This is a genomic window from Methylobacterium mesophilicum SR1.6/6, assembly GCF_000364445.2.
Taxonomy (GTDB): domain Bacteria; phylum Pseudomonadota; class Alphaproteobacteria; order Rhizobiales; family Beijerinckiaceae; genus Methylobacterium; species Methylobacterium mesophilicum_A.
Genome location: NZ_CP043538.1, coordinates 1,479,542 through 1,590,831, shown reverse-complemented (window position 1 = coordinate 1,590,831; position 111,290 = coordinate 1,479,542). Strand labels below are relative to the sequence as shown.

Annotated in this window: 107 protein-coding genes and 4 pseudogenes (2 of these 111 running past the window's edge); 52 read left to right on the top strand and 59 right to left on the bottom strand. The window is 70.1% G+C overall.

Annotated features, from left to right (window positions below):
* From MMSR116_RS07420 to MMSR116_RS07410, 3 genes are all read left to right on the top strand, one after another.
* On the top strand, window positions 1-1,046 hold the 3' portion of the coding sequence (locus tag MMSR116_RS07420; RefSeq protein ID WP_010683538.1) for an MFS transporter. The gene continues 241 nt to the left of window position 1, outside the view; the window shows 1,046 of its 1,287 coding nt (coding positions 242-1,287); its start codon lies beyond the left edge, outside the window; it ends in the stop codon at window positions 1,044-1,046.
* Between the two features lie 88 nt (window positions 1,047-1,134).
* Complete coding sequence (locus tag MMSR116_RS07415; protein WP_010683537.1) at window positions 1,135-2,430, top strand: MFS transporter; 1,296 nt, start codon at window positions 1,135-1,137, stop codon at window positions 2,428-2,430.
* A gap of 74 nt (window positions 2,431-2,504) precedes the next feature.
* Window positions 2,505-3,032 carry a DoxX family protein gene (locus tag MMSR116_RS07410; RefSeq protein WP_010683536.1) on the top strand — a complete coding sequence of 176 codons (528 nt, stop codon included), beginning with the start codon at window positions 2,505-2,507 and terminating at the stop codon, window positions 3,030-3,032.
* On the opposite strand, the gene MMSR116_RS07405 is transcribed toward MMSR116_RS07410, so the two are convergent.
* The gene (locus tag MMSR116_RS07405; RefSeq protein WP_010683535.1) at window positions 3,033-4,478 is read right to left on the bottom strand and encodes an MFS transporter; all 1,446 of its coding nucleotides are present in this window, start codon (window positions 4,476-4,478) and stop codon (window positions 3,033-3,035) included.
* A gap of 209 nt (window positions 4,479-4,687) precedes the next feature.
* On the opposite strand from MMSR116_RS07405, the gene MMSR116_RS07400 reads away from it, so the two are divergent.
* From MMSR116_RS07400 to panE, 3 genes are all read left to right on the top strand, one after another.
* A complete protein-coding gene (locus MMSR116_RS07400) occupies window positions 4,688-5,578 on the top strand; it encodes a DUF3313 domain-containing protein (protein WP_010683534.1) in 891 nt (296 codons plus the stop codon).
* Between the two features lie 299 nt (window positions 5,579-5,877).
* Window positions 5,878-7,371, top strand: coding sequence for an IMP dehydrogenase (gene guaB / locus MMSR116_RS07395; protein ID WP_010683533.1), 1,494 nt, complete (start codon window positions 5,878-5,880; stop codon window positions 7,369-7,371).
* Window positions 7,372-7,380: 9 nt separating this feature from the next.
* The gene (gene panE / locus MMSR116_RS07390; protein WP_010683532.1) at window positions 7,381-8,325 is read left to right on the top strand and encodes a 2-dehydropantoate 2-reductase; all 945 of its coding nucleotides are present in this window, start codon (window positions 7,381-7,383) and stop codon (window positions 8,323-8,325) included.
* 21 nt (window positions 8,326-8,346) lie between these two features.
* Here the strand turns inward: panE and MMSR116_RS31310 are convergent, their stop codons facing one another.
* A complete protein-coding gene (locus MMSR116_RS31310; protein ID WP_010683531.1) occupies window positions 8,347-8,520 on the bottom strand; it encodes a hypothetical protein in 174 nt (57 codons plus the stop codon).
* A gap of 203 nt (window positions 8,521-8,723) precedes the next feature.
* Between MMSR116_RS31310 and MMSR116_RS07385 the strand changes: the two are divergent.
* Both MMSR116_RS07385 and MMSR116_RS07380 read left to right on the top strand, forming a co-directional pair.
* Window positions 8,724-10,035, top strand: a pseudogene (locus tag MMSR116_RS07385) (RsmB/NOP family class I SAM-dependent RNA methyltransferase).
* Window positions 10,036-10,135: 100 nt separating this feature from the next.
* A complete protein-coding gene (locus MMSR116_RS07380) occupies window positions 10,136-11,155 on the top strand; it encodes an alpha/beta hydrolase (RefSeq protein ID WP_010683529.1) in 1,020 nt (339 codons plus the stop codon).
* Between the two features lie 4 nt (window positions 11,156-11,159).
* Here MMSR116_RS07380 and MMSR116_RS07375 read toward each other — a convergent pair.
* The 4 genes and pseudogenes from MMSR116_RS07375 to MMSR116_RS07360 all read right to left on the bottom strand — a co-directional run bounded on the left by MMSR116_RS07375 (window position 11,160) and on the right by MMSR116_RS07360 (window position 14,785).
* Window positions 11,160-12,399 (bottom strand): annotated as a pseudogene (locus MMSR116_RS07375) (peptide ABC transporter permease).
* A gap of 106 nt (window positions 12,400-12,505) precedes the next feature.
* Complete coding sequence (locus MMSR116_RS07370) at window positions 12,506-13,030, bottom strand: DUF2937 family protein (RefSeq protein ID WP_010683527.1); 525 nt, start codon at window positions 13,028-13,030, stop codon at window positions 12,506-12,508.
* A 70-nt stretch (window positions 13,031-13,100) separates the two neighbouring features.
* Window positions 13,101-14,114 (bottom strand): WD40 repeat domain-containing protein, encoded by a 1,014-nt coding sequence (locus MMSR116_RS07365; RefSeq protein WP_010683526.1) that lies wholly within the window; start codon window positions 14,112-14,114, stop codon window positions 13,101-13,103.
* Window positions 14,111-14,785: a YoaK family protein gene (locus MMSR116_RS07360; RefSeq protein WP_010683525.1), complete on the bottom strand. Its 675-nt coding sequence runs from the start codon at window positions 14,783-14,785 to the stop codon at window positions 14,111-14,113. Before MMSR116_RS07360 ends, MMSR116_RS07365 begins: the two co-directional genes overlap by 4 nt.
* A gap of 207 nt (window positions 14,786-14,992) precedes the next feature.
* Here MMSR116_RS07360 and MMSR116_RS07355 point away from each other — a divergent pair, with 207 nt between their 5' ends.
* Together MMSR116_RS07355 and MMSR116_RS07350 are read left to right on the top strand one after the other, a co-directional pair.
* Window positions 14,993-15,424 carry a response regulator gene (locus tag MMSR116_RS07355; protein WP_010683524.1) on the top strand — a complete coding sequence of 144 codons (432 nt, stop codon included), beginning with the start codon at window positions 14,993-14,995 and terminating at the stop codon, window positions 15,422-15,424.
* Between the two features lie 23 nt (window positions 15,425-15,447).
* Entirely contained in the window at window positions 15,448-15,813 is a 366-nt protein-coding gene (locus MMSR116_RS07350) for a hypothetical protein (protein WP_010683523.1), read from the top strand.
* Between the two features lie 13 nt (window positions 15,814-15,826).
* On the opposite strand, the gene MMSR116_RS07345 is transcribed toward MMSR116_RS07350, so the two are convergent.
* The 16 genes from MMSR116_RS07345 to MMSR116_RS07270 all read right to left on the bottom strand — a co-directional run bounded on the left by MMSR116_RS07345 (window position 15,827) and on the right by MMSR116_RS07270 (window position 29,501).
* A complete protein-coding gene (locus MMSR116_RS07345) occupies window positions 15,827-16,456 on the bottom strand; it encodes a DUF2939 domain-containing protein (protein ID WP_039892895.1) in 630 nt (209 codons plus the stop codon).
* A gap of 25 nt (window positions 16,457-16,481) precedes the next feature.
* Window positions 16,482-17,036: an RNA pyrophosphohydrolase gene (locus tag MMSR116_RS07340; RefSeq protein ID WP_010683521.1), complete on the bottom strand. Its 555-nt coding sequence runs from the start codon at window positions 17,034-17,036 to the stop codon at window positions 16,482-16,484.
* A gap of 95 nt (window positions 17,037-17,131) precedes the next feature.
* Window positions 17,132-18,376, bottom strand: a complete 1,245-nt coding sequence (locus tag MMSR116_RS07335) for a divergent polysaccharide deacetylase family protein (protein WP_039892893.1) — start codon at window positions 18,374-18,376, stop codon at window positions 17,132-17,134.
* 169 nt (window positions 18,377-18,545) lie between these two features.
* Window positions 18,546-19,883, bottom strand: a complete 1,338-nt coding sequence (locus MMSR116_RS07330; RefSeq protein ID WP_010683519.1) for a S41 family peptidase — start codon at window positions 19,881-19,883, stop codon at window positions 18,546-18,548.
* A complete protein-coding gene (locus MMSR116_RS07325) occupies window positions 19,883-21,247 on the bottom strand; it encodes a murein hydrolase activator EnvC family protein (protein WP_010683518.1) in 1,365 nt (454 codons plus the stop codon). The genes MMSR116_RS07330 and MMSR116_RS07325 overlap by 1 nt, the downstream gene beginning before the upstream one ends.
* Window positions 21,248-21,253: 6 nt before the next feature.
* A complete protein-coding gene (gene rlmH, locus MMSR116_RS07320) occupies window positions 21,254-21,748 on the bottom strand; it encodes a 23S rRNA (pseudouridine(1915)-N(3))-methyltransferase RlmH (protein ID WP_010683517.1) in 495 nt (164 codons plus the stop codon).
* Window positions 21,749-21,762: 14 nt separating this feature from the next.
* Window positions 21,763-22,212 (bottom strand): ribosome silencing factor, encoded by a 450-nt coding sequence (rsfS, locus tag MMSR116_RS07315; RefSeq protein ID WP_010683516.1) that lies wholly within the window; start codon window positions 22,210-22,212, stop codon window positions 21,763-21,765.
* Complete coding sequence (locus tag MMSR116_RS07310) at window positions 22,209-22,883, bottom strand: nicotinate-nucleotide adenylyltransferase (protein ID WP_039892891.1); 675 nt, start codon at window positions 22,881-22,883, stop codon at window positions 22,209-22,211. Before MMSR116_RS07310 ends, rsfS begins: the two co-directional genes overlap by 4 nt.
* A gap of 19 nt (window positions 22,884-22,902) precedes the next feature.
* Window positions 22,903-24,201, bottom strand: a complete 1,299-nt coding sequence (locus MMSR116_RS07305) for a glutamate-5-semialdehyde dehydrogenase (RefSeq protein WP_010683514.1) — start codon at window positions 24,199-24,201, stop codon at window positions 22,903-22,905.
* A 161-nt stretch (window positions 24,202-24,362) separates the two neighbouring features.
* Window positions 24,363-25,478 (bottom strand): glutamate 5-kinase, encoded by a 1,116-nt coding sequence (proB, locus tag MMSR116_RS07300; protein ID WP_010683513.1) that lies wholly within the window; start codon window positions 25,476-25,478, stop codon window positions 24,363-24,365.
* 193 nt (window positions 25,479-25,671) lie between these two features.
* Window positions 25,672-26,700 carry a GTPase ObgE gene (gene obgE / locus MMSR116_RS07295; protein WP_010683512.1) on the bottom strand — a complete coding sequence of 343 codons (1,029 nt, stop codon included), beginning with the start codon at window positions 26,698-26,700 and terminating at the stop codon, window positions 25,672-25,674.
* An 89-nt stretch (window positions 26,701-26,789) separates the two neighbouring features.
* Window positions 26,790-27,386: a GNAT family N-acetyltransferase gene (locus MMSR116_RS07290; RefSeq protein WP_010683511.1), complete on the bottom strand. Its 597-nt coding sequence runs from the start codon at window positions 27,384-27,386 to the stop codon at window positions 26,790-26,792.
* 185 nt (window positions 27,387-27,571) lie between these two features.
* Window positions 27,572-27,838, bottom strand: a complete 267-nt coding sequence (rpmA, locus tag MMSR116_RS07285) for a 50S ribosomal protein L27 (RefSeq protein WP_010683510.1) — start codon at window positions 27,836-27,838, stop codon at window positions 27,572-27,574.
* Between the two features lie 86 nt (window positions 27,839-27,924).
* Window positions 27,925-28,239 (bottom strand): 50S ribosomal protein L21, encoded by a 315-nt coding sequence (gene rplU, locus MMSR116_RS07280; protein ID WP_010683509.1) that lies wholly within the window; start codon window positions 28,237-28,239, stop codon window positions 27,925-27,927.
* Window positions 28,240-28,429: 190 nt separating this feature from the next.
* Window positions 28,430-28,813 carry a hypothetical protein gene (locus tag MMSR116_RS07275; RefSeq protein ID WP_010683508.1) on the bottom strand — a complete coding sequence of 128 codons (384 nt, stop codon included), beginning with the start codon at window positions 28,811-28,813 and terminating at the stop codon, window positions 28,430-28,432.
* Between the two features lie 55 nt (window positions 28,814-28,868).
* The gene (locus MMSR116_RS07270; RefSeq protein ID WP_010683507.1) at window positions 28,869-29,501 is read right to left on the bottom strand and encodes a YceI family protein; all 633 of its coding nucleotides are present in this window, start codon (window positions 29,499-29,501) and stop codon (window positions 28,869-28,871) included.
* A 135-nt stretch (window positions 29,502-29,636) separates the two neighbouring features.
* Here MMSR116_RS07270 and ruvA point away from each other — a divergent pair, with 135 nt between their 5' ends.
* From ruvA to MMSR116_RS07235, 7 genes are all read left to right on the top strand, one after another.
* Entirely contained in the window at window positions 29,637-30,254 is a 618-nt protein-coding gene (ruvA, locus tag MMSR116_RS07265; protein WP_010683506.1) for a Holliday junction branch migration protein RuvA, read from the top strand.
* A 195-nt stretch (window positions 30,255-30,449) separates the two neighbouring features.
* Window positions 30,450-30,734, top strand: coding sequence for a (2Fe-2S)-binding protein (locus MMSR116_RS31775; RefSeq protein WP_083920207.1), 285 nt, complete (start codon window positions 30,450-30,452; stop codon window positions 30,732-30,734).
* 43 nt (window positions 30,735-30,777) lie between these two features.
* Complete coding sequence (gene bfr, locus MMSR116_RS07255) at window positions 30,778-31,275, top strand: bacterioferritin (protein WP_010683505.1); 498 nt, start codon at window positions 30,778-30,780, stop codon at window positions 31,273-31,275.
* A 114-nt stretch (window positions 31,276-31,389) separates the two neighbouring features.
* Window positions 31,390-32,187 (top strand): 4-hydroxy-tetrahydrodipicolinate reductase, encoded by a 798-nt coding sequence (dapB, locus tag MMSR116_RS07250; RefSeq protein ID WP_010683504.1) that lies wholly within the window; start codon window positions 31,390-31,392, stop codon window positions 32,185-32,187.
* Between the two features lie 17 nt (window positions 32,188-32,204).
* Entirely contained in the window at window positions 32,205-32,840 is a 636-nt protein-coding gene (locus MMSR116_RS07245; protein ID WP_010683503.1) for a 2,3-bisphosphoglycerate-dependent phosphoglycerate mutase, read from the top strand.
* Window positions 32,841-33,488 (top strand): alpha-ketoglutarate-dependent dioxygenase AlkB, encoded by a 648-nt coding sequence (locus MMSR116_RS07240; RefSeq protein WP_010683502.1) that lies wholly within the window; start codon window positions 32,841-32,843, stop codon window positions 33,486-33,488.
* Between the two features lie 158 nt (window positions 33,489-33,646).
* Window positions 33,647-34,615: a hypothetical protein gene (locus tag MMSR116_RS07235; protein ID WP_010683501.1), complete on the top strand. Its 969-nt coding sequence runs from the start codon at window positions 33,647-33,649 to the stop codon at window positions 34,613-34,615.
* Between the two features lie 4 nt (window positions 34,616-34,619).
* On the opposite strand, the gene MMSR116_RS07230 is transcribed toward MMSR116_RS07235, so the two are convergent.
* From MMSR116_RS07230 to MMSR116_RS07220, 3 genes are all read right to left on the bottom strand, one after another.
* On the bottom strand, window positions 34,620-36,239 hold the full coding sequence (locus MMSR116_RS07230; protein ID WP_010683500.1) for a gamma-glutamyltransferase family protein: 1,620 nt from the start codon (window positions 36,237-36,239) through the stop codon (window positions 34,620-34,622).
* Window positions 36,240-36,401: 162 nt separating this feature from the next.
* A complete protein-coding gene (locus MMSR116_RS07225; RefSeq protein ID WP_010683499.1) occupies window positions 36,402-36,824 on the bottom strand; it encodes a hypothetical protein in 423 nt (140 codons plus the stop codon).
* A gap of 137 nt (window positions 36,825-36,961) precedes the next feature.
* Complete coding sequence (locus MMSR116_RS07220; protein ID WP_244625616.1) at window positions 36,962-37,780, bottom strand: hypothetical protein; 819 nt, start codon at window positions 37,778-37,780, stop codon at window positions 36,962-36,964.
* Window positions 37,781-38,101: 321 nt separating this feature from the next.
* Between MMSR116_RS07220 and MMSR116_RS07215 the strand changes: the two genes are divergently transcribed.
* Both MMSR116_RS07215 and MMSR116_RS32360 read left to right on the top strand, forming a co-directional pair.
* On the top strand, window positions 38,102-39,139 hold the full coding sequence (locus MMSR116_RS07215) for an aspartate-semialdehyde dehydrogenase (protein ID WP_010683497.1): 1,038 nt from the start codon (window positions 38,102-38,104) through the stop codon (window positions 39,137-39,139).
* Window positions 39,140-39,338: 199 nt separating this feature from the next.
* Window positions 39,339-40,235, top strand: a pseudogene (locus tag MMSR116_RS32360) (alkaline phosphatase family protein); the annotation flags it as partial.
* A gap of 1,014 nt (window positions 40,236-41,249) precedes the next feature.
* Here MMSR116_RS32360 and MMSR116_RS07205 read toward each other — a convergent pair.
* The 3 genes from MMSR116_RS07205 to MMSR116_RS07195 all read right to left on the bottom strand — a co-directional run bounded on the left by MMSR116_RS07205 (window position 41,250) and on the right by MMSR116_RS07195 (window position 42,790).
* Window positions 41,250-41,528: a DUF2312 domain-containing protein gene (locus MMSR116_RS07205; protein WP_191991933.1), complete on the bottom strand. Its 279-nt coding sequence runs from the start codon at window positions 41,526-41,528 to the stop codon at window positions 41,250-41,252.
* A gap of 127 nt (window positions 41,529-41,655) precedes the next feature.
* Window positions 41,656-41,964 carry a DUF1244 domain-containing protein gene (locus MMSR116_RS07200; protein ID WP_039892886.1) on the bottom strand — a complete coding sequence of 103 codons (309 nt, stop codon included), beginning with the start codon at window positions 41,962-41,964 and terminating at the stop codon, window positions 41,656-41,658.
* A 61-nt stretch (window positions 41,965-42,025) separates the two neighbouring features.
* Window positions 42,026-42,790, bottom strand: a complete 765-nt coding sequence (locus MMSR116_RS07195; protein WP_010683495.1) for an N-formylglutamate amidohydrolase — start codon at window positions 42,788-42,790, stop codon at window positions 42,026-42,028.
* Window positions 42,791-42,968: 178 nt separating this feature from the next.
* On the opposite strand from MMSR116_RS07195, the gene MMSR116_RS07190 reads away from it, so the two are divergent.
* The 3 genes from MMSR116_RS07190 (at window position 42,969) to pyk (ending at window position 46,285) form a co-directional block, all read left to right on the top strand.
* A complete protein-coding gene (locus MMSR116_RS07190; protein ID WP_039892883.1) occupies window positions 42,969-44,288 on the top strand; it encodes a glycerate kinase type-2 family protein in 1,320 nt (439 codons plus the stop codon).
* A 37-nt stretch (window positions 44,289-44,325) separates the two neighbouring features.
* Entirely contained in the window at window positions 44,326-44,736 is a 411-nt protein-coding gene (locus MMSR116_RS07185) for a DUF1036 domain-containing protein (protein WP_010683493.1), read from the top strand.
* A 112-nt stretch (window positions 44,737-44,848) separates the two neighbouring features.
* The gene (pyk, locus tag MMSR116_RS07180) at window positions 44,849-46,285 is read left to right on the top strand and encodes a pyruvate kinase (RefSeq protein WP_010683492.1); all 1,437 of its coding nucleotides are present in this window, start codon (window positions 44,849-44,851) and stop codon (window positions 46,283-46,285) included.
* Between the two features lie 169 nt (window positions 46,286-46,454).
* Here the strand turns inward: pyk and MMSR116_RS07175 are convergent, their stop codons facing one another.
* The 6 genes from MMSR116_RS07175 to ubiG all read right to left on the bottom strand — a co-directional run bounded on the left by MMSR116_RS07175 (window position 46,455) and on the right by ubiG (window position 50,639).
* Window positions 46,455-47,474, bottom strand: a complete 1,020-nt coding sequence (locus MMSR116_RS07175) for an alpha/beta fold hydrolase (RefSeq protein WP_039892879.1) — start codon at window positions 47,472-47,474, stop codon at window positions 46,455-46,457.
* Complete coding sequence (locus tag MMSR116_RS07170) at window positions 47,471-48,082, bottom strand: tetratricopeptide repeat protein (protein WP_010683490.1); 612 nt, start codon at window positions 48,080-48,082, stop codon at window positions 47,471-47,473. The genes MMSR116_RS07175 and MMSR116_RS07170 overlap by 4 nt, the downstream gene beginning before the upstream one ends.
* Window positions 48,083-48,215: 133 nt before the next feature.
* Window positions 48,216-48,341 (bottom strand): type B 50S ribosomal protein L36, encoded by a 126-nt coding sequence (ykgO, locus tag MMSR116_RS07165; protein ID WP_003601867.1) that lies wholly within the window; start codon window positions 48,339-48,341, stop codon window positions 48,216-48,218.
* A gap of 162 nt (window positions 48,342-48,503) precedes the next feature.
* Entirely contained in the window at window positions 48,504-49,163 is a 660-nt protein-coding gene (locus MMSR116_RS07160; RefSeq protein ID WP_244625615.1) for a PAS domain-containing protein, read from the bottom strand.
* Between the two features lie 95 nt (window positions 49,164-49,258).
* Window positions 49,259-49,831 (bottom strand): YbhB/YbcL family Raf kinase inhibitor-like protein, encoded by a 573-nt coding sequence (locus MMSR116_RS07155; protein WP_010683488.1) that lies wholly within the window; start codon window positions 49,829-49,831, stop codon window positions 49,259-49,261.
* Between the two features lie 46 nt (window positions 49,832-49,877).
* Window positions 49,878-50,639 (bottom strand): bifunctional 2-polyprenyl-6-hydroxyphenol methylase/3-demethylubiquinol 3-O-methyltransferase UbiG, encoded by a 762-nt coding sequence (ubiG, locus tag MMSR116_RS07150; protein ID WP_010683487.1) that lies wholly within the window; start codon window positions 50,637-50,639, stop codon window positions 49,878-49,880.
* 244 nt (window positions 50,640-50,883) lie between these two features.
* On the opposite strand from ubiG, the gene MMSR116_RS07145 reads away from it, so the two are divergent.
* From MMSR116_RS07145 to MMSR116_RS07125, 5 genes are all read left to right on the top strand, one after another.
* Window positions 50,884-52,119, top strand: coding sequence for an aspartate kinase (locus MMSR116_RS07145; protein WP_010683486.1), 1,236 nt, complete (start codon window positions 50,884-50,886; stop codon window positions 52,117-52,119).
* A gap of 189 nt (window positions 52,120-52,308) precedes the next feature.
* Window positions 52,309-54,570: a phosphoenolpyruvate--protein phosphotransferase gene (gene ptsP / locus MMSR116_RS07140; protein ID WP_010683484.1), complete on the top strand. Its 2,262-nt coding sequence runs from the start codon at window positions 52,309-52,311 to the stop codon at window positions 54,568-54,570.
* Between the two features lie 220 nt (window positions 54,571-54,790).
* Window positions 54,791-55,876 (top strand): peptide chain release factor 1, encoded by a 1,086-nt coding sequence (prfA, locus tag MMSR116_RS07135; RefSeq protein WP_010683483.1) that lies wholly within the window; start codon window positions 54,791-54,793, stop codon window positions 55,874-55,876.
* Between the two features lie 11 nt (window positions 55,877-55,887).
* Window positions 55,888-56,790 carry a peptide chain release factor N(5)-glutamine methyltransferase gene (gene prmC / locus MMSR116_RS07130; RefSeq protein ID WP_010683482.1) on the top strand — a complete coding sequence of 301 codons (903 nt, stop codon included), beginning with the start codon at window positions 55,888-55,890 and terminating at the stop codon, window positions 56,788-56,790.
* Between the two features lie 420 nt (window positions 56,791-57,210).
* Window positions 57,211-58,293 (top strand): DUF4167 domain-containing protein, encoded by a 1,083-nt coding sequence (locus MMSR116_RS07125; protein ID WP_010683481.1) that lies wholly within the window; start codon window positions 57,211-57,213, stop codon window positions 58,291-58,293.
* A 622-nt stretch (window positions 58,294-58,915) separates the two neighbouring features.
* Here MMSR116_RS07125 and MMSR116_RS07120 read toward each other — a convergent pair.
* The 3 genes from MMSR116_RS07120 to MMSR116_RS07110 form a co-directional block, all read right to left on the bottom strand.
* Window positions 58,916-59,641: an RlmE family RNA methyltransferase gene (locus MMSR116_RS07120; RefSeq protein ID WP_010683480.1), complete on the bottom strand. Its 726-nt coding sequence runs from the start codon at window positions 59,639-59,641 to the stop codon at window positions 58,916-58,918.
* A 10-nt stretch (window positions 59,642-59,651) separates the two neighbouring features.
* Window positions 59,652-60,734, bottom strand: a complete 1,083-nt coding sequence (locus MMSR116_RS07115; RefSeq protein WP_010683479.1) for a Ppx/GppA phosphatase family protein — start codon at window positions 60,732-60,734, stop codon at window positions 59,652-59,654.
* A gap of 112 nt (window positions 60,735-60,846) precedes the next feature.
* Window positions 60,847-61,320 carry a response regulator gene (locus MMSR116_RS07110; RefSeq protein ID WP_007568119.1) on the bottom strand — a complete coding sequence of 158 codons (474 nt, stop codon included), beginning with the start codon at window positions 61,318-61,320 and terminating at the stop codon, window positions 60,847-60,849.
* Window positions 61,321-61,632: 312 nt separating this feature from the next.
* On the opposite strand from MMSR116_RS07110, the gene MMSR116_RS32210 reads away from it, so the two are divergent.
* From MMSR116_RS32210 to adh, 6 genes are all read left to right on the top strand, one after another.
* On the top strand, window positions 61,633-62,433 hold the full coding sequence (locus tag MMSR116_RS32210) for a cold-shock protein (protein ID WP_010683478.1): 801 nt from the start codon (window positions 61,633-61,635) through the stop codon (window positions 62,431-62,433).
* 97 nt (window positions 62,434-62,530) lie between these two features.
* On the top strand, window positions 62,531-62,785 hold the full coding sequence (locus tag MMSR116_RS07100; protein WP_039892869.1) for a hypothetical protein: 255 nt from the start codon (window positions 62,531-62,533) through the stop codon (window positions 62,783-62,785).
* A gap of 252 nt (window positions 62,786-63,037) precedes the next feature.
* Complete coding sequence (locus tag MMSR116_RS07095) at window positions 63,038-63,349, top strand: hypothetical protein (protein WP_010683476.1); 312 nt, start codon at window positions 63,038-63,040, stop codon at window positions 63,347-63,349.
* Window positions 63,346-64,869 carry a PepSY-associated TM helix domain-containing protein gene (locus MMSR116_RS07090; RefSeq protein WP_244625614.1) on the top strand — a complete coding sequence of 508 codons (1,524 nt, stop codon included), beginning with the start codon at window positions 63,346-63,348 and terminating at the stop codon, window positions 64,867-64,869. The genes MMSR116_RS07095 and MMSR116_RS07090 overlap by 4 nt, the downstream gene beginning before the upstream one ends.
* Window positions 64,866-65,213 carry a DUF3325 domain-containing protein gene (locus MMSR116_RS07085; RefSeq protein WP_010683474.1) on the top strand — a complete coding sequence of 116 codons (348 nt, stop codon included), beginning with the start codon at window positions 64,866-64,868 and terminating at the stop codon, window positions 65,211-65,213. Before MMSR116_RS07090 ends, MMSR116_RS07085 begins: the two co-directional genes overlap by 4 nt.
* 344 nt (window positions 65,214-65,557) lie before the next feature.
* On the top strand, window positions 65,558-67,081 hold the full coding sequence (adh, locus tag MMSR116_RS07080) for an aldehyde dehydrogenase (RefSeq protein ID WP_010683473.1): 1,524 nt from the start codon (window positions 65,558-65,560) through the stop codon (window positions 67,079-67,081).
* Between the two features lie 80 nt (window positions 67,082-67,161).
* Here adh and MMSR116_RS07075 read toward each other — a convergent pair whose 3' ends face one another.
* Window positions 67,162-67,455, bottom strand: a complete 294-nt coding sequence (locus MMSR116_RS07075; RefSeq protein ID WP_010683472.1) for a hypothetical protein — start codon at window positions 67,453-67,455, stop codon at window positions 67,162-67,164.
* A 133-nt stretch (window positions 67,456-67,588) separates the two neighbouring features.
* On the opposite strand from MMSR116_RS07075, the gene MMSR116_RS07070 reads away from it, so the two are divergent.
* From MMSR116_RS07070 to MMSR116_RS07060, 3 genes are read left to right on the top strand one after another with little or no spacing between them, the layout of a single operon-like run.
* The gene (locus MMSR116_RS07070; protein ID WP_010683471.1) at window positions 67,589-68,014 is read left to right on the top strand and encodes a DUF779 domain-containing protein; all 426 of its coding nucleotides are present in this window, start codon (window positions 67,589-67,591) and stop codon (window positions 68,012-68,014) included.
* A gap of 16 nt (window positions 68,015-68,030) precedes the next feature.
* Entirely contained in the window at window positions 68,031-68,444 is a 414-nt protein-coding gene (locus tag MMSR116_RS07065; RefSeq protein WP_010683470.1) for a carboxymuconolactone decarboxylase family protein, read from the top strand.
* Window positions 68,441-68,881 (top strand): cupin domain-containing protein, encoded by a 441-nt coding sequence (locus tag MMSR116_RS07060; RefSeq protein ID WP_010683469.1) that lies wholly within the window; start codon window positions 68,441-68,443, stop codon window positions 68,879-68,881. The genes MMSR116_RS07065 and MMSR116_RS07060 overlap by 4 nt, the downstream gene beginning before the upstream one ends.
* Before the next feature lie 39 nt (window positions 68,882-68,920).
* Here MMSR116_RS07060 and MMSR116_RS07055 read toward each other — a convergent pair whose 3' ends face one another.
* The 6 genes from MMSR116_RS07055 to gap form a co-directional block, all read right to left on the bottom strand.
* Window positions 68,921-69,973 (bottom strand): tetratricopeptide repeat protein, encoded by a 1,053-nt coding sequence (locus tag MMSR116_RS07055; RefSeq protein ID WP_051072154.1) that lies wholly within the window; start codon window positions 69,971-69,973, stop codon window positions 68,921-68,923.
* Window positions 69,970-70,614 (bottom strand): thiamine phosphate synthase, encoded by a 645-nt coding sequence (locus MMSR116_RS07050; RefSeq protein WP_010683467.1) that lies wholly within the window; start codon window positions 70,612-70,614, stop codon window positions 69,970-69,972. The genes MMSR116_RS07055 and MMSR116_RS07050 overlap by 4 nt, the downstream gene beginning before the upstream one ends.
* Window positions 70,615-70,633: 19 nt before the next feature.
* Window positions 70,634-71,704, bottom strand: a complete 1,071-nt coding sequence (gene fba, locus MMSR116_RS07045) for a class II fructose-bisphosphate aldolase (RefSeq protein WP_010683466.1) — start codon at window positions 71,702-71,704, stop codon at window positions 70,634-70,636.
* A 397-nt stretch (window positions 71,705-72,101) separates the two neighbouring features.
* A complete protein-coding gene (locus MMSR116_RS07040) occupies window positions 72,102-73,304 on the bottom strand; it encodes a phosphoglycerate kinase (RefSeq protein WP_010683465.1) in 1,203 nt (400 codons plus the stop codon).
* 34 nt (window positions 73,305-73,338) lie between these two features.
* Window positions 73,339-73,806, bottom strand: a complete 468-nt coding sequence (locus tag MMSR116_RS07035) for a hypothetical protein (protein ID WP_010683464.1) — start codon at window positions 73,804-73,806, stop codon at window positions 73,339-73,341.
* 83 nt (window positions 73,807-73,889) lie between these two features.
* Window positions 73,890-74,894 carry a type I glyceraldehyde-3-phosphate dehydrogenase gene (gene gap, locus MMSR116_RS07030; protein ID WP_010683463.1) on the bottom strand — a complete coding sequence of 335 codons (1,005 nt, stop codon included), beginning with the start codon at window positions 74,892-74,894 and terminating at the stop codon, window positions 73,890-73,892.
* 450 nt (window positions 74,895-75,344) lie between these two features.
* Between gap and MMSR116_RS07025 the strand changes: the two genes are divergently transcribed.
* The 3 genes from MMSR116_RS07025 (at window position 75,345) to MMSR116_RS07015 (ending at window position 76,693) form a co-directional block, all read left to right on the top strand.
* On the top strand, window positions 75,345-75,629 hold the full coding sequence (locus MMSR116_RS07025) for a DUF4164 family protein (protein ID WP_010683462.1): 285 nt from the start codon (window positions 75,345-75,347) through the stop codon (window positions 75,627-75,629).
* 42 nt (window positions 75,630-75,671) lie between these two features.
* The gene (locus MMSR116_RS07020) at window positions 75,672-76,043 is read left to right on the top strand and encodes a cell division protein ZapA (RefSeq protein WP_010683461.1); all 372 of its coding nucleotides are present in this window, start codon (window positions 75,672-75,674) and stop codon (window positions 76,041-76,043) included.
* 170 nt (window positions 76,044-76,213) lie between these two features.
* The gene (locus MMSR116_RS07015; protein ID WP_010683460.1) at window positions 76,214-76,693 is read left to right on the top strand and encodes a DUF1203 domain-containing protein; all 480 of its coding nucleotides are present in this window, start codon (window positions 76,214-76,216) and stop codon (window positions 76,691-76,693) included.
* 70 nt (window positions 76,694-76,763) lie between these two features.
* Here MMSR116_RS07015 and MMSR116_RS07010 read toward each other — a convergent pair whose 3' ends face one another.
* From MMSR116_RS07010 to madL, 3 genes are all read right to left on the bottom strand, one after another.
* Entirely contained in the window at window positions 76,764-77,432 is a 669-nt protein-coding gene (locus MMSR116_RS07010; RefSeq protein ID WP_010683459.1) for a GntR family transcriptional regulator, read from the bottom strand.
* Between the two features lie 90 nt (window positions 77,433-77,522).
* Entirely contained in the window at window positions 77,523-78,326 is an 804-nt protein-coding gene (gene madM / locus MMSR116_RS07005; protein WP_010683458.1) for a malonate transporter subunit MadM, read from the bottom strand.
* 4 nt (window positions 78,327-78,330) lie between these two features.
* On the bottom strand, window positions 78,331-78,789 hold the full coding sequence (gene madL / locus MMSR116_RS07000; RefSeq protein ID WP_010683457.1) for a malonate transporter subunit MadL: 459 nt from the start codon (window positions 78,787-78,789) through the stop codon (window positions 78,331-78,333).
* 225 nt (window positions 78,790-79,014) lie between these two features.
* Here madL and mdcA point away from each other — a divergent pair, with 225 nt between their 5' ends.
* The 8 genes from mdcA (at window position 79,015) to MMSR116_RS06960 (ending at window position 87,122) form a co-directional block, all read left to right on the top strand.
* The gene (gene mdcA, locus MMSR116_RS06995) at window positions 79,015-80,661 is read left to right on the top strand and encodes a malonate decarboxylase subunit alpha (RefSeq protein WP_010683456.1); all 1,647 of its coding nucleotides are present in this window, start codon (window positions 79,015-79,017) and stop codon (window positions 80,659-80,661) included.
* A gap of 234 nt (window positions 80,662-80,895) precedes the next feature.
* On the top strand, window positions 80,896-81,204 hold the full coding sequence (gene mdcC / locus MMSR116_RS06990; protein ID WP_010683455.1) for a malonate decarboxylase acyl carrier protein: 309 nt from the start codon (window positions 80,896-80,898) through the stop codon (window positions 81,202-81,204).
* 2 nt (window positions 81,205-81,206) lie between these two features.
* Window positions 81,207-82,136 carry a biotin-independent malonate decarboxylase subunit beta gene (locus MMSR116_RS06985; RefSeq protein WP_010683454.1) on the top strand — a complete coding sequence of 310 codons (930 nt, stop codon included), beginning with the start codon at window positions 81,207-81,209 and terminating at the stop codon, window positions 82,134-82,136.
* Window positions 82,123-82,839 (top strand): biotin-independent malonate decarboxylase subunit gamma, encoded by a 717-nt coding sequence (gene mdcE, locus MMSR116_RS06980; protein ID WP_010683453.1) that lies wholly within the window; start codon window positions 82,123-82,125, stop codon window positions 82,837-82,839. The genes MMSR116_RS06985 and mdcE overlap by 14 nt, the downstream gene beginning before the upstream one ends.
* The gene (gene mdcG / locus MMSR116_RS06975) at window positions 82,832-83,491 is read left to right on the top strand and encodes a malonate decarboxylase holo-[acyl-carrier-protein] synthase (RefSeq protein ID WP_010683452.1); all 660 of its coding nucleotides are present in this window, start codon (window positions 82,832-82,834) and stop codon (window positions 83,489-83,491) included. The genes mdcE and mdcG overlap by 8 nt, the downstream gene beginning before the upstream one ends.
* Window positions 83,488-84,414, top strand: coding sequence for an acyltransferase domain-containing protein (locus MMSR116_RS06970; RefSeq protein ID WP_039892864.1), 927 nt, complete (start codon window positions 83,488-83,490; stop codon window positions 84,412-84,414). Before mdcG ends, MMSR116_RS06970 begins: the two co-directional genes overlap by 4 nt.
* Before the next feature lie 173 nt (window positions 84,415-84,587).
* On the top strand, window positions 84,588-85,571 hold the full coding sequence (gene gmd / locus MMSR116_RS06965) for a GDP-mannose 4,6-dehydratase (RefSeq protein WP_010683450.1): 984 nt from the start codon (window positions 84,588-84,590) through the stop codon (window positions 85,569-85,571).
* A 69-nt stretch (window positions 85,572-85,640) separates the two neighbouring features.
* Window positions 85,641-87,122, top strand: a complete 1,482-nt coding sequence (locus tag MMSR116_RS06960) for an aldehyde dehydrogenase (RefSeq protein WP_010683449.1) — start codon at window positions 85,641-85,643, stop codon at window positions 87,120-87,122.
* Between the two features lie 89 nt (window positions 87,123-87,211).
* On the opposite strand, the gene MMSR116_RS06955 is transcribed toward MMSR116_RS06960, so the two are convergent.
* The 3 genes from MMSR116_RS06955 to MMSR116_RS06945 form a co-directional block, all read right to left on the bottom strand.
* Complete coding sequence (locus MMSR116_RS06955) at window positions 87,212-88,159, bottom strand: substrate-binding domain-containing protein (protein ID WP_010683448.1); 948 nt, start codon at window positions 88,157-88,159, stop codon at window positions 87,212-87,214.
* Window positions 88,160-88,197: 38 nt separating this feature from the next.
* Window positions 88,198-89,907 carry a HAMP domain-containing methyl-accepting chemotaxis protein gene (locus tag MMSR116_RS06950; RefSeq protein ID WP_010683447.1) on the bottom strand — a complete coding sequence of 570 codons (1,710 nt, stop codon included), beginning with the start codon at window positions 89,905-89,907 and terminating at the stop codon, window positions 88,198-88,200.
* 1,153 nt (window positions 89,908-91,060) lie between these two features.
* Entirely contained in the window at window positions 91,061-92,221 is a 1,161-nt protein-coding gene (locus MMSR116_RS06945; RefSeq protein WP_010683445.1) for a glycosyltransferase, read from the bottom strand.
* Window positions 92,222-92,810: 589 nt separating this feature from the next.
* Here MMSR116_RS06945 and MMSR116_RS06940 point away from each other — a divergent pair.
* Complete coding sequence (locus MMSR116_RS06940) at window positions 92,811-93,530, top strand: HWE histidine kinase domain-containing protein (RefSeq protein ID WP_010683444.1); 720 nt, start codon at window positions 92,811-92,813, stop codon at window positions 93,528-93,530.
* 9 nt (window positions 93,531-93,539) lie between these two features.
* Here MMSR116_RS06940 and MMSR116_RS06935 read toward each other — a convergent pair whose 3' ends face one another.
* Both MMSR116_RS06935 and pucL read right to left on the bottom strand, forming a co-directional pair.
* Window positions 93,540-95,024, bottom strand: coding sequence for a methyl-accepting chemotaxis protein (locus MMSR116_RS06935; protein ID WP_010683443.1), 1,485 nt, complete (start codon window positions 95,022-95,024; stop codon window positions 93,540-93,542).
* Window positions 95,025-95,349: 325 nt separating this feature from the next.
* Window positions 95,350-96,216, bottom strand: a complete 867-nt coding sequence (pucL, locus tag MMSR116_RS06930; protein ID WP_010683442.1) for a factor-independent urate hydroxylase — start codon at window positions 96,214-96,216, stop codon at window positions 95,350-95,352.
* A gap of 193 nt (window positions 96,217-96,409) precedes the next feature.
* Here pucL and MMSR116_RS06925 point away from each other — a divergent pair, with 193 nt between their 5' ends.
* Genes MMSR116_RS06925 through MMSR116_RS06915 form a run of 3 tightly spaced genes read left to right on the top strand, consistent with a single transcriptional unit; the run spans window position 96,410 to window position 101,327 of the window.
* Complete coding sequence (locus MMSR116_RS06925; RefSeq protein WP_010683441.1) at window positions 96,410-97,249, top strand: FAD binding domain-containing protein; 840 nt, start codon at window positions 96,410-96,412, stop codon at window positions 97,247-97,249.
* Window positions 97,246-99,981 carry a molybdopterin-dependent oxidoreductase gene (locus MMSR116_RS06920; RefSeq protein WP_010683440.1) on the top strand — a complete coding sequence of 912 codons (2,736 nt, stop codon included), beginning with the start codon at window positions 97,246-97,248 and terminating at the stop codon, window positions 99,979-99,981. Before MMSR116_RS06925 ends, MMSR116_RS06920 begins: the two co-directional genes overlap by 4 nt.
* Window positions 99,978-101,327, top strand: a complete 1,350-nt coding sequence (locus tag MMSR116_RS06915) for an NCS2 family permease (RefSeq protein ID WP_010683439.1) — start codon at window positions 99,978-99,980, stop codon at window positions 101,325-101,327. Before MMSR116_RS06920 ends, MMSR116_RS06915 begins: the two co-directional genes overlap by 4 nt.
* A 34-nt stretch (window positions 101,328-101,361) precedes the next feature.
* Here the strand turns inward: MMSR116_RS06915 and MMSR116_RS06910 are convergent.
* The 6 genes and pseudogenes from MMSR116_RS06910 to MMSR116_RS06885 form a co-directional block, all read right to left on the bottom strand.
* Window positions 101,362-104,080 (bottom strand): annotated as a pseudogene (locus tag MMSR116_RS06910) (ATP-binding protein).
* 211 nt (window positions 104,081-104,291) lie between these two features.
* Window positions 104,292-104,897 carry a K(+)-transporting ATPase subunit C gene (locus MMSR116_RS06905; RefSeq protein WP_010683437.1) on the bottom strand — a complete coding sequence of 202 codons (606 nt, stop codon included), beginning with the start codon at window positions 104,895-104,897 and terminating at the stop codon, window positions 104,292-104,294.
* Between the two features lie 22 nt (window positions 104,898-104,919).
* Window positions 104,920-107,010 carry a potassium-transporting ATPase subunit KdpB gene (gene kdpB / locus MMSR116_RS06900; protein WP_010683436.1) on the bottom strand — a complete coding sequence of 697 codons (2,091 nt, stop codon included), beginning with the start codon at window positions 107,008-107,010 and terminating at the stop codon, window positions 104,920-104,922.
* 139 nt (window positions 107,011-107,149) lie between these two features.
* A complete protein-coding gene (locus MMSR116_RS06895) occupies window positions 107,150-107,338 on the bottom strand; it encodes a hypothetical protein (protein WP_010683435.1) in 189 nt (62 codons plus the stop codon).
* A gap of 1 nt (window position 107,339) precedes the next feature.
* Window positions 107,340-109,055, bottom strand: a complete 1,716-nt coding sequence (kdpA, locus tag MMSR116_RS06890) for a potassium-transporting ATPase subunit KdpA (protein WP_010683434.1) — start codon at window positions 109,053-109,055, stop codon at window positions 107,340-107,342.
* Between the two features lie 21 nt (window positions 109,056-109,076).
* A complete protein-coding gene (locus MMSR116_RS06885; protein ID WP_020091582.1) occupies window positions 109,077-109,166 on the bottom strand; it encodes a K(+)-transporting ATPase subunit F in 90 nt (29 codons plus the stop codon).
* Between the two features lie 412 nt (window positions 109,167-109,578).
* On the opposite strand from MMSR116_RS06885, the gene MMSR116_RS31760 reads away from it, so the two are divergent.
* A complete protein-coding gene (locus MMSR116_RS31760) occupies window positions 109,579-110,346 on the top strand; it encodes a septal ring lytic transglycosylase RlpA family protein (RefSeq protein WP_010683433.1) in 768 nt (255 codons plus the stop codon).
* Window positions 110,347-110,767: 421 nt separating this feature from the next.
* On the opposite strand, the gene MMSR116_RS06875 is transcribed toward MMSR116_RS31760, so the two are convergent.
* Window positions 110,768-111,290 carry the final stretch of an ABC transporter substrate-binding protein gene (locus tag MMSR116_RS06875; protein ID WP_010683432.1) on the bottom strand. It continues 527 nt past the right edge of the window, so the window shows 523 of its 1,050 coding nt (coding positions 528-1,050); its start codon lies off the right edge, out of view — the gene reads right to left on this strand; the stop codon is at window positions 110,768-110,770.

Sequence of the window (111,290 nt, the reverse complement as noted above, 5' to 3'; positions counted from 1 at the left end):
GCCTGCGGCGCTCGGTCTGCGCGGCGCTCCTGATCCTGGCGATCGGCACCGCCGCCACGAGCCTCATGACCGCGCCGTGGCAGATGGTGCTGCTCTGGGGCATCGTGGTCGGATCCGGCTCCGGCATGGTCGCCAACGTCCTCGGCGCCACGGTCGCGGGACGCTGGTTCGCCAAGCGCCGCGGCCTCGTGCTCGGCATGCTGACGGCGAGCAGCGCCACCGGCCAACTCGTCTTCCTGCCGATGCTGGCCTCGCTGGCGGTCGGTCAGGGCTGGCGATCGGTCTCCCTGGTGGTCGCGGCCGCGACCCTGGCGCTGATCCCGCTCGTCGCCCTGCTGCTTCGCGAACGGCCGGCCGATCTGGGCCTGCCCCGCTACGGCGAGGACGTCGTCACGCCCACCCCGGTCCTCACGGAGAACCCGGCCGTGCGGGCGCTGCGCGGCCTGCGCACGGGCCTGCGCTCCCGGGATTTCTGGCTGCTCGCCGGCACGTTCTTCATCTGCGGCGCGTCCACCAACGGCCTGATCGGGACGCACCTGATCCCGGCCTGCATCGACCACGGCATCGCCGAAGTGACGGCCGCCGGCCTGCTGGCGCTGATGGGGATCTGCGACCTGATCGGCACGACGGCCTCGGGCTGGCTGACCGACCGGTTCGACTCGCGCAAGCTGCTCGCCTGGTACTACGGCCTGCGTGGCCTCTCGCTGATCTTCCTGCCCTATTCCTTCGACTACAGCTTCTACGGCCTGTCGCTGTTCGCGGTGTTCTACGGGCTGGACTGGATCGCCACCGTGCCGCCGACTGTCCAGCTCGCCGGCAAATCCTTCGGCGAGGAGAACGCCGCGCTGATGTTCGGCTGGATCGCGGCCGCCCACCAGATCGGTGCGGCATCCGCGGCGTGGCTCGCCGGCATGGTCCGCACCGACACCGGCACCTACCTCGGGGCCTTCGTGTCGGCCGGCCTGCTGTGCCTCGTCGCGGCCCTCATGGCGGCCTTCGTCGGGCGCAAGCCCGCGGAGCCGGCTCTGCGCCCGCTGCCGGCCTGAACTGCGCGGACCGGGCGCGGTTGGCCACACGAGTGCCGCGAAGGACGAGCCCTGATCGGCCCGTCCCCGCGCAGCCCGAGAGGCCGTCTTGACCATCGCGATCCGGCCCGTGCCGCCGGTCCAGCAGAACCGTCACGAGAGCCGCCACGAGAGCCGGCCGCCGCGCCCCTGGTCGGGACCGGGCTTCGCCGAGTTCGTCGCCATCATCGCCCTGATGATGGCGGTGACGGCGATCTCCATCGACAACCTGCTGCCGGCGTTCCCGGCGATCGAGGCCCGCTTCTCCGTGCCGGATCCGAACCGGCTGCAGCTCCTCGTCTACGTCTACATGATCGGCTTCGGCTTCGCGCAGATCGTGTACGGGCCCATCTCCGACGCGCTGGGCCGGCGGCCGGTCCTGCTCGCGAGTCTCGCGATCTACGTGGTCGGCTGCGGGCTCGCCATGGTGGCGCCGAGCTTCGGCTGGCTGCTGGCGGCGCGGATCATCCAGGGCGTGGGCGCGGCCGGTGGGCGGGTCCTCTCGGTGGCGATCGTGCGCGACCGCTTCGCCGGACGCGAGATGGCGAGCGTGATGTCGCTCACCATGATGGTGTTCCTGATCGTCCCGATGATCGCCCCGGCGATCGGCGGGATGATGCTGGCGCTCGGCTCCTGGGTCCACGTCTTCGTCTCGATGCTGGTCCTGGCCTTCTGGCTGACCCTCTGGTTCTCCCTGCGCATGCCGGAGACGCTGCACCCGGAATACCGCCGGCCGCTCTCGCCCGCCGCGACATGGGAGGCGATCCGCCAGACGCTGAAGACACGCGTCGCCGTCGGCTACGCCACGGCGCTGGGCCTGATGACCGGCTGCATCATGGGCTACGTGGGCTCGGCCCAGCAGGTCTTCGACACCGGCCTGTATCACCTCGGTCCGCTCTTCCCCCTGGCCTTCGGGCTGGTGGCGGGTGCCATGGGGGCGGCGACGCTGATCAATGCCCGCATCGTCCGGCGGTTCGGGATGCGGACCCTGTCGCAGAGCGGCGTCGCCGCGTTCACCGTGGTCGGGCTCGTGCAGGTCGGCGTCGGGCTCGCCTATCACGGGCATCCGCCGCTGGCGCTGTTCCTGTCGATCCTGGCGGCGAACCAGTTCCTGATCAGCTTCGCGATGCCGAACTTCAACGCCCTGGCGCTGGAGCCCCTCGGTGCCATCGCGGGGACCGCCTCGTCGTTCCTCGGCTTCTACACGACGATCGTCGGCGCGTGTTGCGGCTTCCTGATCGGCCAGTCCTTCGACGGCACCGTGCTGCCCGTCGGCATCGGCTACGCGACCCTCGGCGGGCTGGCGCTGCTCGTCGTCGCCTGGACCGAGCGCGGGCGGCTGTTCCGCGGCGGCGTCGGGGGCTGAACGGGCCGGCTTAACGCGGTCTTCAGCGAGAACCGCCAAGCTCCGGACGTCATTCCTGCCGACCGGACCTGCCCATGATCGCCCGCGCCCAGGACGGAACTCTCCTCGCCGCGCGCCTGCTGCTCGCCGCCGCGCTCCTGCCGACAGGGATCGCCCGCGCGCTCAACGTCTCGGGCTTCGCCCTCACCCTTGCGGGCAACGGCATGCCGTTCCCCAACGGCGTCGCCACCGCGGCGGTCGTCGTGCAGGTCTTCGGACCGCTGGCCCTGATCCTGGGCGTGCTGCCGCGGCTGACCGGTCTGGCGCTCGCGGTCTTCGCCACGATCACGGCCTTCGTGATCCATCCGTTCTGGCACTATGTCGGCCCGGCGGCGGTCGCCGAGCGCACGCTGATGCTGGCCGATCTTGGATTGGCGGGCGGCTTCCTGATCTATGGCCTCTCGGGTCCCGGCGCGTGGAGCTGGCAGGGCTGGCGCGCCGGAGCCCTGGCGCCCGCGCCGAGCGCCAAGCCCGCCGCCGCGAAGCCGTCCGGCAAAAATGCCGCGGCGAAGGGCGGCACCAAGCGGCCCGCCGGGCGGGCACCCGCCCGCGCGGCTGCCTGATCAGCCGTGCCGCGGCCGCATCTCGACGGCCGGCGGCGGCGCAGCGGCCGTCTTGCGGCCGGAGACCTCCGAACCGGCATCCGGCGACAGCTTGCGGAAACCCAGCACGGAAGCGGCCGAGATCAGCGCCACCGCGAAGAAGGCCGGCCCGAAATCGGCGGCCTCGATCTGCGTCCGCCCGTGCCACGCGGCCGTCCCCTCCAGCGCCAGCGCGCCCAGCGTGACACCGAGGCTCAGCGACAGCTGCTGGCAGACGCTGGCGAAGCTCGTGGCCGCGCTCATCTCGCGGGATTCGAGGTCGGCATACGCGATGGCGTTGACGCAGGTGAACTGGATCGAGCGCGAGCAGCCGCCGATGAACAGCAGGGTCACCATGATCCAGTGCGGCGTCTGCGCGGTGTAGGCACCGTTGACCGCCAGGAAGGCCGAGGCGAGCACCGCGTTCCACACCATCAGCGTCCGGAAGCCGGTACGGCGCAGGATCTTCGGTGCCAGGGTCTTCACGAACATCGCGCCGGCCGCCGCCGCGAAGGTGATCAGGCCGGAATGCAGGGCGTCGAGGCCGAAGCCGACCTGCAGCATCAGCGGCAGGAGGAACGGGATCGCCCCGGTGCCGATCCGGAACAGGCTTCCGCCGATGACCGCCACCCGGAAGGTCGGCCGCTGCATCAGGTCGAGCCGCACGATCGGGTGAGCCACCCGGCGGGCATACGCCCAGTACAGCGGAAGCAGGATCACGCCGGCCGCGAGGCAGCCCCACGACACGGCCGCCGGCAGCAGGTGGCGGCCCGCGGAGGCCAGCCCGAGCATCAGAGCGGCGAGCCCGGTGCCGAGCAGCACGAATCCGAACAGGTCGAGCGGCGGCCGCTCGGTCTCGCGGATGTCCTCGAAGTACAGGCTCGCCAGCACGATGCCGGCGCAGCCGATCGGCAGGTTGATGAAGAAGATCCACCGCCAGTCGAACCATGTGGTGATCAAGCCCCCCACCGGCGGCCCGAGGACCGGGCCGACCAGGGCCGGGAACGTCAGGTAGGCCAGTGCCGTGACGAGCTGCGACTTCGGCACGCTGCGCAGCACCACGAGGCGCCCCACCGGCACCATCATGGCGCCGCCCATGCCCTGCAGGAACCGTGCGGCCACGAACCACGCGAGCCCGTTCGCGGCCGCGCAGGCCAGCGACCCGGCCATGAACACCACAAGGGCGGCGCGGAAGACGGTCCGGGAACCGTATCGGTCCGCCATCCAGCCGCTCACCGGGATGAAGATCGCGAGGCTGACCAGATAGGAGGTCAGGGCGAGCTTCAGGGCGATCGGATCCTCGCCCAGGCTCGCCGCGATGCTGGGCAGCGCCGTGGCGATCACCGTCGAGTCGGTGTTCTCCATGAACAGCGCGGTGGCGACCGTCAGCGGGACGATCCAGAGCGGTTTCGGCGTGGTCGCGGGCATCAGTGTGCAGACGCATGTCGCGCCGCGGCGGTTGCACGGCGACGGGGCCACGTCGCACCCTCATGTTTCGCCATTGTATCCGACCTGCAACACCCGCCCAGTGCTTGAACAGGCCCACCTTCCTTGCGGATGCTCCAATAGCTACGTTTCAATCACGCGGCTGTGAGGCCGCCGGAGCCGGCCCTCGCGGCCGGGCGATGAGGAACCCGATGCCGTCCAGCTTCAGCCAGATCCGCTCCCTTCCGCGGATCGCCGTCGGCGTCGCCCTCGTCTCGATGGTGGCGGCCTGCGGCACCGTCCTGCTCAACGACCGCGGCTCCCTGACGCGCTACGACCGGCTGAAGGCCAGCGATCAAGTCGCCTCGGCCTCGCGGATCTACGTGGACCAGCCGGCGCTCGCCAGGGCGCGGACGGTCCGCATCATCCCGACCGCGTTCCACGCGAACGTGGAGGGCGCCGCACCGCTGACCCCGGCCGAGCGGCGGCTCATCGCCAACGCCGCCGACCGGGCGCTCTGCTACGACCTGTCGCTGAAGTACGACATCGTGACGAGCCGCGACGCCGACCTCACCGTGCGGGCGCAGGTGACCCGGGTCGAGCCCACCAACCTTATCGGCGCCGGTGCAACGATCGCGGGCTCGGCCGGTGTGACGGTTGCCTCGCAGCTGGGCGTCGGCTTCGCGGAGGGCATCGGGCGCATCCCGATCCCCCGGATCCCGATCGGACTCGGCAGCCTCACGGTGGAGGCTGAGGCGCTGGACCGCCGCCGCGAGCAGCGCGCCGCGATGGTCTGGGGCGGGGCGGCGAACTCCTTCACCAGCCAGCCGCGCTTCTCCCATGCCAGCGACGCCTACGATCTCGCGGGCGAGTTCGGCCAGGATTTCGGCTACATGCTGGCGACCGGCGAGGACCCCTTCACGGCGCCGAACACGCTTCCGACCTGGGACCGCATCCGGATCACCACGCTGGGCGAGGCCCCTCTGGATCCCGACTGCGAGGCCTTCGGGCGCGCCCCCGGGATCGACGGCATCCTGGGCGACTATATCGGCCTGCCGCCTGAATACACCGACAAGGGACCTGCGGCGCCGGCGATGCGGTAGAGGGTGCCGGGCGATCGTGTCGGCATGACCGTCGCGGCCAGTAAAACGTAGAACAAGCCAGGGCGTCGCGACGCTGACGAGCCCCGCGCAGCCCACGGTCACCGGGCTCCGCACGTGATGGCGGGGAGCGGACACCCCGCTTCTCCACCGGTCGTGGAAAAGCCGCGAGCCATGCGCGTTTTCGCGCTGCGCCGCATCAACCGCGCATTGGCGCCGTCGCGGAGCCCGTGATACTGGCACTTGCCAACCCGATCCCCCGGCGTGACCCCCGCGCGCCGCCGTCCGAGGAAAGTTGGCACATGGCCCGAGTAGAATCCGCATCGATCATCGAGGGACTGACCTTCGACGACGTGCTCCTGCGGCCTGCCGCCTCCTCGGTCATGCCGACCGAGGTGAGCGTTGCCTCCCGGCTTACCCGCTCGATCCCGCTGAACCTGCCGATCCTCGCCTCCGCGATGGACACCGTGACGGAGGCCCCGATGGCCATCGCCATGGCGGCCAATGGCGGCATGGGCGTGATCCACCGCAACCTGGAGCCGCCGGAGCAGGCCGAGCAGGTCCGCCTCGTCAAGAAGTATGAGTCCGGCATGGTGATGAACCCGATCACCATCCACCCGGACGAGACGCTGGCCGACGCCTTCGAGGTGATGAAGCTGAACCGCATCTCCGGGATCCCGGTGGTCGAGCGGGGCCCGAACGGCTCGCGCGGCAAGCTCGTCGGCATCCTGACCAACCGCGACGTCCGCTTCGCCACCAACGCGGCCCAGCCGGTCGCCGAACTGATGACCCGGGACCGCCTGATCACGGTCCGCGAGGGCGTGACGCAGGACGAGGCCAAGCGCCTGCTCCACCAGTTCCGCATCGAGAAGCTGCTGGTCGTCGACGACCATTACCGCTGCATCGGCCTCATCACCGTCAAGGACATCGAGAAGCGCGTCGCCTACCCGAATGCCGTGAAGGACGAGCAGGGCCGCCTCCGGGTCGCGGCCGCCACCACCACGGGCGACAGCGGGTTCGAGCGGGCCGAGCGCCTCATCGATGCAGGTTGCGACGTCATCGTGGTCGACACCGCCCACGGCCACTCGATCAAGGTGCTGGACGCCGTGGCCCGGGTAAAGCAGCTCTCGAACGCCGTGCAGGTCATCGCCGGCAACGTCGCGACGCGGGACGGCGCCCAGGCGCTGATCGATGCCGGTGCCGACGCCATCAAGGTCGGCATCGGGCCGGGCTCGATCTGCACGACGCGCATCGTCGCCGGCGTCGGCGTACCCCAGCTCACGGCGCTGATGGAGGCCGTCGAGGCGGCCGGCGAGGCCGACATCCCGGTCATCGCCGACGGCGGCATCAAGTATTCCGGCGACCTCGCCAAGGCGATCGCGGCCGGCGCCTCGGTGGCGATGCTCGGCTCCCTGCTCGCCGGAACCGACGAGGCCCCGGGCGAGGTGTTCCTCTACCAGGGCCGCTCGTACAAGTCGTACCGCGGGATGGGCTCGGTGGGCGCGATGGCCCGCGGCTCGGCCGACCGCTACTTCCAGGCCGAGGTCGCCGACACCCACAAGCTCGTGCCCGAGGGCATCGAGGGGCAGGTGCCCTACAAGGGCCCGGTGGGCAACGTCCTGCACCAGCTCGCCGGTGGCCTGCGGGCCGCGATGGGTTATGTCGGCGGCGCCACCATCCCGGAATTCCAGCAGCGGGCGCAGTTCATCCGCATCACCAACGCCGGCCTGCGCGAGAGCCACGTCCACGACGTGACGATCACCCGCGAGAGCCCGAACTATCCGTCCCGGACCTGAGGATCGTCGATGCGCACGCTGATTGTCGGGGCCGGCGCGACCGGCGGCTATTACGGCGCGCGCCTCGCGGAGTCGGGCGCCGACGTGACCTTCCTGGTCCGGCCGGCCCGGGCCGCGAAGCTCGCCGCGGACGGCCTCAACGTCCGCAGCCCGCTCGGTGACCTGCACCTGCCGAACCCGCCGACCGTGACGGCCGACCGGCTGACCCATGCCGGGGCCTTCGACCTGATCCTCCTGTCCTGCAAGGCTTACGACCTCGACAGCGCGCTCGAGGATCTCGCCCCCGCGGTGGGGGAGGGCACCGCGATCCTTCCGGTGCTCAACGGCATGTCCCACCTCGACGCGCTCGATGCGCGCTTCGGGCCGGAGCAGGTCCTCGGCGGCGCCTGCGCCATCGCGGCGACACTCGCGCCGGACGGCACGATCCGCCACATGAGCGAACTCTGCAGCATCACCTACGGCGAGCGGAACGGCGCCCGCTCGGCGCGGATCGAGGCCGTCGATGCCCTGATGCGGGGCCTCAAGTTCCAGCCGCGGCTGAGCGAGGTGATCCTGCAGGAGATGTGGGAGAAGTGGGTCTTCCTCGCGACCCTCGCGGGGGCGACCACGCTGATGCGCGCCGCCGTCGGCGACATCGTGGCGGCGCCCGGCGGGTCGGCCTTGATCGCGGCGCTCCACGCGGAGTGCACGGCAGTGGCCGCCGCGAGCGGCTTCGAGCCGCGGGCGGTCGTGGCCGAGCGGGCGCGGGCGCAGCTGACGGCGGCCGGCTCGACCTTCACGGCGTCGATGCTGCGCGACATTGAGGGCAAGGGACGGATCGAGGCGGACCACGTGATCGGCGACCTGATCGCCCGCGGTCAGCGGCTCGCGCCCGAGGCGGCCTTCCCGATCCTGACGACGGTCTATGCCGGCCTCAAGGCCTACGAGGCCCGGCGGGCGCGGGAGGCGGCCTGAGCCGCGCCCCGCGCGGCGTTCTCAGTATCGGCCGGGCGGCGGCGGGGGCGGGTTGCCGTATTCGAGCTGCGTCTTGGCATCCACGGGCCGGCGCGGCGGCGGCGAGAAATCCGGCTGGGCAGCGGGGGCGCTGGCGCAGGCGGCGAGCGAGGCGGCGATGAGCGCCGCGAGGGCGACGCGAACGGCGGACGTCATGGGCTGAAGCACTCCGAGGGCTCGCCGGGACGAGGGACCGCTCTGGCCCGCGACCGGCCGATGCCATACGACACGCGACGGCCCGCACGACGGGCCGCCTGCAGGACGGTCTGGGCCGCGAAGGTGCTGGAAGCTCGGCCGTATCGTGGCGACTTCGTGGGCCAAGCGTGGCCGTTTCGCGTCGTCGCAGAACCGTTCGAAGGATGAGACCGCTGACACCCGCCGCCCGCTGCTCCGCCGCCATCGAGGTCCTGACCGACATCACCGAGCGCCGCCGTCCGGCCGCCGACGCCCTCAAGGATTGGGGTCTGGCGCACCGCTTCGCCGGCTCGGGTGATCGGGCCGGGATCGCGAGCCTCGTCTACGACGCCCTGCGCCGCCGGGCCTCCGCCGCCTGGATCATGGGTGCGGATTCCCCGCGCGCCATCCTCATCGGTGCCCTGCGGCTCCAGCAGGGCCTGGCCGCCGCCTCGGTGGCCAACCTCTTCACGGGCGAGCGCTTCGCCCCGGCGCCCCTCAGCGACGACGAGCGCGCCCGCCTGGAGACCGCGACTTTGCAGGACGCCCCGCCGGAGGTGGCGGGCGACGCCCCGGCCTTCGTCCTCGCCGAGCTCGCGGCCACGCTCGGCGACGAGCTCGTCCCGGAGCTGAAGGCGCTGGCGCGGCGCGCGCCGCTGGACATCCGGGTGAACGCCCTGCGCGGCCCTCGGGACGCCGTGATGCCGGCCCTCGCCGCCCACGCGGCGGCTCCGACGCCGCACGCGCCCTCGGGCCTGCGGGTACCGATCGGCGCGGACGGGCGCGGCCCGGCGCTGCATGTCGAGGCGGAGTTCCTGGAGGGCTGGTACGAGATCCAGGACGAGGGCTCGCAGCTCGCAGCGCTCCTGGCGGCGCCCCGGGGCCGGCGAGACCATCGTCGACCTCTGCGCTGGCGGCGGCGGCAAGACCCTGGCGCTTGCGGCCGAGACCGGTAACGGCGCCCGCCTGATCGCCACCGATGGCGATCCGCGCCGCCTCGCACCGATCCACGAGCGGCTCCGGCGGTCCGGCGCCGCCGCGGAGGTGCGCACGCCGCGCACCGGCAAGGCGCGGGCCGACGTGCTCGAGGATCTCGACGGCCACGTTGATCGGGTCGTGGTCGATGCCCCGTGCACAGGCTCCGGGACGTGGCGCCGCAATCCCGACGCCAAGTGGCGGCTCCGGCCCGGCAGCCTCGCTCTCCGTACCAGCGAGCAGGCCCAGGTGCTCGACCGCGCGGCGCGGCTGGTGAAGCCCGGCGGCAGGATCGTCTACATCACCTGCTCGCTCCTCGCGGCAGAGAACGACGCGGCCGTGGCCGGGCTGCTGTCGCGCTGGCGCGGTCGCTTCGATGTGGTCCCGCCCACGGAGGTCCTGGCGGCGGGGCCGGCCTCGCTCCACGAGGCGGTGCGCCGGACCGCGCACGGCGTGCAGATGAGCCCGCTCCGAACCGGCACCGACGGGTTCTACGTGTCCGTGATCGCCCGGCGGGGCTGAGTCGCGAAACCACGGCCGACCCGCGACGTTGGATCCGGGCTTTGGCATGACCCGGGTCCGCACCGACGGCCCCGGCGACTGCACAACCGGGGAGATGCCCTTGCGCCTCGACCGCCGATTCCTCCTCGCCGGCCTCGGGAGCGCCTTCGGCCTGCGCGCCGCCCGAGGAGAGGGCGAAGGACCGGCGGCCCCGGCGAACCAAGGGGTCGCGGATGCGGCCGTTCATGCCCTCCCGCGCTCGCTTCCGGGCGCCGACCTGCAGGTGATCGACCTCTGGCCGGGCGAGGCACCGGGCGGCGGAAACGGACCGGACGCGAACGGGTACCGGTACGTGGAGGGGACCTTCGGCGACATCACGCGGGTGGCGCGGCCGTGCCTGCTGGTCATGCGGCCGGCCAACGCCAACGGCGCGGCCATGATCGTCGCCGCCGGAGGCGGTTACGAGTTCATCGCCCTGGGTAACGAGGGCGTCCCGGTGGGGCGCGTGCTCAACGCGGCGGGCATCACGGTCTTCCTGCTGATCTACCGCCTGCCCGCGGAGAGCTGGGGCGCGGGACCCGACGCGCCGCGACAGGACGCGCAGCGCGCCCTCCGGCTCGTTCGCGCCCGCGGCACGGAGTTCGGCGTCGATCCGGACCGGGTCGGCGTCCTCGGCTTCTCCGCCGGCGGACATCTCATGGGCGAGACGGCGGTCGGGAGCGCCCTCGACCTCTACCCGGGCGTCGATGCCACCGACGCCCAGCCGGTGCGGCCGGCCCTGGCCGGGCTGATCTACCCGGTCATCACCATGCGCAAGCCCTTCGACCGGACCCATACCCGCCGCATCCTGGTCGGCGACGAGGTCACGCCCCTGGAGATGAAGACCTACTCGGTCGATCTCCAGGTCGGCCCGGAGACGCCGCCGACCTTCCTCGTCCAGGCGATCGACGATCCCGTCGCGGTGGCCGACCACCCGCTGCTGATGTTCACGGCGCTGCGCAAGGCGCGGGTTCCGGCCGAGCTCCATCTGTTCGAGCGCGGCGGCCACGGTTTCGGGCTCGGCGCGCCCGGCACGCCGGTGGCGGCCTGGCCGGGCCTGTTCCTGGCCTGGATCCGCCTGCACGGCTTCCTGCGGCGCTGAATCCTCAGCCTCCGCTGCCCTGCAGGCGGTGCAGCTTGGCGACCTTCGGACGGCTGGTGCGGAACTGGCCTCGCTCCACCGCGACGAACACCACGATCGCGATGGCCACCGTCGTCAGCCACCAGATCGCCGTGAGGCCGACGCTGAGGCATGCCACCGTGAAGGCAGCGGCGAAGCACCCCATCGCGCCCGGCACCAGGGCCGGGACGTCGCGCCCGGCGCGCCGGACCGAGGCGTAGAGCGCGAAGGCGGCGGCCAGGGCGCCGACGATACCCAATTCGTACCAGAACTCGAACAGGGCCGTGGTCGGCGCGTTCAGCGGCAAGAGGCCGACGAGACGTCCGCGCAGGGCGGTCTCGAAGCCGTGGCCCGTGATCAGCCGCACCGGATCGGTGGTCACCACCTTCTGCCAGCTCTTGAGCGACAGAACCGAGGGCGCGAGGGGGCCCAGGATCGCCGCGCCGGCGGGCCGTGCCAGGAAGGGCAGCAACGGTGCCACGGCGAGCAGGAGCGCCGACAGGATCGCCGTGAGCGCGACGCCGAGCCTCGGCCGGTAGCTCGTGACCGCGAAGGCCACGGCCCCGACGGCCAGCGCGGCGATCTGGGTCGCGTCCGGCTGAACGGTGAGCGCCAGGGCGACCAGCAGCGCGAGCCCCAGCGCCTCGCGGTCGCGGCGCCGGGACCGGAGCCACGCGAGCGCCGGCCAGACCAGCAGAATCAGCAGGACGAGGCCGCGGTCCAGCGCCCCGTCATCCTCGGTGCCGGGGCGGGGCCATGTGGGCGCCGAACACGCCGAGCATGATCGCCACGATGGCGCCCGCCACGATGCCGAGTGGCAGGAGGTAGAGGTTGGCCGACCGCATCCGGTCGGGCAGGGCGAGGTAGCCCAGCAGCGCGAGTCCGATCGTGGCCGTGAGGTTGGCCAGGCGCTCCAGCGCCGGCCCGGGGAACGGCGTCCAGATCAGCGACAGCGCCGACCACAGCACCACCAGCATGCCGGCCAGGAAGGCAGGCGCGGTCAGGAGCCGAAAGGCGGCCGGCCGCACCGGACGCTGCCGACGATCGATCACGCTGGCGATGATGAGCAGGATGACGGCGATCGGCGCGAGGATCACGGAGGCGCGGCGGGCCACCTGCGCGAGAACCGGCAGCACCACGAACAGGCCGAAGAAGCCGATGCGCCGCAGCAAGGCGGCGGCGTCGAGCGCCGGATCGATGGTGGACGAGTTCGACGCGCGGGGCATCTTGCGCCTTCTCCCGGTCCGGAACGGCCGGATCCCTGCTCGATACGCAAGGCTCGCGCAAGCCGCTGTAGACGCGGCGCCACACTCCCGAAGGCGCAGCGTGTCGTCAGGCGGCCCTGACGGTCCTTCGCGGCCGCCGGCGCATGGCCCGACCGCCGAGATCCGACACCACCCGCCAGCCGCCCCAGGCGGCGAAGAAGCCGATCAAGGCCGCGGCCAAGCCGTCCGCGGTGGTCGGCACCGCCGGGCTGAAATCCCGATAGGCGGCCTCGGCGACGGGCAGGTCCGGATCGCGCAGCATCGCCACGACGCGGCCCAGCGGGCTCGTCGTCGCGGCAAGGGCCTGCTGCTGAGCACTGAGCCGAGCGAGGCGCGCGATGTCGGCGCGGGCCGCATCGCCGCGCTTGGCGACGAGTTGGTCCGGGTTGTTGCGCAGCCGGTCGACGGCATCGTCGCGCGTGGTCCCGGAGGCCTGCGCGTCCGATTCGAGGACCGCCACCTGCCGGCGCAGCTCGTCGGCGGCGCCGCCCAGTCGTTGCGCGTATTGCTGCGCGAATTCGGGAGCCTGGGCCGCCACGACGCCGCCGAGCAGGCCCAGGGCGAGGCCGAAGGTACGGAACACGCGCAGCACGTCTCAGTCCTCCGGCGCGGTGAATCGACCACCGACAAGAGCATGCCGGCGGCCGCGGTTCCAGACGGTCTCAGCCCGGCAGCGTCAGGAGACCCGCCTTCCCGTCCGCGCAGCCGAAGAGCAGCCTTTCACCACGGCCGTCCCAGGCCAGGGCCGTCACTGCGCTTCCCGGTACGGCCGGCCGCACGAGCAATTCGGCGGCGTCGGTGAAGCGGACCAGCAGGATGCAGCCGTCCTCGTAGCCGATCGCCAGGACCGGCGCCTTCGGGTGGAACGCGACCCTGGAGACCCGGGCGGGCCGGACGCCGCATTCCCGCGGCGCCTTCCCGGTCGGCCCCTCCTTCGAATCGAACGGCCACACGATCGCGGCCTCGGCCCCGCCCGTGGCGAGCCAGTTCCCGTCTGAGGACCACGCCATCGAGCGGACCTTGCCCGGATAGCCCGACATCCGCATGTGGCCTCGATCCGGCTGAAGGCGCCAGCCGTGCAGGGCGTTCTCCTGCATGGTCGATACGACGAAGCGGCCGTCCGGCGACCACGTCACGTCGATATGCGAGCCCTTCCAGCTGATGACCTCGGCCGGGGTCTCGAGATTCGGGTACCAGAGGCTCACGCCGTTGTAGTGGGCGACCCCGAGACGGTAGCCCTTGGGGGCGAAGACGAGGCCGCGGGCGCTCGACGGCGCCTGGAAGTGCCGCTCACGCCCCTTCGCATCCCGGGCGACGACGTCGCGGCCGGCCGACCAGGCCACGGCCCCATCGGGATGGAGCGCCAGGGCGTCGATCCAGGCGCCGCCCTTGGCGAGGCCGAGCTGTTCCAGGGAGCCGTCGGAGCGGATCTCGACCACGCGGCCGTCATCGCCGCCGGTGAGCAGCCTGCCGCCTGAGCCGGCGGCCACCAGAATCCCGCTGTCGGGATGCGCGGACAGGCGCGTCAGGCCGCCCTCCCGCGCCAGCACCACCGTGCCGTCGCTGAGCGCCAGGGCGGGGGTGTCCTTCAGGACATGCGCGGCGATGACGTGGGCGCCGGGCTCCAGCGCGGCCACGTGACTGGTGAGGGACGGGTTGCTGAGGGGGCTCGTCATTGCGGGGGGACCTTCGCGGCCGACGTGCCGGCGCGCAAGACCAGGATTGCGGTAATCAGCGCGAGCCCGCCGGAGATCGCCGCCGGCGCGATCAGCGCGTACAGGGCGAACAAGCCGTAGGCGTGCGCGCCGAGATAGGCGCCGAACAGCAGCGACAGCCAGACTAGCCCGTCGCCGACCCAGCCCATCGGGTCGCCTGTCCGTGTGAGGGCCTGGGCGATCTTCTGTCCCAGGCTGAACAAAGCCCCGGTGACGAAGGTCGTACCGGCGCGGAAGCCCTTCACCTGCGCCAGAACCGCGTTCTGCGAGCCCATCGCCAAGGCGACGAAGAAGGCCGCGAGGCCGAGTTCCGGCGATTGGAGGCCGAGACCGAGGCCGCCGAGGATCAGCAGCGATTCGTAGGCCAGGACCACCGGCGTCGTCCAACGGGGCGGCACTAAAATGGCGAGGCCGCTGCCGAGCACCGAGCCGGTCAGGAAGGCCAGCAGCAGGGTCGCGGGCAGGATCATCCGGTGCAGCTCGGCACCGGCGCCGAAGACCGCGAGCTGCGTGGTGTTGCCGCTCATGAACGATGTGTAGAGGCCGCCCAGGCGCACGAAGCCCAGGGCATCCACGTAGCCGGCGAGCCCGGTGAGGAGCAGGCCGATGCCGAGCTGCCAGTTCCGGCTCACGCACCGGCTCCGCGGCCGGGCCCCGGTAACGATCTGTTAACCATTTGGATCACTTCGTTCAGCAGGGCAGGGCCGCGGTTAACGAGCCGCTCACCAAACCCGAGCAATTCGATGCAAACAGGGTGAACGCCGTGTCGGAAGGGGCCGTTGCCCCTGCGATCCGGTTCGGGGCCACGCTGTCCCGGCCGGGTGAGTGGGAGTTGCGTCATGGTTCCGTTCGCCGCCGCTTTCGTCTGCCCGTCCATGCCCGTCTTGGACCCGGCCGGCGCCACGATCCTCGTGGTCGAGGACGAGCCGACCGTGTGCGAGCTGGCCGCCGAGGTGCTGCTCGACGAGGGTTATCGGGTGCTCACCGCCGCGGATGCGTGGCAGGCCGAAGCCATCCTGGCCGGCGAGAGCGTGGACATGCTCTTCACCGATATCGATCTCGCCCGCAACACGAACGGCTTGGCGCTCGCGCGGTGGGCGCGGCGGCACTGGCCGGACCTCGCGGTGGTCTACACCTCCGGCGGGCGCGCCTGCCTGCCGGCCGACGAGGCCGTTTCGGGTTCGGTCTTCGTGCCGAAACCGTATCGGCCCGGCCAGCTCGTGGCCCTCACCCGCGACGTCCTGCACGCCGCGCTCCTCCAACACGCCTGATCCCGCCCTCAAGGACCCACGTCATGCGGTGCATTCTTTCCGCAGCCGGCATCGCCCTGGCGCTCGCGGTGACCGCCTCGCCTGCCGGCGCGGCGTGCGACGTGAAGGGCGCGCAGATCGAGGAGACCATCGCCGCCAAGCCCGAGCTGCGCGCCGACGAGAACGCCCAGCTCGTGCGCGACCTGCGCACGCTGCGCGACGCAGCCATCGTGCTCGAGACTTACAAATTCCCGGGTGAGTGCGAGAATCTGCTGGGCATCGCGAAGTCGCTCCTCGCCAATCCCGCCAAGACGATCGAGCAGGGCGGCGATACCGACGAGGACAAGGCCGAAAGCCTGAGCGAGGCACGGGAGCCCAAGGAGGCCGCCGGCTCCACGAAGGCGAAGTGATCCAAGCCGGCGCCTAGCGCTCCTCGCCCGCGCTGGCGCCGATCTTGGCGCGCGCCAGCGCGCGGCTCAGTTTGGTGGCGATCTGCTGGCGCAGAGTGTCGGCCATCTCGATGTCGACCAGCCGCCAGCTCAGGCCGCGCAAGCGCAGCCGAATCCGCGTGCGCTCCGCGCGCGGCGCGTCCGGTGGGATCGGGATGACGACCGCGCGGAAGCCCCGCATCTCAAGGGCTGCGTAGAAGGGCAGGAGACGGTCGACGTTGCGGATGGCCAAGCCTTGCGGCCGCGCTCCGGCAGGCCGCTCGACGTCGAGCTTGTCGGGCCAGCCGTTGGCGAGCAGGTCGATGACCGTGTCGGGCGTCACCATCGTCTCGGACAGGGCGAGGGCGAGGCCGTAGGCGGCATCGTTCAGGCGCTGGCGGTCACGCGGCTCCAGGTCGGTATCCGTCTCGGCAGCGGTGCGCATCGCCGCGGTGATCTGCCGGACAAGGGACAACCGCAGCGTCCGGAAATTCACGTGCGTCTCGACATAGGCGGTGTCGTGCCGCCGCACCGCCTGCGCGAGATCGTAGAGCGACCACAGCGGGCTCAGAGTGTATGCCAGCCAAGCCAGGGCGAGGCAGAGCGGGATCGCGAGCCAACGCACCACCGTCAGAACCCGCGTCGGGGCGTCATGGCTCGCCCGACCAATGCGCCAGATCTGAGAACGCCGCCACCACGCTCTCGTAGACCGGGCGCTTGAAGGGTACGATCAGGTCGGGCAGTTCCGAGAACCGCGCCCAACGCCACGCGTCGAACTCGGGCTTGTGGGCGCCGCCGCCCGGCTGGAGGACGTCGATCAGCGCCTCGCCGCCAAGGAAGCCGTAAGCGAACCATTTCTGGGCTTGGCCGCGGTAGCGGCCCTTCCAAGCCTGCTTCATGACGTCGGGCGGCAGATCGTAGGCGAGCCAATCCGGGATTTCGGCCAGCAGCTTGAGCGCGTCCGGCGGGACGTTGGTCTCTTCGTAGAGTTCGCGGCGGGCCGCCGACTCCGGGTCCTCGCCAGGGTCGATGCCCCCCTGCGGCATCTGCCACATGTGCGGACCGGCGACGTGCTCGGGACCAGCATCCTTGCTCCGACGCCCGACGAAGACGCCACCCGATCGGGAGATCAGCGCGACGCCCACGCAGGGGCGGTAGGGCAGGGCGCTGCCCGGGTCCGAATCCGTCGTCATCTCGGCGACCATAGGTCAGGCGCGCGCGAGGCGGCAACGTCGGCTAGGTTCAGGGGCCGAGTTTCGGTCGCTCGGTCTACCTGCGCGGATGGAGGTCGGGCGGTCACTCAATCCGCCGTGGAGACACGCTTGTCGCGTGCGCCGCGCAGGGCGACGCTGGCCGGCACGAGTCGGAGCCCGCGAGCGTCGAGATCCTTAGCCCAGCGGGCGATTCGATCGACGCTGAGCGCCGCGCCTCCGGCGGAGACGAGAACGAAGCCGTTGGCCTTGGCGCGCGCCTCGGCCTGGGCGAGGGCGGCGTCGATGGCGTCGGCGCGCGGCGTGGCGTCGAGGACGATCTCGGCGCGGGCGATCGGCGTGCGGGCCTTGTTGGCGGGGGCGGTCGCGGGCTTCGCGCCCGTCCCATCGTCGAGGAAGCCGAGGCCGCGACCTCCGATCTCCCGCAGGATCGGCTCGAACGCCGGATCCGCCATCAACTTGGAGCCCATGAAGTTCGCGACGCCGACATAGCCCGGGAAACGGGCGAGCGCCCAGGCGAGCCGGTCAGCGTTCTCCGGCCCCTTCAGCGCCGTGAGCAGGGCTTGCGGCCCCGGATCGCTGTCAGGATAGTCGAACGGCTCCATGGGCAGTTGAAGAAAGACCTCGTGTCCGGCGTCGCGCGCCCGGGCGGCCGCGCGTGCGGCCTCGCCGCCGTAGGGCACAAAGGCGAGACTGACGGCCGCCGGCAGGCGCGCGGTGGCGCCGGCCGTGGCGGCCTGGCCGACACCGAGTCCGGTCACCACGATGGCGATACGTGGTCCCGTTCCCGCCTCCTCAGCCCGGGCATATACGTCCAGGGCGCGCGCCCGACCCTCGCCGAGCTTCGGCATCACACCGTGGCGTCCCGTCTCGGTGATCCGCGGATCCGGCGCCGGAGCGAGGCGCGGCGCACTCGGCGGCGGCACGCGAATCACCACAGCGTCCGACGGGCCGGACCCGGCGGGCCGCACGACGGTCACGCCGGAGGCCGTCTCGATCTCCTCCGCGCTGCGCTGGAGCGACGTCGGGGTCGGGGCCGTCGTGGCGACCTGCGGCTCGGTGACGGGCGGCGAGGCGGCGGCCGGTGCGGGCCGGCCGGCCGGCTCACGGATCGTGATGCTGGCTTCGGCGCGGGGGTCACCGCCCCGGGGATCGCCGAGCGCCAGCACCAGCCCGACTGTGGCCGCGAGGGCGATCGCGATCGCGCCGCCCGTGACCCTCGGCCGACGTGCGAACGCGACGGCGCGTCCGAGCCTGCCGCTGGGCTGCTCCGGCGCTGCCGCCTCCGGTACCCCGAGGGGTCGCGTGAGCATATCGTCGGTGGACTCGGTCAAGCGGCTCTCGATGCGGGATCGCGCTCCCTGCACCGTCGGATGCGGCGCGGATCCCCGCCACCATTGCGGCTCCGCATGGTTAACGTTTCGCTAAAGCCGGACCCGGTACGAAAAACCGCCCGGCTTGGGGCCGGGCGGCTTCAAATCTCGCGCTCCGTAACTTGGCGGCTCAGTTCGGCAGGCTGGGCTTCTGCTGTGCCGCGGGGGTCCCGTTGGCCGCGCCCTTCTGGATGCCGTGCAGGAAGTCCACGGCCGAGATGAGCTGCTTGTCCTTCGCCGGATCCGGCGGCACGTAGGCGGAGGAGCCGCCGCGCTCGTCGGTGTCCTTCTGCTTCAGGTGGCCCTTCAGTCCGGCCTCACCCTTGGTCTCGTCCTTGCCCTTCAACTCGTCGGGCACGTCCTGCGTGACCTCGACATCCGGCTCGATACCCTTCGCCTGGATCGAGCGTCCCGACGGCGTGTAGTACCGCGCCGTGGTCAGCCGCAGCGCGCCGGAGCCGCCGAGCGGGATGATCGACTGAACCGACCCCTTGCCGAAGGAGCGGGTCCCCATGATCGTCGCGCGCTTGTGATCCTGCAAGGCGCCGGCGACGATCTCGGAGGCCGAGGCGGAGCCGCCGTTGACCAGCACAACCACCGGCTTGCCCTTGGTAAGGTCCCCCGACTTCGCCGAGAAACGCTGCGTCTCGTCCGGGTTGCGGCCGCGGGTCGAGACGATCTCACCGCGGTCCAGGAACGCGTCCGACACCATCACGGCCTGGTCGAGCAGGCCGCCCGGGTTGTTGCGCAGGTCGATGACGTAGCCCTTGATCTTGTCGGCACCGATCTCGCCGGTCAGCTTGTCGATCGCCGCCCGCATGCCGTCGAAGGTCTGCTCGTTGAACTGGGTCAGGCGGATGTAGGCGACGTCGCCGCCCTCGACCTTCGAGCGGACCGGCTTGATCTTGATCACGTCCCGCGTGAGCGTGACGTCGATCGGATCCTTCGACTCCTTGCGGCTGATCTTGAGCTTCACGTTCGAGTTCACAGGGCCGCGCATCTTGTCGACCGCCTGGTTCAGGGTGAGGCCCTGAACCTGATCGTCGTCGATCTGCGTGATGATGTCGTTGGCGAGCAGCCCCGCCTTGGCGGCCGGGGTGTCGTCGATCGGCGTGACGACCTTGATCAGGCCGTCCTCCATGGTGACCTCGATGCCGAGCCCGCCGAACTCGCCGCGGGTGGTGGTCTGCATGTCGCGGAACGCCTTGGCGTCCATGTAGCTCGAATGCGGATCGAGCGAGGTCAGCATGCCGTTGACGGCCGCCTCGATCATCTTCGACTCGTCCGGCTTCTCGACGTAGTCGGTGCGGACCTTCTCGAAGACGTCGCCGAACAGGCTGAGCTGGCGATAGGTCTCGGCCGAGGCGGCCACGGCGCGCGGACCCGACAGGAAATCGGTCTGCGTGGCTACCATGGAGGTGCCGGCACCCAGGAAGGCGCCCAGCATGATCAGGGATGTCTTGCGCATCAGCCGCGAACCTTCTCGCCAAGTACCGTATTGTTCGGGCTCTTCGCCCACCACGGCTCCGGATCGATGGAGCCGCCGTCCTTCTTGAACTCGACGTACAAGGTCGGATCGCCGTCGGACCCGGGTGGCCCAGCACCCTTGTCGCCCATGCTGCCGACCGGTTCGCCCGCGAGCACGAACTGCCCGACCTCGACGCTGATCTGATCCATCCCCGCGAGCAGGAGATAGTAGCCGTCGCCCGCGTTGATGATCAAGAGTTGCCCGTACGACCGAAAGGGCCCCGCGAACTGCACCCACCCGTCCGCCGGGGCAGAGACCGTCGCCTTCGGGCGCGTCGTGAAGGACACGCCCCGCGTGGTCCCGCCGTTGCCGTCGGGCTGGTTGAAGCCGCGTGTGAGCCGTCCACTGACGGGCCGCGGCACTTCGCCCCGCACGTCGGCGAAATGCACCTTCGGGGCCAGGCGTGCCGGATCACGGAACCCGGCCGCGGCAAATCGTTCCTGCGTGACCTTGACCTCTCGTTCGGCCGCAGCCTTCGCCTCCTCGGCGGTCTTCCTGGCGGCGGCCGCTTCGGCCTCGGTCCGGTCCATCAAATCCTTGAGGGTCTTGGCCTGAGCCCCGAGCTCCGCGGCCCGCCGACGCTCGGTGGACAAGCCGCTCTCGATCTCGGCCTGCCGGGCGCGGCGGGCCGCGACCAGCGCCTGCAGGCGCTGCTGCTCGCGCGCCCAGCCGGCGAGATCGGAGGCCAGACCTTCCTTGTCCTGCGCGATCAGGCCGCGCAGGCGGATCATCTCCGCGAGATCGGCCGCGAGGGTGTCGACCTCGCCTCGCAACTCCGGCACGACGGCGCCGAGCAGCATCGAGGTGCGTATGGCCGCGAGGACGTCCTCGGGGCTCACGAGAACCGCGGGCGGCGGCCGGCGCCCCATCCGCTGAAGCGCCGCCAGGATCTCCGCGACGATGCCGCGGCGGGCCTGGAGCGAGCGCCGGATCGCGGCCTCACTCTCGCCCATCGCCTTCAAGCGCTCTTCCAGGCGGCTCAGACGCTCCTCGGTCGCCTGCGCTTGGCGACCCGCATCGAGGAGCGCGGCATCCAGCTTGGCCCTGTCGGTCCCGATCGTGGCAATCTCGGCCTCGGCCTGGGCCCGCTGGCCGGCGCTGGCGGCGAGCGCCTCCTGCACGCGCTTGAGATTTTCGGCGCGGCGATCGCGCTCCTCGGCGGCGCGCTGAGCCGAATCCGCGTCGGCGGGCATCTCGGAACGCACCGGCGTCGCAGCAACGGCGAGGGCCAGCAGGACGACGGCGCGCAGCCGGTGCTGAGGACCACGGAAGGCAACCGCCCGCAGTCTTTCCACGGTCGACATGGCCGATCAGCCCGCCTCGCCGCGATGATAGGGGTGACCCGCCAAGAGGGTCAGGCTCCGATAAATCTGTTCGAGGGCGAGCACGCGCACAAGTCCGTGGGGCAGGGTGGCAGCCCCGAAAGACAGGATCAGCTCCGCCTTCGTCCGAATTGAGGCGTCCAGACCATCCGGGCCCCCGATAGCCACGACGAGGGCAGGGCGCGCGACGTCGCGCCACGCGGCGACGCGGTCCGCTAGGGCCTCGCTGGTGACATCGGCCCGCCCGCGTTCGTCGTAGGCGAGTAGGACCCCCCCAGGGGGCAGATGGGTCAAGAGCGCGGCCGCCTCTTCGGCACAGCGGTCGGTGGCGCGCCGGGCCCGCGATTCCGGGATCTCGAGGCTGTCACAGGCGGGAAAGCCCAGTCCACGCCCCAACTGGGCCGCGCGGTCGCGATATCGTGACGCGAGTTCCCGCTCCGGACCGGCCTTGAGCCGGCCGACCGCCGCGAAGATCAGACGCAATCCGGACGTCCGCCCTAGCCGGCGGCGAGCCCGACCGGACGATCAGCGCCCCACATCTTCTCCAGATTGTAGAAGCCGCGAACCTCGGGGCGGAAGATGTGAACGAGCACGTCGCCCGCGTCGATCAGCACCCAGTCGCAGGCAGGCAAGCCTTCGACCCGAGCATTGCCGAAGCCGCGATTCTTCATTTCCTGGATCACCTTGTCGGCGATCGAGCCGACATGGCGCTGCGACCGGCCGGACGTGATGATCATCGTGTCGGCGAGCGAGGTCTTACCGGCGAGGTCGATGGCGATCGTCTCCTCGGCCTTCATCTCGTCGAGGCATCCGAGGGCCAGGGCCTTCAGGTCGTCCGAGCGCGCCTGGCCGGAGGTATCCGGGGCCTGGACGGGGGTGCGGATCGTCTCCGTTTGAATGGTCTCGGGCAGAGTCCTGGTTCCTCGTGGTGCCGCAGGCGACGTCACGCCCCGCGGGATCGTCTGAAATTGGCGGTATCGGCCGTCGATTGCAACCGTGGCGACCCCGAATGCGCAGTGCGTCCCCGAACGGCCTCGCGGATCGCCGTCGATGACAGCGTGGAGCGGGGACCGTGCAGGAAGACCCAGGCCGGGGGAGCGCGCGTCGCGAGCGTCGCCGCAGCTTCTTCAGGCAGGCGCGCGCCAGCCAGCCGGCGCGCCGCCCGGGCGCTCAGCGGGGTCATGGTCGAGCCCGGACGATCGATGACCGCCATGGGCATCAGCCGGGCGATCTCGGCGAAGCCCTTCCAGCGGTGGAACGTCGCCAGCGAGTCGGCGCCCATGATCCAGACGAAGTGGACGCCGGGCCGATGGCGCTTCAGGAACCGCAGGGTCTGGACCGTGAAGCGCACGTTGAGCGCCGCCTCGATGCCGGTCACCGCGATGCGCGGATGTCGCGCGACCGACCGGGCCTGCGCGCAGCGCACGGTGACGGGAGGGAGCGCCTTTCGGCTCTTGAGAGGGTTGCCCGGGCTGACGAGCCACCAGACCCGGTCCAGCCCGAGTCGCCGCATCGCCATGAGGGTGACATGGCGATGGCCCAGATGAGCGGGATTGAAGGATCCGCCGTAGAGGCCGATCCGCATGCCGGGGGCGCTCGGCGGCAGGGTCAGCCGCACGCCGGCTCCTGGATGGGCGTCACGGACGCGTCTGGCCGCTGCCGTGGACGCGGTACTTGAAGGTGGTCAGCTGCTCGACCCCCACCGGCCCGCGCGCATGCATGCGCCCGGTGGCGATGCCGATCTCGGCACCGAAGCCGAACTCGCCGCCATCCGCGAACTGCGTGGAGGCGTTGTGGGTCACGATCGCGGAATCGACCTCCGCCAAAAACCGCGTGGCCTCCGCGTCGTCCTCGGTGATGATCGCGTCCGTGTGGTGCGAGCCGTAGGTCTCGATGTGCTCGATCGCCGCGGCGATCCCGTCCACCACCCGCACCGCGATGATCGCGTCGAGATATTCCGTGTGCCAGTCCTCCTCGGAGGCAGCGGTGACCCGGGAGTCGACGGCCCGCGTCTCGGCGTCGCCGCGAACGGCGCACCCGGCATCCAGCAGGGCGCCGACCAGGGATGCGAGATGCGTCCCCGCGCAGGCCCGGTCCACCAGCAGCGTCTCGGCCGCGCCACAGACGCTGGTCCGGCGCATCTTGCTGTTCAGGAGGACGGTGCGCGCCATGTCGAGGTCGGCCGCTGCGGCCACGTAGACGTGGTTGATGCCGTCGAGATGGGCGAAGACCGGCACGCGGGCCTCGGCCTGGACGCGCGCCACGAGGCCGCGCCCGCCGCGGGGCACAATCACGTCGACGCAGCCGTCAAGTCCGGCGAGCATCAGACCCACGGCGGCCCGGTCGCGCGTCGGCACGAGCTGGATCGCGTTCTCCGGCAAGCCGGCATCGGCGAGGCCCTGACTCATCGCCCGGGCGATGGCCATGGCGGTGCGGTGGCTGTCGGAGCCCGCCCGCAGGATGGCAGCGTTTCCGGCCTTCAGGCACAGCGCGCCGGCATCCGCGGTCACGTTCGGCCGACTCTCGAAGATGACGCCGACGACACCGAGGGGCACGGCGACCCGCTCGATCAGGAGGCCGTTGGGCCGCTCGATGGCGGCGAGCTGGCGTCCCACGGGATCCGCCAGCGACCCGACCTTCTCCACGGCCTCCGCGATGGCCGACAGGCGGCCAGGATCCAGGGTCAGGCGGTCGATCAGCGCGGCGCTCTGACCGGCGTTGCGGGCGGCCGCCACGTCGCGGGCGTTCTCGACGAGGATCTCGTCGCGGTTCGCGCGCAGGCGCTCGGCGATCCGCTTGAGCGCCACGTCCTTGGTCCGCGCGGAGGCCAGCGCCATCAGCCGGGCGGCGGCTCGGGCGCGCCGGCCGATCGCCGCCATCTGCTCCGGCAGGGCGTCGGCCTCGGCGAAATCCGATCTCAGGTTTAGGACGGGCACGCTGGCGTCCTCGGTTGGCGGCGCCCTATGCTTCGGCGCGACAGAGAGAAGACGCCGTATTTGCACATCGCGCGCCGCACGCACAAGGGTGTCCGAGTGCTGGTCGACGCAATAATCAATTCGGAGATGATTGTGATTAATCCAGTGCGGAAAGTCGAGAACTAGAACAATGCCAAGTCATCCCGATGAACCATCCAGGCGCGACCGGGATAGTTGAGCAATTCCGGGATACGCGCGCTGGGATGCCCGATGATCAAGGCGGCTTCCGCGCTGTCGTAGGCGACGAGCCCGCGGCCGTGGACACGGCCGTCGCCATCGCGGATCACCACCGCATCGCCGCGGGAGAAGCTGCCTTCTATGGCGCGGACGCCCACCGGCAGGAGGCTCGCGCCGCCACGCAGCGCCTTCACGGCGCCCGCGTCGATGGTGAGGCTGCCACGCGGTTCGAGGGAGCCGGCGATCCAGGTCTTCCGGGCAGCGGTCGGCGTGGACCCGGAGAGGAACCACGTGCAGCGAGCCCCATCCCGAACGGCGCGCAGCGGGTTCTTCTGCCGACCGTCCGCGATCACGAGGTGCGTGCCGCCGGAGGCTGCGATCTTGGCCGCCTCGATCTTGGTGCGCATGCCGCCGCGGGACAGCTCGGAGGCCGGGCCGCCCGCCATCGCCTCGATCTCAGGGGTGATGCGCTCGACCACCGGCAGATGCTGCGCGTTCGGGTCGCTTTTCGGCGGCGCCGTGTACAGGCCGTCGATATCCGAGAACAGGACCAGCACGTCGGCATCGATCATGGTGGCGACCCGGGCGGCGAGGCGATCGTTGTCGCCGTAACGGATCTCCGACGTCGCCACCGTGTCGTTCTCGTTGACGACCGGCACCGCGCGCATCTCGAGCAGTTTGAGCACGGTGGCGCGGGCATTGAGGTAGCGGCGCCGCTCCTCCGTATCCTGGGGCGTCACGAGGATCTGGCCGGCGACGATGCCGTGATGACCGAGCGCTTCGGCCCAATGCCGCGCCAGAGTGATTTGCCCCACCGAGGCCGCACCCTGGCTCTCTTCCAGCCGCAAGGCTCCGGAGGGCAGCCCGAGCACGGTGCGCCCGAGCGCGATGCTGCCCGAGGAGACGACCAGGACATCGACGCCGCGCGCGTGCAACTCGGCGATGTCCTCAGCCAGCGCCGCGAGCCAGGCGTGCCGCAGACGCCCGGCCCCCCGGTCGACGAGGAGGGCCGACCCGACCTTGAGGACGACGCGGCGGAAATCTTCGAGGACGGGGATCATGATGCTTGCGGGTCCGGGTCGATCGAGGCGATTTGAACGAAGATCGCGCTGTTGAACAGCCACTCCGCCTCGCGGCGATCACCCGTCACGATGGCGTTGGATCAGCGGCCTGTCGGGTGTCCGCAGGCTTCCGGCAGGGCGGCGAGGCGCAGGCCGGACCAGGCTGCCGCGGGGGGCGAGGAGCTCCCGCGAATCACGGCTGCCAAGCCACGGCCGGCTGCCGCTCGGCCTCCGCGCTGGCGTCGATTTCCGCCTGGAGCGCCCGAAGCGCCTCCGGCACGCCTTTCCGGCTGGCGGAGGACAGGACCAGCGGTGCACGACCGGCCGCCCGCTTCAGCTTGGCAACCTGGCTCTTCAGGGTCTCGGCGTCGAGGGCATCCGCCTTCGAGAGGGCGACGACCTCGGGCTTCTCCGCCAGACCGTTGCCGTAGGCTTCGATCTCGCCACGAACCAGCTTGTAGGTCTTGCCGGCATGCTCCGTGGTGCCGTCCACGAGGTGCAGCAGCACGCGGCAGCGCTCGACGTGGGCGAGGAACCGGTCGCCCAGCCCGACGCCCTCGTGCGCGCCCTCGATCAGGCCCGGGATGTCGGCGAGGACGAATTCGCGCCCGTCCGAGCGCACGACGCCGAGCCCGGGATGCAGCGTCGTGAACGGGTAATCGGCGATCTTCGGCTTCGCCGCCGTGACGCTGGCCAGGAAGGTCGACTTGCCGGCATTCGGCAGGCCGACGAGCCCGGCATCGGCGATCAGCTTGAGCCGCAGCCAGATCCACATCTCCTGGCCTTCCTGGCCGGGATTGGCGTGCTTCGGAGCGCGGTTCGTCGAGGTGGTGAAGTAGGCGTTGCCGAAGCCGCCGTTGCCGCCCTTCGCGAGGCGGATCTTCTGGCCGACCTCGGTCAGGTCGGCGAGCAGCGTCTCGCCGTCCTCGGCGAAGATCTGCGTGCCGGCCGGGACCTTCAGGACCGCGTCGGCGCCGTTGGCGCCGTGGCAGTTCGAGCCCATGCCGTGCTCGCCCTTCCGGGCCTTGAAGTGCTGCTGGTAGCGGTAGTCGATCAGGGTGTTGAGACCCTCGACGCACTCCACCCAGACATCGCCGCCGCGGCCGCCGTCGCCGCCGTTCGGTCCCCCGAACTCGATGAACTTCTCCCGCCGGAACGAGACGCAGCCGGGACCGCCATCACCGGAGCGGACATAGACCTTGGCTTCGTCGAGGAACTTCACGACCTGAATCCTTTGTCGGGTGCGGGTTCGCGACCCGCACCATCACCGTGTCGACGGCCGCCGGCCAGCCCCGGCGCCGTGGCGCCGCCTCAGGCGGCTGCCGTCATCGCCGGCTCGGACGACGGCCTCTGCCAGCGCCGCCGGTCGAGGCGGAAGAGATCGACCGGCAGATCCTCACCGCGCGCCGGGAAGGGCCGGATCGCGCTGCCGGCCGGCACGAAGCCGCAGCTCTCCAGAACGCGCCGGGACGCCGGGTTGACCGTGCGGGCCGACGCCGAGAGTTCCGCGCCGCCGGTATAGGCGAAGAAGGCGTGGCACAGGGCCGTCACGGCCTCGGCCATCAGGCCGCTTCCCCAGTAGGCCCGCCCGAGCCAGTAGCCGAGCTCCGGCGGCGCGTCGGCCGGCGCCTCGATGCTGATGACACCGATGAGGCTGCCGGGCGCCGCCCGCGGCGCGAGGGCGAGCGTGAGGGCCGAACCGGCGGTGTTCTGCGCGCGTGCCTGAAGCAGGAACGCATCCACGACCGGGGCCGGGAGCGGGTGCGGCACCCGCGCCAGCATCGCGGCGACCGACGGGTCGCCGGCCAGCTTCAGGATCGCGTCCCTGTCCTTCGCGGTCGGCCAGCGCAGCCACAGCCGCCGCGTCTCGATCCGGAAAACGTCATCACGGGTCAGATCGGGGAACATCGTGCCCTCGCAGGGCGGCGCTCCCGGCTCCGGGTCACCGCCTCAAGACGACGAAGGGGAGGATGGCGTCCCATCCTCCCCGGGGTTCCGTCCGATCCGGCCCGTCAGGGGCTCGGCAACGACGTCTCCGGTCCGGTGTGGGACACCGGGCGGGACGCCAGCTTCGCCTCAAAGGCGCCCGCCTCTTATTCCGCGGCCTCGGCCAGCGGGGTAACGGCTACGAAGGCGCGCCCGCGGCGCGTCTCGAAGCGGACATGGCCCGGTACCAGCGCGAACAGCGTGTGGTCCTTGCCCATGCCGACATTGGCGCCGGGATGCCATTTGGTGCCGCGCTGACGCACGATGATGTTGCCCGGAATGACCGATTCCGCGCCGAACTTCTTGACGCCGAGGCGCCGGCCTTCCGAGTCGCGACCGTTGCGGGACGAACCGCCAGCCTTCTTGTGTGCCATGGGATGAGCTCCGAATTCTGATGGGCTTCGATGCGGTCGCGGATCGGTCCCTCAGGGGACCGGACGCGCCCAGCGTCTGGCGTGCGTCAGGCCGAAATGCCGGTGATGCGCACGACCGTGTGGTCCTGCCGATGGCCGCGCTTGCGGCGCGAGTTCTGCCGGCGGCGCTTCTTGAAGGCGATGACCTTCTTGTCGCGTCCGTGGCGCACGATCTCGCCGGTGACGCTGATGCCCGACAGGGTCGGTGCGCCGACCTGGGTCGCGCCCGCGCCGTCGGCGAACAGGAGGACCTCGCCGAAGGTCACGGCCTCGCCGGCCTCGCCGGCCAGGGAGGCGATGGTGATGGTGTCGTTGGCGGCGACGCGGTACTGCTTACCGCCCGTCTTGATGACTGCGAACATCGTTCTCTCGTGTTCTCGAACGGCCTCCGGGGCGGCTGCCCCTGGACCGGCTTCTTGTTTGAAGTCATTGCACGGGCTTGTGCCCGGACAACGCGAAACGCGCGGACCTCAGGGAGGCCGCGCGCCATGCGGGGTCACTACGGGCGCGGGCACCACATGTCAATCCGCGCGTCGATCCGCGCGGCCCGGATCAGCGGATCGGCGCGCCGGTCACCAGGATCCCCTTGGCGACCGTGCCCTGCGGACCGAAGGCCGCCAGAGCCTCGGCGCACCAGGCCTCGCGGCCCACGGCGGCCAGTTGCTGGCGCACCTGGGTCGACCGGGTCCGCAGCTTCTGCTCCAGCAGGGCTTCCTGGCCGGCATTCACGCGGGCGGCGAGGCGCAGCGTCGTGAGCTGCCCGGCCCTGACCTGGACACCCGGACAGGCCTGCTCGGCGATGATCGTCGTGGAGGCGGCATCGGCGTAGTTGTCGAGCGGTGAGGCCGGGCTCGTCGGGGCGACCGGAACCTGCGCGACGGCCGGGCCGGCGAGGAGCAGACTCAGACAGGCGGCGATGGCACGTGGGCTCCGCAAAGCTCAAAACTCCCTGGTGTCGCCAACCCCCTCGGCGACTGTGCGGCACGCACCGCTACGGGGCAGCCTTGAACTCGCCCTCGATGCGCAAGGTCACCTCGTCGCCGAGATGGGGGAGATAGGCGTTGATCCCGAACTCCGACCTCTTGATGACGGCGCGCCCGTCGAAGCCCACGGTGTAGCGCTGGTCGACCGGGTGGATGCCGGCTTGGTTGAAGGTCGCGTCGATGGCGAGCGGCCGCACGGTGCCGCGCAGGTTCAGGTCGCCGGTGATCCGCGCCGTCGTCGGGCTCGTCGGCTCGACCGTCGTGGCCGTGAAGGTGGCGTTCGGGAACTTCGCGGTGTCGAAGAAATCCGGCGCCGCGAGGTGCTCGTTGAGGCGCGCGCTGCCGGTGATCACACCGCCGAGCGGCACGCTCACCTCAAGCCGGCTCTTGTCCGGCGCCTTGGGATCGAGGGTGAGCGTTCCCGTCAGGCCGGTGAACTGGCCGTAATAGGTCGAGTAGCCGAGATGCGAGACCGACCACGTGACCTTGCCGTGATCCGGATCCAGCACGTAGGCACCCGGGCGCACCTGCGTCGGATCGGCACTCGGCGCGACCGGCACGCCCTTGCCGGCCGGATCGTCGGCTGCCTGAGCCGGCCCCAAGGAGAGGAGGCCGATCAGGGCGAGAAGTGGCGCGCGCATTCTTGTCCCCCCGGAGCGCGGCCAAGCCCGGCCGGCGCGGGGCCCGTGATTTCACGATCTCCCTGCGCGCTCAAGCACGTCTGGCGGTGACCGGCGCGCTTCTGTAGTCAGCCCTGAACAGCGGGCAGGCATGGCATGATCGGCAAGCTCAAGGGCGTGGTGGACTCCTTCGGCGAGGATTTCGTGATCCTCGACGTGGCGGGGGTGGGCTACATTGCCCATTGCTCGGCGCGCACACTGCAGCGCATGCCCAAGGTCGGCGAACCGGCGGAGCTGTCGATCGAGACCCATGTCCGCGAGGACATGATCCGCCTCTACGGCTTCCGGTCGGACGCCGAGCGCGAATGGTTCCGGCTGCTCCAGACCGTCCAGGGCGTCGGCGCCCGCGTCGCCCTCGGGGTGCTGTCGGTCCTAGAGCCCGAAGCCCTGGCCGGCGCCATCGCGACGGGCGACAAGGGCGCGATCAGCCGTGCCCCCGGCGTCGGGCCCCGGCTCGCGGCCCGGCTGGCGGCCGAGCTGAAGGACAAGGCTCCGGCCTTCGCGCCCGTCGATCCCGCCCTCGTCGCCTTGACCGGCGCCGTGGAGGAGGGCGCGGCTCCGCAGCCGGTGGCGGATGCGGTCTCGGCGCTCGTGAATCTCGGCTACCCGCAGGTCCAGGCCGCCGCCGCTATCGCGGCCGCGCTCAAGGGCGCGGGGGAGGGTGCGGAGGCCAAGGTCCTGATCCGTCTGGGCCTGCGCGAACTCGCCCGCTGAGGGGCGCGCGGCAGACCCTTCGAGGCCCGTCCCGATCGCCCGCCCTTGACCCGCCGGAGCAGCGGTGCCATGTCCGCCCCGGCCAGTAAAACATTGAAAAGCAAGCTACTTTTCAATCTTTCTAATCTGGCGCGGCAGCTCGGGGCGGTCCGGAAGACCGTGGCGGGCACGGGGATGGCGGGATTAGCGGCGCGGATGATCGTCTGCTCTTGTAATGTCATATCGGATGGCGCGGTTCGCGGGTGTCTCGCGCCCGGACCGGGCTGCCCGCGCACCCCCGCCCAGGTCTACGCCTGCCTGGGATGCAGCCCGAAATGCGGGCGCTGCGCCCGCACCATCCGGTCCATCATGCAGAGCGCCCTTGGCTCGGTAGCTGGGCCGTTGCCGGCCGTCGAGGGCAGCCATGCCTGCACGACGGCTTGCGCCAGCGCCTGTAGTTTGGTGAAATTCCAAACTGCGGATGAGGGAGTCGCAGCCTGATGCTTCTGCCCCCGCCTGAAAGAACGGTAAGGAGTACGGGGGCATGAAGGGCGACACCAAGGTCATCGAGTACCTCAACCGCGGGCTGCGCAGCGAGTTGACGGCCGTCAGCCAGTATTGGCTGCACTTTCGCATGCTCAATGACTGGGGCTACATCGACCTGGCCAAGTTCTGGCGCAAGGAATCGATCGAGGAGATGAACCACGCGGACCGGTTCGTCGACCGGATCCTGTTCCTCGACGGGTTCCCGAACCTCCAGGAACTCGACCCGCTGCGGATCGGCCAGAACGTCCAGGAAATCATCGAGTGCGATCTCGCCGCCGAGAACGAGGCGCGCCGCCTCTACCTTGAGGCTGCTCAGTACTGTGATTCGATCAATGATCGCGTCTCCAAGATCCTGTTCGAGGATCTGGCGACCGATGAGGAAGGCCATATCGACTTCCTCGAGACGCAACTGGAACTGATCAAGCAGATCGGCCTGCCGCTCTACGCGCAGAAGCACATCGGCGGGCTGGAACAGATCGCGCCCGAGAAGGACTGAGGCCGTTCGACCCCGGGCGCCGTGACGGCGTCTTCCGGGGTGACGGACAACGCGGGAGGGGTCGGGCCGACAGGGTCCGACCGCTCCACGCCCCTGACGGAGATGGGACTCGGGATGCGGCTGGTGGTGGTCGGCGCCGACGGGCGCATGGGTCGGATGCTGGTGCGCGCGGTGGCCCAGGCCGAGGGCTGCACCCTGTCCGCGGCGATCGAGCGGGCGGGCTCCCCCGCGCTGGGGCAGGACGCCGGGACGCTCGCTGGTCTGCCGGCCCTCGATGTCCCCGTGACGGACGATCCGCTCGCGGCCTTCGCGGCCGCCGACGGCGTGCTCGACTTCACGGCCCCGGCCGCCACCGTGGCCTTCGCGGAACTCGCCGCCCAGGCCCGCATCGTCCACGTCGTCGGGACGACCGGCCTGTCCGAGGAGGATCTGGCGAAGCTGAAGGCGGCGTCCTACCACGCCCGCATCGTGCAGTCGGGCAACATGTCGCTCGGCATCAACCTGATGACCGAGCTGGTGCGGCGGGTGGCCAAGTCGCTGGGCGACGAGTTCGACATCGAGATCTTGGAGATGCACCACCGCATGAAGGTGGACGCGCCCTCCGGCACGGCGCTGATGCTCGGCGAGGCCGCCGCCGAGGGCCGCGGCGTGGACTTGAAGGCCGTCCGCGTCTCGACCCGGGACGGGATCACCGGCGCCCGCAAGCCCGGCGACATCGGCTTCGCCACCCTGCGGGGCGGCAGCGTCGTGGGCGACCACAGCGTGACCTTCGCCGGGATCGGCGAGAGCCTCACGATCAGCCACCACGCCGCCGATCGCGGCCTGTTCGCCGCGGGCGCCGTCAAGGCGGCGCTCTGGGCGCATCCCAAGCCGCCGGGCCTCTACGCCATGGCGGACGTGCTCGGCCTGTGACCGGAGGCGCTGCGGCCATGGAGCGGCTCCTCGTCCTCGTCCGGCACGGCCAGAGCGAGTGGAACCTCAAGAACCTGTTCACGGGCTGGCGCGACCCGGACCTGACGGAGCGCGGCGTCGCGGAGGCCCGGGCGGCCGGCACGGCGCTCAGGCGTGACGGCTACGGCTTCGACGCGGCGTTCACCTCCGAGCTGGTCCGGGCGCAGCGCACCTGCTCCCTGATCCTGGAGGAGATGGGCCTGCAGGGCATTCCGGTCGCGCGCGACCGCGCGCTGAACGAGCGCGACTACGGCGACCTCGTGGGACTCAACAAGGACGACGCCCGCGCCCGATGGGGCGAGGCGCAGGTCCATGCCTGGCGCCGGTCGTACGACGTGCGGCCCCCCGGAGGCGAGAGCCTGAAGGACACCGCCGCGCGGGTCCTGCCCTGCTACATCACGGCGATCCTGCCCCGGGTGATGGCGGGCGAGCGCGTGCTGGTGGCGGCGCACGGCAACTCGCTGCGCGCCCTCGTGATGGTTCTCGACCGCCTGGGCGAAGATTCCGTTCCGGATCTTCAGATCAAGACGGGCGTGCCGCTGGTCTATCGCCTGAATGCCGATACGACGGTCGCCTCGAAGACGGTTCTCGCCCGGGACGGCGACGGGGCCTGAATGGCGACCGCGCTCGCGCCCGGGCTGATCCACCATCCGGGCTACCTCGACGCGGCGGCCCGCGCCCGGCTCGCGGCCGAGATCGCCGCCATCCTCGCCGACGCCCCGCCCGTCACACCGCGCATGCCCCGGACCGGCAAGCCCTTCTCGGTGCGCATGTCGAATGCCGGGCCGCTCGGCTGGGTGTCGGACGTCCGGGGCTACCGCTACCAGCCGGCGCATCCCGAGACCGGCCGTCCCTGGCCCGCCATGCCTCCGACCGCGCTCGCAGCCTGGGCGGCGCTTGCGGCGTGTCCGGCCGCGCCTGAGGCCTGCCTGATCAATCTCTACGCCCCCGGAACCCGCATGGGCCTGCATCAGGACCGCGACGAGGCGGAGTTCAGCGCGCCGGTGCTCTCGCTCTCGCTCGGCGCGGACGCCCTGTTCCGCTACGGCGGCTTGCGGCGCACCGACCCGACGCGCTCGATCCGCCTGTCCTCGGGCGATGCCCTCGTGATCGGGGGCCCCTCGCGGTTGATCTTCCACGGGGTCGACCGGCTCTATCCCGTCGGCGATTGTCTCGCCGAGGAGAGTCTCCTGGGGGAGCTGCCCCCGGACGGTCGCTGCAACCTCACGCTCCGGCGCGTCACCCCCTGCGGCACGCCATGACGGGGCGGCGGCGCCGGCATCGGCCTGGCCGTCTCCCGACGATCTCCCCTCATCGTGATGCCCGGCGCCGTTCGCTCGCGGCTTGACAGATCCGGTCGTCGGGCAGACCCATCGCGGTCGGAGCCCCGGGGCGGGCCCGAGAGGAGAACCGAGTTCCGATGCTGGTGCGCAACCTGACGCTGCATCTCGGGCGTGCTCTCTGCGCGGCCGCCCTGGCGGCCAGCCTCGGTTCCGCCGCCCGGGCCGGTGATCCCGTCTTCCCGCCGGGGTCCCGCTTCGGCTTCGACCCGCCGTCCGACATGTCGCTGTCGCGGCGCTTCTCGGGCTTCGAGCGCAAGGAGGGCGGCGCGACCCTGTCGGTGGTGGAGCTGCCGCCGAACGCCTTCGCGGAGCTCGTCAGCGGCTTCACCGACGCGAACCTCCTGAGCCAGGGCTTCGCGGTCGAGAAGCGCGAGGAGGTCAAGATCGGCGACAACGAGGGCATGCTCTACACCGGCGAGCAGCCCGCCGACCCCAACGCCTCCACGCCGGCGATCCGCAAGTGGATCCTGGTCGTCGGTGCGCCCACCGTCACGGGACTGATCATCGCCCAGGCGCTGCCGGATGCCGAGACCGAGGCGACGATGCGCAAGATGGTGACCGGCGTCGCCGTGCGCCCGGCCCTGAGCCTGACCCAGCAGATCGACGCGCTGCCCTTCCGCATCTCCGACATGGCGGGCTTCCGCCCGGTGCGGGTTCTGGCCGGCAATTCGGTCCTGCTGACCCAGGGCCCCAAAGATCAGATGCAGAACCTGGAGCAGCCGATCCTCGTGCTGGCGCAGGCGGTCCAGCAGCCGCCCACCGCCGAGCAGCGGGACGGCTTCGCCCGCGCCGCCCTGGCGTCGAACCAGACCCTCAAGGATTTCGTCATCGAGCGTGCGCAGAGCTACCGCTCGAACGGCGTCGACTGGCACGAGATCGTGGCCCGCGCCATCGATCAGCCGACCAACGTGCCGGTGGTGGTCTCGCAGACCATCCGGTTCGCCCCGGACGGCTACCTGCGCGCCCTGGGCGTCGTCCGCGAGGATCAGCGCACGGGCGTGCTCGCCAAGTTCCGCGAGGTCGTGGACAGCGTGCAGGTGAAGTAGCGCCTCACCAGACCACGGCCTGCCCGTCCCGGCGCGGGTCGCTCGCCGCCACGTAGCCCTCGACGGCGGGATCGCCCATCCGCCAGATGAACTGGCCGGCGCCAAAATCCTGGTAGCTGTCCTCGATCACCTCCAGGCGGTGGCCGAGCGCCTTCAACCGGTTGAGGGTCGCGGCCGGCATCGCGGCCTCGACATTGATGTCGAGACCCTCGTTCACCCGCCAGCGCGGTGCGTCGCAGGCAGCCTGCGGGTTCTGGCCGTGGTCGAGCATCCGCACCAGCGTCTGGACGTGTCCTTGCGGCTGCATGTTGCCGCCCATGACGCCGAAGCTCATCACCGGCGCGCCGTCCCTGGTCAGGAAGCCCGGGATGATGGTGTGGAAGGGCCGCTTGCCCGGCGCGACCGCGTTGGGGCTCGCCGGGTCGAGCACGAAGCCGTAGCCGCGATTCTGCAGGGAGATCCCCCAGCCCGGCACCACGACCCCCGAGCCGAAACCCATGAAGTTCGACTGGATGAAGCTCACCATCATGCCGCTCTCGTCGGCGGCGGTGAGATAGATCGTGCCGCCGGCCGGAGGCTTCCCCGGCCCGAAAACCTGGGCGCGGTTCCGGTCGATCAGCTTGGCGCGCTCCGCCAGATAGGCCGGGTCGAGCATCGCCTCCGGGGTCACCTCCATGCTGCGGGGATCGGCGACGTACCGGTAGGTGTCGCTGAAGGCGAGCTTCATGGCCTCGATCTGGAGATGCTGGGCCTCCGGCCCGTCCACGGCCATCCCGGCGAGGTCGAACTGTTCGAGGATACCGAGCGCGATCTGCGCGGCGATGCCCTGACCGTTCGGCGGGATCTCGTGCAGCGTGTGGCCGCGATAATCCTTGGCGGTGGGCGTCACCCATTCGGGCCGGAACGCCGCGAGGTCGGCTGCCGTCATCGCGCCGCCATGGGCTCGCGCGTGTGCGGCGATCGCCTCCCCGATCTCGCCCCGGTAGAAAGCCTCGCCCCTGGTCTCGGCGATCAACCGGAGCGTCCGCTCGGCGCCAGGGAAGGTCACGAGTTCGCCGACGTCGGGAGCACGGCCCCGCGGCAGGAAGAACTCCGAGAAGCCCGGCTGGCGGGTGATCGCCTCGATCCGGGCGGCGGCGGCCCATTTCTGCTGGACCACCACGGGTGCGAGATAGCCGCGCTCGGCGATGCGGATGGCGGGCTGCATCAGGTCGGCGAAGGGCAGGCGGCCGAAGCGTTCGCTCAGCGCCGCCCAGGCGCCGACGGCCCCGGGGACGGTGACGGAGTCCCAGCCTCGCATCGGCGGGCGCTCCGCTGTGCCGTACTTGCGGGCGAAGTAATCCGAGGTCCAGGCCGCGGGCGCTCCCCCGGAGGCGTTGAGGCCGTGCAGGGCCTGCCCGTCCCACAGGATGCAGAAGGCGTCCGAGCCGAGGCCGTTGCTGCACGGCTCGGTGACCGTCTTGGCCGCCGCCGCGGCGATCGCCGCGTCGACGGCGTTGCCGCCGGCCTGAAGCATCTGGATGCCGGCCTGAGCGGCCAGCGCATGCGAGGTCGCCACGCAGTTGCGCCCGAACATCGGCATGCGCAGCGACGGATAGCCCGTGACCCAGTCGAACGGCTTCATGGCCCAGATCCCGTCAGCGGCAGCCGACGCGGCTGCTTCTGATGGCTTGGCATACAGCATAACCGATCGCCGTGAAGTCCCGGTGCGGCCGGTCCTAAAACGAAGAGCGCGGACCCGAGGGTCCGCGCTCCATCGACGTCGTCGTGTGGGGGCGAACGCGCCTCAGTAGGGCCGGCCGTAGAGCGGCGAAGTCGGATCCAGGCGGTCGACGAAGGACAGGTCGACGTTGCGGATGGCCGAGGACCGCGCACCGATGAACGGGCCGTTGGTGATCGGATCCGGCAGGATGCCGCGGCCGAAGCGGTCGGTCGGGCCGTAGGGCGGCGTCAGCTGGTTGGACGCGGCGATCAGATAGGGATTGAGGGCGGGGTTGCGCGAGCCGCCGGCGCCCGGAACGCCCGAGGACAGCGGCACGTTGCCGGCGTCGAGCCAGCTGCGCGGACGCACGCGGATCGGGAGCGGCCGGCTGACGCTGTAGACCGGGCCGCGAACGAAGCCATCCTGAGCCTGGGCCGGCGCGGAGGCCGCGGCGCCGAGGCCGGCGGCGGCGATGACGCCGAGGAGGGCGATCTTGAGCGAGCGCATGGCCAACCTTGTGTGAGAGTGCCGAACACTATGGCGATCGAAGCTTAACAGTTCGCCGCCTTTGAGGAGAAGACGCTTGAGCGGGGCTGTTGTTCCAGCGGAATGGCCGAGCTTGTGCGTTTTGCCACACTCCGGCCTCATTTTTTATTTTGCGAACGCTTCGCGATCGATCCGGTCCTGCCGGCGGACTCTCCGACGGTGACGACCGACGGGCAGACGCGCTCCGGTGCGGCAGCGAAGGCGGCCGTCGGCCCGGGATCGGAGAGGTCCACGAGGCTCAGCGCATCGAGCGTGCAGGCCAGCGATTCCGGCCTCGGGGGATGACCCAGGGGCGCACACGCCCAGCCATCGAGCCGGAACGTTTCGGTGTTACGCGTCACGAACCCGGTGCAGGTCCGCCGCGCGGCGCCACCGAAGGTCACTTCGAGGGTCTCCACCGCGCCGAACTTGGTGGCGATCAGACCGCGCGCGCCGGTCCGCACGACCGAAAGCGCCGGTCCGTCGAGGACCGGCCCGCCGGCGGCACGCCGGGCCATGAGCACGAACAATGTCGGCACGGGCCCTGGCGATGGGCCGCGCGTCAGGGTGACCCGCAGGGCCGGCGTTTCATCGGTGGCAAAATCACCCCGGGTCAGGGTGTCCTCGCGCTGACCGGTCCTCGGATCGAACCGGGCCGAGACGCGCGCAGGATCGAGTCCGGCCTCGGCGAGACCGAGGCGGGCGGTGGGCAGCGGGGGCGGAGCCGGAACCGCCGTCATCGACGGCACGAAAGGCGCCTCCACCCGCTGTTCGGACACGGTCACCGGTCTGCCGGGCCGCCACGCGTAGACGCACAGGAGCGCGATCAGGCCTGAGGCCAGCGCCATGCGCAGGCCGAGGGTCGCCGGCGACGATGTCCGCCGGGAGGACAGGCGGGGTCCGAATGGCTCGACCGTGTGCGCTGATCCGATGGGCATGGTGCTCGGCGCGGATAGGAGACCTGATGGCGCGTCCGCGACACTGGGCGCCAAGGATTGAATGCCCTTTCCCGTCGGGCGATCCGTCACGGATTTCCCGGCCGCAGGGTGAATCAATCGTTGCGGGGCCTTCGGCCTTGACAGCGCAGGCCCTTGCGCGCCTTGCTCGCCGCGACCGTCGATCCCACCTCAGGCGAGGCCGGGTTCTGCGGCCGCGCCCGTTTGGCGGGCGCCCGTCCGGCCCGAACGATCCTTCGGCCGGCCTTTCAGCAGGAGCGCGGTACCCGGATTGATCGGGGTTTAAGCGCGCGGAGACGAGAGATGGGCTACAAGGTTGCCGTCGTCGGCGCCACGGGCAACGTGGGCCGCGAGATGCTCGATATCCTGGCGGAGCGGGCTTTCCCCGCCGACGAGGTCGTGGCACTGGCCTCGCGCCGCAGCCAGGGTCAGGAAGTCTCCTACGGCGACAAGACGCTCAAGGTCAAAACGCTCGACACCTACGACTTCTCCGACACGGACATCTGCCTGATGTCGGCCGGCGGCGAGACGTCGAAGGAATGGTCGCCGCGCATCGGCCAGCAGGGCTGCGTGGTGATCGATAACTCGTCGGCCTTCCGCTACGACGCGGACGTGCCGCTGATCGTGCCCGAGGTGAACGCCGACGCCATCGTGGGCTTCACGAAGCGCAACATCATCGCCAACCCGAACTGCTCGACCGCGCAGCTGGTCGTCGCTCTGAAGCCGCTGCATGAGGCGGCCACGATCAAGCGCGTCGTGGTCTCGACCTACCAGTCGGTGTCCGGCGCCGGCAAGGAGGCGATGGACGAGCTGTTCAACCAGACCCGCGCGGTCTTCACCGCCGGCGAGATCAAGCAGGGCGGCAAGTTCACCAAGCGCATCGCCTTCAACGTCATCCCCCACATCGACGTGTTCATGGAGGATGGCTACACGAAGGAAGAGTGGAAGATGGTCGCCGAGACCAAGAAGATGCTCGACCCGAAGATCAAGCTGACGGCCACGGCCGTCCGCGTCCCGGTCTTCATCGGGCACGCGGAATCGGTGAACATCGAGTTCGAGCAGCCGCTCTCCGCCGAGAAGGCGACCGAGATCCTGCGCGCCGCCCCCGGCGTGCTGGTCATCGATAAGCGCGAGAACGGTGGCTACATGACGCCCCACGAGGCCGCCGGCGAGGACGCGACCTACATCTCGCGCATCCGCGAGGACGCGACGATCGAGAATGGCCTGAACTTCTGGTGCGTCTCGGACAACCTCCGGAAGGGCGCAGCCCTCAATACCGTGCAGATCGCCGAGGTGCTGGTGAACCGGAAGCTTCTGAACCGGTCCAAGCGCGCGGCGTGAGTCGGGTCGCTGGCGCGCGAACCCAGCGATCCAGCCGCCACCGGCGGGTGAAGCATCCCCTCTTCCATCGTGGACGAGGGGATCGCACGCTACCCCGTCCGACTTCAGGCCCGCCCGGGCGCGTTCCGTCCGCCGTCGCCGTCACGCCGCTGTCATCGTCCGGGCCCACCCCGCTTCGTGGAGTGCTCGGAGATTCGGGATGCGGCGTGTCTTTGTTTCGTGTCTGATCGGCTTCGCCGTCGCGGCCACGGCCCCCGCGCAGGCAGCGCCGCGCAACGTCGTCCTCTTCGTCGCCGACGGCCTGCGCGACGGCATGGTGAGCGCCGCCAACGCACCCGCCATGGATCGGCTCATGAAGGCCGGCGTGCGCTTCACCAACACGCATTCGCTGTTCCCGACCTTCACCATGCCCAACGCCACCGCGATGGCAACCGGGCACCTGCTCGGCGATACCGGCCAGTTCGGCAACACGATCTACACGGCCTTCCCGGTGCCGGGCGCCGGCGACAGCCTGACCCCGTTCCTCGAGAGCGATCCGGTCCTGGGCGACGTCGATGCGCACTTCGCCGGGAATTACCTCAACGAGGAGACCATCCTGCGGGCCGCCCACGACCAGGGGCTGTCGACGGCCAGCATCGGCAAGCTCGGGCCGTCGCTGGTCTTCGACCACACGGCGCGGTCCGGCCAGGACACCATCCTCGTCGACGACAGCACGGGCCGGTCCGGCGGCATCCCGCTGAGCGAGGACCTTCGCACGCGTCTCGCCGCGGCCGGCTTGCCGCTTCAAGCACCGACGCGGGGCGCGAACGGCCGGGCCGGGACGGCCGATACGACCGGGACCCTGGTCGCCAATGTCGAGCAGCAAGAGTATTTCACGGCCGTCGCGACCCGGGCGGTGCTGCCCCTGTTCAAGGCCCGCGGCAATCCCTTCGTGTTGGTCTTCTGGTCGCGCGATCCGGACGGCACGCAGCACAATCAGGGCGACAGCCTCGGGCAATTGGTGCCGGGCATCAACGGGCCGACGAGCCTCGCCGCCATCCGCAACGCGGACGCCAACCTCGCCGAGCTTCTCGCGGCCCTGAAGGATCAGGGACTGGCGGATACCACCGACGTGATCCTGACCTCGGACCACGGCTTCTCGACCATCTCGAAGGAGAGCGCGACGAGCTTCGCGGCGACGCAGAGCTACACGGGCGTGCCGAAGCATCAGCTCCCGCCCGGATTCCTGGCCCTCGACCTGGCGCACGGCCTGGGCCTCCGCCTGTTCGATCCGGACGCCAAGGGCGCGAAGCTCGGACCCGACAGCTTCCCCAGCCGCGCCAACGGCCTGATCGGCGCGGATCCGGCGAGGCCCGACGTGGTGGTCGCGGCGAACGGCGGATCGGATCTCGTCTACCTGCCGGCCGGCGACGCGGCGCTGGCGCGCCGGGTGGTGGAGGTCCTGTCCCGCCAGGATTACGTCAGCGGCCTCTTCGTGAGCGCGGCCCTCGGATCGATCCCCGGGACGCTGCCGCTCGCCAGCATCGCCCTCGACGGGTCGGCCCTGACGCCGATGCCGGCCATCGTGGTGAACTTCCGCAGCTTCTCGACGGGCTGCGCGGATCCGACGACCTGCGGGGTCGAGGTGTCCGACACCGTGCTGCAGCAGGGCCAGGGCATGCACGGCAGCTTCTCGCGGGCCGACACCCGCAACGTCATGGGCGCCGCCGGACCGAGCTTCAGGACGGGGATCGAGAGCCCGGTTCCGGCCAGCAACGCCGATCTCGGGCAGACGATCGCCCGGATCCTGGACCTCACGATCCCGGCCAAGGGCAAGCTGGTCGGGCGGGTGCTCACGGAGGCGCTGGCCAATGGCGGCACCCCAGATTTCACGATGCAGCTGCTGCGCTCGGAGCCGGACGCGGCCGGGCAGGTGACGGTGCTCAGGCACCAGACGGTCGACGGGACCCGCTACTTTGACGCGGCCGGGTATCGGGCCGGACCCTCGGCCTCTCCGAGGCGACCCAGTCGGCCGCCGCCGATCCGCGCTGAGCCGGCTCCCGCCGGGCGATCAGGATCCGACGGCGGGCGGCGCTCGCAGTGGCGCGCCGCCCAGCGTCGGAGCGGCGGCCTACGCCATGCCCAGCGCCTGCAAGTAGAGCTCGAGGATCGCCTCCTGCTCCTGGCGCTCGCTGTGATCCTGTTTGCGGATCCGCAGGATCGTGCGCACCGCCTTGGCGTCGAAGCCGCGGCCTTTGAGCTCGGCGAACACCTCCTTGATGTCGCCCATGATGCCGGCCTTCTCCTCTTCCAGCCGCTCCAGGCGCTCGATGAACTGCTTCAGCTCGTCGGCGGCGACTCCTTCGGCGGACGACACGTCGCCGCCGGGCCGCTGCGCTGCGGTGGGCATCGAATGGGCGTTCATGAGGCTCTCCGGACTGTGCGGCGCGGTCGCGCCCTCGACCCGTGGTTAACGGGCCGGTCTTACCGGAAGCTTAGCCGATTCCCCACCGGACGGGGATCGCGGGTTGCACGCGTCAGTGTTCCTTCGCCTGCGCGGCCGCGAAGCCGGCCTGCTGCTCGGGGCTCGCCTCGGTCTGGTGGCGGGCCTTCCACTCGGCGTAGGGCATCCCGTAGACGGCTTCCCGGCTCTGATCCTTGGTGAGGGGCACGCCCTTCTCGTCGGCGGCGTCCTTCAGCCAGTTCGACAGGCAGTTTCGGCAGAAGCCCGCCAAGTTCATCAAGTCGATGTTCTGCACGTCGGTCCGGTCGCGCAGGTGCGCGACGAGGCGGCGGAAGACGGCCGCCTCAAGCTCCGTCTGCGTCCGGGTGTCGATCTCGCTCATGGGCGGCAAGTCTCTTCTGGTCGGGGCGAAGGCGTTGATCTTGGGCTCCGCCCGGATCGGATCAAGCCGCCAGGAGCGGGCGCAGGACGCGGGTGAAGCGGTCGGCCCACTCCCCCTGACCGGTCTCGCCCGCGATGAGGTCCTGGCGGATCTCCACGAGGGCGTTGGGCAGGCCCCGCGCCGTCGCGTGCCGGTCGATCGTATCGCCGGGTAGGCCACCGCCATAGGGCTGGTTGTCGCCGACCGTCAGCCCGGCGTGATCCTCCTCGAGGGCGCGGATGAGGGGACGGGCGAAGCGCTCGTCTCGGTCGTACAGAATGCCGACCTGCCAGGGCCGCGCGATGCCTCGCCAGTAGGGCGTGAAGCTGTGCATGGTCAGGATCACCGGCGGCCGGCCGGCCCGCTCGGCCGCCGCGACGGCCGCATCGATGGCCGCGTCGAAGGGGGCGTAGAACCGGGCGATCCGCGCCCGCTTGCCGGCCTCGTCGATTCGGGCATTCCCCGGCACGATCGCGCCATCGGAGAGCCGCATCACCAGGGTCGGATCGGCGCGGCCGCGGTTCGGGTCGATGATCAGGCGGGAGAAGTTGGTGAGGATCGCCGGCGCGTTCAGGCTGGCGGCGAGGCGGCGCGTGACCGCTGCGGCACCGATGTCGTAGGCGATGTGCCGTCCGAACTCGGCGGCCGGCACACCGAGATCGATGTCCGGTGGGACGAAATTGGAGGCGTGGTCGCAGGCGATCACGAGGCCGCAGGCCGGATCGCCCGGGATGATCTCGCAGGGATGCTCCGGCAGGGCGGCCGCTTCTGTCTCCGGACGGGTCACGGGGCTCCGAGGTCTTCAGATCTGTGCGAGGGCGCCGATGGCGCTTGCCGTGGCGCGGCCGCTCGGGCAGATCACCTATCAAGGATCGTGCGCTCACGGCAAGAAACGGGCCCGCCGCCCCCGGGAGAAACGGGCGGGGATCGCGCGACACAATCGAGAGAGGAGCCCGTTCGACGCCATGACCGAGACCGTACCGCCCGTCGCCGATCCGGCCATTCAGGCGCAGCGCGCGCTGCTCGACACGATCCTCACGGCGGCGATCCGCGCCGCCCATCCGGATCTCGCCCTGCCGCCCCACCTTCCGGAGCCGAGCCCGGGCCGGCTGATCATCCTCGCCGCCGGCAAGGCCGCGGGCAGCATGAGCGCCGTGGCGAGCCGGTTCTACCGGCAGCAGCACGGCCTGGGCGACGACCGGATTGTCGGCCTCGCGGTGGCGCGGCACGGCTACGGGCAGGAGGCTCCGGGGATCCACATGGTCGAGGCGGGACACCCGGTCCCCGACGAGGCCGGCATCGCCGCCACGAAGGAGGCCCTGCGCCTCGCCACCGAGGCCGGTCCGGACGACGAGGTGCTGGTGCTGCTCTCGGGCGGCGGCTCGGCCAACTGGATCGCCCCGGCCGGCGACCTGACGCTGACCGAGAAGCAGGCGATTACCCGGGCGATGCTCCGCTCGGGCGCGCCGATCGGCGAGATCAACACGGTGCGCAAGCACATCTCCCGCATCAAGGGCGGCCGCCTCGCGCTCGCGGCCCGCAACGCCCGGCGGATCCTGACGCTGGCGATCTCGGACGTGCCCTTCGACGATCCGGCGGTGATCGCCTCCGGCCCGACGGTGCCGGATCCCTCCACCCTCGCCGACGCCCGCGCCATCTGCGCGAAGCGCGGCATCCCGCTGCCCGAGGAAGCGGTGCGCCTCCTCAACGATTCGAACAACGAGACGCCGAAGGCCGGCGATCCCGCCTTCGCCCGCGCCGAGTACAAGATCATCGCCCGCCCGATCGACGCGCTGAACGCGGCCGCCGAGGCGGCCCGCGCCGCGGGCTACGAGCCGGTCATGCTGGGTGCCGACCTGGAGGGCGAAGCCCGCGAGGTCGCGGCCGAGCACGCGGCGGAGGCCAAGCGGCACAAGGCGGCCGGGCGGCGTGTCGCGCTGATCTCGGGGGGCGAACTCACCGTCACGATCCGGGGCGAGGGCAACGGCGGTCCGAATCAGGAATACGCGATGGCGCTCGCGGTGGCGCTGGACGGGGAGCCCGGCATCTCCGGCATCAGCGCCGACACCGATGGCACCGATGGCGGCCGCGGCCTCGCCACCGATCCGGCCGGCGGCCTGATCGACCCGACCACGCTGGAGCGCGCCCGGGCCGCCGGCCTCGACCCGGCCGCGATGCTGGAGCAGAACGACTCCACCGCGTTCTTCGCGGCCCTCGGCGACCTCGTGAACCCCGGCCCGACCTGTACCAATGTCAACGACTGCCGCATCATCCTCGTCGATTAGGCTTCGGGTTCCGGCGGCTCAGATCCTTCCCGCATTAATGGCGCTCGGCCTCGCGCTTGTCTGCGCGAGCCCCGCGAAGGCCGACCTGCGCCTGTGCAACCAGACCGGCAGCAAGGTCGGCATCTCGCTGGGATACCGCGATCCGCAGGGCTGGGTGACGGAGGGCTGGTGGGATCTTGCGCCGAAGGCCTGCGAGACGCTGCTGAAAGGCGCGCTGGCTGCCCGGTTCTACTATGTCTTCGCGGTCGACTACACCCGCGGCGGCGAGTGGAGCGGACGGTCTCTGATGTGCACGCGCGACTCCGAGTTCACGATCCGCGGGATCGAGGATTGTCTGGCTCGCGGATTCGACCGCAACGGCTTCTTCGAAGTCGATACCGGCGAGCAGAAGAGCTGGACGATCCAGCTCACCGACCCCAGCCGGGCGGACGCACCCGCGAAGCCTTGACCGGAAGACGGCGCACTTGACGCTGTCGTGCGCGGGATGCTCACACCCGCGCACATCATGAAGACTAGGCGATGCTGTTCGCCTCGCTCCGAAAACATCGGGAGGATTACACTTGAAACGCTCGCGCCGTACGAAGATTGTCGCCACCCTCGGGCCGGCCTCCGACTCGCCGGAGATGATCGAGCGGCTGTTCCGCGCGGGCGTGGACGTGTTCCGCCTCAACATGAGCCACCTTCCGCGGGAGAAGCTGCCCGAGAAGGTCGAGGCGATCCGCACCATCGAACGCGAGGCCAAGCGGCCGATCGGGATTCTGGTCGACCTGCAGGGGCCGAAGCTGCGGCTCGGCACCTTCGCGGAGGGGGCCGCGATGATCGAGGCCGGCGCGACCTTCGTGCTGGATGGCGACCCGAGCCCGGGCGACGCCGCGCGCTGTCACCTGCCGCATCCCGAGATCCTCCAGGCCCTCGAGCCGGGCCACGCGATCCTGCTCGACGACGGCAAGCTGCGGCTCTCGGTGGTCGAGACTTCGGAGAACCGGGCGGTGACGCGGGTCGAGGTCGGTGGGCGGATCTCCAACCGGAAGGGCGTGTCGCTGCCCCACACCGTGATCCCGGTGCCGGCGATGACCGACAAGGACCGGGCGGATCTCGATGCCGGGCTGAACGCGGGCGCCGACTGGATCGCCGTCTCCTTCGTCCAGCGGCCCGAGGACGTGGCCGAGGTCAAGAAGGTCTGTGCCGGCCGCGCCCTGGTGATGGCCAAGATCGAGAAGCCTCAGGCGCTCACGCGCCTGGAGGAGATCCTAGAGATCTCCGACGGCCTGATGGTCGCCCGCGGCGACCTCGGCGTGGAGATGCCGCTGGAGCAGGTTCCCGGCGTTCAGAAGCGCATCACCCGCGGCGCGCGGCGCTACGGCAAGCCCGTCGTCGTCGCCACCCAGATGCTCGAATCGATGATCACCGCGCCGGTGCCCACCCGCGCCGAAGTCTCGGACGTCGCCACCGCGGTCTACGAGGGCGCTGACGCCGTGATGCTCTCGGCCGAGAGCGCCTCGGGCGCGCATCCGATCGGCGCCGTGGAAACCATGAACCGCATCGCCGAGCAGGTCGAGCGGGACCAGATCTACTGGTCGATCATCCGGGCGCAGAGCGCCACCCCCGACGAGACGGCGGCCGACGCCATTGCGGCGGCCGCTCACCAGATGGTCGACGCGTTAAATCTCGACGCCATCATGGCCTGGACCAATTCGGGCTCGACGGCGCTCCGCCTCTCCCGCGAGCGCCCGAACGCCACCGTGATCGCGCTGACGCCCCGGCGCGAGACCGCGCGCCGCCTCGCCCTGGCCTGGGGCACGCATCCGATCGTCACCAAGGATGCCAGCGACGTGGACGACATGTCGTTCCGGGCGGCAAAATTCGCGGTGCGCGAGAAGTTCGCCGCGGTGGGTGACCGGGTCATCGTGGTGGCGGGTCTGCCGTTCGGTACGCCGGGGGCGACGAACCTCGTCCGGCTGGCCTTCATCACCCGCGAGCACGCCGAGAAGGCGTGACGGGCTTCCCGCGCCGCGCCATGCCGGGGCCGTCCTCTCGTCGGGGACGCGCGCCGCGGGGCGGGCCGGGTGATCGCGCGTTCGCGGCGCCTTGGGGTCGCCGCCGCGAACGTCGGCCTGACGACATCGGCCGGCGAGGCTGATGATGACGCGGTGATCGACCTTCGGCTCAGCGGGTCGCGGCCGGCATGGCTGCGGGGGTCCCTGTCACCGCACGTGAGAGCCGAGCGACCTCATCGACCACGCGCTCTGCGGCCACGTACTGCAGCATGTGCCCGATCCCCGGCAGGAGAACGAGCCGGGCACCTGGAATTGCCCGCGCCAGGGGCACCGCCTGCGACTCGCTCCGGACGATCGGGTCCGCCTCCCCGGAGATGACCAGGGTGGGAACCCGGATCGTGCCATAGCGCGGGCTCTGTCCCGCGAGCGCACGCGACAATCCGAGGAGGTCCTGTACATTCGCCAGCAGGGTTCCGGGCCGCAGGACCAGATCGGCACGGGCCAGTTCCGGGTAGTCCGGGTTCGCCGCTTGGGGCTGGAAGACCCGCCGCGCTGCCTCCGGCAGGAAGTGCTGCGCCAGGGGCGGCCCGATTGTCCGGCTGAGCAGCCACGCCACAGCTGGCTTCACGGCGAGCTTCCAGTACCAGGGCAGGTCCGGCATCCGGTCCGGCATGGGCATCGCCACGGGGGCGGCGAGGGTCAGGGCTGTGACCCGCTCGGGATGATCGAGGGCCAGCGCCAACGCCAGAGCCCCCGCCCAGGAATGGCCGAACACCAGCGCCGGGCCGACGCCCATGTGCTCCAACGCCTCGGCGATCAGCCGGGCCTGGACGGATGGATCGGCAGCCTCGGCGCCCGCGATCCGATCGCTCCAGCCGAATCCCGGCCGGTCGAAGGCGATGACCCGGAAACCCCGGGCGGCGAGCCGGCGACCCACCCCTTCCATCGGGTCTGACGCGTTGGCCGACGCCCCGTGCAGGAGGACGATCGGAGGTCCGTCCGGCGGCCCGTCCTGGAGCGTGGCGAGCCGGCCGCCGGTCACCGCCACGAATGGACCGGCTGGCGGATGGGCAGCCTCGACCCGCAGGCTGATAAAGAGGCTGGCCAGCGCTCCGACCGCCAGCACGAGCCCCGCGGCCGCGAAGGGGAGGGCCAGGAGGGTGAGGAAGACGGCGAACACCCGATTCACAGGTCGCGGCCGTCGACCTCCGGCGTGAGGCGGTCGATCGCCTCGCCGATCTTCTCCATCTTCGGGTAGAGGGTACGCGCCCGGCGGAAGGCCGCCAGCGCGCGAGCCTTATCGTCATTCGTTTCGTAGATCCGGCCCAGAGCCGCCCAGGCCTCGAAATGGCGAGGCTCAAGCACGAGCGCCCGCTGCAGGTCGGCGATGGCGTCGTCCTTGTCGGTGAGCAGCCAGAACACGGTGGCACGCCGGTTCCATCCCTCGGACCAGTTGGGCTCCAAGGCCGTGACCCGATCCATGAGTTCGGCGGCGAGGGGAAAATCGTGGGCGGTCACGGCTTGCCGGGCCCGGTCGGTGAGCAGGTCGACGGTCGGACTGCCGGAGCCAGCCAGCCTCCGCTCGATCAGCCGGGCTATGCCCTTCGCCTCCGCGGGGTCCTCGCTGGCGCGCAGACGGGCGAACAGCTCGTCCAGGGTCGGCGGCTTGGGCACGGCCTTCGCTTCCGGCGCCGTGCGCCCGGGCCGGTTCGCGTCCGGAGCCGCCGCTGCGTCCGTGGACCCGGCAGCGAAGGCCGCGAGGCAGGCCAGGATGGCGAGGGGGCGAGACGGCATCATCGCGTCAGACTGGGCGCCGTCACCGCGCCCGTCAACGTGCCGCGGTGCCGCGCAAACGAAAGCAGCCGCATCCCGACCGGGAGCGGCTGCCTGCAAAACGAAGAGTCCAGCCGTTCGGCCGGACGAGCCGTCCTCAGCCCTGGCGGGCCTTAAAGCGCTTCTGGGTCTTGTTGATCACGTAGACCCGGCCCTTGCGGCGCACGAGCTGGTTGTCGCGGTGGCGGCCACGCAGGGACTTGAGAGAGTTGCGGATCTTCATCGGTCTTTCGAGCCCGGAGGGCCGTCCATCACAAGGGTGTCGGGAACGTGGTGCGAAAGCAGGACGCGCGATCGCGTCCGGCGATCACGGCTCACGCATCGCGGGATGGCGCCGCCATATCAGGATTCGCCCCCGCTAGGCAAGGCGCTGCGGGGCGAGGCCTCAGTGGATGCTGTCGAGGTCTGGCACCGGCGGAGCGCTCACAAGCTGGCGCCCGATCTCGTGAAGCAGCGCGTCCAGCAGCGGCTTCAGACGCTCGAAGCCGGTTCGCGGGAGACCCGCCTCGGCCGAGGCGAACAGCGCCAAGGCGAGCTCGGCGACCCCGTCGATGCCGCCCACCGTGGCGTCCGTCACGCAGAACGTGGCCTCGTCCTGAACGCCGTCACCGCCCGTCTCGGTCACGTCGATGACGATCCCGCGCGCCTCGCTCACGGGTCCTTCGGCATTCCCGCCGAAGCGGCCGCGCGCCAGGACCCATCGGACGTCGCCGGGCCGCGGAACGGTTCTGTACTGCGCGATGTACAGGCCGCCCCGGCCGCGAAGATCGTCGATGAGCACGCCGACGCGGCGCCTGTCTTCCGGATGGACGCGGTCCAGGAAAAGCGCGAAGGTCGCGCCTCGTCCGGCCCGCGCCTGCGGTACGCCGAGCATCGCCGCAGCGGCCGCATCGCAGCGCAGGACGTCGTCGGCGATGTGCCATTCCCACGTTCCGACACCCGAGGCGGCCAGCGTCTGGGCCACGCGCGCGCTGCTGTGCCGCTTGGTCCGCGCGTCGACGCCCACGGGCCCGGTCTCCTGTCCTGATATGGCGGTGATGCCCAAGGGGCACGGCCGGTCGACTCAATACCGGCGTCGCATCGCCGGCACAACGTGACAGGATCCTGTCCGATCCCGATTTTTGCCTGTCCTCCCGATGCTTACCGGCGCTCGTAGGTCCCGGTGAGTTGCCCCTTGGCGACAACACGATCGCGCATGGCCGCCAGCAATGCGCCGCGCCCCGGATCCTCGCCGAGGGACAGCGCCTGCCGGAGCGCGTAGACTTGGAATACATAGTCGTGGCGACCGTGGCCGCTCGGCGGATCCGGCGGTAGCCACTCGGATTTCTGAAAGCTGTTCCGGCCGAGCCGGCGCGCCTCGCCCGGTCGGCCGGGGCTCGGAAGGGAACCTTCGTCCAGACTGGCGGGCTCGGGCGGGAGATCCCAGGCTATGAGATGCACCAGAGGTTGCGGGGTCGGACTGCCGGCATCCTCGACGAGGAGGACTAGGGCGGCGGTTCCGTCCGGCAGGCCGCTCCAGGCCAGCGGCGGCGACACGCCTTCGCCGTCCGCCGTGTGTCGGGCCGGCAGGCCTGCGCCATCGGCGAAGGCCGGGCTCGTCAGCGTGAGCGTCTCCGGAACGTCGGAAAAGGTCGCGTGATAGGCCGTCTTATCCCTGCCGGCCTTCAGGCCCGACAGGGCTTCGCCCACCACGCTGGGTATCTTCTCAAGCATCGCCAGCACCTCCGCCGCGAACCCAACGGCGCGCGGCGGGTCCGGTTCAGCCCCGATGCGCCGCCGCGACCATATAGTTCACGGCCGTATCCCGGCCGGTGCGCCATCCGTCGGTGAGCGGGTTGTAGACCACCCCGGTCGTGTCCGTGACCGCGAGACCGCCCGCGCGGATCGCCCGGCCGAGCTCGTCCGGCGTCACGAATTTCGCCCAGTCGTGCGTGCCGCGGGGAAGCCAGCCGAGGACGTACTCCGCGCCGACGATCGCCAGCGCGAAGGACCGCATGGTCCGGTTGAGCGTCGCGGCGAACAGCATCCCGCCAGGCTTCACCGCGGCGCAGGCCGTGCGCACGAAGGCCGGCATGTCGGAGACGTGCTCAACAACCTCCATGATCAGCACCGCATCGAAGGTCCGTCCCGAGGCGACCACGGCCTCGATGGTCTCGCCACGGTAGTCCACCGGCACGCCGGCGCCTTCCGCGTGGGCCCGGGCCACCGCGATGTTCTGCTCCGCCGGATCCAACCCGGTCACCGTGGCGCCGAGGCGCGCCAGCGGCTCCGACAGGACGCCTCCGCCGCAGCCGACATCGCAGATCGTGAGCCCGTCCAGCGGGAACGGCTTCTGGGGGTCCCGACCGTGGTGGCGGCAGAGCGCGTCGCGGATGTAGGTGAGCCGCACCGGGTTGAATCGGTGGAGCACCCGCATCGGACCGGCCTCGTCCCACCAGGTCGCGGCGAGGGCATCGAACCGCGCGACCTCGCCACGATCGACGAAGCCGTCCCGATTGTGGTCCGTTCCTGACCTGTCCATGCGTGTTCCGTCCCGACATCAGCGGCTCGCCCCGCGGACGCGCCGCGCGAGGCGGCGATCGGTACCGTGGGGCGGCCCATCACGCCGTAGCACGCCGCTGCCGGGAAAGTCGCCGCGGCGCGCGGGCGCCATGCTTGGCAGGTTGTTGACACTCCGCGGAGGCGCTTGTACCCGCCGGGCACTGTCCGGACCGGCCTGAGGCGGGCGGGTCCGATCGCCACCGGGAACCCGCGACCGAGAGACCATGCCCCGTCTGGTGATGAAATTCGGCGGCACCTCCGTCGCCAACGTCGACCGCATCCGAAACGTGGCCCGGCACGTCGCCCGCGAGGTTGCGGCGGGCTACGACGTAGCCGTCATCGTCTCGGCCATGTCGGGCAAGACCAACGAGCTGGTCGACTGGGTCAAGGACGCGAACGCGCTCTACGATGCCCGGGAATACGATGCGGTGGTCGCCTCCGGCGAACTCATCACCGCCGGCCTCCTGGCGATCGCGCTGCAGAAGGACGGGATCAAGGCCCGGTCCTGGCAGGGCTGGCAGATCCCGGTGGTGACCTCGGACGCGCACGGTTCGGCCCGCATCGCCGAGATCGACCCCAAGAATCTCGAGGCCGGCTTCGCGAAGGGCGAGGTGGCGGTGATCGCCGGCTTCCAGGGCGTCCACGCCGAGACCGGCCGTGTGACGACGCTGGGCCGCGGCGGCTCCGATACCTCGGCGGTGGCGGTGGCGGCCGCGATCGGGGCCGAGCGCTGCGACATCTACACGGACGTGGACGGCGTCTACACCACCGATCCCCGCATCGTGCCGAAGGCCCGCCGCATGGAGCGGGTGACCTTCGAGGAGATGCTGGAGATGGCCTCGCTCGGCGCCAAGGTGCTGCAGGTCCGCTCGGTGGAGCTCGCCATGGTCCACCGGGTGCCGACCACGGTCCGGTCCTCCTTCGATCCGCCGGACGCCGCGCGCCCGGGCACCCTCATCTGCGACGAGGACGACATCGTGGAACAGCAGATCATCACCGGGATCGCCTTCTCCCGGGACGAGGCGCAGATCACCCTGCGCAAGGTCAAGGACAGCCCCGGCGTCGCCGCGGCCATCTTCGGGCCGCTCGCCGACGCCAACATCAACGTCGACATGATCATCCAGACCGTGTCGGGCGATCAGTCGACCACCGACATGACCTTCACGGTGCCGGCCTCCGAGTACCAGCGCTCCCGCGCGATCCTCGACGAGGCGCGCGGCCAGATCGGCTACGCGCAGATCGAGGGCGCCACCGACGTGGTCAAGGTTTCGGCGATCGGCGTCGGCATGCGCAGCCACGCGGGCGTCGCGGCGAAAGCCTTCCGCGCGCTGGCCGAGAAGGGAATCAACATCCGCGCGATCACCACATCGGAGATCAAGTTCTCCGTGCTGATCGATGCGGCCTATACGGAGCTTGCCGTGCGCACGCTCCACTCGCTATACGGCCTGGATCAGGCCTGAGCCTGGAACGGCGCGGTTTCGAGCGGGTCGCGTGCGGTGAACTGAACAGTCACGGGCCGGTTCGGTTGTGCCAGAGCGACTCTGGAACAGGCGGCACGACCCATCCGGCGGCGGCCTCCCTGGGGTTGGCGTCAAGGTTGCAGGGTGGTCGACGCCAAGGCCGCTCACCGACGACGGAACGACGAACCGATGCCCGCTGCGCCCGGAGGCCCGCGCCTGCTGCTGCGCCGCCTCCGCGAAGCCATGGCGGAGCCGGTCAGCCCACAGGCACGCCTCGACCGGATCGTCGTCCTGATCGCCGCGAACGTGGTGGCCGAGGTCTGCTCGGTCTACGTCCTGCGGGATGACAACACCCTCGAACTCTTCGCCACCGAGGGCCTGAACCGCGAAGCGGTGCACCAGACGCGCATGCGCACCGACGAGGGCCTCGTCGGCCTGATCGCCCGCACCGCGGAGCCGCTGTCGCTCTCCGACGCCCAGAACCACCCGTCCTTCTCGTACCGTCCCGAGACCGGCGAGGAGGCCTACCACGCCTTCCTGGGCGTGCCGCTCCTGCGGGCCGGCAACACGCTCGGCGTCCTCACCGTCCAGAACAAGACCTACCGCGTCTACTCCGAGGAGGAGATCGAGGCGCTCCAGACCACCGCCATGGTGCTCTCGGAGATGATCGCCTCCGGCGAGTTGGAGGGGCTGGCGCCCGATGCCGGCACCGCCGCCCGCCGCCCGGTCCTGGCCCGGGGCATCGCGCTGGCCGACGGCATCGGCCTCGGCCACGTGGTGCTGCACGAGCCCCGCGTCGTGGTGAAGACGCTGATCGCCGAGAACGTCGAGCGCGAGGTGGCGCGCCTGGACGAGGCGATCGAGGAGGTCCGCTCGGCGATCGACGCCCTTGTTGAGCGCGGCGACCGGATCGGCACGGCCGAGTCGCGGGAGGTGCTGGAAACGGTCCGGATGTTCGCCCACGACAAGGGCTGGCTCCGGCGGATGCGGGAGGCGGTCGCCTCGGGCCTCACCGCCGAAGCCGCCGTGGAGCGGGTCCAGTCCGATAACCGTGCCCGGATGATGCGCCAGTCCGACCCGTACCTGCGGGAGCGGTTGCACGATCTCGACGATCTCACCAACCGCGTGCTGCGCACCCTGCTGGGGTCCGAGGCGGCCGGCGCCGCGGTCCTGCCCGAGAACGCCATCCTGGTGGCGCGCACCATGGGGCCGGCGGCCCTCCTCGACTACGAATCCTCGACGCTGCGCGGCATCGTGCTGGAGGAGGGGGGGCCGACCAGCCACGTGGCCATCGTCGCCCGGGCACTCGGCATCCCGGCGGTGGGCGAGGTCGAGAACGCCACGGCACTCTGCGACGCGGGCGACGCGATCATCGTCGACGGTGTGGCCGGCGAGATTCACGTCCGGCCGGGGCCGGAGGTCGAGGCCGCCTATGCCGAGATGGTGCGCCTGCGCGCCCGCCGGCAGGAACAGTACCGGGCACTCCGGGATGTACCGGCCCAGACCCGCGACGGGGTGCGGGTCGGTCTCCACCTCAATGCCGGCCTGCTGGTGGATTTCAGCCATCTCCACGAAACGGGCGCCGAGGGCGTCGGCCTGTTCCGGACCGAGCTGCAGTTCATGGTCGCCCAGCGCATGCCGTCCGCGGCGGAACAGCAGGACCTCTACCGCAAGGTCTTCACCGCCTCGAAGGGCAAGCCGGTCACCGTCCGCACCCTTGATATCGGCGGCGACAAGATCCTGCCCTACATGGCCAAGCTCGAGGAGGAGAACCCGGCCCTGGGCTGGCGGGCGATCCGGATCGGCCTCGACCGGCCGGCGCTGCTGCGCATGCAGCTCCGGGCGCTCCTGAAGGCCGCGGACGGCGATCCGCTCAAGATCATGTTCCCGATGGTCGCCACGGTGGACGAGTTCGTGCGCGCCCGCGGCATCGTCGAGCGGGAGAAGGCCTACCTGAGCCGCCACGGCTACCGGCTCCCGGCCGAGTGCCGCCTCGGCGCCATGATCGAGGTGCCCTCCCTCCTGTTCCAGATCGACGAGATTGCCCGGGAGGCCGACTTCCTGTCGGTGGGCTCGAACGACCTGATGCAGTTCCTGTTCGCGGTGGACCGGGAGAATCGCCGCGTCGCGGACCGGTTCGATCCGTTGAGCGTCGCGGCGCTGCGGGCCTTCCGGCTGATCGCCGAGCGGGCCACCGCCGCGGGTTGCCCGGTGACGGTCTGCGGCGAGATCGGCGGCCGGCCCCTCGATGCGATGGCGCTGATCGGCCTCGGCTACCGCGATCTGTCGATGTCGCCGGCCGCCATCGGCCCGGTCAAGGCGATGGTGCTGAGCCTCGACGCCCGGGCGATCGCCGAACTCATCGACTCCGAGATGGCGCGCATGCAGGACGGGGACTCCCTGCGTCCGGCGCTGACCGCCTTCGCGCACGCCCACGGCGTCCCTATCTAAGCGCGTGTGCAACCCTTGCCGAACATTCGGCCAGGGTTGTACGGCAACGCCACGACGCTTTCGGTCGGCGCGCCACGGCTTCCGCTCGCGAACGGACGACGTGTGGAAGAGGGGAGGCCCTGTCGGGTCGTTTCACCCTCGCAAACCCACGCCTCCTCCCGCGGGCCAAGGTCGGCGCCCGGCCCGAAGCGACACGCGCAGACCTGCAGAATCACGGGCGATGATCCCCTTCCCCACCGAGCGCCTCGACGCCATCCTGGCGCGGCACGATATCGTCACCGCCCAGCTCGCCTCGGGCGAGGGAGATCCCGACACCGTCGTTCAGCTCTCGCGGGAACTGTCCGATCTGGACCCGGTTGTGGACGCGATCCGTGCGTATCGGGCGGCGGTGGAGAATCTGGCCGGCGTCGAGGCGTTGATCGACGAGCCCGGAACGGACCCCGAGATGCGCGCGCTCGCCGCCGAGGAGAAGCCCGAGGCGCAGGAGGCGCTGGAGGCCGCGCACCGTGCGCTGCAGCTCCTGCTCTTGCCTAAGGATGCCGCAGACGAGAAGAGCGCGATCCTCGAGGTTCGCGCCGGCACCGGCGGCGACGAGGCGGCCCTGTTCGCGGGCGACCTGTTCCGGATGTACGCGAAGTATGCCGAGTCGAAGGGCTGGCGGGTCGAGGTCATCTCCGAGAGCGAGGGGACGGTCGGCGGCTTTCGCGAGGTGGTCGCGGAGGTGAAGGGGCGGGGCGTCTTCGCCCGGCTGAAATTCGAGAGCGGCGCCCATCGCGTGCAGCGGGTGCCCGACACCGAGACCCAGGGGCGCATCCACACCTCGGCCGCAACCGTGGCGGTGCTGCCGGAGGCCGAGGAGGTCGATATCCACGTCAACGACGCGGATCTGAAGATCGATACGATGCGCGCCCAGGGGGCGGGCGGCCAGCACGTCAACAAGACCGAATCGGCGATCCGCATCACGCACTTGCCCACCGGCATCGTGGTGTTCGTCCAAGAGGAGCGGTCCCAGCACAAGAACCGGGCCCGCGCCATGGCGCTGCTGCGCGCGCGGCTCTACGAGGCCGAGCGCACCGCCAAGGATTCGGCCCGCGCGGCTGACCGGAAGGCGCAGGTCGGTTCCGGCGACCGCAGCGAGCGGATCCGCACCTACAATTTTCCGCAGGGGCGCGTCACCGATCACCGGATCAACCTGACCCTCTACAAGCTGGAAGAGGTAATGGCCGGCACAGCCCTCGACGAGGTGGTCGATGCGCTGATCACCGAGCATCAGGCGGAGCTTCTCGCCGCCGAAGGGATGGCCTGAGCGCGGCCGGGATGTCGGGATCGTGCCAGGGCCTGTCCCGCCGGGCCGCCCTGCGCTGGAGCGCGGCGCGCCTGCGCGACGGCGGCCTTCGCGAGGTGGACGGCGACGCGCGCTTCCTGCTGCTGGGCGTGCTCGGGCTGGAGACGCGGGACCTCCTCGTCGATGGCGACACGCGGCTCGCCGGACACGAGGCGGCAGCACTCGACGCGGCCCTGGCGCGGCGGCTCGGAGGCGAGCCGGTCGCCCGCATCCTCGGCGCCTGGGAGTTCTGGGGGCTTCCGTTCCGCCTCTGTCCCGAGACCCTGGTGCCGCGTCCGGACACAGAGATCCTCGTCGAGGCCGCCCTCGCGGCGGTGCCGGATCGGGATGCGCCTCTGCGCTGTCTCGATCTCGGCACCGGATCGGGCTGCATCCTCACGGCGCTGCTCCATGAGCGCCCGGCAGCCACGGGCTTCGGGGTCGACCGCTCGGTCGCCGCGCTGAGGATCGCCCGCGCCAACGCCTTGGCGAACGGGGTCGGCCGACGTGCGGCTTTCCTCGCTGGCGACTGGTGCGAGGCGCTCCGAGGCACCTTCGACCTGGTGGTCTCGAACCCGCCGTACATTGCGCGAGCCGTGATCCCGACCCTTGACCGCGAGGTCCAGATCCACGATCCGCTCGGGGCCCTGGACGGCGGCGAGGACGGGCTCGACGCCTACCGCCGCATCCTGGACGGAGTGCGTTCAGGCGCGCTCCTGGCCCGCAGCGGGACGCTGGCGGTCGAGATCGGCTTCGATCAGGCCGACGCGGTGCGAGAGCTCGCCCTGGCTGCGGGGTTTACCGATCGCGGATTGCGACGCGACCTCGCCGGACACGACCGTGTTCTGAGCTTCGGTCTTGCGGACGGTCTTTCAACCGGCCATCGGGATGCCTAACTTTGGGCTGACGATGTCGGCATCGAGAAAATGCTTGTTGCATAAGCCGGGGGACGCTAAAGTCGGCTTGAAGATCGCGAACCGTTCGTTAAGACGGACGATCATATGGTCGGTGGCGACCGTGGGTCGCTGGCAGGTTCGCTGATCCCCCAGACCGTCGAACCAGGGCGCGCAGGTGAGTGCGCGGCGGTTCGGCAGCTTTCGAATCTGACAATCGACTGGTTGCCTCGCCTGGGTCTGAGCGCGCGGCACGAGGGATGGTCAGACAGGCGCGCAGACCGCTCCGCGGTCGCACGCGGGACGCCGCCGGATGCGCTTGGCCGGGCTGCGTCAGGAAATACCTTCCGGGCGCCCCCGTAGACAGTCGTTTGCGTGAACGAGGGTCACCAAAGACCGATGAGACCAAACCAGAATCGACGGATGCGCGGCCGCAACCGGCCGAAGGGTCCGAATCCGCTGACGCGCTCGTACGAATCCAACGGTCCCGACGTCAAAATCCGCGGCACCGCGCAGCATATCGCCGACAAGTACGCGCAACTCGCGCGCGACGCGCTGGCGGCGGGCGATCCGGTGGCAGCCGAGAACTATTTCCAGCACGGTGAGCACTATTTCCGGATTGTCTCCGGTGCTCAGGAGCAGAACCGACCGGCGAATACCGGTGGTTATGCCAGTCGTCCGTACGACGACGACATGGACGAGGGCGACGAGGACGGCCAGGGCAACGGTGCCGGACCGAACGGTCACGCCTATAGCGGCTACGACGACGGCGACCCGAGCCAGCAGCCGCAGCCCTACGAGAGTCGCCCGGACCAGCACCAGGATGGCCGTCAGGGCCGGGACCGGTTCCAGAACCGCGACCAACGCCGGTTCGACAACAACGGTCGGCAGGATTACCGCCGGCAGGATCAGCCGCGTCAGGACTACCGGCAAGATTATCAGCGCCAGGATTACCGGCAGGACCGCTCGGAGCGGCAGGATCGCCAGGATTTCAGCCGGCCGGACTACCGCCAGGACCGCCAGGACGGCCGCCAAGACAATCGTCAGGATAGTCGGCCGGACAGCCGGCAAGACAACCGTCCAGAGTCCCGGCAGGATAATCGGTACGAAGCGCGGCCGGACAGCCGGCCGGACGTTCGCCCCGATCAGGGCCGCTACGACGGCAATCGCGGCGAGGCACCGCGGAATGAAGGCAGGCCGGAGGGCCGCCCCGAGCGCGCGCCGCGCAGCGAGACGCCGCGGCAGGAGGCGGCACCGCGCCGCGAGCGTCGCCGCGAGCCGGCGCCCGCTGCGGTCGCCGAGGAGCCGACTGGCCTGCCGGCCTTCCTGATGGCCCCGGCGCGACCCGCCCCTGCGGTCGAGCCGCCGGCATCTCCGGAGCCGGAAGCCGCCGCCAGCGAGGAAGCCCCCGCCAAGCCGCGTCGCCGCCGCCGTCCGCGTTTCGAGAGCGTCGCGGCGGATGAGGGCGGGGCCGCCCCGTCCGGCAACGACGGGCCGACGGAGTAAGCGGCGGTTCGAGGACCGCGTCTTCAGGAGGGGCTGCCCGGGATGACCGCGGCAGCCCCTTTTCTTTGCTCGCCGCACGGGCGCGCCGGTCGCCGGTCCTCGTCGCCATTTTCCCGAGGATCAGGCGGCGACGACGGCTGATCTCGCCGAACGGCGCGTTCTCAAAAAGCCCGGGTCCGTCGGGTTTCGGCAGGGTGACGCCGAACATCAGGGCGAGCGTGTCGGTCACGCGGCCAATGCAGTCGTCGCGGCAGTACGTCTCCGGCAGACAGAAGAGCCTCGACGATCTGTCTGCCGAGGTGCGCCCGCGCAGCCCGCCTGCGGGCTGCGCGGGCCTCCAGCGGTACGACGGGGAGCCGTGGCAGCAGGTTGGCCCAGACGATCGGGACTGCGCCGGCGCCGAGTGCTCCTCGGTCGCCCGTCCGACCGACGCTGATCTCCGCAAGCGCGCATATCACGTCGACGCGGTGTCGGGCGGCGAGCTGCGCCCGCCAGGGATGCACCGCGTCGACGGGGCTCTCCCGCTCGAAGCGGCGGCCGAGGGCGTCGAGAGGCGCATCCGCGAGGAGCCCACCGACGACGACGAGCGACCGCGCCCACGCAACCGGCGCCTGAGGTCGGCTCAGCCCGCGTCGGCAGACGCCCCGCTGGTCGGCGCTCCGCGATAGCCCGTCGCCAGGACGTAGAGTTCGCTGGAATCCGCGCGGCTGGCGGCCGGCTTCACGTGACGGACGACGGCGAAGTCGCGCTTCAGGTCGGTCAGGAGGGCGCCCTCGGTGCCGCCCTGAAGCACCTTGGCCAGATAGGCGCCGCCCGGTGCCAGGATCTCGCGGGCGAACGCGGCCGCCGTCTCGGCGAGACCGATGATGCGCAGGTGATCGGTCTTCTTGTGACCCGTGGCGTTCGCTGCCATGTCGGACAGCACCAGATCGGCGGGTCCGCCGAGCAGTGCGGTCAGCTTGGCCGGCGCCTCGTCGTCGAGGAAGTCCAGCGTGATGAACTCGACCCCGGCCATGGGCTCGATCTCCAGCAGATCGATGCCGACGACCCGGCCGGTCGACCCGACCGTGCGCGCGGCAACCTGCGACCACCCCCCGGGGGCGGCGCCGAGGTCGACGACCCGCTGGCCGGGCCGCAGCAGCTTGTAGCGCTCGTCGATCTCGATGAGCTTGTACGCCGCACGGGATCGATAGCCCTCGCGCTTCGCCCGCGCCACGTAGGGATCGTTGAGCTGGCGCTCGAGCCAGCGCTTCTGCGACAGGGTCCGTCCGCGGCCGGTCTTCACCCGCTGCTTCAGGTCCCCGCGCACGCCGCCCCCGGAACTCGCGCCGCCGCGCCGGTCGCTCATCGCGATGTCCTCATCGCACCGGCTTCCTGTTCCAGACGCCGTCCTCCCGCATCATGTTCATCAGCAAGCCTTCACGCAGGCCGCGATCGGCGATGCGCAGGCGCTCGGCGGGGAAGGCCCGGCGGATCGCCTCGAGGATCGCGCAGCCGGCGAGCACCAGATCGGCGCGGTCCCGACCGATGCAGGGATTGTCCGCGCGCTGTTCCAGGCGGGTGTCGAGCAGGTCATCGATGGCGGTTGTCACCTCGTCATCGGTCATCCACAGGCCGTCGACGCGCCGCCGCTCGTAGCGCGCCAGACGCAGGTGCATCGCGGCGATCGTCGTCACGGTGCCCGAGGTACCGAGCAGATGGAACCGGGGCGCCGTCGCGGCCGCCGCGGCGCGCAGGGCGAAGGCGGACAGCTTCTCGGCCACCTCCTCGACCATCCCCTCGAACATCCGCCGCGTCACCTCGGCACCGCCGTGACGCTCCGCCAACGTGACCACGCCGACCGGCAGCGAATCCCAGGCGCGGATCCGCAGGGTCGGGTCCGTAGACGGGTTGGCGGCCGCACCGTCGAGCCACGCGATCTCGGTGGAGCCGCCGCCGATGTCGAAGATCACGACCGACTCCGCCAGCGGGTCGGCCAGCGCCGCGCAACCGGTGACGGCCAGATAGGCCTCGGTCTGGCGGTCCACGATCTCCAGGTCGAGCCCCACGCCGCGGCGGACGCGCTCGACGAAGGCCGCGCCGTTCACGGCCAGGCGGCACGCCTCCGTGGCGATGATCTTGGCGCGCTGCACCCCGCGCACCTGCATCTTGGTCCGGCAGATCCGCAGCGCCTCGACGGTCCGCTCGATCGCCGCGTCGCTCAGGCGGTCGGAGGTGCCGAGCCCCTCGCCGAGACGCACGATGCGCGAGAACGCGTCGATCACCCGGAAGCCGCTGTAGGTCGGCTCGGCGATCAGCAGGCGGCAGTTGTTGGTGCCGAGATCCAGCGCCGCGTAGGCGGCGCGACGGCGATCCCGGCCCGGGAAGGGGTCAGGCGTGTGAAGCGGCGCCGCGCCGGTCTGGATTCGGGACGGTGCGGCCGCGGCGGTCTCGTCCCTCATCGGCGCGGCCGTCGATCCTCAGGGTCGGCCAGGAGCGTCGCGCTCGGCCTTTGTTAATCGATGACCCTACAGGCTCGGTGGGGAACTGCAACGTCCGATCGCAGGCCCGCGATCAGGCCACCGCCTTCATGGCGCTGGTGCGTCGCGGAATCGGGCGCAGCAGGCTCTTCACCTGCGAATACGGCCGCGGCCGGTTGATCACCTCGTCCAACCGCGACCACAGGGTCTTGGGCGAGAACGGCTTGGCGATGATCTCATTGACGCCGAGCGCCACCGCCCGGTCGACCACGTTGCGGCGCGGCTGGGCCAGCATCAGGATGATCGGGATCGTGGGGCAGGGCGAGGTGGTCGGCGTGCGCGCGAGCCGGATGAACTCCTCGCCCGACAGGATCGACAGGTCCCAGTCGATGATGCTGATGTCGGGCTTGCTCTCCGCCAGCACGCCGAGCGCCTCGGCGCCGTCCGGTGCTTCGAGGACGCGCTTGATCCCGACGCGCATCAGCATGTCACGCACGATTCGGCGGATGTAGAGGCTCTCATCGACGACGAGGGCCGAGAGGTCGGGGAAGGTCGGTGTCGCGATCATGACGGCCGGCGGTGCGGAGCGCGTCTTCGACCTTACCCACGCAGCGTTTGCGTTTCGCTAACGCCATCACTCCACTGCGAACGACCAGTGCGCCCCGCACCGACGTCTGCGTTGTTTGCCGCAAGAAAGTAACGAAACGGGCGCGTTTGGGGCCAGAAGGTCCTTGCGGTCAAGGCCCGATTGCGTCAGGACTGGGGCGTTATTCTTGGTTACCGCGACCTGGGGTAATGATAGTGCGGGGCGTGGGCTGTCTGGGATGGCGCGCACGCGGTATTCGAGACAAGGGCGGCGGACGGTTTTTGCGAGCTTTCTATGGGACGTGGTCGTGATTTCAGGGGGCCGCAGAAGCGCGGCTTCGACGAGAGTGGCGAGCCGAGATGGCCTGATCAAGCTGCCCCCAGCGGCGGATTCGGCGGTGGGTACGGTGGTGGCGGTGGTGGCTTCGGCGGCGGCGGCGGTGGCTTCGGCGGCGGTGGCTTCGACCGCGGCCCGGCGCGTGGCGCTGCCCCGGTCGCGTCGGGGCCCGAGCGCGACGCCACCGTCAAGTGGTTCAACAAGGAGAAAGGCTTCGGCTTCGTCGAGCTGGGTGACGGCTCGGGCGATGCCTTCCTCCACATCCGCGCCGTCGAGGCGGCCGGTCACGCGGACCTCATGCCGGGTACCCGTCTGACGGTCACCACGGCCCAGGGTCAGAAGGGCCCGCAGGTGACCAGCGTCACCAGCGTCGACACGTCCACGGCCGAGGCTCCCGCGCCCCGGCGCGAGTTCCGTCCGCGCACCGGCGGCTTCGGCGCCGGCGGTGGCGGCGGTGGTTACGGCGGTGGCGGCGGCTACGGCGGTGGCGGCGGTGGGTACGGCGGCGGTGGCGGCGGCGGCGGTGGCCGCTTCGCCAGCGGCCCGTCGGTGGAGATGAGCGGCACCGTGAAGTGGTACGACCCTGCGAAGGGCTTCGGCTTCGTCTCGGTCAATGACGGCGGCAAGGACGTGTTCGTCCACCGCTCCGCTCTCTCCCGGGCCGGCCTCGACTCCCTCGCCGAGGGCCAGCAGGTCACGCTCGGCGTTGTCGAAGGCCAGAAGGGCCGCGAGGCCCAGAGCATCAACGTCGAGGACTGAGCGGGTCACGGCGGCCGCTTTGCCGCCGCGATCAGCGACGAGACTTCAGGGCGGCGGCTCCGATCGGGGCCGCCGCCTTGTTTGTTGCAGACTGACCATGAGCCGCGTCTTGCTGCCGATCCTGCTGAGTCTCGTCGCCGGCAGCGCCCGCGCGGACGACTTCACCGGATTTTACGCGGGTCTCAACGCCGGCTACGGCTGGGGTAGAGACCGAGCGGAGACGAGGCCCGGCAACCACGTCGTCGCTGGACGACCCGATGCCGGCGCCTATTTGCCTCCCAGCGCCATGGACGCAGCCGCGTCGATCCGAGGGGCCAAGCGTGCGGAGCCGGATAGAGTCCTGAGACGCTGAGCCACCCCGTATCGGGAGCGTAGGACCCGATTGGACCGTCCCATCGCCAAGAGCCGGGCGAACGGGACAGGGCAGACGCGGCACGTGCTCCTGACAATCGGGATCCTCACGTGCGCCGTCACGGGACACCTTCTCAGCTCGGCACCTAAGCCTCTCTCGCCACACTGGAATCGTTCCGGAACATAGGCGTTGCGCCGCCGCGACGGTCGCTTTAGGTCGCCCCATGGGCTCACGGAAACGAGAGGTGGCGCCATGAGCGCCCGGGCAACGCCGACCCTGTCCGATCGCCTCACCGTTGCAGGCCGCGTAGTCTTGGCGGCGCTCGGCGGCTACGGCGTGGCGGCGCTCGCGACCGGCCTTCTCGCGGTGACGCTGCCGGGCCCCAGGGCCGAAGCCGTGTCCGCCGCCACACTCGCGAGCTTCGCCATCATGGCGGCGGTCGGGATCTGGGTTTTCGCGGCGCGGACGCTCGCCGTCGCGGCGGTCGTCGTGGCCATCCTGGCTGCCCTTCTGGCGGCGGCTCTCTGGGCAGCGGGCGGCCTGACAGGCGGGGCCGTCGCGTGAGCCAAACCGGGAGTTTCCGCCAGGCCATGGCGTGGCTGCACACGTGGTCCGGCCTTGTGGTCGGCTGGGTGCTGTTCGCGATCTTCGTGACCGGGACGGCGAGTTACTATCGCAGCGAGATCTCGCGCTGGATGCGCCCCGAACTGTCCGAGTCGGCCCCTGACCCCGTCGCGGCGGCCACCCGCGCAGGCATGTTCCTGCGCAAGACAATGCCGGACGCCGTGGGCTGGTCCGTCAGGCTGCCGAAGGCGGACAGCCCGGCCGTGGAGGTCTACTGGTGGCAGAGCCCCGCGGGCCCCTACCACCACGCCCTCCTCGATCCCGCGACCGGGGAACGGTCGGCGGTCCGCGACACGCAGGGCGGCGATTTCCTCTACCGCTTCCACTACGAGCTGCATCTGCCGCCGATCTGGGGGCGCTGGATCGTCTCGGCCTGCGCCACGATCCTGCTGATTGCGCTGATCGCCGGTATCGTCACGCACCGGCGCATCTTCGCCGACTTCTTCACCTTCCGGCGGGATCGCTCGGCACAGCGCGGATGGCTCGACGCCCACAACGTGGTCGGGGTCCTCGCCCTGCCGTTCCACCTGATGATCGTCTATTCCGGCCTCGTCCTGCTGTCGTCGATGCTGATGCCCTGGGGCATCCAGGCGGCCTATCACGGCGACGAGCTCCGCTATTACGCGGAGGCGGGCATCATGACGCCCGGCCGTCCGCCCGAGGGTCGGCCCGGCGTGCCGCTGCCGCTGGGCGAGATCGTGGACCGGGCGACTGCCGCGGGCGGTGAACCGCCCGAAGTCCTGTTCGTCTCGATGCCCGGGGATGCCGGCGCGACCGCGACGGCGTATTTCGAGGAGCCACACGGGCTCACGCATCTCCACCCGCAGATCGCCTACGCCGCCGACACCGGCGCCGAGATTTCCCGGGTCGGCGTGGCCGGGGCCGCCACGCGGACGGGCGCCGTGATGGCCGGCCTCCACCAGGGCCATTTCGCGCCGGCACCCCTGCGCCTGCTGTTCTTCCTCTGCGGCGTGATGGGCGCCGCCGCCATCGGCTCGGGCCTCGTGCTCTGGACGGTTGCGCGGGCGCCGAGGGGCGCGGATCCGGAAGGCTTCGGCCTGCGCTTCGTGCGGTTTCTGAACATCGGGACCATCGCGGGCCTTCCGGTGGGATTGGCGGCCTACTTCCTCGGGAATCGCCTCCTGCCGGCCGGCCTGGAAGCCCGGGGCGACTGGGAGGTCCGCGGCTTCTTCGCCGCCTGGGCGATCGCCGCCCTGCTGGCGATGCTCTACCCGCGGGCGAAAGCCTGGTCCGCGGCGCTCGGCCTGGCGGCAGCAGCCTTCCTGGCGATCCCGGTCGCCGACATGTTGACGGTCGGCGAAGCGCGATTCCTCGGGTTCGACGCCGCGATCACGGTGATCGGGCTGGTGCTCCTCCTCGGTGCCCGGCTGGCGGCCCGGCGCGGCGAGATTGCCCGCGAGCGGGCCGTCGCGACCCTGCACGGGACCGTCGAAGCGTGACCATCCCCGCTCTGCTGTTGAGCCTGCTCCTGGGCTTCTCGGGCTTCGCCGCCCTGGCCTTGAGCCTCGACCGTCATCATCGGGCCGCCTTCCGGTCGCCCGTGCCCCGGCGGCGGGTTCCGAGCCTCCGTGCGGCCGGATGGTCAGGACTGGCGCTGTCGTTCGCGGCGGCCGTGGCGTCCGCGGGCTGGAATTTCGGTCCCGTCCAGTGGACCGGGGCGTTGACCGGATCGGCCCTGATGGTCGTGGCGCTGATCTCCTATCGGCCGCGCTGGCTGCGGCCGGCCGCGCTGGCGGCGCTGCCGCTCGCCGCCCTCATCCTTCCGCTCACCTTCCTGGGCTGATTCGTGAGCTGATCTTGGCAGGCCGCGCTTCCGCGCGACGCCGTCTCTGGCGCCCCATGGGTGCAGGCCTTCCCGACGGGTCGTCTGATCGCGCGCCGCTCCGGTCAGCGGTCGAATGGTGGCGCCGGAGCCGCCGGATCGCCCCCCTCGCGGCGCTGGCCGGAAGGGCGTAGGATCGCCTCACTCGCGCACTGGCCAAAAGTCCATCTTGATTCGGCGCGCCAAAAGCCATTGGCTGCGACCATAGTTGAACCGGACGCGGCCCTGAGATCGGTCGCCCGAGCGCCAGCTTAAGCCCAAGAGCCGCGGTTCGCGAGGCCGGGGCCCACGGAGGGAACACAGCGATGAACAAGCCGGAATTCCTCGGCGACGCCAAGGTCAAGTCGCCCTTCTCGGCCCGCTACGAGAACTTCATCGGCGGCCAGTGGGTCGCCCCCGCGGCCGGCCGCTACTTCGAGAACACCTCGCCGATCACCGGCAAGGTCATCTGCGAGGTCGCCCGCTCCGATGCCCAGGATGTCGAGAAGGCCCTCGACGCCGCCCACGCCGCCAAGGAGGCCTGGGGCCGCACGGCGCCGGCCGAGCGCGCCCGGATCCTCCTCAAGATGGCCGACCGGATGGAGGAGAACCTCGATCTGATCGCCCTGGCCGAGACCTGGGACAACGGCAAGCCGATCCGCGAGACGACCCACGCCGACATCCCGCTCGCCATCGACCATTTCCGCTACTTCGCCGGCTGCGTGCGGGCGCAGGAAGGCTCGATCTCCGAGATCGACCACGACACGGTCGCCTACCATTTCCACGAGCCGCTGGGCGTGGTCGGTCAGATCATTCCGTGGAACTTCCCGATCCTGATGGCGGTGTGGAAGCTCGCCCCGGCTCTCGCCGCCGGCAACTGCGTGGTCCTCAAGCCCGCCGAGCAGACCCCGGCCTCCGTGCTGGTTCTGATGGAGATCATCGGCGACCTGCTGCCGCCGGGCGTGCTCAACGTGATCAACGGCTTCGGGCTCGAGGCCGGCAAGCCGCTCGCCTCGTCGCCGCGGATCGCCAAGATCGCCTTCACGGGTGAGACGACCACCGGCCGCCTCATCATGCAGTACGCGTCGCAGAACCTGATCCCGGTGACGCTCGAGCTCGGCGGCAAGTCGCCGAACATCTTCTTCGCCGACGTGGCGAACGAGGACGACGACTTCCTCGACAAGGCCCTCGAGGGCTTCACGATGTTCGCCCTCAATCAGGGCGAAGTCTGCACCTGCCCGAGCCGGGCGCTGGTGCATGAGTCGATCTACGACCGCTTCATGGAGCGGGCGGTGAAGCGCGTCGAGGCGATCACGCAGGGTTCGCCGCTGGACCCGGCCACCATGATCGGCGCCCAGGCCTCGGGCGAGCAGATGGAGAAGATCCTCTCCTACATCGACATCGGCCGGCAGGAGGGCGCGCAACTGCTCACCGGCGGCGAGCGCAACGTCAAGGACGGCGAGTTCGCCGAGGGCTTCTACGTGAAGCCGACCGTCTTCCGCGGCCACAACAAGATGCGCATCTTCCAAGAGGAGATCTTCGGACCGGTCCTGTCCGTGACGACCTTCAAGGACGACGCCGAGGCGCTCTCCATCGCCAACGACACCCTCTACGGCCTCGGCGCCGGTGTCTGGACCCGCGACGGGACCCGCGCGTACCGCTTCGGCCGGGCGATTCAGGCCGGGCGCGTCTGGACGAACTGCTACCACGCCTACCCGGCCCATGCGGCCTTCGGCGGCTACAAGCAGTCCGGCATCGGCCGCGAGACGCACAAGATGATGCTCGATCACTACCAGCAGACCAAGAACATGCTGGTCAGCTACTCGGCCAAGAAGCTCGGGTTCTTCTAAGCTTCTTGTCGGGTCAACCCCCGAGACAACTTCAGCCCCGGCCTTGCGGCCGGGGCTTTTTCGATCCGGATCTAACCCGGTCAGTCGAGGCCGAAGCCGTAGCCCTCGAAGGGCGCGTTGGCGATGGACCCGGGGGCCATGGGTCCGGCATCGCCGCTGACGCTCGGGATGTCGTCCGGCGGCCCGTCCCAGCCGACGACGCCCATCGGGTTGTCGGGCGTCACGTTGGGGTTTCCGGCGACGCGCCACGCGTGCTGGACGAACAGAGGCTGCTCCCGGGGCTGGACACGGAGCGAGAGCGGGTCGGCCGCGGCAGGCCCGGCGAGGGCGAGCAGGGCGAGGGCGAGACAGGCGACGGGCTGGCGATGGATCATGGCGGGCTCTCCCGATCCCCGGGGGCGATGAGCCCCGGCGATCAGGAACACAACGCGCGGCGGACCGAGTCGGAACCAGCGTGGAAATCCGCCGAACACCGCGCATATTCAGACATCGGGAGCGGAGGCTGGCATGGATACGGACACGACGATCGACGCTAACGTTGCGGAGCAGGTCGGGGCCGACGGCACGCCCCTTCGGGTCACCGCGACCCCGAAGGCGCTCGCGCTGATCGACGAGTTGCGGGGCGAGTACGGTCCGGTGATGTTCCACCAGTCCGGCGGCTGCTGCGACGGCTCCTCCCCGATGTGCTATCCGGTGGGCGACTTCGTCATCGGCGACGGCGATGTCCATCTCGGCACGGTCGGGGGCGCCGACTTCTTCATCAGTCGGTCGCAGTTCGAGGTCTGGAAGCACACGCACCTGATCCTCGACGTCGTGCCCGGCCGTGGCGGCATGTTCTCGCTGGAGAACGGGCGTGAGAAGCGGTTTCACATCCGCTCGCGGATGTTCTCCGACGCGGAGAATCGCGCGCTCGAAGGGGCCTGCAAACTCTGACGAAGGAGGGGCGGCCGTGGCGACCTTGAAGCTCTGGAACGACCCCGAGGCCGAGGCCGATCCACGCGTCCGCGCGGTCTTCGCGGATATCCGGGCGACCCGCGGCTCGGACTTCGTCAACAACTTCTGGCGCGGCCTCGCCAACGATCCCGCGCTTCTGGAGCGGACGTGGTCGACGCTGAAGGCCGTGATGGGTCCGGGCACCCTCGATCCGCTGACCAAGGAACTGGTCTACATCGCGGTCTCCATCGCCAATGGCTGCCCCTACTGCATCCACTCCCACACGGCCGCGGCGCGGGCGAAGGGCTTGACGGCGGAGCAGCACGGGGAGTTCCTGGCGGTCGTCGGCATGGCGAACCAGACCAACGCGCTGGTCAACGGCATGCAGATTCCTGTCGATCCCGCCTTCAAGGTGGAGGAAGGTCCATGAGTTCCGGGTCCGACGCGCGGGGGGAACCGTTCCGGGTGGTGCACGAGAGTGCGCCCTTCCGGGGCAAGCAGGGGCACCTCTACCGGCCAGCGATCTCCGCGGAGGCCGTGGGGTCGAAGGCGCTGCACATGCAGCTCCTGGAGATCCCGCCGGGCGAGCGCGCCCACGCCCACAAGCACGAATCGCACGAGACCGCGATCTACGTCCTGTCGGGCGTTTCGGGGTGCTTCTGGGGTGAGCGGCTGGAGAACCACGCGATCGCGGGCGCCGGCGAGTTCGTCTACATCGCCGCCGACGTCCCGCACCTCCCATACAACCGCAGCCAGACCGAACCGGTCACCGCGGTGATCGCCCGGACCGACCCGAACGAGCAGGAGAGCGTGGTGCTCCTGCCGGAGCTGGAAGCCGGCGTCGACTGGTCGAAGGCGGAGGCCTAGAAACGGTCTTCACGTCGGTGGCGAGCGGCCTGGGGGCCTTCAGCGCTGCTCGATCCGCTCGTTGGCGAGGCGCTCGGCCCGGCCGCGCTCATCCGCCGAGAGACCCGAGAGCGTCTGGTCGAGCCACGCGTCCGAGAGGCCCTGGCCAGCGGCGGCGAGGTTCCAGGCTGCCGCCTCGACGAGGTTCTTCCCGACGCCGCGCCCGACGGCGTAGAGCCGCGCCACACGGTTCTGCGCGATGGCGTTGCCGCGGGAGGCCGCGTGCAGGAAGTAGCGGGCCGCCGAGCGCTCGTCCTTGGTGACGCCGTTGCCGTTGAACAGCAGGATCGCGTACTCGACCTCGCTGGCGAGATCGCCGTTATCCGCGCCCCGGCGGAACCACGCCGCCGCCTTGACCGGGTCCTTCGGCACGCCGCGGCCCTGGAGGTAGAGCACGCCGAGATCGTGCTGGGCGGGGCCGATCTCCGCTTCCGCGGCCTTGCGGAACTGGGCTGCCGCCGCAGCCTCGTCGGCGGACGCGCCGCTGCCGATCAGGATCAGGCCGAGATTGTAGGCCGCCGTCGGCGAGCCGTGGGCCGTGGCCTCTTCCAGCCAGCGCCGGCCGGCCTTCGCATCCTTCGGCATCCCGCGGCCGTCGAGCGCCATCAGTCCCAGCGACGACATCGCGGCGGCGTCGTTCTGCGCGGCGGCGAGCCTGTACCACTCGGCAGCCTTGACGGGATTCTGCTTCACGCCGAGCCCCTGGTTGTACAGCTCGCCGAGCAGCGTCATCGCGGGCGCATCCTTGGGATTGGCCTCGATGCGCTTGGTCGCCTCACGGAAGGCGGTGACGTACTGGCCGCGCTGGTAGGCGCCGTAGGCGAAATCCGGCGGCTGGCCGTTCGCGGGCGGTACGGCGCCGCGCGTGTAGTTCGGCGTGTAGGGGCTCGGCAGCTCCGGCATCTGCGCCTTGCCGGGCTGCGCGGCGGCGCCGGCGGCAGCCGGCACGGGGGTCCGGGCCGGATCGGCCGGTCCGGAAGCCGCCCAGGCCGGCAGAGCCAGGGCACAGGCGACAGCCAAGCCCGGAACCCGACGAAGCGCGCGACCGCTCACGCGGCCATCTCCTGCAGGACGCGCTGCGCCCGCTCGACGGCGCCGGGATCCTGCAGCCAGAGAGCGCTCTCCAATCCGATGAACTCCGAACCGGTCGCGCAAAGCGGCGCGACCTCGTCGGGCGCGGCCGCCACGGCGATGCAGGGCGTCTCGAAGATCTCCGCCCACCACGCGGCGCGGGCGCGCACGGTCTCCGGATCCGGCGCGACGCCGTCCGGATAGAGGCCGCCGAACATCAGGTAGTCGATCCCGGCTTCCCCGGCCTCCATGGCCGTATGCTTGGTCTCGAGGCCGCCGGCGCCGAGAATGCGCCCGTCCCGCAGCCGGCCGCGCAGATCCTTCAGGTCGCGCGGCTTGTCGACGTGGATGCCGTCGGCGCCGCCGCGGATCGCCACCGCGGCGAGATCGCCGGCAAAGCCCGGACAGGCCACGACCAGGGCGGCGCCATGCTCCTGCGCCACCGGCGCGACCTGCTTGACGCGCGCCGTGAGACTGCGCTCGTCGCCGGCGGCGAGCCGAAGGATCACCGCGGCGACATCGCCGACGGCGCAGGATGCCCGCAGGGCCGTCACGAAGCTCTCGATGCCGCCGGCATCGAGGCCGTGCGGCCCGAGCAGGGCGAGACGCGCGCTGTTGCTCATCGGACCCGCTGCGTCACCCTCAGCGTGCGCCGATCTTCGGGTCGAGGGCGCCGCTGGCGTAGCGCTTCGCCATCTCGGCGACCGAGATCGGCCGGATCTTCGAGCCCTTGCCGGCGGTGTTGAACTCCTCGAAGCGCTGCTTGCAGAGCTTGGTCATCGCCTCCATGGCGGGCTTCAGATACTTGCGCGGATCGAACTCGGAGGGGCTCTCCATGAGCACCTTCCGGATCTGGCCGGTCATCGCCATGCGGTTGTCCGTGTCGATGTTGATCTTGCGCACGCCGTGCTTGATGCCGCGCTGGATCTCCTCGACAGGGACGCCCCAGGTCGGCTTCATCTGGCCGCCGTACTGATTGATGATGTCCTGCAGGTCCTGGGGGACCGACGACGAGCCGTGCATGACGAGGTGGGTCGTCGGCAGACGGCGGTGGATCTCCTCGATCACGTTCATCGCCAGCACCTCGCCATCGGGCTTGCGGGTGAACTTGTAGGCGCCGTGGCTCGTGCCCATGGCCACCGCCAGCGCGTCGACCTTGGTGGCCTCGACGAACTTCATGGCCTCATCCGGATCAGTCAGGAGCTGGTCGTGGCTCAGCGTACCCTCGGCGCCGTGTCCGTCCTCGGCCTCGCCCTGGCCGCTCTCGAGCGAGCCGAGCACGCCCAGCTCGCCCTCGACGGAGACGCCGGCCCAGTGGGCCATCTTGGTGACGTTGCGGGTGATCTCGACGTTGTAATTGTAATCGGCCGGGGTCTTGCCGTCGGCCTTCAGCGAGCCGTCCATCATCACCGAGGTGAAGCCGTACTGGATCGCGGTGGCGCAGGTGGCTTCGTTGTTGCCGTGGTCGAGATGCATGCAGACCGGGATGTGCGGGTAGATCTCGACCAGGCCGTCGATCAGCTTGGCCAGCACGACGTCGTTGGCGTAGGCACGGGCGCCGCGGCTCGCCTGCAGGATCACCGGCGAGTCGGTGGCGTCGGCCGCCGCCATGATGGCGAGCCCCTGCTCCATGTTGTTCAGGTTGAAGGCGGGCACGCCGTACTCGTGCTCAGCGGCATGATCGAGGAGTTGCCGGAGGGTGATGCGTGCCATCGTGCCTGTCTTCCCGTTTCCGTCTGGTCGTCCGCCCGATCGCCGGTCGCGCCGTGAAGCTCTCAGCTGGGCTATATCGTGCCGGTCTGCCGAGTGCTTCGCTTTCGGTCAATCTCCGAAACCGAATTGCGTATTCCTTCGGCAGATGATCCTCAGCCGGTTCAGCTCTCCACGGCCCGAACCCGTTCCCCGACCTCACTGACACGCACGTCGACATCGCCCCTGTGCGCGTCGAGCCTGTCGAAACGCACGAGCGCCTGAGCGTGAATCGCCTCGATCCCCGTCAGGGTCTGGAAGGTCGCGTCCCCCCCTTGTCACCCAGCGACTCGGCCGCCCGGGCGATGACGGCCGGCAGTATAGATCGTGACGAGCCAGGGGACGAGAGCAGAGTCCCGTCTCAGCCCTTCGCGCGCAGGGCTTCGACACCCGGGAGGGCCTTGCCTTCCAGCCATTCGAGGAAGGCGCCCCCTGCGGTCGACACGTAGGTGAAGGTCTGCGCCACGCCGGCATGGTTCAGAGCAGCCACGGTGTCGCCGCCGCCGGCCACGGAAACGAGGTTCCCGTCCTTCGTCCGCGCGGCCGCATGCTTGGCGGCAGCCACCGTCGCGGCGTCGAAGGGCGCGAGTTCGAACGCCCCCAGCGGACCGTTCCACACCAGGGTCTTCGACCCGTCGATCGCGGCGTTGATCTCGGCGACGGAGCGCGGTCCGGCATCGAGGATCATGCTGGACTGCGGCACGGCATCGACCGGGACGGTCTCGTGGGGGGCCTGCGCCTTGAACTCCGTCGCCGCGACGGCGTCGACCGGCAGGATGATCCGGCAGCCTGCCTTCTCGGCGGCGGCCAGGATCCGGGTTGCGGTCTCGGCGAGGTCCTTCTCGCAGAGCGACTTGCCCACGGTCTTGCCCTGCGCATGCAGGAAGGTGTTGGCCATGCCGCCGCCGATCACCAGCATGTCGACCTTGGCGACGAGGTTTTCCAAGAGATCGATCTTGGACGAGACCTTGGCGCCGCCGACGAGGGCGATCACCGGACGCTGCGGCGATTCCAGGCCCTTGGTCAGGGCGTCCAGCTCCGCCTGCATTTCGCGGCCGGCATAAGCCGGCAGGCGGTGCGCCAGTCCCTCGGTGGAGGCGTGAGCCCGGTGGGCGGCCGAGAAGGCTTCGTTGACGTACACGTCGCCGTTCGCCGCCAGGGCATCGGCGAAGGTTGCGTCGTTCTTCTCCTCGCCGGCATGGAAGCGGGTATTCTCCAGCAGCAGCACGTCGCCGTCCTGCAGCGCCGCCACCGCCTTGGCGGCCGCGTCGCCGATGCAGTCCGGCGCGAAGGCGACCGGGCGGCCCAGGGCCTTACCCAGGGCCGGGACCACCGGCTCCAGCGAGTCCTTCGGCTCCCGCTTGCCCTTCGGACGCCCGAAATGCGCCAGCAGGATCACCTTCGCGCCCTGCTCGGAGACCTCGCGGATCGTCGGGACGACGCGCTCGATCCGGGTCGCGTCGGTGACACGGCCGTTCTCCATCGGCACGTTCAGGTCGACGCGCATGAGCACGCGTCGACCCTTGAGGGATCCGGCATCGTCGAGGGTGCGGAAGGCGCTCATGCGGTGCTGTCGAGGTCCTATGCGGGTCGTTGTCTTACTGGACGGTGGTGCCGATCGCGGCCCGTTGCGGCAGCAGCCGGTCGAGGTTGAGCCGCTGCACCGCGACCAGCAGCACGACGGTCAGGATGGCGGTGATCACGGCGGTCAGCACGAGGGCGCCGGTGCTGGGCAGGCGCCGCGTGCGCTCGGCGAGGCCGCGCATCTCCGTCCGGAGCGCCGCCAGATCGGATTGCCGGGCCGCCTCGTTCATCCGATTGGAAGCGTTCTCGACCTTGTCCTCGACACGGGACAGCAGCGCCTCGGATCGAGCATACTTGTCCTCGATCCGGGAGCACTTGTCCTCGATCCGCGCGAGCTGGTCGAAGAGCTGGTTTGCGGGGAGGGCGTGGGACGGGGTCGCGACCGCCGGCGCGGCCGTCGCGACCGGCGGCGTCGGAGCGGGCCCAGGCGCGGGCGGCACGGCCGACGGAGTGCTCGACGTACCCAGCGAAGCGTCGGTCATCCCTGGAGAGTCCCTGGTTCGAGGTGAGGCCGTCCGATGAAGAGCGGGTCCGCCGCCCTTCGAGGGGCGGCGGACATCGTCGATCAGATGAGCTTCGCCATCGCCACGGCCGTGTCGGCCATGCGGTTCGAGAAGCCCCACTCGTTGTCATACCACGACAGGATGCGCACGAAGGTGCCGTCCATGACCTTGGTCTGGTCGAGGTGGAAGGTCGACGAGTGCGGATCGTGGTTGAAGTCGATCGAGACGTTCGGCCGGTCGGTCACGCCGAGCACGCCCTTCAGCGGGCCAGCGGCGGCGGCCTTGATGGCGTCGTTGATCTCCTGGACCGACGTCGCGCGCTTGGCCGTGAACACCAGATCCACCGCCGAGACGTTGGGGGTCGGCACGCGGATCGCCGTCCCGTCGAGCTTGCCCTTCAGCGTCGGCAGCACGAGTCCCACCGCCTTGGCGGCCCCCGTCGAGGTCGGGATCATCGAGAGGGCGGCGGCGCGGGCGCGGTAGAGATCCTTGTGCATCTGGTCCAGCGACGGCTGGTCGTTGGTGTAGGAGTGGATCGTGGTCATGAAGCCGCGCTCGATGCCCACGGCCTCGTCCAGCACCTTGGCGACCGGCGCGAGGCAGTTCGTCGTGCAGGAGGCGTTCGAAACGACGAGGTGCTCGCCGGTGAGCTTGTCGTGGTTGACGCCGTAGACCACCGTCAGGTCGGCGCCGTCGGCCGGGGCCGAGACGAGGACGCGCTTGGCGCCGGCATCGAGATGGGCCTTCGCCTTGTCCTTCGAGGTGAAGATTCCGGTGCATTCGAGCGCGATGTCCACGCCGAGGTCGCGATGCGGCAGCTCGGCCGGATTGCGAACGGCCGTGACCTTGATGCGCTTGCCGTTGACGACGAGGAACTCGCCGTCGACCGCCACCTCGCCGGGGAACCGGCCATGTACGGAATCGTAGCGGAGCAGGTGGGCGTTGGTCTCCACCGGGCCGAGATCGTTGATCGCCACGACCTCGATGTCGCTGCGGCCGGCCTCGGCGATCGCGCGCAGGACGTTCCGGCCGATGCGTCCGAACCCGTTGATGGCAACCTTCGTCACGGCGTCACTCCTTCCTGATGCGGCTCAGCGCCCGCCGGACCTGAGAGTGCGGTCCCCGGAGCGGTCTTGGCAGCCCGCCTCTGTGCCGGGCTGATCTGGCCGGGCGGATCTGGGCGGACGGGTTTGAACCGGCGATGAACCGGGCCGGGAGGACCGGGCTTCGCGCCCGTGGCCGTCGGATCGGACGGCGCGGCTGAGGCCTCGGAACTGTCGCGGACCGGCCATCCGGCATGTCTCGTGCGCACCCTCTCGAGAGCGCGCGGCTGTCTAACATGGTGCCTTGACCTGTCAAACGCGAGACCGTGACAAAGGCCCGCGTTCCACCGACCAATAAACAGGTTCGCGCGGTTCCACCGCGCGAACCGATCGATCACGCGGTCGGATGCCATTTCGGGCTGGAATTCCGGCTGCATTCGACGGAAAGCTTGTCGTCGAAGCGGACGAAGAACCATGGCCGACGATATCGACCTCAGTCCCATCGACGCGGCGCTCGCGCACCTCGATGCGGCCGTGAACCGCCTGGATGCCGTTGTCAGTCATCGACTCGAGTCCGCGGCGCAGCCGGACGACCGGGATGCGGAACTCGCCTTGATGAGCGAGGATCGCGCACGGCTGGCCGCGGCCCTCGATGCGGCGAGCGCGCGCCTCGCCGAGGTCACCACGACGACCGGCGAGGTCGGCCAGCGGCTCGACCGGGCGATCGAGACCGTTCAGGATGTGCTGCAACGCTCCTGACGCGGCGCGTGCCGCCGCCCGGAGCGCTCACCGGAGACGCCCTTGCCGCAGATCAACGTCACCATCGACGGACGCAGCTACCGCATGGCCTGCGGGGAGGGGGAGGAGGCCCACCTGACCGGCCTCGCCGGCACGCTGGATGAGCGGATCGCCGAGATGCGCAAGAGCTTCGGTGAGATCGGCGACATGCGCCTGCAGGTGATGGCGGCGCTGACGATCGCGGATGAGCTGGCCGAGCTGCGCGGCCGGCTCGCCGCATTGGAGGCCGACAATGCGGAGCTGCGCGTTGCCGCGGAAGCCGCCGAGCGCGGCCGGACCGGCGACGCCGAGCGCGCGGCGAGCGGAATCGGCCGGGCGGCCGAGCGGATCGGGAAGCTCGCGGAGGCGCTGGCCGGCCCGGCGCCGCGGGGCTGAGGACCGGCGCCGGCGGTATCGGCATCGGTGGTCGGCGGTTTCGGCGCAACGGCGGTCGAGCGGCTCCCGTCGGAATAATGCCCATCGCCCCGGTTTGAGAGCAAGGATCGGGATGCTTCGCGCCACGACAGGTCTCAGACAGGTCTCGGAGACGTCGCGGAGGTGTCCGAATGACCGACTTTCAATGCGTTCCGATCGCCGCGGAGACCGCTGATCGCTTCCGTCGCACCGGACTGGACGATCGCGGCAACGCGATCCGGCGGGTCATGGCGACAGCGAGCGGCGCATACCCATGCCGGCACTGCCTTCGCTTGGCAAAGCCGGGCGAACCCATGTTGCTCGGCTCGTACGATCTACCGAAGCCCCGCGGCCTCTACTGGACCCCGAGCCCGATCTTCCTGCACGAGACGACCTGTCCCCACGCCGAGATCCGGAACGCGGTGGCGCCGATCATCCGCGCCAACCCGCTCGTGTCGGTCCGGGCTTACGATACCGAACACCAATGCCTGTACGATCTCGGCCATGTCTGCGCGGGCGACGACGTCGATGCCCCGCTCGAACGCGCCCTCAGCGATGCGCGCACGGAATTCGTGAACGTCCACACGGCGAGGCCGGGATGCCTGCTCTCGCTCGTCGTCCGCCTGGCGTGACAGCCAAGGCCCCACAGGAGCGTCCCGCCGAGCAAGTTCCCCGCGGACGCGATCTGGCCGGTCCACCGCCTCAACCCGTCTCGGCGATGTAACGTCCCAGAGCCGCCGCCGCGCGAAGCATGTGCGCCCGCATCCGCCGGGCGGCCGTCTCGCCGTCGCCTTCCGCGATCGCCGCCAGGATGTCGCCGTGCTCCTCCCGGGAGCGGCGGATCCGGTCGGAGTGGCGCAGCTGCGTCCGTCGGAAGGCCGCCAGCCGCTCGCGGATCGCCAGGGCCTGCTCGGCCATGAAAGCGTTGTGGGTCCCGGCGTAGAGCGCCTCGTGGAAGATCCGGTTGAATCGGTCGTAGGCGTCGAGATCGCCGGCCTCCACGGCCGCGGCGGATTCCTCGTGCAACTCCATCAGGCCGCCGCGCTCCAGGGGCGTCATCCGGTAGGTTGCGAGGCGCGCGCACATCGCCTCGATCTCGGCTGTCGTCTCGAACATGTCGGCGATCCGCTGTGGTGTGAGGCGCGCAACCACCACGCCCCGGCGCGGCCGGATCTCCACGAGGCCCGAGGCCGCGAGCTGGCGCAGCGCCTCCCGGACCGGGGTGCGCGACGCGCCGTAGCGCTGTGCGAGATTCTGCTCGTCGAGGGCCGTACCGGCCGCGAGGGTACCCGACGCGATGGCGTCCGTCAGCGCGTCGCGGATCCGGTCTGAGAGCAGGCCGCTGTCGATCTTCTGGAAATCGCCGTGCATTCGCCGCTCCTCGACCCCGCCGCGCGGAGCGGCTTTCAGTCTCCGGGGCAGACGTTGCGATAGCACACCCTCATCCGCAGGGCCGAATTTTCAACCGAGGAAGGCCCGCACCGTCAGGAACAGGATCGAGGGACCGACGAGGCAGCCGATCCCGGTGTGGAACGTGGCGGTCAATGCACCGTAGGGCACGAGCTTGGGGTCGGTCGCCGCGAGACCGCCGGCGACGCCGCTGACCGTCCCCATCAACCCGCCATACGCCATGGCAGAGCGCGGGTTATCCAGGCCGATCAGCCGCGCCACCAAAGGTGTCCCGACCATCACCATGACTGCCTTGGTGACGCCGGTCGCGATGGAGAGCGCCATCACGGTGGAATCCGCGCCGATCGCCGCGCCGGTGACCGGGCCCACGATGTAGGTGATCGCGCCCGCGCCGATGGTCGTGACCGACACCGCGTCGTGGTAGCCGAAGGCCATGGCGGTCAGCGTCCCCACGATGAACGGCAAGATCGTGCCGAGGGCGAGCGCTAATACGCCGAGGAGCCCCGCGCGGCGGGCCTCGACCACATCGACCTCGAAGGCCGTGGCGACGATGGCGAAGTCGCGCAGCATCGCGCCGCCCATCAGGCCGATGCCGGCGAGCGCCGGGAGGTCGGCGAGCCCCTTCTTGCCGCCGGTGTAGAGCCCGCCGCAATAGGCCAGGACCAGCCCCAGCACGATGGCGATGGCCGAGCCGTGGACCCGCCCGTTGGTGAGCCGTTTGGCGGCGAAGTTGGAGATCAGGATCAGCGCCCCGACCACCGCGAACGCGGCCACCAGACTCTGCTCGACGAAGACGTGCTCGATGCCGTGCCAGACGGCATGCCCGATGCCGTGATCCCCGGATCCGTTTTCCATGGCGTCAGACCTTTTTGGCAACGGATGAGGCAGGCTGGACGGGGACGGGCGGCTCCGCCCCCCCGCCGATGACCGATCCGCCGTGCTCGACCGTCCCGTTGGATGCGTCGCGACGCCCGACGCGGCTCAGGAGGGCCACGGCACCGAAGCACAGGACGAGCGAGCCTGTGGCGGCGATCAGCACGATCGGGCCGCCGCTGACCGCCGCGACCACGTTCTGCTGCGCTGCCATCGCAACGACGATCGGGATGTACATCCCGGCCCAGAACTCGACGCCGAACTGGACACCCTTGGTCAGGCGGCCGCGCCGCGAGAGCCACAGCCGCGCGGCGATGAGCAGGATCATCGCGATGCCGACGCCGCCGACATTAGCCTTCACGCCGAGCAGCAGGCCCAGAAGATCGCCGAGATACACGCCGATCAGCGTGCAGGCCGCGAGCAGGGCGACACCGAGGACGATCATCGGCGTTGGCCTAGGTACAATACCGGTGACCTGCCGGCTGCCAGCCACTGCCCCGACGCGCGCGTCATAGTGCGTTTCCTTCCCGAATCAGCCTTCGGCCGTTCCGCTCAGTATGCAAGATATTGACAATTGGGCAATCCCGTATACGAAAGCGTGATCTGTTCGGCTTTGAAAATACGGACGGCCGCTCTATCTGGCGTTCGGCACATCGACGAGGGCGCGCACATGGACGATTGGCGCGAGGAGAGGCAGGCGCGCGAAGCCCGGATCGCGGCTGGCCGCGCGCAGGCAGACGGCAAGGTCGTGCCGGCGGAGGCCGTCGTCGATCTGCTGGAGGCGATCCTGCGACCGGGCGATCGTGTTTGCCTCGAAGGGGACAATCAGAAGCAGGCGGATTGTCTCGCCCGGGCGCTGAGCGCCTGCGATCCCGAGAAGGTCCACGATCTGCACATGGTCCAGTCGGGGATCGTCCTCCCGGAGCATCTGGACGTCTTCGAGACCGGCATCGCCAAGAGGCTCGACTATTCCTATTCCGGTCCGCAGGGCGCCCGCATCGCCAAGATGCTCTACGGCGGCCAGATCGAGCTCGGGGCGGTGCACACCTACCTGGAGCTGTTCGCCCGCTACTTCGTTGATCTGACGCCCAACGTGGCGCTGATCGCGGGCGTCTCGGCCGACCGGGACGGCAATCTCTATACCGGGCCCAACACCGAGGACACGCCCACCGTCGTGGAGGCGACGGCCTTCAAGAACGGCGTGGTCGTCGCGCAGGTCAACGAGATCGTCGAGACAGTCCCGCGGGTCGACATCCCGGGCGATCGGATCGACTTCGTGGTGGAGGCCGACAAGCCGTTCTACGTCGAGCCGCTCTTCACCCGCGACCCGGCGGCCATGACGGAGACCCAGATCCTGATCGCCATGATGGCGATCAAGGGAATCTACGCCGAGTACGGCATCCGCCGCCTCAACCACGGCATCGGATTCGGGACGGCGGCGATCGAGCTTCTGCTGCCGACCTACGGCGAGAAGCTCGGGCTGAAGGGCAAGATCGCCACCCATTGGGCGCTGAACCCGCACCCGACCCTGATCCCCGCGATCGAGTCGGGCTGGGTCAAGCAGGTTCATTGCTTCGGGTCCGAGGTCGGCATGGACCGCTACATCCGCGAGCGGCCCGACATCTTCTTCACAGGTGCGGATGGGAGCCTTCGCTCGAACAGGGCCTTCTGCCAGACGGCCGGCCTCTATGCCTGCGACATGTTCATCGGCGCGACGCTGCAGATCGACCTGATGGGCCATTCCTCGACCATCACCCAGTCACGGGTCGCGGGCTTCGGAGGTGCCCCCAACATGGGCTCGGATCCGCACGGACGCCGCCATCCCTCGGACGCCTGGATGAAGGCGGGACGGGAGGGGCAGATCGTCGGCGACCCGGCGCTGATGCGCGGGCGCAAGCTGGTCGTCCAGCTCGTCGAGACCTTCGGCGACAAGCTGGTGCCCACCTTCGTGGAGAAGCTCGACGCGTTGGAACTCGCCCAGAAGATCGGGCTCGAGCTGGCGCCGGTGATGATCTACGCTGACGACGTGACCCACATCGTCACCGAGGAGGGCATCGCCAACCTCCTGCTCTGCCGCGACGCCGACGAGCGCGAGCAGGCGATCCGCGGCGTGGCGGGCTACACGGAGGTCGGCCGCGGCCGTGACCGGGCGAAGGTCGAGGCCTTGCGCGCCCGCGGCGTCATCCGGCGGCCGGAGGATCTCGGCATCGAGCCGCTCGACGCGGATCGGGCGCTCCTCGCCGCGAAGTCGATCAAGGATCTCGTGCACTGGTCCGGTGGGCTCTACGAGCCGCCGGCGAAGTTCCGGAACTGGTGAGCCGCGGCTGAACGCGATGTCGAGACCTTCGCCGTCTGAACCTGAACCCGAGGGCCCGGTCGACCTTCCGATCTCGCTCGTTGCGAAAGAGACTCCAAGCGCGACCTCATCCCGAGGTCCCGGAGCGCAGCGCAGCACCTCAGAATGAGGGTGTGCAATGGAAGCTCTGAGTCGGACAGGCTCTCTGTTGAGGCGTTCCGTATGGATCGCTGGATGCCCCACAAGGAACCGGCCATGGAAACCCTGACCTTCCGCCACACCACCACGAAGCCGCTGGCGGGCTCGGTGCCGAACGCGATCACCGGCGTGGTCGCCTCGGGCAACCTGGAGATCCTTCTGGAGCGGGTCCTGCCGGCGGATGCCTGCGAAGTCGCGATCGCGACGCCGATCTCCGGGTTCGGCGACGTCTGGGAAGCCGTGGTGGCGGATTTCGTCGCCCGGGCACAGCCGGGCGGCATCCGCATCAGCATCAACGACGGCGGCGCGCGCCCCGACACCGTATCGCTGCGCCTGCTTCAGGGCGCCCGGCTGATGGAGGCCTGATCATGGCGGGTGACCGCGCCGCGCGCGTCGATCCGGATGCCCTGAGCTGGTACGAGGCCACGGCGCGCCAGCGCGTGGCGGCCCTCGTCGATCCGGGCAGCTTCCACGAGTTTCTCGGCCCGACCGAGCGGCGCATGAGCCCGCACCTGCCGCTGTTCGATCTCCCCCGCGCTTTCGACGACGGCATCGTGGTGGGCCGCGCAGCGCTCGACGGCAGCCCGGTGCTGATCGCCGCGCAGGAGGGCCGCTTCATGGGCGGCGCCTTCGGCGAGGTGCACGGGGGCAAGATCGTCGGTCTGCTCAGGGCCGCCCTCGACGTGAAGCCGATGGCGGTGCTGATCCTGTTCGACACCGGCGGCGTGCGCCTCCAGGAGGCCAATGCCGGCGAGACCGCCATCGCCGAGACGATGCGGGCCATCGTGGACGTCCGCGCCGCCGGGATCCCCGTCATCGGGCTGATCGGCGGGCGTGCCGGCTGCTACGGAGGCGGTGGCCTCATCGCCGGAACCTGCTCGCGGCTGGCGGTGTCCGAGGGTGGCCGCATCTCGGTTTCCGGTCCGGAGGTGATCGAGACCAACAAGGGCGCGGAGGAATTCGATTCCCGCGACCGGGCGCTCGTCTGGCGCACCATGGGCGGCAAGCACCGCAGGCTCATCGGCGGCGCCGACGCCTTCTGCGCCGACACGGTCGCGGAATTCCGGCGGGCAGCCCTCGACCTCCTCGGCCGGGCGCCGGCCTTCGACCTTGAAACCCTGGAGGCCGAGCAGGCGCGCCTCGAGGCCCGGATCGCCCGCTTCGGCGATTGCCGGGATGCCACGGATGTCTGGGCGCGGCTCGGCGTCAACGATCCCGAGCGGGTGCCGGCGATGGACGCGGAGGCCTTCGTCGAGACCGTCCGCCGGATCAGGGAGGCCGACCATGACGCTCGATGAGATCCTCGCGTCCCTTTTCCCGGGCGGACATGACGTCGCCGTGCGCGACGGGCTTGTGACCGGCAGCGGCCCCTTCGCGGGTGGCAGGATCCACGTGGTGGGCATCGATGGCGACACGCCGCTGGGCGTCGACGGCGCTCTGGTCCTGTCGCGGGCGGTGCTCGACGCGGTGCGGGCGGGCGACCGGGCGCCGATCCTTGTCGTGGTCGATTCCGACAGCCAGCGCATGAGCCGGCGCGACGAGCTGCTGGGCCTGAACGAGTGCCTCGCGCACCTCGCCAAGACGGTGCTGCTGGCCGACCGCTCGGGGCATCCGACGATCGGGCTGATCTACGGCCATTCGGCTGCGGGAGCGTTCATCGCCACCGCGCTCGCGACCCGCGTGCTGGCGGCGCTGCCCGGCGCCAATCCGAGCGTGATGGACCTGCTGTCGGTGGCCCGCGTCACCAAGCTTCCGCTTGAGAAGCTCCAGGACATGGCGAAGTCGACGCCGGTCTTCGCCCCCGGCATCGACAACATGGTGGCGACCGGTGCGGTCCACGCGGTCCTGGATCCCGGCACGCCGCTGGATGGCCAGATCCGCGCTCTGATCGACGCGATGCCGTCGGACGACGTGCGGGACCGTCTCGGCGAGGCGCGCGGCGGCCGGCCGGTCGCCCGCTCCGTGGCTGAAGCCGTCGGCGATCAGGCGCGCCTTGGCTGAGCCCTACAGGCGCCACGACCTCGTCCGGGCCGATCCGGCAGCCTGGGCGGCCTTGCTCGACGCGCGGCCGGATCTCGTCGCTGTCCCGCATCTGCGAGGCTGGGCCGAGGCGGGGCGGCCCTTCGTCGTGCGCCGCCGGGTTCCGGGAGAGGACGCCGGGGCCGTCCCCCTCGGATTGCCCTTGCCACCCGCCGACGGCAAGCGGAGGATCGGGCTGGCGCTGCCTGAGGAAGCCCTGACGGCGCTATCCCCGATGAGCCTGATCGACGTCGCCGGCGATGCCCCCGCGGCCTGGCGCCCGGCCATCCGGGATCTCGTGGCGATCGGGGCCGGGCACGGGATCGTGCCGCGGTCCTTCGGCGGCCTCCTGTGGCAGGCGGTCACCGGCCTGACCTACCTGACCGCCACCTCCGATCTCGACCTGCTCTGGCCGTGTCGCGAGGCCGTCCCGACGGGCCTGCTGACGCAGATCCGCACCATCGCGGACGTGGCGCCCATGCGCATCGACGGGGAGATCCTGCTTCCGGACGGGTTCGGCCTGCACTGGCGGGAGCTGCTCGAAGCCCCGGCCGGCGGCTCCGTGCTCGCAAAGAGCGTGGACGCGCTGGCGCTCCGGCCGGTCGATGCGCTGCGCGTTCCGGTGGCGGCATGACCGTCGCCCTGCTCCTCTCCGGCCAGGGCGGCCAGCACCCGGGGATGTTCGATCTCACAGCCGACGATCCGGCGGCGCAGCCGATCTTCGCGGCCGCCAAGACCCATCTCGACGGCACCGATCCCCGCGACCTCGCGCGGGCCGGCGACGACCGCCTGCACGCCAATCGCGCGGGCCAGATCCTGTGCTGCACCGCCGCGCTCGCCGCGTGGCGCACCCTCGGCCCGGCGCAGCCGGATCGCGCCATCGTGGCCGGCTACAGCGTCGGCGACCTCGCGGCCTGGGGCGTCGCCGGACGGCTCGATCAGGCGGACGTCCTGGCCCTCGCCGCGCGGCGCGCGGAGGCCATGGATGCCGCCTCCGGGGCCGGATTCGGGCTGGCGGGAATCCGCGGGCTGGCACTGGACACACTGGCTAATCTCGCCGCGCGGCACGGCTGCCACCTCGCGATCCGCAATGCGGCCGACAGCGGCGTCGTCGGCGGGCCGCGCGACGCCCTCGATGCCCTGTGCGTCGAGGCGAGCGGGTCCGGAGCGCAGCGGGCCGTGGTCCTGCCGGTCCACACGCCCTCCCATACGCCGCTCCTCGCAGCCGCCACGGCGGCGTTCCGGGACGCGCTCGCGCAGGCGACGCTGCGGCGACCGGCACCCGCGTCTCCCCGCCTGGTCAGCGGTCTCGACGGCGCGACCGTGTTCCGGGTCCCCGAGGGTCTCGAGAAGCTCGCCCTGCAGATCTCGCGGCCGATCGACTGGGCCGCCTGCCTGGATACCTGCCGCGAATACGGTGCCGACCGCGTCCTGGAACTGGGCCCCGGCCACGCGCTCGCGACCATGGCCCGGACCGCGATGCCGGATGCCCGGATTCACGCGCTGGATGAGTTCCGGTCGCTCGCGGGCGTCATCGACTGGCTCGGCAAGCGGTGAGCCGACCGGCCGACGCGCCGGGACGTCCGATGCGCCCACGCAGAGCTCAGCCCCCGGTCGATAGCCCGACCGGACTTCACACCGCAGCGGAAAGGACCGATGTCGTGGCCTTGCCTTGACGGAGATGCCGTCACGGTCGTAGCAGCCGGGCACAATCGGAACAGGACGGATACATGACGGCCAAGCGAGCGCTGATCACCGGGGTGACGGGCCAGGACGGCGCGTATCTGGCGCAGCTGCTGCTGGAGAAGGGCTACGCGGTCACCGGAATCGTGCGCCGCTCCAGCCATGCCGGCGTCTTCGACCACCGGTTGAAGTGGCTCGGCATCCTCGACGAGGTCGAGCTGGTCGACGGCAACCTGCTCGACCTGTCGGCGCTGATGCGCATCGTCCAGGCCGCCAAGCCCGACGAGATCTACAACCTCGCCGCCCAGTCGTTCGTGACCTCATCCTGGCAGCAGCCGCTGCTCACCGGGCAGGTCACGGGCCTCGGCGCCGTACACATGCTCGAATGCCTGCGCTCGGTGGCGCCCAGCGCGCGTTATTATCAGGCCTCGACCTCGGAGATGTTCGGCCTGATCCAGGAGGAGCGCCAGAGCGAGTCGACGCCGTTCTACCCGCGCTCGCCCTACGGCGTGGCCAAGCTCTACGCCCACTGGATGACGATCAACTACCGCGAGAGCTTCAACCTGCACGCCTCGAACGGCATCCTGTTCAACCACGAGAGTCCGCTGCGGGGCGTCGAGTTCGTCACCCGCAAGGTCACGGACGCGGTGGCGCGGATCAAGCTCGGCAAGCAGAAGGAGCTGCGGCTGGGCAACATCGACGCCAAGCGCGACTGGGGCCACGCCCGTGACTATGTGCAGGCGATGTGGCTGATGCTGCAGCAGGACCGGCCCGACGACTACGTGATCGCCACCGGCCGCACCACCACCGTACGGGACATGTGCGCGATCGCGTTCAAGCATGTCGGCCTGAACATCGACGACCACCTCGTCATCGACCCGGCCCTGTTCCGTCCGGCCGAGGTCGAGGTGCTGTTGGGCAACCCCGCCAAGGCGAAGGCGACCTTCGGCTGGGAGGCGGGGACGAGCCTGGAGGCGCTGATCACCGAGATGGTCGACGCCGACATCCGCCGCCTCAGCGCCAACGCCTGAGCCGGTCGGGCTCGCCGCCGCCCAGGTCCCGGTCCATATGGCGCGCATCCCGTCTCGGAGATGCGCGCCGTGAAGACCTATCAGCTCTACATCGATGGCCAGCACGTCGACCCGGTCGAGGGCGCGTGGTTCGAGTCGATCGATCCCTACCGCGGCGAGCCCTGGGCCCGGATCCCCCGGGCCTCCCGCGGCGATGTCGACCGGGCCGTGGCCGCCGCCAAGCGCGCGATGTGGGAGGGCCCCTGGGCCATCATGACGGCCTCCGCGCGCGGCAAGGTGCTCCGCCGGATCGGCGATCTCGTGGAGCGCGAGGCCAAGGCGCTGGCCGAGGTCGAGGTGCGCGACAACGGCAAGCTCTTCGCCGAGGTGTACGGCCAGACCCGCTATCAGCCGGAATGGTGGTGGTACTACGCGGGCCTCGCCGACAAGGTCGAGGGCGCCCAGGTGCCGATCGACAAGCCCGAGACCTTCGCGTTCACCCGGCACGAGCCGGTGGGCGTCGTCGGGGCGCTGACCGCCTGGAACTCGCCGCTGCTGTTCGTGGCCTGGAAGTGCGCGCCGGCTCTGGCGGCCGGCTGCGCGGTCGTCGTGAAACCCTCCGAATTCGCCTCCGCCAGCACCCTCGAATTCGCCCGGCTGACCAAGGAGGCCGGCCTGCCGGACGGGATGTTCAACGTCGTCACCGGCTTCGGCGGGGAGGCCGGCACGGCCATCGTGGAGCATCCGGACGTGGCCAAGATCACCTTCACGGGCTCTGACGTCACGGGGGCGAAGGTCTACGAGGCGGCCGCGCGCCAGATCAAGCGTGTGTCGCTGGAACTCGGCGGCAAGTCGCCCAACATCGTCTTCGCCGACGCCGACCTGAAGGCGGCCGCGGCGGGCGCGATCTCCGGCATCTTCGCCGCCACGGGCCAGACCTGCATCGCCGGATCGCGGCTGCTGGTGCAGAACAGCATCCGCGAGGCCTTCGTCGAGCGGTTGGTGGATCTCGCCCGTACCGCCAAGCTGGGCGACCCGATGCAGGCCGATACCAATATCGGGCCGATCACCACGCCGCCCCAATACACCAAGGTGCTCGACTATATCGCGCTCGCCAAGAGCGAGGGAGCGCGCTGCGTCTTCGGCGGCAACCCGGCCTCCGGTCCCGGCGTGATCGGCGGCCAGTTCGTGGAGCCGACGATCTTCACCGGCGTGACCAACGACATGCGCATCGCCCAGGAGGAGGTGTTCGGCCCGGTCCTGTCGATCATCGGCTTCGAGGACGAGGCGGAGGCGCTGCGGATCGGCAACGACGTCATCTACGGCCTCGCGGCCGGCGTCTGGACACAGGATATCGGTCGCGCGATGCGGATGTCGAAAGGATTGCGGGCCGGCACCGTCTGGGTGAACACCTATCGGGCCGTAAGCTACATGATGCCGTTCGGCGGCATGAAGCGTTCCGGAATCGGCCGCGAGAGCGGCATCGAGTCGATCCGCGAATTCCTGGAGACCAAGAGCGTCTGGATCTCGACCAGCCGCGACGCGCCGGAGAACCCGTTCGTGATGCGCTGAGCGAGACCGCTGCAGCCCACAGCGGTCCTCGTCAGCCGGCTTGCCGGCGGGGTGACCGCGCGCGCTGCCCCTTCGGCGGATCAGGACGGCTACTTGGCGAAGTGGGTGGTCGACATGCGGTCGGTGATCAGTTCGACCGGCATCCAGTCGATGAGCCGGACTGGTTCGTGCCGCATCATCGCCAGGGCGATGTCGACCGCGCGCCGGCCCTGCAGGGCCGCGTCCTGGTAGACCGTCACGGCGAGGCGCTTGCGCTGCATGGCGGTGAGGCCGTCCGCGGACGCGTCGACGCCGCCGATGAGGATGCGGCCGGGAGGTATACCCGCAGCCTCCACGGCGTCGGCGGCACCGAGCGCCATCGCGTCGTTGGCGGTCGCGATGGCGTCGATCCCGATGTTGCCAGCGAGCCATCCGGCGACGAGGGTACGGGCCTTGCCGCGATCCCCGTCGGCCGCGTCTTCGGCGACCAGCCGGAGGCCTGCGAATCCGGCCAGCACGTCCTTGATCCCCTGCATGCGCAGCGCCGCGCCCGCATGCGCGGGATTGCCCGCGATGAGGGCGAGCCGTCCCGTCCCGTTCAGCATCTGGGCCAGCTTGCGCATCTGAAGACGCCCGGCGACGAGATCGTGCGGCCGCACGGAAGCGATCCGTCCTAAGGGCCACGGGTCCGGCGGGCCGTCGTCCAGGAACACCAGCGGGATGTCGGCCTCCCGCGCGAGGCGGGTGAGGGTGGGACGCACCGAGGTCTCCACCGGCGTGATCAGCAGCGCGTCGACCTTCACGGCGATCAATTGCCGAACCTGCGCGACCTGCTGCGCGCCGGCGCCGTCCGGCGCGTGAGCATACGCCACGGCCACATCGTGCGCTTTCGCCTGCTCGGCGATACCCTCCAGCAAGGTCCGCGTGGCAGCTGCAGGCGGGGGCATGGCGATACCGATGGTGGCGGAGAGCGCCGGCATCATCCCGCAGGCCAGGCTGAGCAGGGCGGCCATCAGCGCGACCATCGCCCGCGGCCCCTCGCGGCGGTCCTGTCCCATCCGGCCCATCCCTGCCTGATTGTACGACACGGCGCCTCTCACGCGGCCTGAACACTCTGGAGGATGCGCGCCGATTCCGCGCTCAGCCGATCAGCGTCGCCCACGAGGGCACCTGCCGCCGCACGGAGGGCGTTCGCGGTCGCATCGAACTGCTCGGCCGCGCCGGCATCGTCGGCGATGCGAGCGCTCACCGAGCCGGCATTCCGGGCGGCCTGCTGGAGGGTTTGGACGATCTCCCGCGCCGCCGTACCTTGCCCGTCGAGACCAGCGGCGATCGTCGAGACGGCCCGGCTCATGTCCTCGATCCGGGTGGTAACGGAAGCGATCGCCGCCACCGCATCCGTCGTGGCGCCTTGGATCACCGTCACGTGCCGCCCGATATCCTCCGTCGCCTGCCTGGTCTGACCGGCCAGCGCCTTCACCTCGGCCGCGACCACCGCGAAGCCCCGGCCAGCCTCACCGGCGCGGGCCGCCTCGATCGCGGCGTTGAGGGCCAGAAGATTGGTCTGAGCGGCGATCTTCGCGATGATCCGGACCACGTCGCCGATCCGATCGGCCGCACCGGTCAAAGCGCGGACGAGGGCCGTCGTCCGTTCCGCGTCATTGGTGGCGCCGCTCGCCAGTGCGGTCGTCGATCCGGCTTGGCGGCCGACCTCGTCCATCGACGTGCCGAACCCTCTGGCGAGGGCAGAAGCCACGCGGATCTGGGATTGCGCCTCCTCCACCATCGCCGCTACCTCGGTCGAGCGATCCGCGCGCGCCGCGGCGATCCGGCTCAGGAGATCCGCCCGTCCGCGCAATTCGCCGACCCGCGCCGTCACCGAAGCCACGACGCCGCCCATTGCCGACGTGAAATCCGCCTCCGGCGCGCGTGGCGGGGAGTGCCGCTCGTGCTCGGCGGCGGCGCGGACCTCCGAGGGCTCCTGCTCGGGCACGCGGCCGGCGACCGAAAGGGGATCGGAGGCTCGCAGCGCGGTCGCCGAGCATGCCGGCGCATCGCCACTCTCCGCCGCCGCAACCGGAGTGCCGGGCGCGGCTTCGGCCTGCCGGTGCGGGACGCGTTTCCGCGCGTGGAAAACCGCCGGGACATGGTGGAGGCTGAACCAGACGGTCGCGAGCGCCAGCGCACCCGCGAAGGCTGCGGCTGCGACGTGCTCCATCGGAACCGTGTCGGCTGCGGCATCGACACCGGCGGCCTGCGTCAGGGTTCTGGCCTGCCGATGGGCCAGCACGGCGTCGACCGCTTGCGCGAGCGCCTTCGCATCGTCCTGTGACGGCGTCACAAGGACCGTTTCAGCCAAGTCCCATTCACCGGCCCGGTCCAGGGCTGCCGCTTCAGCGCTCACCGCCAGGACATGCTGCCATGTCTCCCAGAGCCGTTCCGCGAGTCGGCGCTCCTCCGGATCGACGACCGTCCGCGCGTAGGAGATCCAGGCAGCCTCGAACGCCTGACCGATCGCGATGGCTTGGTTTCGATGCCGCCGCCGCGCTGCTTCCGGAGAGGCGTGATGCGTGAGCAAGTCGATCGCGCGCAGCTCATAAGTAAATTGTTTCAAAGCGCCTAGCGTCGTCAGCACCCGAATTTCTTCGGCAATCGAGCCAGGCACCTTTCGGATCTTATCAGTCCCGAAGAATGGATATGTGCCAATTCTTATTGAAAGACACGTCAGTAACAAAATCAAAGGTACTATCAATATGTGATATATAACAAAAGATCTTCGCGGATAATCGTTCATTGCGGACAGCATAAAACTTAATTCCAAACATTCTGTCGCATTCGCCTATTGCGTTCGAAAGATGGAATCAAGTTTTAGACGAATACAACAGTCGTATTATAAAATATCGCTTGGATATGAATTCAATCTGAGATCTTCGAACATATCCTTCGTCAAGAAAGCTTTTCACCGGCGAATCTGTGCGTGCATCACTTGTGTCGTCGGCGCAGCTGGTGCTCGACGCGACCGCTGCGGATCATCCGGAGCGGGACGAGCCTGTGCGGAGGGGGCATCTCCAAAGGATGCTCCCTGTTCGGCGGAGATCCCACCGAAACGTAGGCCGGAGGCACCCGCGCGGATCGGTCAGGCGCCCGCAGGTCTCGCCGCCGTCCGTTCGTTCACGGAGCGGCGCGTATCAACACGCGCAGAAACGATGCCGGGCCTAAGCCCCGGTCCGCCGGCGCGACGAGCGTCAGAGCGGCCGCGTCTGCCGCTCCTTCATCCACAACAAGCCGGCGATCCCCATCCACGGGCATACGAACACGATGAACGCGAGCAGTCCCACGTCCGACCTCCCGATCGAGCAGCGCAGACCTCAGGAAACGTCGGCGGCGTTTGCCGGATCCCGCTCGTGCTCCACGGCTCGAGCCTGACGGGCCATGGCGATCAATTCGGATGCTGTCAGGCCGCGTGATGGAAGCATCTCTTCCCGATCGGCCTCCCTCGGTATCCGCGGCGCCGGAGGCAGCGCCGCCTTGGTCCATCCGGGCCAGAGCCGCTTCAGCCGTTCCGCCTTCCGTACCGCACGTTCGCCCACGCAGACGCCTCCCGCACATCACCTGCGGCACGGGTAGGCGAGAGCCGAGGCGCCGGTAAGTCGCGGAGGGGCACAGCTCCGATTCTGACCCGGCGCCAGCGGTATGCACCCGCCCCTGGGCAGAGCCGGCGACTGCCCTAGCGCTACGCTTGTTGGTTGTTCAGCGCGTGCTTCCGGCGGGAGGAGGGCTGGCGAGTCCTGTCCGGCTTAATGCCCTTGGTGCAGCCGCAAGCGATCCCGCTGCGCATTCAGGGCGAGTGCTGCTGAATAACCCTTCGGGCCGAAGCTTCGGCAATGGGCGTGATCGGCGAGGATCGATCGCGCCACCGCTGGGAGCGTATACGGTCGCCGTGGTTCTCCCGCGCGTTTCTAAAGTCGCCAGGTGGGCGCAAACTCCACGTTGTACGACGACTGATCGGCACCCCAGACGGGATCCACCATCTTGCCGAGCGCTTCCTCGGCAAGCCTGGAAATGCGCGGACGATGCTCCGCGGGAGTCTCCGGATGGCCCAGGATCGTCAGACACGCGTTCATGCACGCCCGATACTGACCAGTACAGAAGGCGTTGACGGAATATTCGTCCAGCAAGCCATAGTTATAGATCCACGGCTGCAGAAATAGAGCATCACGCGGCATACGTGGCGGAAGACCAGCCTCGGCATAGTGAAGGCCTTTCACGTAGTCGCGATGTTCTCTGCAGTAACGGCTGGCCCCGTGCCGGGCCTCCGCCCGCTCGGGACAGATCGCTATGGCCCGATCATACACGTCGAGGACCGCGCTGGCAGGCTCGTTCAGGCTGTCCATCAGATAGGCGGCGCTGAGGAGACTTATGTAAATCTCCTCGTGCCAAAAACCGAGTTCGGCCCGCTTCAGATAATATTCGAGCGCCTTTCGGCGATCGCCGATATCGCGGTAACTTTGTGCGAGGTAGAACGTATAGCGGGCGATCAAGAACGGGTCCTGCTCGGTCGCCAGCGCTTTCTCAAGGACATCGACATCGCGCCGGTAAGTGCCGCGATCAAGATGGCGCGCGCCGTCCTCTCCCCGACGCATGGCGAGCGGCAGCACCGGAAGGGGGCCAGCCTCGTCGCACGTGAGGAATTCGTGAAGGACGCCGCGGTATTGCCAGTTGAACGCGTTACTGACCAGCTGCGGGCGCGTATACTTCGTAAAACTATCCAAGATGGTGACCGCGTAGCCGGGCATATCGAGCTGCGGCAGCGCGAAATCCGGCGGGATGATCAATTCGTCATCCGCGTCAATGATCAACGTATAGTCGGCGTGCGGGCGCGCCAGCGCCAGCGCCTCGCTGCGATTGGTCGCGAAATCGACCCAGGGTCGACTCAGGACGTCCCCCGGCACGTCCGACATCGCCGCGCGGATCACATCTTCGGTCCCGTCGGTTGATCCCGTGTCGACGATCACCCAATGATCAATGACTGGCCGAACCGAATCGAGGCATCGACGAATAACGTGTGCCTCGTTCTTGACAATCATCGAGAGACAGACGGTTTGTTCGGAATAATTCATCTGAGTTCGACGTCGCTAAACGGTCTGAAGAGTGATAATATAACTTCGTTCAGCGTTTTACTCTCTCGATTGGACGAAAGCAAAGCTAATTTTTGCGCATCTAAGGCGAACAATCGAATCGTATGTACTCGATTTCTATAAAGATAGCCGACTATCGACAGACTTAAGTGGCGTTTGTTGTCACAATAAATCAGTATCACGCCAAGCTAAAATTTTAACGCTGTCATCACATGATGTCCACGCGTGATTGCGGGTTGGATCAGTTGAGGGCGCGGGAGCGAGCCTGTGTCTGCCTGCGAACGAAACTCCATTTCCCAGGTTTGCCGGAAGGGGACCGCGACCCGAGCACCCGTCCTCGACCGCGGAGGCGCGTCATGCCCGCCCCGGCGTGAACCGGGTTCCCGGCCACGCGAGCGATCCGCTGCGGGCGGAGCGGCTGCTGTGCGACCGCGGGCCTCCGGAACGCTCGCGCAACGGGGCGGGATCGCGCAGTTGACCGAGATTTTTCGACACGTGATGCTTCCGCACGGAAACACCCGACTTCCGAGCCGCACACAACCTGAAAACGCTTCGCGCGGAGAAGCCCGGCATGGCAGAGTCTCAAGAGATCGAGGTTCGCCTCGTGCAGCTCGAGGCGGACAATACGCGCCTGCGTCGTCTTCTGGACGAGGCCGGCGCGCCCGACGGGCTTCGCCACGGGTTGCGCGACACCATGGCCATGCTCCGGGCGGTGCTGCGCCTCTCGGCCGAGACCGCCGACACCGTCGACAGTTACGCGACGCACCTTGAGGGCCGGCTCGACGCCATCACGCGGGTTCGGGTGACGGCCGACACCTTCGGCGAGGTCAACCTGCACACCCTGATCTCGGACGAATTGATGATCCATCTCATCCGCGAGGGCGAGCAGGCGGAGCTGTCCGGGCCGCCGGTCCGCCTCCGGCCGAAGGCGGCGCAGCTTGTAGCTCTCGCGATCCACGAACTGTCGAGCAACGCCATCGAGCATGGGGTTTTGGGGCTCGCCGCGGGTGACGTCGCCGTGGGCTGGTCCGTCGACACCGACGCCGGCCACGGGGCGGGCGATCTGACGCTGACCTGGAAGGAGACGGGCGGCGCGGGTGTCGTGCCTCCGGCACGGCACGGTTTCGGCATGCAGGTCCTCAAGGAGATGCTGAGCTACGAACTCGGCGCCCGCGTGGCCCTGGCCTTCGAGCCCGACGGCCTCCGCTGCACCTGCCGCTTTCCGCTGACGCCGCGCGTGGGGCGCGTGGTCGAGGAGAGCGGCGCCGACGAGAACGGTGACGGCGCCTGAGCCGCGGCGCTACGCCAGGGCGCGAGAGGCTTCGCGCACCTGCCGCGTCGCGCAGTCGACCCGCAGGCTTGCCTGCGCGATGGTCTCCATGCCGGCCGAAATCGCGGTGACGCCCTGGGACGCCGCCTGCATGCTGCCGGACATCTCGCGGGTCACCGCCGACTGCTCCTCCACAGCCGCCGCGATGGTGGACGACACCGCGTTCAACGTGCCGATCGTCCCCTGAATGGCGCCGATCGCCTCGACCGCCTCCCGGGTCGCCGTCTGGGTCGCCGCGATCTGCCCGCGGATCTGGTCCGTCGCCCGACCCGTCTGCTCAGCCAGAGTCTTGACCTCGCTGGCGACCACCGCGAAGCCGCGTCCCGCCTCGCCGGCGCGGGCGGCCTCGATCGTGGCGTTCAGCGCCAGCAGGTTCGTCTGGGCCGCGATACCGGAGATCAGCCCGACCACGTCGCCAATCTGCGTCGCCTGCTCGCTGAGGCCGGCGACGATGCACCCCGTGCGCTGCGCCTGCTCGACGGCCTGACCGGCGATCCCCGCCGCGTGACTCACCTGCTGGCTGATCTCACTGACGGAGTACGACAGCTGCTCAGCGCCGGAAGCGACGGACTGGATCTCGTTCGAGACCCGCCCCACCGTCTCGGCGGCCTGACCGGTCTGGCGCGTCACGTCCGCGACGGCGTCACCGATGGCGTCGAGGTCGTTGCCGATGGTCCGTTGCGTCTCGGCCCGACGCTGCCGCTCGGCGACCTGAGCGGTGATGTCGGTGGCGAACTTCACGACCCGTATCGGGCGGCCGTCGGCGTCGGTGATCGGATTGTAGGTGGCCTGGATCCAGACTTCTCGACCGCCCTTGCCGGTGCGCCTGTACTCGCCGGACTGGTACTCGCCGCGCGCGAGTGCGGCCCAGAACGCACGATAGGGCTCGCTCGTCCGTTCGACTTCGCTGACGAACACACTGTGATGGCGGCCGACGATCTCGTCGAGGCGGTACCCGACCGCACCGAGGAAATTCGCATTGGCACTCAGGACCGTTCCATCGAGCGCGAAGGCGATCACCGCCTGCGAGCGGTGCAGCGCGGTGATCTGCCCTTCGAGATCGAGCGAGCGCAGCTTGTGCGCCGTGATGTCGGTGGCGAACTTGACGATCTTGACCGGTCTGCCCGCCCCGTCGAGAACCGGGTTGTAGGTGGCCTGGATCCAGACTTCCCGCCCACCCTTGGCGATGCGCCTGTACTCGGCCGTCTGGAACTCGCCGTGCCGGAGCTGCTCCCAGAAGCGCCGGTACGCCTCGCTCTCCCGATCGGCCGGGTTTACGAAGAGAGTGTGATGACGGCCGCGGATCTCGTCCAGCGTGTAGCCCATCGCGGCCAGGAAGTTGCTGTTCGCGTCCAGAATTGTGCCGTCCAGAGCGAATTCAATCGTAGCGAGAGAACGGCTCAATGCCGCTAGCTTGGCGTGCTGGTCCTTGCGATTCTTCAGGCGCGAAAACACGGCGTCCTCCAATATTTTAGCGCCCGGCCTAACACAGCGGCAGGCTTTTGAGATCCCGTCAGATCTTCGGCTTCTTGCCGATCACGACATAGATCAGTTTCTGGTTCAGCGTATATGGCCGAAAAACTTGAGACCAGAGATAGCCGCTCGGCCTTGAACATCGGTTAAAACAGTCGCCCTCATCTCGGGCAACCGGTCAAAACTCCGCGAACAAGGCTGAGGCAAAGGGCGGAAACTCACCCGGAGATTGCAGCAACTTAGCGTAAGTTACGGGATCCGGCTCACCGTGAGTTGTGGTCCGGCGAAAAGCTGAGGCGATCTGTCCTCATCCTGACAGAGCGGTCCCTGTCTCAAGATCCCGGCGGATCGTGGCCTCGATCAGACCGCAGGGCTCGTCGGTCGGCAGGAAGACGGTGCCGGGGTTATCGAGCCCGAAGGCCCGCAGGTCCAAGGGCAGATAATGCTTGTTCGGCATCACGAACGAGATCTCCGCCAGTTCGGAGATCGTGTCGAGCGCCGATACGCCCATCCTGTACATGCTGTCCTGAACGCTGCGGCTGTAGGTGGTGGCGAACGTCGACAGCAGACTTTCCAGGATGCGCGCGTTGGCGACCGCGTAGTCGGACGGCGGCCGCGACCAAGTCCACGTGGCATCCATGCTGGTCGCCGCGATGCGGTCGTGCGTGTCCGGCAGCGTGCGGTAGCCATCATCGACGAAATCCGCCCATCCCGACCGCGTGGTCTTCATCAAGGTGTAGCCACGCAGCCCCGAGCGCACGGTCGAGCCGGCGCGACTGGCGGAGAGCGCCACGAACCCGAAGCCGTTGCCGTCGCGCGTGAAGGTGTGCCCGTGCGGCGCGCCGTCGACGCCGTGGCGCAGCCAGCGCGTCTCCTCGGCCTCGATGGTGACGGTCTGGACCTGCGGATAGGTTTCGAGCAGCACCTGCGCCACGGCGGCCGCGAAACCTTCCGCGTCGGCCGCGACGTTCCGGGCCGCGGTGACGTTGACGATGTTCTTCACGCTGTCGGTGGCGATGCACGCCCGGTTGTCGCCCGCGGTCCAGGCCGCGTCGAAGCCGCCGGTCATCATCACGGTGAGCGTCAGCTCGCGGGGGACATGGTGATCGCCGTCGCGGGTCAGGCGCATGATCCGGACGCGTTCCTTGCCGTAGCGCGATGCGGTCAGACGCATAGAGGTCTCCGATGGGCGCCACCGACGGCGCGGCGGCTGAGCTTAGGTCGTGAGCGGCCGCGGTTCCAAGGCCGCTCGGGACAGCCCTGTCGGGACAAGCCGGTCAGGACGGGTGGAGGCTTGACCGCAGCCACCCGCCGTCAAGCATAGTGCGCGGCCGAGACGGGCCGATTCCGGGCCGGTGAGGGAGGCCATGGATCTCAACACCGTCGAGACCGTCATCCGTCCGCGCAGCCGGGGCGAGTTGCCGCCTTGGCAGGAGGGGGATGCCTGCCTCGCGGGCGGGACATGGCTCTTTTCCGAGCCCCAGCCGGCGACGCGGCGCCTCTTGGATCTCGCGAGCCTCGGCTGGCCCCCGCACACGATCGACGCGGACGGCCTGACCCTCGCGGCGACCTGCACGATCGCACAGCTCGACCGGCTGGAACTCCCGCCGGCCTGGATCGCCGCGCCATTGGTGGGACAGTGCTGCCGGGGTTTGCTCGGATCCTTCAAGATCTGGAACACCGCGACCGTGGGCGGCAATCTCTGCCTCGCCCTTCCGGCCGGGCCGCTGATCGCCCTCGCCACAGCCCTGGACGCGACCTGCACGGTCTGGTCCCCGGATGGCGGCGAGCGGGGCTTGGCCACCACGGCGTTCGTCCTCGGGCCGCGGCGCACGGCGCTGCAGCCCGGAGAGATCCTGCGGAGCGTGTCGATCCCGGCGGCAGCCCTCGCGCGCCGGACCGCGTTCCGGCGGATCAGCCTCAGCCCGAACGGTCGCTCGGGCGCGCTTTTGATCGGGACCCGGGACGCGGACGGCGCCTTCTCGCTCACCGTGACGGCCTCGGTGCGGCGCCCGCTGAAGCTCGCCTTCGCGGGACTGCCGGAGCGCGCGGCGCTCGTGGAAGCCATCGACGACACCATCCCGGACGGCCTTTACTACGATGATGTTCATGGTCAGCCCGATTGGCGTCGCCACGTGACCCGACACCTCGCCGGGGAGATCCGCGACGCGTTGCAGGATGCGCCGTCCGAGGGTGCAGGCTCATGAGGCTCACGATCAACGGCCATAACCACGACGGGGCGCCCCGCGCCGGGCAGTGCCTGCGGACGTACCTGCGCGAAGCCGGCTGGTTCGGCGTGAAGAAGGGCTGCGACGCGGGCGATTGCGGCGCCTGCACGGTCCACCTCGACGGCGAACCGGTGCACAGCTGCCTGATCCCGGCCTTCCGCGCCGAGGGACGGGGCGTGACCACCGTCGAGGGCCTCGCCGGCCCGTGTCACGCTGGAGATGCCGAGCCTTCGTCACTCCACCCGGTGCAGGCAGCCTTCCTGGCTGCGCAGGGCTTCCAGTGCGGCTTCTGCACGGCCGGCATGCTCATGACGGCCGCCGCGCTCGATCAGGGCCAGAGGCGGGATCTCGGCACCGCCCTGAAGGGCAACCTCTGCCGCTGCACCGGCTATCGCGCCGTCCGGGACGCGATCGCCAGCATCGCGGCACCGGATCGGTGGCGCGGCTCGGGCGACCCGGTGGGGCAGAACCTGCCGGCACCGGCAGCCCCCGCGGTGGTGTCCGGGCGAGCCCGGTTCACTTTCGATGCCGCCTTCGGGGAGGCCTTGCATCTCAAGGTTCTGCGCTCGCCCCACGCCCATGCCCGGGTCGCGGCGATCGACACGGCGGCGGCCCGGGCGATCCCCGGAGTCGTCGCGGTGCTCACCCACGCGGACGCGCCGGAGCGCCGGTTCTCCACCGCCCGCCATCAGGATCCCCGCGACGACGCGGCCGACACCCGAGTCCTGGATCCGGTCCTGCGCTTCGCTGGGCAGCGGGTCGCCGCGGTCGTGGCGGAGACCGAAGCGGCCGCGGAGGCGGGCTGCCGGGCCCTGCGCGTGACCTACGAGCTTCGTCCGGCTCTCCTCGATCCCGCACGAGCGCTCCTGCCCGACGCGCCCCGCGTGCACGATCCCCTCGACCGCCCGGGAGAGGAGGTGCCACCTGGCGCGACCCATCCGAACCTCGCCGCCGAAGTGCAGGGCGAGGTCGGCGACGTGGAAGCCGGCTTCGCCGAGGCCGACTTCGTGTACGCGCAGACCTTCGCGTCGCAGCGCGTCCAGCACGCGGCCCTCGAAACGCATGGCTGCGTCGGCTGGCGCGATCCCGACGGGCGCCTGACCCTGCGCACGAGCAGCCAGGTCCCGTTCCTGACCCGGGATGCCCTGTGCGACCTGTTCGGTCTGGAGCGCGATGCGGTGCGGGTCGTCTGCGGCCGGATCGGCGGGGGCTTCGGCGGCAAGCAGGAGATGCTCACCGAGGATCTCGTGGCCCTGGCGGTGCTTCGAACCGGCCGCCCGGTGCGCTGGGAATTGACCCGGCAGGAGCAGTTCACCGCGACGCCGACGCGCCACCCGATGCAAGTCGGCGTGAAGGTCGGCGCCCGCCGTGACGGGACGTTGACGGCACTCAGCCTGGACGTCCTGTCCGATACGGGCGCCTACGGCAACCACGCCGGCGGCGTGCTCCATCACGGCTGCAACGAGGTGCTCGCCGCCTATGTCTGCCCCAACAAGCGGGTCTCGGGCCGCGCGGTCTACACCAACACACTCCCGGCCGGTGCCTTCCGGGGTTACGGCCTGAGCCAGACGATCTTCGCGCTGGAATCGGCCCTCGACGAGGTCGCGCGCGGGCTCGGGCTCGATCCCTTCGCCCTGCGCCGGATCAACGCCGTCAAGCCGGGCGACCCGCTGGTCGCGCACAGCCTGGCCCCGCACGACGTGACGTTCGGAAGCTACGGGCTCGACCAGTGCCTGACCCTGGTGGAGGAGAGGCTCCGGGCCGACCCTGGCCCGGACCCCGAGCCCGGCTGGCGCGCCGGCACCGGCATGGCCATGGCGATGATCGACACGATCCCGCCGCGCGGCCACCACGCGGAGGCGCGGGCGAGCCTCGATGCGGACGGAGGCTTCACCCTCCACGTGGGCACCGCCGAGTTCGGCAACGGCACCAGCACGGTGCACCGCCAGATCGCGGCCTCCGTACTCAAGATCGCCCCCGAACGCGTGCGGATCGCCGGTGCGGATACCGACGCGGTCGGCCACGATACGGGCGCCTACGGCAGCACCGGCATCGTCGTCGCGGGCCTCGCGACGCTGCGCGCGGCCGAGGCGCTGGCGGACCGATTGCGGGCGCGGGCATCGGAGATGGCGGGCACGACGCCCGACGCCTGCCGCGTTGTCGCATCCGCCGTCGAGACGCCGAACGGCCCGGTTCCGCTCGCCGCCCTCGCCCCCCTGGACGCCTCCGGCCGGTCCGACGGCTCTCCGCGCTCGGTGGCCTTCAATGTCCAGGCGTTCCGGGTGGCGGTCCATCCGGTGAGCGGCGTCGTCCGCATCCTCAAGAGCATCCACGCCGCCGATGCCGGGCGGGTGATCAACCCGATGCAGTGCCGCGGCCAGGTCGAGGGCGGAGTGGCGCAGGCGATCGGCGCCGCGCTCTACGAGGATCTCCGCATCGGTCCGGACGGGCAGGTGCTCACGCAGGCCTTCCGCGACTACCACATCCCGGCCTGCGTCGACGTGCCGGACACGGATGTCTTCTTCGCGAACACCTACGACAGCGTCGGGCCGCTCGGCGCGAAATCCATGAGCGAATCGCCCTTCAACCCCGTCGCCGCCGCCCTCGGCAACGCGATCCGCGACGCCACCGGCGCCCGGCTCACCGCCACGCCCTTCGCCCCGGACCGGATCTACAAAGCCGTCGCCGCCGGGCAGGGCGCGGTCCCGTGACGGACGGAACGCGCGACCCTGCGACCCCGCCGTCGCGCCGGGCCGGCCTGCTGGAGCGCACCTTCCGGCTCGCCGAGCACGGCACGAGCGTGCGCACCGAGGTCCTCGCCGGGCTGACGACCTTCCTGACGATGGCCTACATCGTGTTCGTCAACCCGAGCATCCTCGCGGAGGCGGGCATGCCCCGCGGCGCGGTGTTCGTGGCGACCTGCCTCGTGGCGGCGCTCGGCTCGCTGATCATGGGGCTCTACGCCAACTACCCGATCGCCCTGGCGCCCGGGATGGGGCTCAACGCCTACTTCACCTACGTGATCGTCCAGGGGCTGGGGTTCACGTGGCAGGCCGCCCTGGGAGCGGTGTTCATCTCCGGCCTGTGCTTCCTCGCCGTCACCCTGACCGGTCTGCGCGCGCTGATCGTCGACGGCATCCCGCGCTCGATGCGGATCGCCATCACGGTGGGCATCGGCCTGTTCCTGGCGATCATCGCGCTGAAGAATGCCGGCGTCGTCGCGGCGAGCCCGGCCACCTTCGTCACGCTGGGCGACCTGCACAAGCCGGAGACCGTGCTGGCGGTGATCGGCTTCCTCATCGTCGCGGTCCTGTCGGCCCGAAAGGTCCGGGCCGCGCTGCTCACCAGCATCCTGACGGTCACCGCGCTGAGCTTCGTCTTCGCGGGCAACACCTTCCAGGGTGTCGTCGCCCTGCCGCCGTCGCTGGCGCCGACGTTCCTCGCCCTCGACGTTTCGGGCGCTCTGTCGGCCGGCCTGATGAACGTGATCCTGGTGCTGTTCCTGGTCGAGCTGTTCGACGCGACCGGCACGCTGATGGGGGTGGCGAGCCGCGCCGGGCTCCTCACCGACGACCGGCTGCCCCGGCTCAACCGGGCGCTGATGGCCGATTCCGCGGCGGTCTTCGCGGGCTCGCTGCTCGGCACGTCGAGCACCACCGCCTATCTCGAGAGTGCTTCCGGCGTGGAGCAGGGCGGCCGCACCGGCCTCACCGCCGCCACCGTGGCGGCGCTGTTCGTGGCCTGCCTGTTCTTCGCGCCGCTGGCCGCCGCAGTCCCGGCCTACGCCACGGCGCCGGCCCTGTTCTACGTCGCCTGCCTGATGCTCCGCGAACTGGTGGCCCTCGACTGGGACGACCTCACCGAGGCGATCCCGGCATGCGTCACCGCGCTGCTCATGCCGTTCACCTACTCCATCGCCACCGGCGTCTCCCTGGGCTTCATCATCTACGCGGTGCTGAAGCTGCTGACGGGCCGCGCCCGGGAGGTGAAGCCGGTGGTCTGGGTGATCGCAGTCGTGTTCCTGTACAAGCTCGTGGAGACCGGGGGCGCCCACTGACGGGGCGACCGCCGGCAGCCCGCACGAACCGGCATCAGGCGGCGATGTCCCTGGCGGCGCTCCGGCCCGGGACCGGCAGGGCGATGGTGAAGCAGGGCCCCGCCGCGGTCCCGGCGGTTGCGGGCGGTGATGGTGCCGCCCATCGCCTCGACGAACCCGCGGGAGATGGCGAGGCCGAGGCCCGTGCCCGCCCGCACCCGGTCGCCCTTCTGGGCGCGGTAGAATTTGTCGAAGATCCGTTCGAGATCGGCCTCGGCCAGGCCGCCGCCCTCATCGAGCACCCGGATGCGGACCTGCGCGCCGTCGCGCTCCGCCCGTACGGTCACGGTCGAGCCTTCGGGCGCATATTTGGCCGCGTTGTCGAGGAGATTGACCAGCACCTGCTCGAACAGGACCGGATCGAGGGCGAGCGGCGGCAGGTCCGGCGCGACCTCGACCGCAACCCGGTGCGCGGCGAGGACCTTCTGGGTCCGGCGCAGGGCCGTATCGACCGTCTCGGCGACGTCCTGCGGCGACAGGTTCGGCGCGACCGCGCCCGCCTCCAGGCGGGTCATGTCGAGGAGGTTGGCGATGAACCGGTTGAGCCGCTCCGCCTCCCCGATGATGGTGCCCAGAAGCTCCGCCTTCGCGTCGGGCGCCAGGGCCGCTTCGAGGTCGCGCAGCGTGCTCGCCGCGCCCAGGACCGAGGCCAGCGGCGTCCGGAGATCGTGGCTGATGGAGGTGAGCAGCGCTTGGCGCAGCCGGTCGGTCTCGGCGGCGCGCTCGGCCCTGTCGAGATCCTCGACGAGCCGCACCCGCTCGATCGCCAGCGCCCCCATGTCGGCCAGGGCGTCGAGTAGGCGCCGCCCCTCCGGAGTCAGGATCGGGCCCGTCCCGTCCGCGTCGAGGCCGATCACGCCGATCGTGCCGCGTCCCGTGCGCATCGGCAGGAACAGGCGCTTGGCGCCCGGCAGCGTGTCGGCGCCGCGACCGGCCGGCCGGTCGTTGTCGAACGCCCACTGGGCCGCCGCCACGTCGGCCTCGTCGAGCCTGTCCTCCGGGGGATAGCCGGCCATGACCGTGACGATCCCGGCCTCGGGGAGCAGGAGCACCACGCGGACCTTCAGCATCGCGGCCACCTGCGCGCTCGTGGCCCAGAGCACGTCGTCGAGGGTCCCGCAGGCGGCGAGCTTGCGGGAGAAGCCGAACAGACGCTCCGTGGCGCGGGCGCGGCCCTGGCTGACCACAGCGACCCGCCGGGCCCGGGAGGCGAGGTTCGAGACCAGCACGGCCACCAGCGTGAACAGCAGGAAGGCGGCGACGTTGGTCGGGTCGGCGATCGTGAAGGTGTAGACCGGCGGCAGGAAGAAGAAGTTGTAGGCGAGCGAGGCCGCCACCACCGAGACCAGGGCCGGTCCCAGCCCCCAGCGCACCGCCACCGCCACGACGGCGGTCAGGAGGAACAGGTCGGCATTCTCCACGCCGGCGTAGGGCTGCGCCAGGATGGCGCTCCCGAGCCCGGCCGCGATCGCCGCCAGGGCGCCGAGATAGGGGCGCGGGTGGAACCCGGAGCGTGGCGCCGCCATCGTGATCACGCGGCGCGGCTGCTTTTCCGCAGGCGCCGCCTCGCCCGGGACCACGTGCACGCTGATGTTTCCGCTGTCGCGCAGCAGGTCGTGGACCACCGAGCCGTGGAGCAGCTCGAACAGCCAGGAGCGGCTCGCCTTGCCCACCACGATGTGGTTGACGTTGGCCGAGCGGGCATAGGCCAGCGCGTCATCGGCGATCCGGCGGCCGCCCGGCAGGGTGACGGCGTCGCCGCCCAGCCGGTCGGCCAGCCGCAGCGCCTCGGCGATCCGGTCGCGCTCCGCCTCGCTCAGGGACGCCGCCCGGGCGCCTTCGATGGAGAGGGCCGTCCAGGGGGCGTGCAGGCGGTCGGCAAGCCGCTTGGTGTAGCGGACGAGGCCAGCCGTGCGCGGGTCCTCGTTCACGCAGACGAGCACGCGCTCACCCGCAGCCCAGGGGCCGGGGATCGCGTTGGCCCGCATATGGCCGAGCAGCTCGTCGTCGACCCGATCGGCCGTGCGGCGGAGCGCCAGCTCGCGGAGCGCCGTCAGGTTGCCGCGCGAGAAGTAGTGCTTCAGGGCGCGCTCGGCGTTGGTCGGGACGTAGACCTTCCCGTCCTTGAGCCGCTGGATCAGGTCGTCGGGGTTGAGGTCCACGACCTCAATGTCGTCGGCCCGGTCGAGGACACCGTCCGGCACCGTCTCGCGCACCCGGATGCGGGTGATCGCGGCGACCACGTCGTTCAGGCTCTCGACGTGCTGGATGTTGAGGGTCGTCAGGACGTCAATGCCGGCATCAAGCAGCTCCTCGACGTCCTGGTAGCGTTTCGGATGGCGGGAGCCGGGCGCGTTGGTGTGGGCGAGCTCGTCGACCAGCGCCAGGGCCGGGCGGCGGGCGAGCAGCGCGTCGAGGTCCATCTCCTGCAGGACGGTGCCGTGATACGGCACCGCGCGGCGGGGGATCGTCTCGAAGCCGTCGAGCAGGGCTTCGGTCTCGGCCCGCCCGTGCGTCTCGACGACCCCGACCACCACGTCGGTTCCGGCGTTCAGCCGGGCGCGCCCGATGGTCAACATCTCGTAGGTCTTGCCGACCCCCGGCGCCGCGCCGAGGAAGACCTTGAGCCGGCCGCGCGTCCGCTCCTCGCGGCGCGCCGCTTCGAGGAGCGCGTCGGGGGAGGGGCGGTTCGGGTCGCGGCCGGATTCAGGCATGATCGGCATCTTAGCAAAACGCTGCGGAAGTCTCGGCCCCGCGCGACTTTGCGAGCGGAGCGAAGCAACCCAGGGCAGCGCGACCTCGACGAACGTGGCACCGCTGGATTGCTTCGCTCCGCTCGCAAAGACGGGGCGGCTCCTGCTGCAGCCTGTTCCTTGTTCCGGCTGCCGCTTCTCGATCGTCTCCTGCGGTCAGGGTCCGGCACCCTCAGCGGCGTGCAAGATCGTCCAGTGCGAGGTTCAGCGCCAGGACATTGACGCGCGGCTCCCCGAGGAGGCCCAGCGTCCGCCCCTCGGTGCGGGAGGTCACGAGCGCGCGCAGCGTCTCTTCCGGAATCCCGCGGGCCTTGGCCACCCGGGGCACCTGGAAGTCGGCGGCCTCCGGCGAGATGTCCGGGTCGAGGCCGGAGCCGCTGGTGGTGACGAGATCGACCGGCACCGGCGCCCCGGCGTTCTCGGCCTTCAGGGCGTCGAGGTCGCCCTTGACCCGTTCGGCCAGCGCCGCGCTCGTGGGCCCGAGGTTCGAGCCCGAGGAATTCGCCGCGTTGTAGGGTGCCGGCACGGTCTTGGAGGCGTCCGCGGGGTCGGCCGCGGTGGTCGCAGAGGGCCGTCCGTGGAAGTAGCCGGCGCCGACGAAGTTCTGCCCGATGAGGCTGGAGCCGACGATATGGCCGTCGCGCTCGATCAGGCTGCCGGAAGCCTTGGCGGGGAAGATCACGCCGGCGAGACCCGTCATGGCGAGGGGATAGGCGAGGCCGGTGATCACCGTGAGCGCGGTGAGAAGGACCAGGGCGGGGCGAAGCTGTCTGAGCATGGGAGGTCTCCGGGCGGCCGGTTCAGGCGAGGTGGAGGGCGCTGACGGCGAGGTCGATCGCCTTGATGCCGAGGAAGGGCACGAGGACGCCGCCGAGGCCGTAGATCAGCAGGTTCCGGCGCAGCAGCGCGGCCGCGCCGACGGCGCGGTAGGTGACGCCGCGGAGCGCCAGCGGGATCAGCGCCACGATGATCAGCGCGTTGAAGATGATCGCCGACAGGATCGCGCTCTGCGGCGAGGCGAGATGCATGACGTTGAGGGCCTGGAGCTGCGGGTAGAGCCCCAGGAACATCGCCGGGATGATGGCGAAGTACTTGGCCACGTCGTTGGCGATCGAGAAGGTCGTCAGCGCGCCGCGGGTCATCAGCAGCTGCTTGCCGATACCGACGATCTCGATGAGCTTGGTCGGGTCGCTGTCGAGATCGACCATGTTGCCGGCCTCGCGGGCCGCCACCGTGCCGGTGTTCATGGCGACGCCGACATCGGCCTGCGCCAGCGCCGGGGCGTCGTTGGTGCCGTCGCCGCACATGGCGACCAGCTTGCCCTGCGCCTGCTCCTTGCGGATCAGCGCGAGCTTGTCCTCCGGGGTGGCCTGGGCGAGGAAATCGTCCACCCCCGCCTCGGCCGCGATGGCGGCGGCGGTCATCGGGTTGTCGCCCGTGATCATCACGGTGCGGATGCCCATCTGGCGCAGCTCCGAGAAGCGCTCGCGGATGCCGCCCTTCACGATGTCCTTGAGATAGACGACGCCGAGCAGCTGCCCGTCCCGGGCCACGGCCAGCGGCGTGCCGCCGGCCTTGGCGATCGCCTCGGCGATGGAGCGGATCTCGCTCGCCGCGCCGGATTCGGCCTCCGGACGGAAGGCCAGGGCGGCGCTGGAGCTTCGGGTCGCCATGGGCTGCGCCGATACGGAGGCGATGACCGAATCCACCGCGCCCTTGCGGATGGACGACCCGTCCAGATCGACGCCGGACATGCGGGACTGGGCTGTGAACGGCACGAACGTGGCGTTGCGCCCGGCCATGTCGCGGGCGCGCAAACCGTACTTCTCCTTGGCGAGCACCACGATCGAGCGGCCCTCCGGCGTCTCGTCCGCCAGGGAAGCGAGCTGCGCGGCGTCGGCGAGCTCCTGCTCGGTCACGCCCGGGACCGGGCGGAACTCGGTGGCCTGCCGATTGCCGAGGGTGATCGTGCCGGTCTTGTCGAGGAGCAGCGTGTCGACGTCGCCCGCCGCCTCGACGGCCCGGCCCGACATGGCGAGCACGTTGAACCGCACCAGCCGGTCCATGCCGGCGATGCCGATGGCCGAGAGCAGGGCGCCGATGGTCGTCGGGATCAGCGTCACGAACAGCGCGACCAGCACGATCACGGGGATCGAACCGCCCGCGTAGCTGGCGAAGCTCGGGATCGACGCCACCGCGAAGACGAACACGAGGGTCAATCCGGCGAGCAGGATGTTGAGGGCGATCTCGTTCGGCGTCTTCTGCCGGGAGGCGCCCTCGACCAGGGCGATCATGCGGTCGACGAAGGTCGAGCCGGCGGCCGCGATGATGCGGACCTTGATCTCATCCGAGAGCACCTGCGTGCCGCCGGTCACCGCGGAGCGGTCGCCGCCGGATTCGCGGATCACCGGGGCCGATTCGCCGGTGATGGCCGCCTCGTTGACCGACGCGACCCCCTCGATCACCTCGCCGTCCGAGGGGATCAGGTCGCCGGCCTCCACGAGGACGACGTCGCCGACCTTGAGGCTCGTGCCCGGCACGGTCTCGTAGGCGCGGCCCTGGCCGGTGAGGCGCTTGGCGGTCATCTCGGTGCGGGTGCGGCGCAGGCTGTCGGCCTGGGCCTTGCCGCGCCCCTCCGCGAGCGCCTCGGCGAAGTTGGCGAAGATCAGCGTGAACCACAGCCACAGGATGATCTGGCCGGAGAAGGCGAGATCGCTGCCTCCCGTGACGAGGTCCCGGGCGAACAGCACGGTGGTGAGGGCGGCCACCACCTCGACCACGAACATCACCGGGTTGCGGATCATGGCGCGGGGGTCGAGTTTTCTGACGGAGCCGACGAGGGCCGGCCCGATCAGGGCGGCGCTGAAGAGGGAAGAGGTCTGACGAGACATGGGCGATGTCCGGACGGGAGATTGAAGGAGGGCCCGCCGTCTTTGCGAGCGGAGCGAAGCAATCCAGGGCAGCGCTGCGTTCGGAGACGCCGGGCCTCGCTGGGTCGCTTCGCCGCGTAAGCGATGACGGCGGAGAAGCTCAGCCTGCAGCGCCGACGGTCAGCGCGTAGGCCGCCAGCAGGGCGAAGCCCGCGAGCATCACGACGCCGACGAGGGCCAGCACGAGGTCGGAGGTCCGCACCGGCTGCGTACGGTTCCGCCGGGACGGTTGCCGGTGCAGCACGAGGTGGTGGCGCGGCAGGCGTCGGGAGGGGAGGGCGCGCGGCATCTCAGCCCCCGGCCGCGAAAGTCTGGCCGGCCGCACCCGCGAGGTGCTCGACCACGGGGCCGAGCGCCAGGGACGGGAAGAAGGTCAGGCCGCCGATGATCAGGATCACGCCGACCAGCAGCCCGACGAACAGGCCGCCATGGGTCGGGAGCGTGCCCGCCGAGGCCGGGACGGTCTTCTTGGCCGCTAGCGACCCCGCGATGGCCAGGACCGGGATCTTCACGAAGAACCGCCCGACCAGCATGCCGATGGCCAGCGTGCTGTTGTAGAACAGCGTGTTCGCCGTGAGCCCGCCGAAGGCCGAGCCGTTGTTGGCCGCCGCCGACGTGTAGGCGTACAGGATCTCGGTGAAGCCGTGCGGGCCGGCATTGGCGGGGCCTGCGAGCCCGGCGGGCAGCACCGTGGCCAGCGCCGTGAAGCCCAGCATCATCAGGGGCAGGCAGAGGATGCCCAGCATGGCCATCTTCACCTCCTTCGCCTCGATCTTCTTGCCGAGGTATTCGGGGGTGCGGCCGACCATTAGTCCCGCCACGAAGATCGCGACGATCACGAAGATCAGCATCCCGTAGAGGCCGGCGCCGACGCCGCCGATGACGATCTCGCCGAGCTGCATGTTGAGGAGCGGGATCAGCCCGCCCAAAGCCGTGAACGAGTCGTGCATGGCGTTGACGGCACCGCAGGAGGCCGCGGTGGTGATCACCGCGAACAGCGCCGAGGCCGCGATGCCGAAGCGGGTCTCCTTGCCCTCCATGTTGCCGCCAGTCAGCCCGAGGCCGTTCAGGACGGCGCTGCCGTTGGCCTCGGCCCAGTAGGTGACGGCGACGCCCGCCAGGAACAGGACGCCCATGGCGCCGAGGATCGCCCAGCCCTGGCGCTCGTCGCCGACCATGCGGCCGAAGACGTTGGTCAGCGCGGCGCCGATCACGAAGATCGAGACCATCTGGACGAAGTTCGACAGGGCGGTGGGATTCTCGAACGGGTGCGCGGCATTGGCGTTGAAGAAGCCGCCGCCGTTGGTGCCGAGCATCTTGATCGCGACCTGGCTGGCCACGGGCCCCAGCGCGATGGTCTGCTTGGCGCCCTCCAGCGTGGTGGCATCCGCGGAGGCGCCCAGCGTCTGCGGCATGCCCTGCCAGACCAGGAACAGCGTGTAGGGGATGCAGATCGGCAGCAGCACGTAGAGGGTCGCCCGGGTCACATCGACCCAGAACGAACCGATCGTGCCGGTGGAGGCGCGGGCGAACCCGCGGATCAGCGCCACCGCCACCGCGATGCCGGTGGCCGCCGACAGGAAGTTCTGGTGCGTCAGCCCCAGCATCTGGGACAGGTATGACAGCGTGGTCTCGCCGCCGTACGACTGCCAGTTGGTGTTGGTGATGAAGCTGGTCGAGGTGTTGAACGCGAGGTCCGGCGCCACAGCGGTCTGGTCGGCCGGGTTGAGCGGCAGCACCGCCTGCAGGCGCAGGAGCGCGTAGAGCACCGCGAAGCCCAGCACGTGGAACAGGATGACCGCGCCCGTGTAGGCGAGCCAGTGCTGCTCCTGGCGGGCATCGATGCCCGACACGCGGTAGAGCCCGCGCTCGACGGGGCCGAGGACGGGCGAGAGGAGGGTGCGCTCTCCGGTGAAGACGCGGGTCATGTACGACCCGAGGGGCTTCACGAGCGCCAGAACGACCGCGCAGTAGAGCGCGATCTGGATCCAGCCGTTGAGGGTCATGGGGGAGATCCTGCGGGCCGCTCAGAACCGCTCGGGGCGGACGAGGGCATAGGTGAGGTAGACGAGGAGGCCGGCGGTCACGCAGGCGCCGAGGGCGAGGTCGAGGGTCATGACAGCCCCTCAGAGCCGGTCGCAGGCGGCGGCGTATCCGGCCGCGGCGGCGAAGAAGGCGAGCCCCCCGGCGAGGAAGACGAGGTCGAGCATGGTGGTCGTGTCCGGTTCGGCGACCGGCCGCGGAGGCTCCGCGGCCGGTCCTGGCCAGCCGGGACAGTGGCCCCGAACCGCGTTAGGGTTCGAGACGGGGCCAGGGGTGCCCGTATAAGGGCCGCATAAAGGTCGTCGGGACGCCGGACCGCGGGGCCGCCGACGCGCGCGAGTCTCGGCGATCAAGCTCGGGCAAGCTTGACCATTGGAACGGCTCCCTATTCCACAGGTCAGTATTTCGCTTTAATCAATCTTCCGGAACATATTAACGGAATATGATTTACGTCGCTGTGGAAACGACAGACGACGGGTGAGAGCTATGACGCGCCTGAGCGGCCAAAACAGGTTCGGGCGTGCCGGCGGCTGGTTGTTAGCCTCGATCGTTTCGCTCGGCGGATGCCCGGCCCTGGCCGGTGACGCGTCCTTCGATCGCGGCCAGGGGGCCGGATCGCCGACGAGCCCGCTCAGACGGGAAGCGCCGGTCTTCTCCTATCGGCAGTTCACGTCACGCCTGCCGGCGCTCCCCGAGATCGATGGCGAAGCCGAGACCGGAGACCACGGGCCGATCGCCTTGCCCGACCTGCCGGCCCAACCGACGGCCTCCCGCGGATGGGCGGGTGCCATGGGTCGCTTCGGCCACGGGCTCGACGCGGTGTCGGCGCAGGAGAGCCTGTCCCGCGTGCTCGCCGAGAGTGCAGAGCATCAGGCAGAGGAGCCGGGCACGACAGCCACGATCGCCGAGCGTGACGCGCCGCAGGGCTCAGACAGCGAGCGTCAGGATCGGCAGCCGCGGACGGCGCTGCTCGGGTCGGGGCGGGCGAGCTGGTACAAGCATTCCGGGCGGACGGCCAGCGGTACGGTGTACAACCCCAACGCGCTGACAGCCGCGCACCACACCTTGCCGTTCGGCACGAAGGTGAAGGTCGTCAACAAGCGGAACGGGCGCGCCGTGGTCGTCGAGATCACCGACCGCACCAACGAGCGGACCAAGGCGAAGCGCAACTACGCGATCGACCTGTCGCGGGCCAGCGCCCGGGAGCTCGGTATCGAGGGGATCGGACAGGTGGCGCTCTACCGGGTCGAGTGATCGTCGGCCCACCCCCATGCGGTTTCGTCGAAGGCTTCGGTCTGTGCAGCCCGCTCCGTCCTCTCGCGCGTTGCGAAGCGGTTGAGGGTTGCGCGACCCTTGTCGGCGTGGCGCCGACGGGGTTGTTCCGCTGCGCTCCCGAGGACGGCGCAGACCGGACTGACCGGAAACGGTTCAAGCCCGTTGGCTTCGGCTCCTCCGCTCCTCGCCCTCACCTCGAGGTGCGGCGTCAGTCGGCGTCTCGGAGGTATCCGCTGCGCTGTGACACCGCACGACACAAGGCTTCATCCGGATCCACGTCCCGCAGAGCGCGGCGGGCTCGATCCTGGATGGTCGAATGGGTTCCCGATCAGACCGTCAGCGAAGTCGCGCGTTCCCGCGCATCGGGACTGACCGGGACCGGAGGATGCGCCCGGCGCAATCAGCTCCCGGGCAGATCGTGAACCTCTTCGAAGAAGAACTCCTTCCAGCTCGTCGGCTTCTGCTTGATGTAGCCGGCGCGGGAGAAGAACTGGGCTGCCGGAAGCAGGTTCTGCGGGGCTGCGGAGAAGACCATACCGGGGCGTGCGATGAGCGCGGTGAGCGCGTCCGCCGAGATGCTCTCCTTGTTGACCTCGAGGTAGATGCCCGCCGCCGCCGGCTTGTCCTTCTCGATGAGGGCGATGGCTTCCTTGATGGCCCCGACGAAGGCCGCGATGATCTTCGGATTGGCGTCGTGGAACGTCGTCGTGCTGTAGACGCAGCCGTTCGTCAGGGGGCCACCCATCACCGCGACGGAATCGAGGACCTCGTGGACGTCCGGCATGGCCAGCTCCTGGTCCTGGTAGGGCGGCTGCGAGAAGTGCGCCGTGACGCCGTTGTTCTTGTTCTGAAGCGCGATCATCGCGTCGGGATGTCCCATCCCGACGGTCATCGCGTTGAACTTCTCGAGGGCACCGGCCCCG

What these genes read in the sequence shown, in the direction of transcription:
- MMSR116_RS07410 (WP_010683536.1), top strand. Translation starts at nt 2,505, where the DNA reads ATGATCGCCCGCGCCCAGGACGGAACTCTCCTCGCCGCGCGCCTGCTG.
- MMSR116_RS07405 (WP_010683535.1), bottom strand. Translation starts at nt 4,478, where the DNA reads ATGCCCGCGACCACGCCGAAACCGCTCTGGATCGTCCCGCTGACGGTC.
- MMSR116_RS07400 (WP_010683534.1), top strand. Translation starts at nt 4,688, where the DNA reads ATGCCGTCCAGCTTCAGCCAGATCCGCTCCCTTCCGCGGATCGCCGTC.
- guaB (WP_010683533.1), top strand. Translation starts at nt 5,878, where the DNA reads ATGGCCCGAGTAGAATCCGCATCGATCATCGAGGGACTGACCTTCGAC.
- panE (WP_010683532.1), top strand. Translation starts at nt 7,381, where the DNA reads ATGCGCACGCTGATTGTCGGGGCCGGCGCGACCGGCGGCTATTACGGC.
- MMSR116_RS31310 (WP_010683531.1), bottom strand. Translation starts at nt 8,520, where the DNA reads ATGACGTCCGCCGTTCGCGTCGCCCTCGCGGCGCTCATCGCCGCCTCG.
- MMSR116_RS07365 (WP_010683526.1), bottom strand. Translation starts at nt 14,114, where the DNA reads ATGACGAGCCCCCTCAGCAACCCGTCCCTCACCAGTCACGTGGCCGCG.
- MMSR116_RS07355 (WP_010683524.1), top strand. Translation starts at nt 14,993, where the DNA reads ATGGTTCCGTTCGCCGCCGCTTTCGTCTGCCCGTCCATGCCCGTCTTG.
- MMSR116_RS07350 (WP_010683523.1), top strand. Translation starts at nt 15,448, where the DNA reads ATGCGGTGCATTCTTTCCGCAGCCGGCATCGCCCTGGCGCTCGCGGTG.
- MMSR116_RS07340 (WP_010683521.1), bottom strand. Translation starts at nt 17,036, where the DNA reads ATGGTCGCCGAGATGACGACGGATTCGGACCCGGGCAGCGCCCTGCCC.
- MMSR116_RS07330 (WP_010683519.1), bottom strand. Translation starts at nt 19,883, where the DNA reads ATGCGCAAGACATCCCTGATCATGCTGGGCGCCTTCCTGGGTGCCGGC.
- MMSR116_RS07325 (WP_010683518.1), bottom strand. Translation starts at nt 21,247, where the DNA reads ATGTCGACCGTGGAAAGACTGCGGGCGGTTGCCTTCCGTGGTCCTCAG.
- proB (WP_010683513.1), bottom strand. Translation starts at nt 25,478, where the DNA reads ATGATCCCCGTCCTCGAAGATTTCCGCCGCGTCGTCCTCAAGGTCGGG.
- MMSR116_RS07290 (WP_010683511.1), bottom strand. Translation starts at nt 27,386, where the DNA reads ATGTTCCCCGATCTGACCCGTGATGACGTTTTCCGGATCGAGACGCGG.
- rpmA (WP_010683510.1), bottom strand. Translation starts at nt 27,838, where the DNA reads ATGGCACACAAGAAGGCTGGCGGTTCGTCCCGCAACGGTCGCGACTCG.
- rplU (WP_010683509.1), bottom strand. Translation starts at nt 28,239, where the DNA reads ATGTTCGCAGTCATCAAGACGGGCGGTAAGCAGTACCGCGTCGCCGCC.
- MMSR116_RS07270 (WP_010683507.1), bottom strand. Translation starts at nt 29,501, where the DNA reads ATGCGCGCGCCACTTCTCGCCCTGATCGGCCTCCTCTCCTTGGGGCCG.
- ruvA (WP_010683506.1), top strand. Translation starts at nt 29,637, where the DNA reads ATGATCGGCAAGCTCAAGGGCGTGGTGGACTCCTTCGGCGAGGATTTC.
- MMSR116_RS31775 (WP_083920207.1), top strand. Translation starts at nt 30,450, where the DNA reads ATGATCGTCTGCTCTTGTAATGTCATATCGGATGGCGCGGTTCGCGGG.
- bfr (WP_010683505.1), top strand. Translation starts at nt 30,778, where the DNA reads ATGAAGGGCGACACCAAGGTCATCGAGTACCTCAACCGCGGGCTGCGC.
- dapB (WP_010683504.1), top strand. Translation starts at nt 31,390, where the DNA reads ATGCGGCTGGTGGTGGTCGGCGCCGACGGGCGCATGGGTCGGATGCTG.
- MMSR116_RS07245 (WP_010683503.1), top strand. Translation starts at nt 32,205, where the DNA reads ATGGAGCGGCTCCTCGTCCTCGTCCGGCACGGCCAGAGCGAGTGGAAC.
- MMSR116_RS07240 (WP_010683502.1), top strand. Translation starts at nt 32,841, where the DNA reads ATGGCGACCGCGCTCGCGCCCGGGCTGATCCACCATCCGGGCTACCTC.
- MMSR116_RS07235 (WP_010683501.1), top strand. Translation starts at nt 33,647, where the DNA reads ATGCTGGTGCGCAACCTGACGCTGCATCTCGGGCGTGCTCTCTGCGCG.
- MMSR116_RS07230 (WP_010683500.1), bottom strand. Translation starts at nt 36,239, where the DNA reads ATGAAGCCGTTCGACTGGGTCACGGGCTATCCGTCGCTGCGCATGCCG.
- MMSR116_RS07225 (WP_010683499.1), bottom strand. Translation starts at nt 36,824, where the DNA reads ATGCGCTCGCTCAAGATCGCCCTCCTCGGCGTCATCGCCGCCGCCGGC.
- MMSR116_RS07220 (WP_244625616.1), bottom strand. Translation starts at nt 37,780, where the DNA reads ATGCCCATCGGATCAGCGCACACGGTCGAGCCATTCGGACCCCGCCTG.
- MMSR116_RS07215 (WP_010683497.1), top strand. Translation starts at nt 38,102, where the DNA reads ATGGGCTACAAGGTTGCCGTCGTCGGCGCCACGGGCAACGTGGGCCGC.
- MMSR116_RS07205 (WP_191991933.1), bottom strand. Translation starts at nt 41,528, where the DNA reads ATGCCCACCGCAGCGCAGCGGCCCGGCGGCGACGTGTCGTCCGCCGAA.
- MMSR116_RS07200 (WP_039892886.1), bottom strand. Translation starts at nt 41,964, where the DNA reads ATGAGCGAGATCGACACCCGGACGCAGACGGAGCTTGAGGCGGCCGTC.
- MMSR116_RS07190 (WP_039892883.1), top strand. Translation starts at nt 42,969, where the DNA reads ATGACCGAGACCGTACCGCCCGTCGCCGATCCGGCCATTCAGGCGCAG.
- MMSR116_RS07185 (WP_010683493.1), top strand. Translation starts at nt 44,326, where the DNA reads ATGGCGCTCGGCCTCGCGCTTGTCTGCGCGAGCCCCGCGAAGGCCGAC.
- MMSR116_RS07170 (WP_010683490.1), bottom strand. Translation starts at nt 48,082, where the DNA reads ATGATGCCGTCTCGCCCCCTCGCCATCCTGGCCTGCCTCGCGGCCTTC.
- ykgO (WP_003601867.1), bottom strand. Translation starts at nt 48,341, where the DNA reads ATGAAGATCCGCAACTCTCTCAAGTCCCTGCGTGGCCGCCACCGCGAC.
- MMSR116_RS07155 (WP_010683488.1), bottom strand. Translation starts at nt 49,831, where the DNA reads ATGCTTGAGAAGATACCCAGCGTGGTGGGCGAAGCCCTGTCGGGCCTG.
- ubiG (WP_010683487.1), bottom strand. Translation starts at nt 50,639, where the DNA reads ATGGACAGGTCAGGAACGGACCACAATCGGGACGGCTTCGTCGATCGT.
- MMSR116_RS07145 (WP_010683486.1), top strand. Translation starts at nt 50,884, where the DNA reads ATGCCCCGTCTGGTGATGAAATTCGGCGGCACCTCCGTCGCCAACGTC.
- ptsP (WP_010683484.1), top strand. Translation starts at nt 52,309, where the DNA reads ATGCCCGCTGCGCCCGGAGGCCCGCGCCTGCTGCTGCGCCGCCTCCGC.
- prfA (WP_010683483.1), top strand. Translation starts at nt 54,791, where the DNA reads ATGATCCCCTTCCCCACCGAGCGCCTCGACGCCATCCTGGCGCGGCAC.
- prmC (WP_010683482.1), top strand. Translation starts at nt 55,888, where the DNA reads ATGTCGGGATCGTGCCAGGGCCTGTCCCGCCGGGCCGCCCTGCGCTGG.
- MMSR116_RS07125 (WP_010683481.1), top strand. Translation starts at nt 57,211, where the DNA reads ATGCGCGGCCGCAACCGGCCGAAGGGTCCGAATCCGCTGACGCGCTCG.
- MMSR116_RS07120 (WP_010683480.1), bottom strand. Translation starts at nt 59,641, where the DNA reads ATGAGCGACCGGCGCGGCGGCGCGAGTTCCGGGGGCGGCGTGCGCGGG.
- MMSR116_RS07115 (WP_010683479.1), bottom strand. Translation starts at nt 60,734, where the DNA reads ATGAGGGACGAGACCGCCGCGGCCGCACCGTCCCGAATCCAGACCGGC.
- MMSR116_RS07110 (WP_007568119.1), bottom strand. Translation starts at nt 61,320, where the DNA reads ATGATCGCGACACCGACCTTCCCCGACCTCTCGGCCCTCGTCGTCGAT.
- MMSR116_RS32210 (WP_010683478.1), top strand. Translation starts at nt 61,633, where the DNA reads ATGGGACGTGGTCGTGATTTCAGGGGGCCGCAGAAGCGCGGCTTCGAC.
- MMSR116_RS07100 (WP_039892869.1), top strand. Translation starts at nt 62,531, where the DNA reads ATGAGCCGCGTCTTGCTGCCGATCCTGCTGAGTCTCGTCGCCGGCAGC.
- MMSR116_RS07095 (WP_010683476.1), top strand. Translation starts at nt 63,038, where the DNA reads ATGAGCGCCCGGGCAACGCCGACCCTGTCCGATCGCCTCACCGTTGCA.
- adh (WP_010683473.1), top strand. Translation starts at nt 65,558, where the DNA reads ATGAACAAGCCGGAATTCCTCGGCGACGCCAAGGTCAAGTCGCCCTTC.
- MMSR116_RS07075 (WP_010683472.1), bottom strand. Translation starts at nt 67,455, where the DNA reads ATGATCCATCGCCAGCCCGTCGCCTGTCTCGCCCTCGCCCTGCTCGCC.
- MMSR116_RS07070 (WP_010683471.1), top strand. Translation starts at nt 67,589, where the DNA reads ATGGATACGGACACGACGATCGACGCTAACGTTGCGGAGCAGGTCGGG.
- MMSR116_RS07060 (WP_010683469.1), top strand. Translation starts at nt 68,441, where the DNA reads ATGAGTTCCGGGTCCGACGCGCGGGGGGAACCGTTCCGGGTGGTGCAC.
- MMSR116_RS07050 (WP_010683467.1), bottom strand. Translation starts at nt 70,614, where the DNA reads ATGAGCAACAGCGCGCGTCTCGCCCTGCTCGGGCCGCACGGCCTCGAT.
- fba (WP_010683466.1), bottom strand. Translation starts at nt 71,704, where the DNA reads ATGGCACGCATCACCCTCCGGCAACTCCTCGATCATGCCGCTGAGCAC.
- MMSR116_RS07040 (WP_010683465.1), bottom strand. Translation starts at nt 73,304, where the DNA reads ATGAGCGCCTTCCGCACCCTCGACGATGCCGGATCCCTCAAGGGTCGA.
- MMSR116_RS07035 (WP_010683464.1), bottom strand. Translation starts at nt 73,806, where the DNA reads ATGACCGACGCTTCGCTGGGTACGTCGAGCACTCCGTCGGCCGTGCCG.
- MMSR116_RS07025 (WP_010683462.1), top strand. Translation starts at nt 75,345, where the DNA reads ATGGCCGACGATATCGACCTCAGTCCCATCGACGCGGCGCTCGCGCAC.
- MMSR116_RS07015 (WP_010683460.1), top strand. Translation starts at nt 76,214, where the DNA reads ATGACCGACTTTCAATGCGTTCCGATCGCCGCGGAGACCGCTGATCGC.
- MMSR116_RS07010 (WP_010683459.1), bottom strand. Translation starts at nt 77,432, where the DNA reads ATGCACGGCGATTTCCAGAAGATCGACAGCGGCCTGCTCTCAGACCGG.
- madM (WP_010683458.1), bottom strand. Translation starts at nt 78,326, where the DNA reads ATGGAAAACGGATCCGGGGATCACGGCATCGGGCATGCCGTCTGGCAC.
- madL (WP_010683457.1), bottom strand. Translation starts at nt 78,789, where the DNA reads ATGATCGTCCTCGGTGTCGCCCTGCTCGCGGCCTGCACGCTGATCGGC.
- mdcA (WP_010683456.1), top strand. Translation starts at nt 79,015, where the DNA reads ATGGACGATTGGCGCGAGGAGAGGCAGGCGCGCGAAGCCCGGATCGCG.
- mdcC (WP_010683455.1), top strand. Translation starts at nt 80,896, where the DNA reads ATGGAAACCCTGACCTTCCGCCACACCACCACGAAGCCGCTGGCGGGC.
- MMSR116_RS06985 (WP_010683454.1), top strand. Translation starts at nt 81,207, where the DNA reads ATGGCGGGTGACCGCGCCGCGCGCGTCGATCCGGATGCCCTGAGCTGG.
- mdcE (WP_010683453.1), top strand. Translation starts at nt 82,123, where the DNA reads ATGACGCTCGATGAGATCCTCGCGTCCCTTTTCCCGGGCGGACATGAC.
- MMSR116_RS06970 (WP_039892864.1), top strand. Translation starts at nt 83,488, where the DNA reads ATGACCGTCGCCCTGCTCCTCTCCGGCCAGGGCGGCCAGCACCCGGGG.
- gmd (WP_010683450.1), top strand. Translation starts at nt 84,588, where the DNA reads ATGACGGCCAAGCGAGCGCTGATCACCGGGGTGACGGGCCAGGACGGC.
- MMSR116_RS06955 (WP_010683448.1), bottom strand. Translation starts at nt 88,159, where the DNA reads ATGGGACAGGACCGCCGCGAGGGGCCGCGGGCGATGGTCGCGCTGATG.
- MMSR116_RS06950 (WP_010683447.1), bottom strand. Translation starts at nt 89,907, where the DNA reads ATGCTGTCCGCAATGAACGATTATCCGCGAAGATCTTTTGTTATATAT.
- MMSR116_RS06945 (WP_010683445.1), bottom strand. Translation starts at nt 92,221, where the DNA reads ATGAATTATTCCGAACAAACCGTCTGTCTCTCGATGATTGTCAAGAAC.
- MMSR116_RS06940 (WP_010683444.1), top strand. Translation starts at nt 92,811, where the DNA reads ATGGCAGAGTCTCAAGAGATCGAGGTTCGCCTCGTGCAGCTCGAGGCG.
- pucL (WP_010683442.1), bottom strand. Translation starts at nt 96,216, where the DNA reads ATGCGTCTGACCGCATCGCGCTACGGCAAGGAACGCGTCCGGATCATG.
- MMSR116_RS06925 (WP_010683441.1), top strand. Translation starts at nt 96,410, where the DNA reads ATGGATCTCAACACCGTCGAGACCGTCATCCGTCCGCGCAGCCGGGGC.
- MMSR116_RS06920 (WP_010683440.1), top strand. Translation starts at nt 97,246, where the DNA reads ATGAGGCTCACGATCAACGGCCATAACCACGACGGGGCGCCCCGCGCC.
- MMSR116_RS06905 (WP_010683437.1), bottom strand. Translation starts at nt 104,897, where the DNA reads ATGCTCAGACAGCTTCGCCCCGCCCTGGTCCTTCTCACCGCGCTCACG.
- kdpB (WP_010683436.1), bottom strand. Translation starts at nt 107,010, where the DNA reads ATGTCTCGTCAGACCTCTTCCCTCTTCAGCGCCGCCCTGATCGGGCCG.
- MMSR116_RS06895 (WP_010683435.1), bottom strand. Translation starts at nt 107,338, where the DNA reads ATGCCGCGCGCCCTCCCCTCCCGACGCCTGCCGCGCCACCACCTCGTG.
- kdpA (WP_010683434.1), bottom strand. Translation starts at nt 109,055, where the DNA reads ATGACCCTCAACGGCTGGATCCAGATCGCGCTCTACTGCGCGGTCGTT.
- MMSR116_RS06885 (WP_020091582.1), bottom strand. Translation starts at nt 109,166, where the DNA reads ATGACCCTCGACCTCGCCCTCGGCGCCTGCGTGACCGCCGGCCTCCTC.
- MMSR116_RS31760 (WP_010683433.1), top strand. Translation starts at nt 109,579, where the DNA reads ATGACGCGCCTGAGCGGCCAAAACAGGTTCGGGCGTGCCGGCGGCTGG.